Genomic DNA, 114,843 nt, shown 5'->3' with positions numbered 1-114,843 from the left:
GGGTCGCGTTGAGTACACTCAGCTTCCCTGCAGGGCGCCCCAAGGAGCGTGACCGAATGAGGCGTTACAGGAATGGCCGTGTCGCGACAGTTCTCGCCGGTGCGTACGCCAGCCTAGTGATGCTCCTTGGCGTCGCTTCCGTAGTGATCTTGCTGACCGTTCAAGACCCGATCCTGCTGTCCGGCGTCGCGCTCATGCTCATTACCGTCCCCCTTGGGCCGCTCATCTGGTGGGGATGGGACATAATCCCGCCTCAGATGGCAGACCCCGTACTCCTCATTGTGATCCTCACCGGGGCGGGCTTGCTGCAGTCGTATCTGATCTGGCGCATCCTGCGTGGCCCTTCGGTCCCCGAGCGCGAGGCTGCCTGATGTCTTCAAACGATCAATCGGGGCGCTGAATCGCCGAAGGACCTCCCCACGTGGCCATGGTCGACGCTCGTCGCGCCTCTAAATGCCCGTTGGCGGCACGGAGATCAGCCCATCACCGGTCTTTCTGGCGCGACGCCCGCACCAGTCCGACTGATCATCCTGCCTGCCGTCGTCCCGCCCGAAGGCACGCGGCAGTGTCCCTGTGGCTCAACGGGGGCGTACCGGCCCCTGAGGTCGCGGTGCGGGCCGGCCACGGGGTGGATGTGCTTCTCCGGGTCTACGCCAAGTCCATCGACGGACAAGAGACGATCGTGAACAAGCGGATCGAGGACGCTCTTGCGGCCTGAGACTCGCCCGACGAAAGGGTTTATGTGGCATCTAGTTTGGCAAGGGTGCTCTTCGACTCGGGCGGATATCGGCTTGCCTGGTCGGGCGAAGGACTTGGACAATCGCGGATCGTGTTGGGCATCTCCGGCTTCGAGCCGACCTTCCTCGTCGGACTCAAAGCCGTCCGCGATGAGCACGGACCGGGCCTGGCCGCGCTTGGTGGCCGGCGTCTGACCGGGTTCGCGCTCGTGCGTTTTGTCGAGGACGGGGACTGGTATGCCGAGTGCCCCGTCGTCTTGGACTTCGACGGCATCCAAGCAGAGATCTGTCACTCGAAGTTCGATGAGCTGTCGATCAGCTGGAACACCATCGACACGAGGGCTGCCATCAGTGGCTGGGAGTGGTTCGAGTTGACTCCGGCGTGGTCCAGCGCCGACGAACGACTTGAGCCGTTCGTCGGCCACGAGCTGCGCGAGGTTGCTCTACTCGAGTGGCGGCCCTCAGGCCGCGACGTGGCGGCCGGCACCCTTGCTGTGGAGTTCGTCTTCGACGCGGGCCGCTTCCACGTCGCCAACGCTCTTGATGAGAACAGCATCGATCTCGGCGACACCCATCCGGAATTCGTGCGGCACCCACTGGCCTCTGACGCGCAGCCTGACTAGGTTGGCCTCCGGTTGATCTCGATGACCGGCAGCAGGGTCGCCTGGGCCGGTGTGCTGATTTCCGGCGTGTGGGCCCGGTGGGGGTAAGGACGTTGGTGAGCTGGTCGAGCAGCCGGAGGATCCTGGATGGTCTCCAGGGTGCTTCGGCGCTGCCGGGGCGGCATGCGTTCCGTGAGGGTTCCGGATCATGGCACGCGACCTGGGAAAACAGGTCATGATCCATTCCGCGTATATTCCGGGACCACTGACAAACGGCTGCATCTGGCCGCGCCTGGCTGCATGATCCCGGAAAGCAAAAGAGGCCCCGGAGGGCCTCTGAGCTGGGAAAATCCCTGGTGGCAGGTCCAGGGTTCGAACCTGGGTAGGCTGAGCCGACGGTTTTACAGATGGCCGTGTCGTTTCCTGGCTTCTTCCGTGTTCTTCCTGGTCAGACCGGGGTCAGCACGCCCGGAGAGTCCTCTTCACCCTCGTCATGCCACGTGCGTGCCATACGGTCCCGGGAACCGTTCCCCGTGCCATGGTCGGCATCCAACGCGTCCGCGATCTCTCTGTCTCGCCCTTCCACGGCCCGCGCGTAGTGCCGTGTGGTCACGCTGGCATTCGAGTGCCCCAGCCGACGAGCCGCAGCCATGACGCCGTGCCGATCGGCTACCCAGGTGGCATGCGTCGCCCGAAGGTCATGCGGCGTGACATCTTCAAGGCGACGGCGCTCCGCGCTGCCGCACGGCCCGCACGCCCGCCCGCCGTCCGGGCGTGCGGTGTGGGCGCCGGTCCCGAACAGCGGCGGGAACGCGGGCCGCCCGCCGACCGCCGCGCCCGCCGCACCAAGGCTCACCCGCCGCCCCCGGGGCGCACCGTCGCCAGCCACAGCTCACCGAGGAACGCCCGTCCCAATGCATGCAAAGGCCGCCGCAGGCTACCGGACTCGAACCGGCTCATCCCCGTGACGGGAGTCAGCAAGCTGATACGAACTTTCCCATTCGCCTTTGCCCACGACGGCACATGCAGGCTACGGCCGAGCAGAGCCCCCGTCGACGGATTTATCCCCGCCGCCCTCCCGCCGCTGTGGCCGAGCTATGGTCGGCCGCCACACTCATACAGGTTGCGATCGCGCTGTGGCTGGTCGCCGTTCGGGGTTGAGGGCGATCGAAGGTCCGGGCTTCGTGCCTCAGCCCGGCCCACCGAGGTGCCATGGGTGCTGTATGTGCCACCGTCCGAGCCCGGGTGACGAAGCTTGATCGCGTGCCACACGCGTGCCAGATCCCACGGGAAACGAAGGGGAATCGCGGTCACTCAGGGGTGAGAAACGAAGAAACCCTTGACCGGCATCTCTGCTGGTCAAGGGTCCTTTTCGCTGGTGGTGGCAGGTCCAGGGTTCGAACCTGGGTAGGCTGAGCCGACGGTTTTACAGACCGCTCCCTTTGGCCACTCGGGCAACCTGCCTTGTCGGCCGCTCTCGCGGCGACAGGTAGAAGAATAGCGGACTTCCGGGGTGGCTGTGACACCGGTTTGTCCTCGGCTGAGGCCGCGCCGGGCGCTGTGCCAGGGGCCTATCGCAGAGACCCCGCATGGTCCGCCGTAGAGACCCGCGCATGATCCGCCGTAGAGACCGCGCGCGGTGCGCCGTAGAGACCGCGCATGGTGCGCCGTAGGGACCACGCATGGTGGGCCGTAGAGACCGTGCCTGGTTCGCAGGGGAGTCGGGGGCTGGTGTGTAGGGCGAGGCGGTGAGGGTGGGTGCTGGGGGTTGGGTGTGTGGGGAACGTTGTGTGGGGGGCGGGAAGGTGCGGGAGGCTGTGGGGTGATCCACACGGGATGGGGTGTGGGTCGCTAGGGTCGGGGGGACGAGAGAGGACACCTATACCGATGGCCGACAGCAGTTTCGACGTGGTTAGCAAGATCGACCGGCAGGAGGTCGACAACGCGCTGAACCAGACGGTCAAGGAAGTCGGGCACCGCTTCGACTTCAAGGGCACGGGGGCGAGCATCGCGTGGTCGGGGCAGGACATCGTGATCAAGGCCAACAGCGAGGAACGCGCGAACGCCGTGCTCGACGTGTTCAAGGAAAAGATCATCAAGCGCGGTCTGTCCCTGAAGACTCTGGACGCCGGCGAGCCGAAGCTTTCCGGGAAGGAGTACCACCTGGCCGTGGCGCTCAAGGAGGGCATCGACCAGGAGCACGCGAAGAAGATCTCCAAGATCATCCGGGATGAGGGGCCCAAGGGCGTCAAGGCGCAGATCCAGGGTGACGAGCTCCGGGTCAGCTCCAAGAAGAAGGACGAGCTACAGGACGTCATCGCGCTGCTGAAGGGCAAGGACCTGGACATCGCCCTGCAGTTCACGAACTATCGTTGATCAACTTGGTGATCGCACGGCGGAGCCCGCAGTTGGGCTCTGCGCCTGCGTCTCGGCTGTGACCTTGGGTCTCGGGGTCTGCCACTCCTGATGGGAGCGTGTCCAGGGCACATTGGTTCGCCGTTGTGCCCTGGGTCAGACCCCACCGGGAGCTACTCATCTACTCTCTGTCAGTGGTGCTCCAAGCGACGAGCCGCTGACTAGTGCTGTGTCCACGAACGTTCACCGGGTCTCGCTGCACGAAGGCGCCGACATTACCGTCGTTCCATCTCGTCGACCCGGCGCCGGATACGAAGACCCACCTCGGCGAAGGAATCGGACGAGTCGGTGAACCTATGCCCGTCACCGCACTAGCGATCTCTGGCGTGGTTTCGCCGCATATCGATTTCCTGGAAGGCACGCCAGGCCCTTTCAGTAGGGGAGATCGACGAGCTGCGCAGTAGGCCTACGGCGGCTGACAACACCATGAGTGTTGATGTCAACGCCAGACCAGGCGGCGGTACCAGTCGTGGCGGTAGCCGTGGTCGTAGCCGCAGTCGGTGTACAGGCACGGGTCGCTTGCGGTGCAGGCGCGCGGGCCGTTTACGGGGTGTCCGCGGGTTACCTCGCACCGCAGGTATCGACTTGGGGGCGTCTGCGAGCAGGGCGCAACTTTCTTGGGTTTCGCGGCATCTATTGGTGATGTCGAAAGGATTGCGCCATGAAGCACATGCGCACGATCGCCCTGCTCGCGGTGGCCGTCTGCGTCACGGCTGCCGGGGTCACGGGGCCGGCGGAGGCGACGACGGGAGCCGTCTCCGCCAGCGGGAAGATCGCCGCCGGTACAGGTGCCGCCACGGCGGCGGCCGCGACCGTCCGGTACGCCTGGCTTGCCGGTTGTCCCAAGCCCAAGGAGGACTACGAGGTTCCCTGCGGGGACTGGAAGTTGACGCTTCGCAGCGGGAAGACGGTCAAGGTCGGGGAGGCTACGGTCTTCCCGCGGGGGGCGGGCGGGAAGGCCGACAAGGAGACCAATGCGCCGTTCGCGGTCAGCGGGGACGGGACGCGGCTTCTCTACTTCCGCAAGTCCGATCGGAAGCTGGTCTGGAAGAACGTCGCCGGCGGCGCCTCACACAGCCTGCCGGGCAGGGCCGCGCGGGTGCCGAAGGGGCTCGGCATGGGCGACGTCGACCCCACGTTCTCTCCCGGCGGGGACGTCGTGGTGCTCGACTATTCCGACTCTGACGGGAAGATGGCCACGCTGATCGTCCGTCTCACGGACGGCCATATCGCACGCCTTCCCGGGTACCTCGCCGTGGAGGGGTTCAGCCCCGACGGCCGGCGGATCCTGGCGTCGCGGTTCACCGAGGAGAACACGACCGAGTACGCGGTGTACGACACGGACGGGGCCGAGGCGGAGAGCCGTGTGGTGCCGCAGGTGGTGTCGAACAACGCGCCGGTGGCGCTCGCCGACGACGGGGTGACGGTGGGAGTGGTCATCGCGCAGTCGGGGAAGCCGCGCCTGCGGCAGTACGACCTCTCCACCGATTCGGTGTCTCCCGCCATCGAGATCCCGCTTACTTCCCAGGATTCCCCGTACCGGATCTCCTGGGACAACTCCGGCAAGCTGACGCTGTGGTACCTGACCTCGAAGAAGGACGGGACGGTGACGCGGGCGTCGGCGAGCACGGTCGATCCGTCCACCGGAGCGCTCAAGAAGATCGACAGCTTCAAGGTGCCCGTCAAGACCTGGAATTGGTGGCTGCCCGGGGACTGACATGCCGATCGTCGGCACGGTCGCCTGCGGTGATCTGTCGGACGGCGCGCGGGTCGATCGGCGGGGGTCGATCAGCCAGGGTCGATCGGCGCGCCGTCCTATAAACTCCGGTTCAGGAGGGCACATGGCCAAGGTCCATGAAAGGCTCAACGAGCGACTACGCGCGTTCATCGCCGGCCAGCCGGTCTACTTCGTGGCCACGGCGCCCGAGCACGGCGGGCACGTCAACGTCTCGCCCAAGGGGTACGCCGACACGTTCGCGGTCCTGGACGACACCACGGTCGCGTATCTCGATCTCGACGGTAGTGGTGTGGAGACGATCGCCCACATCCGTGACAACGGGCGCGTCACCATCATGTTCGCCGCGTTCTCCGGCCCGCCGAACATCGTGCGGCTGTACGGGCGCGGGCGGGTGGTCACGCCGGGCGACGATGGGTTCCCGGGGCTGCTCAAGCTGTTCGGGCCGCATCCGGGGGTGCGATCGGTCATCGTCGTCGAGTGTGACCGTATTTCCGACTCCTGTGGCTTCGCCGTGCCCTTCATGAGCTTCGACGAAGACCGGCCGCTGCTGGACGAGTGGGCCGAGCGTAAGGACGTCCAGCAGAAGCGCTCCTACCGGGCCAGGAACAACCGGGAGAGCATCGACGGGCTCCCGGCCCTGAGCGCCGAGGAGACCGACCCGGTCACCCACCGTTCGTAGGCGTCAAGGCGCTTTCAGGTGGTCAGGGACCGGGTTTCGGTGGCGTGCGGTCAGCGCGGGTAGCCTGCCATGCGCTCGAGGCGGGCGACGCGGGCGGCGGTCGGCGGGTGGGTCGAGAACAGCCTGCCCACCCCGGCGCCACGGAACGGGTTGGCGATCATCAGGTGGGAGGCCGAGGTCAGGCGGCTCTCCTCCGGCAGCGGGAGCGAGCGCGCCCCCATCTCGATCTTGCGGAGCGCGGACGCGAGGCCGAGCGGGTCGCCGGTGAGCAGGGCTCCGGACTCGTCGGCCTGGAACTCGCGGGAGCGGGAGATCGCCATCTGGATCATGCCTGCGGCGACCGGCCCGAGGATCATCATCAGCAGCGCGCCGATGAAACCGGGGCCGTCATCGTCCTCCGAGCCGCCGAAGAACACGGCGAGGTAACTGCAGTACGTGATCATGGTGGCGAGGGCCGCGGCGACCGAACAGATCAGGATGTCGCGGTTGTACACGTGCGACAGCTCGTGCGCGATCACCCCGCGCAGCTCGCGCTCGTCGAGGATCTGCAGGACGCCGTACGTCACGCAGATCGACGCGCTGCGCGGGTGGCGTCCGGTGGCGAACGCGTTGGGCTGCATGGTCGGCGAGACGTAGAGGCGGGGCATGGGCTGGCGCGCGTCCGTCGACAGCTCGCGGACGATGCGGTAGAGGGTGGGCTGCTCCACCTCGCTCACCGGCCGGGCGCGCATGGCGGACAGGGCGATGCGGTCGGAGAAGAAGTAGGCGGCGCCGTTGGCCAGCAGGGCGATGAGGACGGCGACCTGCACACCACGACCGCCGCCCAGCCACGCTCCGCCCACCAGTATCAACGCGGACAGGGTGCCGAGAAGGACGGCGGTACGCAGGCCGTTGTGGTGCACGCTTCCCCCTTCCGGATGTTGCGCTCACCCCTGGCAACGCTTGTGGCCTGGTCGAACGTTCCCGGTGCCGAGAGGCGGGGGCGTCAGCCGACGGCGGAGAGCACGATCTGAGGTGCCACGGAGAAGGCGAGGGATATGACCAGCGCGACGGCGACGGCGATCAGCGCCGGGCGTGCGGAGTCGCGTCCGGACTGCTGCGCGCCTGGGGTGATCGCGGGAGTGAAGAGGCGGGCGGTCCAGGCGATGTAGTAGTACAGGCCGATGACGGTGTTGACGGCCATGACCACGGCGAGCCATCCGTCGCCACCCTGGACGATCTCGCGGAACACCACGACCTTGGCGAACAGGCCCGCGAGGCCCGGCGGGAGACCGGCCAGGCAGATCAGGAAGAAGGCGAGCGCCAGGGCGGAGAAGGGCTGCCGGAAGGCCAGCCCCCGGTAGTCCTCCAGCTCGTTGCGCTCCCCCGCCCGCCCGGCGGACATGACGACGGCGAACGCACCGGCGTTCATCGCCGCGTAGATCACCAGGTAGGCGATGGACGCCGCGGCGGCGGTCTTCCCGGCCACGCTCAGCGCGGCGAGGATGTACCCGGACTGGGCGACCGACGACCAGGCGAGCAGCCGTACGGCGTGACGCTGCCGCAGGGCCAGCAGGTTGCCGACGGTCATGGTGAGCGCGGCGAGCGCGGCGATGATCGGCGCCCACAGGTCCGCCTGGCCCGCCAGCGCGATCGTGAGGACGAGGATGAGCCCGGCGAACCCGGCCGCCTTGCTGATCACCGACAGCAGGGCCGCCACGGGCACCGGTGCGCCCTGGTAGACGTCGGCGGCCCAGAAGTGGAAGGGCACGGCGGCGACCTTGAAGGCGAACCCGGCGAGGACGAGCACGACCGCGACGGTGAGCACGCCCGCTGGGATGACGCTCGCCGGGACGGCGGTCGCGGAGGCGGTCGTCGCGGACAGCACGTCGGCGGAGGCCGTGCCCGGGGTGACGGCGCCCATGGCGCCTATGGCGGACAGGGGGGCGTTCAGGCTCGCCGCGATGCGCTCCAGGTGCACCGAGCCGGTCAGGCCGTACAGGAGCGAGACGCCGAAGAGCATGACGGCGGTGGAGACCACCGAGACGAGGAACAGCTTCAGCGCCGCCTCGGAAGCGCGCGGGTCGTACCTCTTCAGGGCCGTGAGGGCGAAGACGGGCAGGGACACGAGCTCCAGCGAGACGACCAGCATGATCAGGTCGCGGGACGCGGGCAGCGTGACGGCCCCGGTCAGCGCGCACAGCAGCAGGAAGTACCACTCGCCGGCGGGGATGGGGGCGGTAGCGGCGGGGGGTCCTGCAGCGGTGGCGGGGGGCCGCGCGAGCTGGGTCATCGAGAGGAGGACGATCACGACGGCCGTGGCGAGGGTGACGGCCGCGAAGATCAGCGTGAGGTGGTCCACGACGAACGAGCACGCGCCCGGGTCCGCCGTGGGCCTCAGAGGGGCGGCCGGGCCGGGGCCGACGCAGAACGTGGCGAGCCGGGTGCCTCGGACGGCCTGCGCCGCGACGACCGCGAGGGCTGCGACCACACCGGCGAGGGTGACGTAGCCGAGCGCCGCGCGGGTGCCCGGCCGGCGGGGCAGGAAGGCGTCCAGGAGCAGCACCAGCCCCGCCACCAGCGCCAGGATCAGCGGCGGCGCGATGGCCACGTAGTCGATCGACTGGGTCATCGCACCCCCAGAGACATCCGGGCGGCCGGGGCGGCGAAGGGGAACGGCAGCGGCCTCCACCGACGCGCCCACACCGAAATCACGCGCGACGCGACGGCGGCGGCCAGGTCGACGGACTCGGTCATCGCGCCCCCAGAGACATCCGGGCGACCGGGGCGGCGAAGAGGAACGGCAGCGGCCCCGACCGAACGCGCCGACACCATCACGCGCGACGCGACGGCGGCGGCCAGGTCGACGGACTCGGTCATCGCGCCCCCAGGAACGTCTGCACGGCTGGGTCGGTGAGGGACAGGAGCAGCTTCGGCCAGAGGCCCAAGGCCAGGGTGAGGGCGACGAGGGGTGTCCAGGCGGCCAGCTCGTACGGGGTCAGGTCGCGTGGAGGTCCTCCCGGTACGACGGCCGGGCCGGGGGGTACGGTGCCGCGCCCGGCCCCGGCGGGCGAGGTCTCGCGCTCGCCGGCCTCCCGCTCCGTCCCGGCGGACCAGGCATCGCGCTCGTCGGCGTCGCTCGCCCTTTCCGCCGGCCAGGCGTCGCGCTCCCTGACCTCCCCCTCCCACACGGACGGCCAGGCGTCGCGCTCCCCGGCCTCCCCCTCCGGCATGGGCGGCCAGGCATCGCGCTCGCCGGCTTGCCGGCCGGGTTCGGAGGACCGTGCCTCGCGCTCCTCCGCCACGGCGGTCTCGGTCGCGACGGGCTCCACCGGCCGGACGGGACGGGCCGGCGTCTTCGCTGGCTCGGACGGGGAGCCGTTCGGCTCGGACTCGGTGGGCTCGGAGACGCGGACGCGGGGCTCCGTCCCGGATTCGGCGATCGCGACGAGGGGTTCCTCCTCGGTGAGGGGCCGCTCCGCTTCGTCCTCGGCGAGGGGCCACTCCCGCCGCTCGTCCTTGGCAAGGGGCCACTCCCGCTCGTCCCCGGCAAGGGCCCGCTTGGCCGCGTCGCCGACGGGCACGGGCCCGGTGGACAAGCCGTGTTCACCGGACGGGCCGCTCTCGGCCGGCCGGCCGTGTTCACCGGGCGGGCGGATCTCGGGGGACGGGCCGTCTTCGCCGGAGAGTCCGAGCTCGCGGGACCGGCCGTCTTCGCCGGAGGGTGCGAGCTCGCGGGACGGGCCGTGCCCACCGAGCGGGCCGGGTTCGGGGGACGGGAGCGGCTCGGTGGGGCGGCCGTGGGTCACCCGGGAGAGCATCAGGAGGAAGTAGGCCGCCGTGAGGACGGTGCCCACGCCGCCGACGGCCATGAAGGTGAGGAAGAGCGGGCGGGGCTGGGTGGGGGCGGGGTGGAAGGCTCCGAGGAGGGCCAGCATCTCGCCCCAGAAGCCGGCGAGGCCCGGGACGCCCAGGGAGGCGACGGCGGCGAAGGTCAGCAGGGAGCCGATGTACGGCAGGCGGGCGAGCAGGCCGCCGCCGAGGCGGGACATGTCGGCGGTGCCGTACCGCTCCTTGATGGCGCCGACCAGGAAGAACAACAGCCCGGTGATCACCCCGTGGGCGATGTTCCCGAACAGGGCCGCGTTGATCCCGACCGGCGTGAGCGTCGCCAGCCCCAGCAGCACGAACCCCATGTGCCCGACCGACGAATAGGCGATCATGCGTTTGAGATCGCGCTGCGCCAGGCACGCCAGCGACCCGTACACGATGCCCGCCACCGCGAACGCGCCGAGCCACGGAGCCAGGACGGCGGCCCCCTCGGGCAGCAGGGGGATCGCGATGCGCGCGAAGCCGTACGTCCCCATCTTGAGCAGCACGCCCGCGAGCAGCACCGACCCGACCGTCGGCGCCTCGGTGTGCGCGGCGGGCAGCCAGGTGTGCAGCGGCCACATCGGCGCCTTGACCGCCAGGCCGAGCCCGACCGCGAGGAACGCCAGCACCTGCGCGCCGCGCGGGATGCCGGACCCGTGGGCCTCGGCGAGGCGCACCATGTCGAGCGTGCCCGTGTGGGCCCAGATCAGCAGCAGGCCCAGCAGCAGCACAGCCGAGCCGAGCAGCGTGTAGAGGATGAACTTCACCGCCGCCGGGCCGCGCCCCGCGCCGCCCCAGACGGCGATCACGAAGTACATCGGGATCAGCACGATCTCGAAGAACACGAAGAACAGCAGCAGGTCGAGCGCCAGGAACGTCCCGATCATGCCGACTTCGAGGATCAGCAGCGTGAACACCAGCGCCCGGAAGCGGCCGCCCTCGGGTCTGTGCCGCGCCAGGTAGACGAAGCAGAGGAACGTGAGCAGCGCGGTCAGCAGGACGAGCGGGAGCGAGATGCCGTCCACCCCGAGGTGGAAGCGCAGGGCGAGGCCGGGGATCCAGGGACGGTCGACCTCGAACTGCGCCCGCCCGGCGCGTCCGGGGTCGAACGCGACGGCCAGCGCCACGGCCGCCGCCAGCGCGAGCCCCGAGACCGCGGCCCCGTACCAGCGCGGCGGCTCGGCGCGCGTGAGCAGCAGGAGGACCGCCCCGGCCAGGGGAAGGGCCAGGAGGGCGAGCAGCACCGCGCTCATCCCGACACCACCGCCCCCCTCGGACCCGAGACCCCGGCTCCATGCCGGTGCGGCGGCATCGTACGCGGCAGCGCCGACAGAACCGCCCCGAGACGAGGGACGCCCATCCCCGCACCGCCGGAGGCGTTGGCCCCGTACGGGCGCGGCGGCGTGGGGGCGGTGCCGGGTGCGGGGGTGGGCGGTGTCGTGGTCATCCGAGGACCACCGCCGCGACCGTGATGATCAACAGGCCCGCCAGGATCCCGGTGATGTAGAGCTGCGCGTTGCCGGTCTGCGTGCGGCGCAGGATTCCGGACGCGCCGAGCGCGAGCCGCCCGGACCCGCGCACCGCGCCGTCGACCACCGTGTCGTCCGTACGCGCGACCGCGCGGGCCAGCCACAGGACCGGGGCCACGAACAGCCGGTAGTACACCGCGTCGATGTAGAACGCCCGCTCGCACGGCGCCCGCAGCGGGCCGAGCACGCGCGCCGGGTCGGCCGCGGGGTCGGAGCGCCACGCCGCGTACACCGCGCCCGCGCCGAGCAGCGCGACGACGACGCTGGTCACCGCCGTGGGCCACTCCAGCAGGCCCGCACCCGCGAACCCGAGCAGCAGAGCCGGGACGGACAACGCGCCGATGGGCCAGAGCATGGACGCCGGGGCCTCGCGGCCGTCGTAGACGTGGGCGACGCCCGGTTCGGGCTCAGGCAGCGACACGTTGTGGACGCGGCTCGGGCCGAAGAACGTGCGCAGCCAGGCGCGGGCGGCGTACGCGCCGGTCACGGCGACGGTGAGCAGCGCGCAGCCGTACAGCAGCCAGGCGGCGGCGTCCGTCAGGTACTCCCCCGACCGGGTGGCGTGCTCGATCGCGGCGAGCACGGCGTCCTTGCTGAAGAACCCGCTGGCGGGGGGCAGCCCGGCGAGCGCGGCGAAGCCGATGGTCATGGCGGGGAAGGTGATCGTCATGGACCGCCGCAGCCCTCCCATGTCTTTCATCAGGTTCGAGCCGACGGCGTGGATCACCGCGCCCGCGCACAGGAACAGCAGCGCCTTGAAGGCCCCATGGGTGACCAGGTGGAAGATCGCCGCCAGGTCGGATCCGGCGGCGAGCCCCCCGGCCATGTACGCGAGCTGGCTGATGGTCGAGTACGCCAGCACCCGTTTCAGGTCGTCCTGGGCGAGAGCGGCGAGGGCCGCGCCCAGCATGCCCAGCGACGCCACGATCGCCAGCGCGTCGAGCGTCGGACGGGCCAGCAGGAACGCCGGGAACAGGCGGGCGACGACGAAGATGCCCGCCGCCACCATGGTCGCGGCGTGGATCAGCGCGCTGATCGGCGTCGGGCCCGCCATCGCGTCCGGCAGCCAGGTGTGCAGCGGCACCTGGGCGCTCTTGCCGGCCACGCCGAGCAGGATCAGCATCGTGGCGGTCACCAGGACGGGCGTGGGCAGGTACGCGACCTCGGCGAGCACGTCGTCGATACGGAAGCTGCCCGCGGCGGCGCCGAGGACGAACAGGCCGAACAGGAAGCCGACGTCGCCGAGGCGGGTGACCAGGAACGCCTTGACCGCCGCACGCGAGTTCGCGCGGTCCTCCCACCAGTGGCCGATCAGCAGGTAGGAGCACAGGCCCATGACCTCCCAGCCCACGTAGAGGACGATCAGGTCCCCGGCGTAGACGACCAGCAGCATGGCGCTGGTGAAGAGGCTGATGAACGCGCTGTAGGACGGGTAGCGCGGTTCGTCGCGCATGTACCCGACCGAGTAGATCTGCACGGCGAGGGCCACGACCGTCACCAGGACGGCGAGCAGGGCGGCCAGGACGTCCACGCGCAGGCCCACCGTGATGGGGATCCCGCCGGTGTCGATCACCGTCAGGTCGCCGGTGAGGAGGCAGCTCCAGCCGCTGTTCCAGAAGGAGCGGGCCTCCACGGGCGGCGCCGGGGGGCTGAGGCGCCAGACGATCGTGAACAGCCAGATCGCCAGCAGCATGGAGACCAAGGTGGGCAGGACCGCGATCATCGCGGCCCTCCAGTACGCGTTGCGGTCCACCGAGCCGGGAGGTGTGGCGCGCCACGGGCGGCGGGTCGCGAGCAGGCCGGCGACCGCGGCCAGGAAGGGCAGCAGGACGACGGCGACGGCCGCCTCCATCTCGTGCCCGGTCATACGGCGCCGCCCCTCGGCCGCGCGGGCCGCGCCCCCGGACCGCCGGAGTCCTGGGTGCCGTCAGGGTCGTCGGACCCGCCGGGACCGTCCGGGTCACCTGAGCCGTCCGGGTCGTCGCCGGGTTCGGCGAGGGCGTGGAGCCGGTCGACCGCGACGGTGCGCCGGTTGCGGAAGACCGCGAGGACGATCGCCAGGCCCACGCCCAGCTCGGCCGCCGCGATCACGATGACGAAGAGCGTCAGGCCCTGGCCCCCGTGAAGAGCGTCGCCGAGCCACACGTCGAAGGCCACCAGGTTGAGGTTCACCGCGTTCAGCATCAGCTCGACCGACATCAGCACGAGGATCGTGTTGCGCCGGGCCAGCACGCCGTACACACCTATCGAGAACAGCAGCGCCGCCAGCACGGCGGGATAGACGACGTGCACGTCAGTCCTTTCCGCCGATGTCGGTGCGGGAGATCACGATGGCGCCGATCAGGGCGGCGAGCAGCAGCACCGACAGCGCCTCGAAGGGCAGGACCCAGTTCCTGAAGATGCCGGCCCCGAGCGCCTTGGCGGCGCCCCGGCCAGGAACGAGCGGGGCGTACGCCTGGCGGAAGCCGTCGACGACGGTGGTGACGAGCACGGCGGCGGTGGCGAGCGCCACGATCGCGGCCATGACCTTGTTGCCGGAGTTCAGGTCGGCGGACGGGCCGATCGGCGCGCGGGTCAGCATGATGCCGAACAGCAGGAGCACCACCACGGCGCCGACGTAGATGAGGACCTGCACCCAGGCGACGAACTCGGCCGTGAGCACCAGGTAGCAGCCGGCGAGCGCGCCGAAGGAGACGACCAGCCAGAGGGCCGCGTGGACGATCTGGCGCGTGGTGACGACCAGCAGCGCGGACGCGGCGGCGACCACCCCGAGCAGGAGGAGGACGACCTCCTGCGCCGTGGGCGGCCACAGGCCCGTGGCCGTCACGACCGGCCCGCCGGTCCATCCGGCTTCGGAGGCTCCTCCTCACCCCTCGACGGCGGCCCTACCTCCCGCCCGGTGGGCGACTCCCCCTCGGACTCGGCAGGGGCGGGCTGGGTGGGGGCCGGCTTCTTCGGGAGCGCGCCGGGAGGTCTGATCGCCCGTACGGCGGCGCGGGCGGCGGACTCGGAGGTGGCGCCGCGACTCCCGGGCGCGGTCCGTGCAGTGGTGGACGGACCGCCGGTCTCGGCGCCGCCCGATTCGGGACCACCGGACGCGGAACCCTCCGGAGCGGGACCGGCGGGCGCGGAGCCACCGGCAGCGGCGCCACCGGGGGCGGGACCGGCGGGCGGTTGGGCGGCGAGACCACTCCCGGCGGAGGCGGACGGCGCGGGGGCCGCAGGGGCGGACGGCGCCGGGCCAGCGGGGGCGGACGGTGCGGGGGCCGCGGGGGCGGACGGCGCGGGGCCTCCGGCGCGAGGTGGGCGGGTGGCGGCGGCGAGTTCTTTCGGGGGCTCGGCGTTGGGGTCGTGGGGTGGGGGGATCGGGATGGTCTGGACCCACTCGCCCAGCTTGTCCTTCTCATGGAGAAGGTTGCGGATGTCGTACTCGGCGTACTCGAACTCCGGCGACCAGAACAACGCGTCGAACGGGCAGACCTCGATGCAGATGCCGCAGTACATGCACAGCGAGAAGTCGATCGCGAACCGGTCGAGCACGTTGTGCGCGCGCGGGCGCCCGCCCTCGGGGGCCGGGGTGGTCTCCTTGTGGGAGTCGATGTAGATGCACCAGTCGGGGCATTCGCGGGCGCAGAGCATGCAGACGGTGCAGTTCTCTTCGACCAGGGCGATGACGCCGCGGCTGCGCGGGGGCAGGTCCGGACGTTCCTCCGGGTACTGCCGCGTTTCCGACTTGCTCAACATATGGCGCAGGGTGACGGCCAGCCCCTTCGCCAAGCCTTCTCCTGGTATGCCTGCCACGGTTCAACATCATGACGCACATGGGCGTTCTCGTGAATGCGGAGCACCCCGTTGGCTCGCAGTTTTCCTCAATTATCACGATTTCAGGGGACTAGCGGGGTGTCGCCGAACCTTGACCGGGTTCCTCGCCATATGGCGGCGCCGACATCGCCGTCGTCCCTACTCGCCGACGCGGCGCCGGACGAGAGACACCACACCGGCGGGGAAGCCGCACAGCAGTCAACCGACACACGCGGGGACCAGCACGCGCCAGAACCGACACAGGCGACAACCCGACACAGACCAGAACCCGCACAGCAGACAACCCACACACGCGGGGACCAGCACGCGCCAGAACCGACACAGAGGACAACCCAACACAGGCCCGAACCCGCACAGCAGACGACACAGACCAGAACCGGCACAGGAGACTACCGACACACGCGAGCCCCGGCACAGATCAGAACCCGCACAGCGGGCAGCCCGGCAACAGGCCAGAACCGGCGCGGGCGAGGGCGGCACAGGTATGTGGTCGGCGCCTTGGACGGGTATGGCGAGTGGTCCTTCTGGCCGATGCGAGACGCCCCGGCGACGCCGTATTGTTCGCGTTATGCACCCGACCAACGGCCACGGGGGCCCGGGATCGGGGCCACCGGAAGCCCTTCCTCCGGACTCCGACGATCCGAACGGCCCGACCGCTCCCCGGCCCCACCTGAAGGGCCGCCCCCTGCCGGGCCGCGAGCCCCGGACGCCCAAGGACCGCCCGGACTCCGGTCCGGACCAGGACGCCCGCGAGCCGCGCCTGAAGCACGGCCCCCGTCCCGGCTCCGAGCGCCGCACGTCGTACGACGACCGCCCCACCGAGCGCCGCCGCCCGTCCGCGGGCCGGTCCACGCCGCCGGGCCGCTCCTCCTCCGAGCCGCGTCCCCGCCCGGAGCGCCCTCCGTACGCCTCGCCGGACGCCGGGCCGATCGGGACCCCTCCCGGGTTCGAGCCCGGCCTGGCCCCGTACAACCCGCCGGTCCCCGGTCCGTACGGCCCCCCGCGCGGGCACGGGCCGCAGCCGGGGCATCCGCCCTTCTCACCCCCGCCGCCTCCGCCGAGCAACACCGCCGCCAGCCTGCTGTGGTCGCTGGCCCCCCTGCTGACCTGCGGCGCCGCGACTCCTTTCACCATGGGCTACGCCGCGGCCAAGCTGCGCAGCACGATGCTCGGCATCAGCGCGGCCTTGTACGCGATCGGCATGGCGGCGTTCCTGCTGGCCGTCGTCGCGGACGGCCCCGGGCGGGCGTCCACGATCCTCGAACTGCTCGGGGTGCTGGGGTCGACCGGAAGCTGGCTCGGCGGGACGATCCACTCGCTGATCATCCGCAAACGGGTCTTCGACCGGACGGACTCGCCGAACGACTACGCCGTGGCCGCCGCCCAGCACCGCCGCCAGCTCCGGCAGCAGGCCCGCGAGCTGGCCGAGCGCGACCCGGCGCTCGCCCGCGAGCTGCGCATCGGGCGTCCGGACCTGCCGCGCCACTACGACGACGGCGGGCTGGTGGACGTGAACCACGCGCCGGTCGAGGTGATCGCCGGGCTGCCCGGCATGACCACCGACCTCGCGCGGCGCGTCGTGGAGGCCCGGGCGGACGTCGGCGGGTTCGTCTCGGCCGAGGACGTGTCGATCGCGGTCGACCTCCCGCCGCGGCTCACCCCGGACCTGGTCGAGCTGACGATATACCTGCCCTGACCTGCGGGTCGACCGCGCGGACGCCGCCACGGACGGTGGTCTCGGGTGCATAACCGTGCCCACAAAACCTGCGCAGAGCCCTCCATCTCCGTATTCTTCGCGATATGCAGCCAGCAAGGCCCTCACAGTCCACCCTCGCGATCAGCATCCTCTGGGCCCTGGCTCCCCTCTTCACCTGCGGCCTCGCGACGCCGTTCACCATCGGGTACGCGGCCTACCGCAGGCGGGCGCCGATGCTGGCCGTCGCCGCGCTGCTGTACTTCCTCGGCCTGTTCGTGACGGTCGCGGTCATCGTCGTGTACGACAACGAGCCTTCCTACCCGGAGGGGCCGAGCGTCCTGCTCGTGTTCGGTCTGTTCGCGAACTGGATCGGCGGGCCCATCCACTCCCTGGCGATCCGCTCGGTGGTCTTCGCGCCCCGCCGGGCCGGGCACGGGTACGCCCCGCCTCCCCACGCCTACCGGCAGCCCTCGTACGCCGCGCCGTACCCGGCCCCGTCCGTGCCTCCCGCGTACGCGCACCAGCCGCCGCACCACCACCAGAACCAGCCTCACGACCGGCCCCCGAGCGGGCCGCGGAACCCCTCTCAGCCGCTCGGCCAAGGGCCGCCGCCGAACCGGCCCGCGTACCACCCCGTGGACCAGCCGCCCGCCAGGCCCCCGCACCAGCCGGTGGACCAGACCCCCGCCAGGCCCCCGCACCAGCCCGTGGACCGGACGCCCGGCGTGCCCGCGCACCGGCCGGAACACGCCGGCCACGTCCGTCACCCCGTGGACCGGACGCCGGCGGGGCCCGCGCACCGGCCGGCCGACCAGACGCCCAGCATCCCGGGCGGCTCACGTCTGCGGTACCACCAGGACACCGCGCCCAGTGGCCTGGGCGCCACGCCGGGCGGCGGTTCTGGCCGGAGCTCGACGCTCCCCGTCTCGGAGCCGGGACCGCTGCCGGCGGGCGAGCCGGACCACGTCGGGCGTTACCGCCTGATCGGCAGCCTCGGCCAGGGCGGCCAGGGGGCGGTCTACCTCGGCGAGACCCCCGAGGGCACACGGGTAGCGATCAAGGTGCTGCACGCGCGGCTGGCCGCGGAGGCCGGGGCGCGGCAGCGGTTCCTGCGGGAGGTGGAGGCGGCCAGGCGCGTGGCGCCGTTCTCGACCGCGCGCGTGATCGACGCGGGCGTGGCGGACGAGCGCCCGTTCATCGTCAGCGAGTACGTCGAGGGCTGCTCGCTGGAGCAGCTCGTCCGCGAGCAGGGCCCGCGCGGCCACGACGGGCTGGTGCGGCTGGCGCTCGGAACGGCGGGCGCGCTGGCGGCGATCCACCGCGCGGGGATCGTGCACAGGGACTTCAAGCCCAGCAACGTGCTGATCGGGCCGGACGGGCCGCGGGTGGTCGACTTCGGCATCGCCCGCGTGCTGGACCAGGCGACCGCGACCTCCAGCGGCGTGGTCGGCACCCCCGCGTACATGTCGCCGGAGCAGGTGGCGGGCGAGCGGGTGGGGCCGGAGTCCGACGTGTTCAGCTGGGCGGCGACGATGGTCTTCGCGGCGACGGGCCGTCCGGCCTTCGGTGAGGACAACATCGCGGCCGTGCTGAACCGCATCTTCACCGCGCACCCGGACCTGTCCGCGCTGCCCGGCTCGCTGGCCAAGGTGGTCGGCACGTGCCTGGCGAAGCGTCCGGAGGGCCGGCCGTCGGCGTCCGACGTGATGCTCGCCATCGTGCACTGACGGCGCGACACCTGCCATCGTGCGCGCATTCACGGTTACACCGATATGTGCATTTTTAACCGTACAAATCTCCAAGCCTGAGTCGCTGAACGAAACACGACCAATGGCGCTAGATGCGGCCGATTGGTAATTTCGATTTCCCCAAACGGGAAGCCTGGTGGGTCGGCGCCTGCTTCGCTTAGGTTTAGGCGGCATCGACCGGGGACCCGCCACCGGAGTCGCGCCGCGGGGAGGAGTTCGCATGGCACCTTCGGAGGCGGCACAGTGCCAGGCGGACATGGCGGCGACCGCCCAGGTGGTGCACGACATCCTGCGCGCGCTCGGCACCGTCCCCCCGATGTTCGGCGACCACACCTGGCAGGGCGGGGCCGCCGACCAGTGGGCCGACGGCTGGCAGCGGCGAAAGGCCCAGCTCACCGCCCTGCTCTACGCGGTACTGGCCGAACAGCCGCACCTCATCGCGCGCCTGTCCGAGGCCGAGCGCCACGGGCTCGCCTCGTAGTCCCGCCGTCGCGGGAGGAATGACGGTTGACATGGGCGACTTCGTAGGCGTCGATCCCGCGAACCTCCGGGAGCTGGCCGTCCGGCTCCAGCGGCTGCACGCCGTACTGGCGCGGCACGGGCCCGCCATGCAGCAGAAAATGCAGAAATGGGGCAGCGATCTGGATTTCACCGTGCTGCCCCGGCTGCTCGACGAGGCGCTCGACGACGCCCGCGACATGGAGGCGCGGGCCGTCCGGGCGTACGAGGTGGCCAGGCACGACACGGACGAGCGGGCCGCGGGCCGGAACTCCGGGGCCCACCGGGCCGCCCCAGGGGCCGTACGGCTCGACTGGACGGCCACCGGCCACAGCGGCCACCAGGCCCGGCACGACGCCGCGACCCTGGAGAACGCGATCACCGCCCCGGATGGCGGGACGGGCCCCGACGTGGCGGGCTCGGGCGGTGGGGCGGCCAGGCACGCAACGGACCCCGGCGGGACGGGCCCGGACGCCTCCGCCCTGCGCGAGAGCCTTCTGCGCCATCGTGACGACCACGCGTACCTCGGGGCGTTCTGGGCCGAGGCGTGCCCGCTGGCCCTCCAGGCCGCCCGCTCCCTGGCGAGGCGGGCGGGCGCCGCAGTCTCCGGCACAGGGTCCACGAGGTCCACAGGGGCGGGCACGGTCACCGGGCCGATGTCCCGGGAGGTGTTCGACCCGGAGTCCGCGGGCATCCTGCGCGCGCTGGGCTCCTCGCTGGCCGCGGCCACGCAGATGCGCAGGGGCACGGGCAAGGACCGGCGGCCGTTGATCTCGGACGAGGTCCGGGCCGCGGTCACCGGGTACGAGGACCCCTGGTCGGTCGCCATGCTCGTGAAGTACGGCCCCGGCGGCAAAACCTGGGACTCCGCCTTTCTCGCGGAGCTGACCCGCGCCATGCTCGACGCCCGGGAGGCCGGCGCGATCGACGTTCCCCTCCCCGAGCGCACGGACGCGAACGGCGCGCGGATCGCGGCGCTGCGGGCCGAGTTCGACCCGGTCGTCGCGGTCATGGACCGGGCGAGCGAGAACGGGCGGGCCGCGCGGCACGTGCTCGGCGACCCCGCGACGGGGCCGCGGTACGCCGCCATGCTGGTCGGCGACGACTGGCACACGCCCGGACCGCCCGGCGAGCGCGCCGACCTGAGCGGGCATGCCGGGGACTTCCTCATGGCCTCCGTCTCGGCGGGGCGTGGCGTCACCGAGGACGCCAAGGAGTCCGCCTGGGCGGTGGTCGCGATCGCCCGGGCGGCGTCCGCGTTCACCGAGCGCCGCCCGGAGGCCGTCCTCCCCTGCGGCGTCCGCGCGGCGCTCGCCTTCACGGCCGACCGCTACCTGCCCGACCTGGCGGCGCCCCGTGGCCGCAACGAGGCACGGCTGCGTGGGGGCGACCCGCCCGGCTCCTGGACGCCGCACATCGACGCGACCGACCTCGCGCGCTTCCTCGGCCACGCGTTCCCCGACCCGGCCGACCGGGACGCGTTCACCGCGAGGATGGACGCCCACCGGCGGGGCGGCCCCGGCGAGTGACCGGCGGCCAAGGGCGAATCGGGGACGCCGGAGGATCGCGGAAACCCGAGCCCGCGCCGGCGCGTACGTCCTGGCGGGCGAGCCCGGGCGGGCGGCGGCCACGAGGAGCATGAGAGCCAAGGTCCTGGAGGCCATTCACCGGGCCGCGAACGCCATCGCCCTCAGGGAATACCGAGCACGGACGATGATCGCGAGGAAAGACGCACGACTAAATCCCGCGAGACGGTAAGAATGATCCGATACCGCGATTAAGGAGGTCCTGCGATGACGCGACGGGTAGTGGTGTCCGGTGGAGGAACCGGCATCGGCCTGGCGACGGCGGCGGCCTTCGCCGCGGACGGCGACCAGGTGGTCATCATCGGCCGCCGCACCGAGGTGCTCAAGGAGGCGGCCGCCAAGCTCAACACCGCCCACAGCGCCGACCTGGTCTCCTTCGCCACCGCCGACCTGAGCGACGCGACGCAGGCGCAGGCAGCGGTGGAGGCCGTGGCCCTGCACGGCCCGGTCGACGTCATCGTCACCAACGCGGGCGGCAACGTCGCGTGGGGCGACGACGGCACGCCCGCGGGCGTCGCGGAGGCGTACCGCGCGAACTTCGAGGCCAACGTCATCACGGCCGTGCTGCTCACCGAGGGCCTGCTGCCCTACCTGCGGCGGCCGGGCGGGCGCATCGTCCACCTGTCGTCGATCGCGGCGCTGCGCGGGCCGGGCTCCTACGGCGGCGCCAAGGCCGCCCTGCACGCCTACACCTACGAGCTGGCCCAGCGCCTCGGCGGCGACGGCGTCACGGTCAACGCGGTGGCCCCCGGGTACGTCGAGGACACCGAGTTCTTCGGCGGGCGCGCGACGCCGGAGTTCGTCAAGTCGCGCGTCGACCAGACGCTGGTCGGCAGGCCGGGCACGCCCGCCGAAGTCGCGACCGCGATCAAGTACCTCGCCTCGCCGGAGGCGGGCTACCTCACCGGGCAGATCCTGCACCTCAACGGCGGCGCGATGCTGGGCCGGTGAGAACCGGGCACCTTCACCGGTGAGGCTCGGTCAGCGAGCGTCGTCACGGCGGCGGTGAGCGTCAGCCGGCGAGGACCTTCACGACGCCGGTGAGGGCGAGCTGGAACAGCGCCAGCGGCACCAGGCCGATCCAGGCGAGCTTCTGCAGCTGGTCGGCCCGCAGGCGCGGGAAGCTGACGCGGACCCAGATCACCACGAACGCCAGCGCGAAGATCTTGACGAGCGTCCAGACCGGCCCGGGCAGCAGCGGGCCGTTCCACCCGCCGAGGAACAGGACGGTCGTCAGGGCCGAGAGCACCACGATGCCGACGTACTCCGCCAGCATGAACAACGCGAAGCGGATGCCGGTGTACTCGGTCATCGGCCCCATGATGATCTCGGACTCGGCGATCGGCATGTCGAACGGCGGCCGGCGCAGCTCGGCGAGGCCCGCGACGAAGAACACCACCGCGCCGACGGCCTGCCATGGCAGCCACCACCACCGCCAGGCCTCCACGATGCCCGGCAGCGACAGCGTGCCCGCCGCCATGGCCACCGACGACGCCGCGAGCACCAGGGGCAGCTCGTACGACATGAGCTGGGCCGCCGCGCGCATGCCGCCGAGCACGGAGTACTTGTTGGCCGACGACCACCCGGCCATGATCGAGCCGAGCACGCCGACGCCCAGCACGGCGAGGACGAAGAAGAGGCCGACGTCCAGGTCCGCGCCGAACAGGCCCGGCCCGACCGGTATGACGATCATGACGACCAGGTAGGGCACCAGTGCCACGGCCGGGGCCAGCGCGAACACCCGGCGGTCGGCCGCCGCCGGGATCACGTCCTCCTTCTGGACGAACTTCACGCCGTCGGCGATGAGCTGTGCCCAGCCGTGGAAGCCGCCCGCGTACATCGGGCCGAGGCGCGACTGCATGTGCGCCATGGCCTTGTGCTCGGTCTGCCCGACGATCAGCGGGAGCGTCAGGAACGCGATCACGATCACGACGAGGCGCAGGGCGACGTCGAGCACCTCAGCCATCGGCGTCCCTCCCGGCCTGGTCGCGGCCATCCCCCGCCGTGCCGGACGGTTTCCGCGGCGCGTCGCCGGACCCGGGCGCGTCCTCGCGGCGTACGGCGCGCGGGCCGCGGGTGGGCGGGGGCGTGGCGGCCTGGGGGCCCCAGGCGGCGGGCACGCCCGGCGGCAGCGTCTTGCGGCGGCTCGGCGAGCCCTGCCCGGACTCGCCGGGCTCCTTGGCGCCGGGCCACGGCTTGGCGACCCGCGAGGCGAGGACGAAGTCCTTGCGGAGGGGGTGGCCCTCGAAGCCCTCGGGCAGCAGCAGCGACTCCAGGTGCGGGTGCCCCTCGAAGATCACCCCGAACATCTCGAACGTCTCGCGCTCGTGCCAGTCGGCGCCCCGGTAGACGCCGGTGGCGCTCGGCAGCACGGGTGCCTCGCGGGGGACGCGGGTGCGCAGCAGCAGGTGGGCGTGCCGGACGGGGTCGAAGACGTGGGCGACGACCTCGAAGGAGCCGGGCGGGTCGTCCACGCCGGTCAGCCAGTCGAAGAAGACGCAGCCGAGGTCGTCGCGGGCGAACGTGAGCAGGTCGAGCCAGTCGCCGGGCGCGACGTCCACGGTCGTCTCGCCGAAGGACTCGGAGATCTCGGCGCGGTCGCCGTAGCGCTCCTCGATGGCGGCCCTCACCGGCGCACCTCCCCGGTCACGACGGGCGCGGTGCGTGCGGCCGGTGCGGCGTCCGCGGCCTGTGCGATGAGTACGGCCGGCGCGGCCTGTGCGGTGCGTACGGCGGGCGCGGCGGTCACGGGGTCACGCCCGGGCGGTCGTCCTGGGCGGTGTAGCGCTCGCCGAGCGACTCGGCGGCGATCCGCTCCTGGAGCTTCATGATGCCGTACAGCAGGGCCTCGGGCCGCGGCGGGCAGCCGGGCACGTACACGTCGACCGGGATGATCTGGTCCACGCCCTTGGTCACGCAGTAGGAGTCCCAGTACGGGCCGCCGCAGTTGGAGCAGGCGCCGAAGGAGATGACGTACTTCGGGTCGGGCATCTGCTCGTAGAGGCGCTTGACTGCGGGGGCCATCTTGTCGGTGACGGTGCCCGACACGATCATCAGGTCGGCCTGCCGGGGCCCGTTGGCGAAGGGGATCACGCCGAAGCGGATGAAGTCGTGGCGGCTCATCGAGGTCGCGATGAACTCGATCGCGCAGCAGGCCAGCCCGAAGTTGAACACCCACAGCGAGTAGCGCCTCCCCCAGTTGAGGATGAAGCGCATGGGCTTGGGCGCGAGCCGGGACACCGGCCCGACCGTCGGCATGAGGAGATCTCGGGCGGCCATGGCAGGCATTCTCCCTTCTTCCGGCCACCGGCTTTCCCGGGTGGCGCCGGGGCTGGTCACGTCCAGGCGAGGACGCGCTTGCGCCAGGCGTACAGGATGCCGAGGGCGATGAACGCCAGGAAGACGAACATCTCGACCAGCGTGGTCATGCCGAAGCCCGGCGCGGCGAAGACCGTCGCCCAGGGGAACAGGAACACCGCGTCGACGGCGAAGACGACGTAGAGGTAGGTGAAGACGTAGTAGCGGATCTGCGACTGCGCCCATCCCTCGCCGACCGGGTCGACCCCGCACTCGTAGGTGGTGAGCTTGTCCGGGGTAGGGCGGTTCGGGCGCAGCAGCCGGTTGACGAACAGGGCACCGCCGAAGATGGCGACGCCGATCGCGAACAGCACGGCGACGACCGCGTAGGAACCGAAATATCCGTTCATACGCCCTCCCACCCGGCAGCCACGGCGGCACGTGCCCGGCGGCGCGACCGGTCGCCTCATGCAGATCGTAGCCCGGCGCCTCCCGGCCGTCTCCCGGCAATCTTGTGAGGACGGTCGGACAAGGACCACAAGTGGCTTTCTGTCACCTCGAAGTTACCCATCGCGGTCAAAAGCCCGTCCCTGTTAGCGCAAAACAGCGGCAAATACCCATTTTGCGTGCCTAGTCTGGCAGCCATGTCGCGCTCCCTGCTCGCCGGAGCGATCGCACTCGCCGTGGTGCTGGCCTCCGGTTGCGGCATATCTCTTCCCCTGCCCACCGTGGACGGGCCCTCGACGCTGCCCGCACAACCCACGACGATCAACTTCGTCGACCCCTCGACGGTCCCCGGGCTCACGATCCGGACGACCTCGGACGACTCGGCGGGGACGAAACGGGTCTTCGCCAGCTACCCCGTGCCCGCCGACGCCCCCGCGCTCGCCGCCGAGCTCCAGACGCTGACCGACCAAACCCTGCGCCGGTACGCCCGCCGACCCGCCGACCGTTCCCACACCCCGGCCCCCGTCACCGCGCCCTCGGAGCTGAACATCGGCTGGCAGATCACGGCCGCCTCCGACGGCGTGTTCGGCGTGCGCCTGCGCACGGGCGCGCTGACCGGCGGCGCCTGGCGCAGCTCCCTGAACACGGTCTGGTACGACCAGACCACCCGCCGCGTCCACTCCTCGTCCGACCTGCTCAAGGACCGGAAGGCGCTGGCGACGCTGGCCGCGCTCGTCAAGAACCGCCTGTGGAAGCTCGGACCCGGCGTCCGTCCCGACGCCATCGGCGCGGACGGCCCGATGTTCGACTCGCTCAACTTCAACCCCCACGGCGATCTCGTCGCCGAGTTCGACGACGACCAGGTCGCCGCGGCCCGCATGGGACGGATCGCGGTCGCCATCCCCATGCGCGAGGCCGAGCCGCTGCTGTCCGCCTTCGGGACCAGGGTGATGCGGGCGGTCGACTCGGCCACCCCGCGCACCCTGCCCGACACCCCGCCGCCGCAGGCCACCCCGGTCCCGGGCCTGCAGAGCCCAGACGGCGCGAGCGCCGACTGCTCCGCCACGCGCTGCGTGGCGCTTACCTTCGACGACGGCCCGAGCGCCGGCACCGATCGGCTGATGGCGCTCCTCGCCGAGTATCGGGCCCGCGCCACCTTCTTCACCGTCGGGCAGAGCGCCGAGGCCCGCCCCGACCTGCTGCGCCGCATGTCCGCGGCCGGCCACCTGGTCGCCGGCCACTCCTGGTCCCACCGCGACCTCGACAGCCTGGACGTCCGCCAGATCTCCGACGAGCTGGGACGCACCCAGATCGCGATCGGCGCCGCCACCGGCCGCGCCCCCGGCCTGATGCGGGCGCCGTACGGGCACGTCACCGCCAAGGTGATCAACGCCGCGCGGGCGCTCGGCCTGTCCATCGCGGGCTGGAACGTCGACGCCGCCGACGCCCGGGACGGCGACCCCGCCGCCGTCGCCCGCCGGACCGTGGAGGGGGTGCGGCCGGGCGCGATCGTCCTCATGCACGACTGCGGACGGGCGACCCTGCGGGCCCTGCCGCGGATCCTGAGCACCCTGGCGGCGCGGGGGTACTCGTTCGTGACGGTCCCCGAGTTGTACGCGTCACAGCGGATGGTCCCAGGTCAGGTCTACACTGAAGGGGTGAAACCGGCGGCCCTCCGGAACTGAGCCCCTGGTGGCGACCGCACGAAGTGCCCGCGCCCCCGCGACGAAGCCCGCGCCGCCTCCCCGCCGCGCGGCCGGGGTGACGTACGACACTCCGAGCGATCCGGAGCGGGGACATATAGTTAGTCAACGTGACCCGAAACGCTCTCTACTCCCGGCGGCACATCGACCTGTGCCGGCTCGCCTCAGGGCTCTGTACCGAGAGCGGTTTCCGGGCGTGACCATGCTTTCCGGGCTCTCATGGCCTCCGGGGCTCTCCGGCTTCCCGGACCCCCCGGCGGTGGTCACCTGCCGCGTACCGACCTGAGCCGCCCCCGGTTCCGTCTACCGCGCGTCACCGGCATGACCACCGATGACCTGGGCAACTCCGGTCCGACCGAGAGATCGCGCCGTCGCAGGGACGAAGGTCACGCCCTGTCCGACGCGCAGGCGTAAAGAAGCCCGCGCAGCCCCAAGGGATCTAGCATGGAAAAGTACACGTGCCACGAGCGACGGCGCCCTGACGCGTCGAGGAGGACCGAGCTGTGACCAAGCAGGTTCAGCAACTCGACCGGGTGATCATCCGCTTCGCGGGCGACTCCGGCGACGGCATGCAGCTCACCGGAGACCGCTTCACAGCGGAGACCGCGCAGTTCGGCAACGACCTGTCGACCCTCCCCAACTTCCCGGCCGAGATCCGCGCCCCCGCGGGCACGCTCCCCGGCGTGTCGAGCTTCCAGCTGCACTTCGCCGACCACGACATCCTGACCCCGGGTGACGCCCCCAACGTCCTGGTCGCCATGAACCCGGCGGCGCTGAAGGCCAACCTCGGCGACCTGCCCCGCGGCGCGGACATCATCGTCAACACCGACGAATTCACCAAGCGCAACCTGCAGAAGGTCGGGTACGCCGGCAGCCCCGTCGAGGACGGCTCGCTCGGCGAGTGGCGGGTGCACGCCGTCCCGCTCACGTCGCTGACGGTGAGGGCCCTCGAAGGCTTCGACATCTCGAAGAAGGACGCCGAGCGGGCGAAGAACATGTTCGCGCTCGGCCTGCTGTCGTGGCTCTACCACCGGCCGACCGAGGCGACGGTCAAGTTCCTCGAGGGCAAGTTCGCCAAGAAGCCCGACATCGCCAAGGCCAACATCGCGGCCTTCCAGGCGGGGTGGAACTACGGCGAGACGACCGAGTCGTTCTCGGTGTCGTACGAGATCAAGCCCGCCCGGCTGGCCCCGGGCCTCTACCGCAACATCTCGGGCAACCAGGCCCTGGCGTACGGGCTCATCGCCGCGTCCGTGCAGTCGAAGCTGCCGCTGTTCCTCGGGTCCTACCCGATCACGCCGGCGTCCGACATCCTGCACGAGCTGTCCAAGCACAAGCGGTTCGGCATCCGCACCTTCCAGGCCGAGGACGAGATCGCGGGCGTGGGCGCCGCGCTCGGCGCGTCCTTCGGCGGCGCGCTCGGCGTGACCACCACCTCGGGGCCGGGCGTGGCCCTGAAGGCGGAGACGGTCGGCCTCGCGGTCGCCACCGAGCTGCCGCTGCTCGTGATCGACGTCCAGCGCGCGGGCCCGTCCACGGGCATGCCGACCAAGACCGAGCAGACCGACCTGCTCATGGCGATGTACGGCCGCAACGGCGAGTCGCCGCTGCCGATCGTCGCCCCCTCCACGCCGTCGGACTGCTTCGACGCCGCGCTGGAGGCCGTCCGCCTCGCGGTGAAGTACCGCACGCCGGTCATGCTCCTGTCCGACGGCTACCTCGCCAACGGCTCCGAGCCGTGGCGGCTGCCCGAGATGAGCGACCTGCCCGACATATCGGTCGAGTTCACCGTGACGCCGAACGGCGACGACGGCGAGACCTACCTGCCGTTCCGGCGCGACCCGGAGACGCTGGCCCGGCCGTGGGCCGTCCCGGGCACGCCCGGCCTGGAGCACCGCATCGGCGGCATCGAGAAGGCCGACGGCACGGGCAACATCTCCTACGACCCGAACAACCACGACCGAATGGTCCGGCTCCGTCAGGCGAAGATCGACGGCATCGCGCAGGACATCCCGCCCCTGGAGGTCGACGACCCCGACGGCGAGGCGCGCGTGCTGGTCATCGGCTGGGGGTCCACGTACGGCCCGATCGCGGCGGCCGTGCGGCGGGTGCGCAAGGCCGGCGCGAAGGTCGCCCAGGCGCACCTCCGCCACCTCAACCCTCTGCCCGCCAACACCGGCGAGGTCCTGCGCGCGTACGACAAGGTGCTGCTGCCCGAGATCAACCTCGGTCAGCTCGCGCTGCTGCTGCGGGCGCGGTTCCTGGTCGACATCATCAGTTACAACCGCGTACGCGGTCTTCCCTTCAAGGCCGAGGAGCTGGCCGGAGTGATCCAGGACGTGATCGACAGTGAGTGATATCGCGACCAACGGCCACATCACGGTTCCCAACGGGGGCACCGGGCTCACGCTCATCCCCCGGGCGACCGAGAAGCAGACGATGAAGGACTTCAAGAGCGACCAGGAGGTGCGCTGGTGCCCCGGGTGCGGTGACTACGCCATCCTGGCCGCCGTGCAGAGCTTCCTGCCGGAGCTCGGGCTGAGGCGCGAGAACATCGTCTTCGTCTCGGGCATCGGCTGCTCCTCCCGGTTCCCGTACTACCTGAACACCTACGGCTTCCACTCGATCCACGGCCGGGCCCCGGCCATCGCCACGGGTCTCGCCGCCTCGCGCCCCGACCTGTCGGTCTGGGTGATCACCGGGGACGGCGACGCGCTGTCGATCGGCGGCAACCACCTGATCCACGCGCTGCGCCGCAACGTCAACCTCAACATCCTGCTGTTCAACAACAGGATCTACGGGCTGACCAAGGGCCAGTACTCCCCGACCTCCGAGGTCGGCAAGATCACGAAGTCGACGCCGATGGGCTCGCTGGACAAGCCGTTCAACCCGATCTCGCTGGCCCTCGGCGCCGAGGCGAGCTTCGTGGCCCGCACGATCGACTCCGACCGCAAGCACCTGCAGTCGGTGCTGCGGGAGGCGGCGAGCCACCGGGGCACGAGCCTGGTCGAGATCTACCAGAACTGCAACATCTTCAACGACGGCGCGTTCGACCAGCTCAAGGACCCGGAGCAGCGCGACGACATCACGCTGCGCCTGGAGCACGGGCAGCCGATCGTCTCCGCCTCCAAGGCCGCGCGCCGCGCCCCGGGCGGGGCCATCGAGGTCGTCGACCGCGCGTCGGTGCCCGAGTCCGAGATCCTCGTCCACGACGCGCACGACCCCGACCCGTCGGTGGCGTTCGCGCTGTCCCGGCTGGACGAGCCGGCGTTCGCCCACGTGCCGATCGGCATCTTCCGCTCGGTCGACCGCCCGGCTTACGACTCGCTGATGGCCGAGCAGATGGAGGACGCCGTCGCCCAGCGCGGCCCCGGCGACCTCGCCGACCTGCTGCGCGGCGGCGACACCTGGGCCGTGAGCTGACCGGTCGCCGGGCCTGACCCCTCGGGGAGCGCCGCCCGTCCGGAACACGAGAACGCCCTCCACGGATTCCTTTCCGTGGAGGGCGTTTCCCGTTCGTGCCGGGTCTCAGCCCGCGTCGGCGGCCTTGCCGTCCTCCCAGACGTTGCCACTCCACACGTTGCCGGAGCCGTTCCTGTCCCAGTAGGCGACGTGGCCGTTGTAGCCGCCCTTGGGCCAGACGTCCTTGCTGAAGACGTTGTCGATGACCTTGATGTTGGACGAGGTGCCCTTGCTGCCGGCGCCCGCGTAGAGCGAGTAGCCGCCGCCGGCCAGGAAGTTGTGCTCCACCGTCACGTTGCGCACGACGCCGAAGTCCTGGAAGAGGGCGATGGCGCCGGTCTGCTCCAGCGTGTTGATCACCGTGTTGTTGCGGATCACGAGCTTGGCCCCGGACGGCGGGCCGCTGGTGCACATGATCATGTCGGTGTGGTCGCCGGAGAAGTACTTCGGATCGTGCAGGTAGGAGTCCTCGACGAGGCCCTGCTCGGTCAGGATGCCGTTGCTGATGGTGTGGATGTCGACGCGCCGGACCGTGAGGTCGCCGCCCTGGTTGAGGATGGCGAACTGCGTGCGCTGGCTGCCGTTGCCGAAGATCTCGCTGTCCTCGACGGTGAGCCCGCTGTGGCCGTTGCGCTGGATGATCCCCCAGTCGCCGGGCGCGGCGGCCAGGCGGACGTTGCGGATCGTCACGTTGTCGGCCTCGACGTTGATCTCTCCGCTGATCTCAAGCCCGTCGATCACCGCGCCGTCCTTGGTGACCGTCACCGACTTGCTCGGCTTGAGGTTGGTGCCGGACGGCACGCCGGTGTTGGACGCGCCCGGGAACCCGCCGGTCGGCGGGGGCGTGGGGCTCGGCGAGTGCGTCGGCGGCTTGGTGGTGGGTTCCTTGGTCGGCTGCCGCGTCGGGTCGGCGGACAGCGACGGGGTGGGCCTCTGCGAGGACCGGCTCGGCGACGGGGTCGGCGTGCCGGTCTTCGTGGGGGACTCCGACGGCGTCGTGGACTCGGTCGGCGTGGGGGTGACCTCGCCGGTGCCCGTCTCGGTCGGCGTCGGGCTCACGGTGACCTCGCCGTTCGGCTGACCCGGGCCGGTGAGGGTGGGGGTCGCCTCGGGTCCCGTCGCGGTCGGCGAGCTCGTGGGGCCGGTCGTGCTCGGCGCCTCGGTCGGGGACACGGTCGGGCGCTCGCCCGGACGGTGCCTGCGCCACTCGCGGTGCCGGAAGATCACGTCGACCCAGTAGCTCACCCTCTTCGGGTGCACACGGGACGGGTACGACGCGTCGCGGACGGCCGCGAACACCCCGGCCTGGCCGGTCAGCGGGCCGGCCGTCACCGGGCGGTCGAAGACCCCGGCCGAGGCGACGTACCCGCCGTTGTTGGTGTGGTAGGAGACCGTGTACGTGCGCCCGGCGACGACGGGGACGGGCCTGTCGAACATCGCCTGCTGCCAGCCGCTGCTGGTCTCGCCGGTGAAGGTCACCTTGGCGAGCAGCTTCTTCTTGGAGTCCCAGAGGCTGCCGCGGTGGGTGCCGCGCTCGGAGGCGGGCTTGTAGAAGCGGATGCCGGCGACCTCGCCGTTGCGGGCCGCCTTGAACCGCGTGCCGAGCTCCAGGGGCGTGTTCTCGGCCTGGGTCTTGCCCTTGACGACCTTCTTCGACTTCCAGAGGCTCGTCTCCAGCGTCACTTCGGTCGACACGGGAGTGGTGTTCACGGCCGCGGCCGGGGGCTCGTCCTTGTTGACGACGACGACGGTGACGGTCGCGCCGATCACCACGGCGGCCGCCAGCAACGACACCTTTCCGACCGTGGGGAACCGGGCCCCGCCGGATCGAGGTTCGGCGGACGGGGGCCTGCGCCTCTCGCGCGGCCCGTCCGCATGCCGGGGATTGCTCACTGCCCGAGCCTCCACCTCCGGCGCCTTCACGGGCGCCGGGCTCCGATCATGTTTCAGTGCGAGGCCATTGTTGCGGTTGGGAAACGGTGTGACAACCGGAACCGCGCGTTTAACCGGTTAATCCACCGCATTCAGCATGGAAAGCGTGATTCTGGCAACACAATTCACGGATCGAAGCGATCCGTATGTGTGGTATGACCGACAGAACGGGTCAAAATTAACGACCGAACACGGTCAGGGGCGGAACGAGCGGCCAGGACGTTCCTTCCCCGGCCGCCATCGCCCGGTGTCATGCGGGCGTCCAACGCCCGGCGCGCGTCGTAATAACCGGCGACGCGTGGCGTTTCACCCGGCCTGCCGTCCCTCTCCCCGCAGTCGCGCGTAATACGCCAGGCAGTCGTCGTACACCGGCAGCAGCCCCTTGTCCAAGGCTTCCTCCAGCGTCGGGGCGACGGTGTCCTTCGGGGACAGCAGAGGCTCGATGTCCTCGGGCCACGCGATGCCGATGCGCGGGTCCAGCGGGTGCACGCCGTGCTCCCGGGACGGGGTGTAGGGCTCGGAGCAGACGTAGACCACGCTCGCCTGCTCGGTCAGCGCCATGAACGCGTGCCCCAGCCCCTCGCTGACGTAGACGCCCTCGCGCGCGCCGTCGTCCAGCACGACGGACTGCCACCGCCCGAAGGTCGGGGAGCCGACGCGGATGTCGACGACCACGTCAATCACGGCGCCGGAGACGCAGGTGACGTACTTGGCCTGCCCGGGTGGCACCTCGGCGAAGTGCACGCCGCGGATGACGCCGCGCCTGGAGATGGACAGGTTGGCCTGGGCGAGGTTCAGATCGTGCCCGACGGTCTCGCGCAGCTCGTCCGCGCGGAACCACTCTAGGAACGTTCCTCTCTCGTCTCCGTGGATGGAGGGGGCGTGGAGATAGGCGCCGCTGATGGTGAGTTCCTTCACGTGGCCAAGAGTGACATCTCCGATCTCAGTGCGCTATCGAATGACTCGGGCGTGCGACAGTGATGTGCGCCCTTCTGCGATAGTTGGGCGGTCCGATTGGAACGTGCCGACGCCGTACCTCGGCGCCCCAGGCTCGCGTCCCAGACGACCACACTCTCCCGTCCCCTACTTCGACGCCCCCGCGCGAACTCGCCGCCTAGGAGAGACCATGAGCCGGCTGAACGCTCTTCGGAGCCGCTTCGTCGACGCCCCCGACTCGCTCGGCGCCAAGGCGCGCACGCGCCGCTGGCACTGGTTCGCCGAGAACTTCCCCGATCTGTCCTCCATGTCGGTGATCGACCTCGGCGGCACGGCCGGGGCCTGGATGCGCGCCCCCGTACGCCCGGCGCACGTGCACGTCGTCAACCTGGAGAAGCCCCCGGCGGACCTGCCCACGTGGCTGCGGGCCGATGTCGCCGACGCCTGCGAGCTGCCCCCCGAGATCCTCCACACCAAGTACGACCTGGTGTTCTCCAACGCCGTGATCGAACACGTCGGCGGGCACCTGCGCCGCCAGATGTTCGCCGACTCGGTGCACCGCCTGGCCGGCCTGCACTGGGTGCAGACCCCGTACCGCTACTTCCCCGTCGAGCCGCACTTCCTGTTCCCCGGCTTCCAGTACATGCCGATCGCGATGCGCACGGCGCTGCTGCGCCGCTGGCCGCTCGTGCACACGCCGACCTCCGACCGCGAGGCCGCGCGCAACATCGTCATGGAGGTCGAGCTGCTCAGCATCACCGAGATGCGGCACTACTTCCCGTCCTCGGTCATCCGGTACGAGCGCCTGGGCGGCCTGGTGAAGTCGGTCATCGCGATGAAGACCCGTTGATCACCGAGGTGCTCGGGGGGCACTGGCGTGACTGGTGGGACACATGTTGGCAGACCACGTAAACCCAGCCCATCGTCCGGACGTCGATTCGTCGGGACCACGCTCCGATGCGTGAGCACCACCGGGGATCACCACCCAGATCACGTGGGAGCTTCATTGAAATCGCGCCATGCCGCGCGCCGGTACAGGACCGCCATCTCAGCAGGAGTGCTGACCTTGGCCGCGCTCCTGACGGCACCCGCATCGCCCGCACAGGCCATGGGCCCGTGCGACGCGGGCGGTAACAAGATCACTTGTGAGAACAACAACGTGGGGACCGACCGGACCGAGTGGGACACCGACCCGCGCGGCACCGTCGAGGGTTACGGCGACCAGATGAGCGTCAACCTCGGCCAGACGGTCAACTTCAAGGTGCGGTCCGCGGCCCTCCAGCTGCAGGTCGACATCTACCGGATGGGCTACTACCAGGGGAAGGGCGCACGCCTCATCACCTCGGTGCCCGCCGACACCTCCGTCTCGCGCAACCAGCCGAGCTGCCCGGAGAACACCACCACCGGCGAGGTGACCTGCAACTGGGGGAACGTCGCGAGCTGGACCGTTCCGAGCACGGCCGTCTCGGGAATCTACTTCGCCCACGTGACCCGCACCGACACCGGCGACGACACCCACATCGTCTTCGTCGTGCGTGACGACGCGAGCACCGCCGACCTCCTCTTCCGGACGTCCGACAGCACCTGGCAGGCGTACAACTCCTGGGGGGACATCCCCCAGACGGAGGGGAACCCCAACAGGGTCCTGAACAGCCTGTACCGCGGCGACAGCGTCGTGGCGCCGGGACGCGCGGTCAAGGTCAGCTACGACCGGCCGTTCAACACCCGCGAGTCCACCCCCTGGGGGCGTGACTTCGTGTTCGCCAACGAGTACCCGATGGTGCGCTGGCTCGAGGCCAACGGGTACAACGTCTCGTACATGTCGTCGCTGGACGCGGCCCGGGCGCCGCAGACGCTGCTGAACCACAAGTCGGTGCTGTCGGTCGGGCACGACGAGTACTGGTCGGGCGAGGAGCGCGCCGCGTTCGAGAACGCCCGCGATCACGGCGTCCACCTCGGGTTCTTCAGCGGCAACGAGGTCTACTGGAAGACCCGCTGGGAGAACGACTACCGGACGCTCGTCTCCTACAAGGAGACACACGCGAACGCCAAGATCGACCCGGCCGCGAACGTGTGGACGGGCACCTGGCGCGACCCGCGGTTCAGCCCCCCGGCCGACGGCGGCAAGCCGGAGAACGCCCTCACCGGCACCCTGTTCACCGTGAACTGCACCTCCTCCAACGACGGCTGCGGGGCGATCCCGCTGACCGTCCCCGCCGCCGACGGCAAGATGCGCTTCTGGCGCGGCACGTCCGTCGCCAACCAGATCTTCGGGTCGCAGAGCGTCCCGGGCGTCGTCGGCTACGAGTGGGACGAGGACGTCGACAACGGATTCCGGCCGAAGGGCCTGGTCCCGCTGTCCACCACGACGTCGACCGCCGAGCAGGTCCTGGTGGATTACGGCACCAACGTCGCCCAGAAGAGCGCCACCCACCGCATGACGCTCCACCGCGCGCCGAGCGGCGCGCTGGTCTTCGGCGCCGGAACGGTGCAGTGGTCCTGGGGACTCGACGACGACCACGACAGCTACACCGACACCAACTTCGCCGACACGCGGATCAAGCAGGCCACGGTGAACGTGCTGGCCGACATGGGCGTGCAGCCCAAGTCGCTGGTCGCCGGGCTCAGCGCGGCGAGCGCCTCCTCCGACCACACCGCGCCCACCGCGGTGATCACGGCCCCCGCGCTGAACGCGCACATCACCCATGGCTCTTCCGTCACCATCAGCGGCACGGCCACGGACGCCGGCGGCCAGGTCGGCGCCGTGGAGGTCTCCACCGACGGCGGCGCCACGTGGCACCCCGCCACCGGCCGCGGCTCCTGGACGTACTCCTGGAAGGCCTCGGGCGCCGGCACGATGACGCTGAAGGTGCGCGCGGCGGACGACAGCGGCAACGTCGGCGCCGAGGTGGCGAGGAACGTCACCGTCGACTGCCCGTGCAGCCTGTTCGGCTCGTCCACCGTCCCCAAGAACCCGGCGGACAGCGACACCGGCCCGATCGAGCTCGGCGTCCGGTTCAGTTCGGCGGCCAACGGCTACGTGACCGCAGTCAAGTTCTACAAGGGTTCGGGCAACACCGGCGCCCACATCGGCACCCTGTGGTCGAACACGGGCGAGCAGCTCGCCACCGGCACGTTCTCGAACGAGACCGCCACCGGCTGGCAGAAGCTGACCCTCGCCTCGCCGGTCTACATCACCGCGGGCACGCAGTACGTCGCCTCGTACTACTCGCCGAACGGGCACTACGCGGCCGACGCGGACTACTTCCGCTACCAGCCCCTGGTCAACGCCCCGCTGAGCGCGCCGGCGACGTCCGAGAACGCCCCCAACGGCGTCTACCGGTCGGGGCAGGGCTTCCCGACGCAGACGTTCAACGGCGGCAACTACTACGTCGACGTCGAGTTCACGATCAACGACCTGTACCCGCCGGCGGCCGTCTCGATCACGCCGACCCCCGGCTCGTCCAGCGTGCCGACGACCGTGCAGCCGAAGATCACCTTCGGTGAGCCGATCCAGGCCGACAGCGCGACGTTCACGCTGAAGGACGCGACGGACTCGGCCGTGGCGGGCACCGTCTCGCTGGACGCGACGCGGGAGTCGCTGACCTTCGTCCCGGCCGCGCCGCTGGCGCCGAACGAGCGGTTCACCGTCTCGGTCAGCGGGGCCAAGGACGACGGCGGCAACACGATGACGAGCCCGATCGGCTTCTCGTTCACCACCGCCAAGCCCTGGACGGCGGGCGTCTGCCCGTGCACGGTCTGGCCCGAGACGACGGTCCCGGCCGAGCCCAGCGTCAACGACAACGGCTCGGTCGAGCTGGGCGTGAAGTTCCAGACCACGATGGACGGCTTCATCGAGGGCGTCCGGTTCTACAAGGGGCCGGGCAACACCGGGACGCACGTCGGCACGCTGTGGAGCGCCTCGGGTCAGGAGCTGGCCACGGCCACCTTCACCGACGAGTCGACGCAGGGCTGGCAGGAGGTCCACTTCAACACGCCGGTGCCGGTGACCAAGGACACGACCTACGTCGCGTCCTACCACGCGCCGAGCGGCCACTACGCCGCGACGGGGGGCGGCCTGTCCTCGCAGGTCACCTCCACCCCGCTGCGCGTCCTGGCGAGCTCGGGCAGCGGCGGCAACGGCCTCTACCGGTACGGAAGCCGGGCCTTCCCGACGGAGTCGTGGGGCTCGACCAACTACTGGGTCGACGTGATCTTCACCAAGATCGCCGACACCACCGCGCCGTACGTCACGGCCAAGTCGCCCGACCACGGCGGCACGGGCGTGGCCATCGGCACCGCGGTGACGGCGACGTTCAGCGAGCCGATCGTGGCGAACACCGTCGCGATCACGGTGAAGAACGCGGCCGACCAGACGGTCGCGGGCACCCACACGGTCAACGAGGCGGGCACCATGCTCACCTTCACGCCGGACGCCCCGCTGGCGCAGAGCACCACGTACACCGTCACGGTCAGCGGCGCCAAGGACGAGTCCGACAACACCATGACCAGCACGTCGTGGTCGTTCACGACCGGCGGCGCGACGAGCTGCCCGTGCTCCATCTGGCCGAGCAACGCCGTTCCGGCCCATCCCGAGGACAGTGACGCCGCCGCGGTCGAGCTGGGCGTGAAGTTCACGGCCGAGATGGACGGCCAGGTCACCGGCGTCCGCTTCTACAAGGGCGCGGGCAACACCGGGACCCACCTCGGCCACCTGTGGAGCGCCACCGGCACCATGCTGGCGGCGGGCACCTTCACCGACGAGACCGCCACCGGGTGGCAGACGCTGATCTTCGAGACGCCCGTGAGCATCGTCGCCGGACAGGTGTACGTGGCCTCCTACCTCGCGCCCAACGGGCACTACGCGGGCGACGGCGGCTACTTCAACGCCGGGCCGGTCGACAACTCGCCGCTGCACGCCGTGGCCAACGGCGGGCCGGCGGGCGGAAACGGCGTCTACCGGTACGGGTCGGACCCGGGCTTCCCGGCCTCCAGTTACAACGGCGCGAACTACTGGGTGGACGTGCTGTTCACCCCGTCGAGCTAGTCACGTCATCCGCGTGCGGTTCGCTCGTCCCTGACGGGCGGGCCGCGCGCGGTGGCCCACGCGAAGAAGGAGAGGAGATCCGCGTGACATCGATCGGCCTTGCCGTCATCGGGGCGGGCTACTGGGGTCCCAACCTGGTGCGCAATGCCATGGCGACCCCGCAGCTGCGCCTCGAATGGCTGTGCGACCTGGACGAGGACCGCGCCAAGGCGGTGCTCGGCCGCTACACCACGGTGAGGCCGACGTCGTCCGTCGAGCAGGTGCTGGCCGACCCCGCGGTGGAGGCCGTGGCCATCGCCACCCCGGCGCGCACGCACTTCGACCTGGTCCGCGCCGCCCTGGACGCCGGCAAGCACGTGCTGGTCGAGAAGCCCCTCACCCCGACCCACGCGGAGGGCGCGAAGCTGGTCGCCCTCGCCGAGGAGCGGGGACGGGTGCTGATGCTCGACCACACCTTCTGCTACACGCCGGTGGTCCGCAAGATCCGCGACCTGGTGGTGTCCGGGGAGCTCGGTGACGTGCAGTTCGTCGACTCCGTCCGCATCAACCTGGGCCTGGTCCAGCCGGACGTGGACGTGCTGTGGGACCTCGCGCCGCACGACCTGTCGATCCTCGACTTCGTGCTGCCCGAGGGCGTGACCCCGGTGGCCGTCGCGGCGCACAGCTCCGACCCGATCGGGGCGGGCAAGCCGTGCCTGGCCTACCTCACCCTGTGGCTGTCCTCGGGCGCCATCGCGCACGTCCACGTGAACTGGCTCAGCCCGACCAAGATCCGCACCACCGTGATCGGCGGCTCGCGCCGCACGATCGTGTGGGACGACGTCAACCCGGCCCAGCGCCTCGCCGTGTACGACCGGGGGGTGGACCTTTCGGCCGTAGGGGAGGACGAGCGAAGGGCCGCCCTCATCTCCTATCGGACCGGTGACGTCGTCGTACCCGCCCTACCCGAGCGCGAGGCGCTGCGCGGGGTGATGAGCGAGTTCGCGGCCTCGATCATCGAAGGCCGCGCTCCGCTGACGGACGGCAGGGCGGGGCTGCGGGTGCTCGCTCTGCTGGAAGCGGCGGGGCGAAGCATCCAGAATGACGGCAGACGAATCGACCTGGGGGGATCCGCTCAATGATCAAGGACAGCCGCTGCCTGGTGACCGGGGGCGCGGGCACGATCGGCTCGACGATCGTGGACCAGCTCCTCGCCGCGGGCGCGGGCGAGGTGGTCGTGCTCGACAACTTCGTCCGGGGCCGCCGGGCCAACCTCGCCGCCGCCGAGGCGGTCGCCGAGGGGCGCCTGCGCGTGGTCGAGGGCGACATCCGCGACACCGCGCTGGTCCGGCGGGTGACCACGGGCATGGACCTGGTGTTCCACCAGGCCGCCATCCGCATCACCCAGTGCGCCGAGGAGCCGCGCCTGGCCCTGGAGGTGCTGGTCGACGGCACCTACGAGGTCGTCGAGGCCGCCGCCGACGCGGGCGTCCGCAAGGTCGTCGCCGCGTCCTCCGCCTCGGTGTACGGCCTGGCCACCGAGTTCCCCACCCGCGAGGACCACCACCCGTACGACAACGACACCCTGTACGGCGCGGCCAAGACGTTCAACGAGGGCCTGCTGCGCAGCTTCAAGGCCATGCGCGGGCTCGACTACGTCGCCCTGCGGTACTTCAACGTGTACGGCCCGCGCATGGACATCCACGGGCTCTACACCGAGGTGCTGATCCGCTGGATGGAGCGCATCGAGAACGGGCAGCCGCCCCTGATCCTCGGCGACGGCCTGCAGACCATGGACTTCGTCTACACCGAGGACATCGCCCGCGCTAACCTGCTCGCCGCCGCCAGCGACGCCACCGACCAGGTGTTCAACATCGCGAGCTCTGCCGAGACCAGCCTGCGCGAGCTCGCCGAGACGCTGATGTCCGTGATGGGACGTTCGGACCTCGGCCTGGAGTTCGGCCCCGCGCGGGCGGTGAACGGCGTCACCCGCCGCCTCGCCGACGTCGGCGCCGCGGCCGACCGGCTCGGTTGGAAGGCCGAGATCGGGCTGGAGGAGGGCCTGCGCCGCCTGGTCGCCTGGTGGCGGGCCGAGAAGTCTCGGTGAACGGTTCGATCGTCTACGCGGGAGGCACGCGTTACGACGGCGTGAGCGGCACGGACCGGCACATGGCGGACCGGCTGAGCACGCTCGCCGACGTCCTGTACGTCGACCCGCCGAGGCCGCTGCGCTCGGGCCTGCGCGACCCCGAGACCGGCGAGGCGGGCCACGTCCTGCGCCGGGTCGCGCCGCGCCTGTGGCGGCTGAGCCCGGTGGCGCCGCCCGCCGCGTACCGGCCCGGGGTGGACCGCGTCACCGCGGCCCTCGCCCGGCGGGCCGTCCGCGCCGCCGCGCGCAAGCTGGGCCTCGGCATCGGGGCCGTCGTCGTGGCCGGGACGACCGACCTGCTGGACGTCCGGCCGGGCGCCCGCACCGTCCGGTACATCACCGACGACCTGGTGGCCGGGGCGTCGCTGATCCGCATGTCGGCCGCGCGGCTGGCCCAGACGGAGGCGCGCATGACCCGCCGGGCGGACGCGGTCGCCGTCGTCTCCCCCGGCCTGGTCGAGCAGGTGGCGCGCATGGGCCGCGACGCGGCGCTCGTCCCCAACGGGTGCGACGTGTCCGCGTACGCCGCGATCGACCACGCGCCGCCGCCCACCGACCTGCCCCCCGGACTGGCCAGCACCCCCGTCGCGGGGTTCGTCGGGCACATCAACGCGCGCATCGACATCGCCCTGCTGGAGGCCGTCGCCGACACCGGCGTGCCGCTCGTGCTGGTCGGGCCGAGGTCCGGCGACTACGAGCCCGAGCGGTGGCCCGCGCTGATCGGACGGGCGAACGTCCACTGGGTGGGGCGAAAGCCGTACGATGAGCTGCCGTCCTACCTGCGGCTCGTCGACGTCGGGCTCACGCCGTACACCGACACCGCGTTCAACCGGGCGAGCTTCCCGCTGAAGACGCTCGAATACCTTGCGGCCGGGCGGGGCGTCGTCTCCACCGACCTCCCGGCCACCGCGTGGCTGGAGGCGGGCCCGCTGATCCCGGTCGCCCGCACCCCGGCGGAGTACGCCGCCACCGTCGCCGCGCAGCTGCGGATCCCGCGCACACCGGCGCTCGCCGAGCGGCGGCGGGCCTTCGCGGCGCGGCACGACTGGAACCAAAGGGTCCGCCTGCTGGCGGACATCCTGGGAATAGAGATCAGGGAGGTGGCCGGGCGATGATCCCGGTGATGCGGCCGTGGTTCGGCCCGGAGGAAGAAGCCGCCGTCGGCGAGGTGATCGCCTCGGGCTGGGTCGCCCAGGGGCCGAAGGTCGCCGAGTTCGAGCGCCGGTTCGCCGCGAGCGTCCAGGCGGGCCACGGCGTCGCCGCCTCCTCCTGCACGACCGCGCTGCACCTGGCCCTGGTGCTCGCGGGGATCGGCCCCGGGGACGAGGTCGTGGTGCCGTCCCTGTCGTTCATCGCGACCGCCAACGCCGTCAAGTACGTCGGCGCCACCCCGGTGTTCGCCGACATCGACCCGGCGACCGGCAACCTCACGGCCAAGACCATCGAGGCGGCGCGCACCCCGCGCACCCGCGCGGCCATCGTCGTCCACCAGGGCGGCGTGCCCGCCGACGTCGACGAGATCCGCGCCGCCCACGACGGGCTGGTCCTGGTCGAGGACGCCGCCTGCGCCGCCGGCTCGACCTACCGCGACCGGCCCGTGGGCGCCGGCGCGTACCTGTCGGCCTGGTCGTTCCACCCGCGCAAGCTGCTCACCACCGGCGAGGGCGGCATGCTCACCACCGACGACCCGGAGGTCGCCGCGCGGGCCAGGCGGCTGCGCGAGCACGGCATGAGCGTCAGCGCGGCCGACCGGCACGCCTCCGGGTCCACCGCGCCCGAGCAGTACACCGAGGTCGGCTACAACTACCGCATGACCGACCTCCAGGCCGCCGTCGGGCTGGTGCAGCTCGGCAGGCTCCCCGAGATGGTCGCCCGCCGCCGGGCGCTCGCGGCGCGCTACCTGAACCTGCTGGGCGGCGTCCCGGGCCTGACCATGGTGCGCGACCCCGAGTACGGCACGTCCAACTTCCAGTCGTTCTGGATCGCGCTGCCCGACGACTTCCCCCTGAGCCGCAACGAGATGCTGCGGTTCCTCGCCGGGCGCGGCATCTCCGCGCGGCGCGGCATCATGGCCGCCCACCTGGAGCCCGCGTACGCGGGGACCGCCACGGGCGACCTGCCCGCCACCGAGTGGCTGACCGCGAACTCGCTGATCCTGCCGCTGTTCCACGCCATGACCGACGCCGAGCACGACCAGGTCGTGGAAGCGATCCACGCGGCGGCGGGAAGCTGACCGTGCGCATCCTGGTGTACCCCCACGCCATGGAGGTCGGCGGCAGCCAGCTCAACGCCGTCGAGCTGGCCGCCGCCGTCCAGGCGCTGGGGCACGAGGTCGCCGTCATCGGCGAGCCGGGCCCGCTGGTCGAGTACGTCACCGGCGCGGGCCTCGAACACCTGCCGCTCGACCCCGGGCGACGGCGGCCGTCCATGACCACGGTGCGCATGCTGCGCGACCTCGCGGTCCGGCGCGGGCTGGACGTCGTGCACGGGTACGAGTGGCCGCCGGGCGTGGAGGCGTTCTACGCGGGCCTGCGCGGACCGGCCGCCGCCGTGTGCACGATCATGTCGATGTCCGTGGCGCCGTTCCTGCCCGCGTCGCTTCCGCTGGTGGTGGGCACCCGCGAGATCCAGGAGCGCGCCGCGCCCGGCCGCAGGCACGTCCACCTCATCGAGCCGCCCGTCGACGTCGTCGCCAACGCCCCCGGGCACCCGGTGGACGAGTTCCGGCGCGAGTTCGGCTTGGAGCCGGGGCCGTTCGACCTGGTCGTGGTGAGCCGCCTGGTCGCCGAGCTGAAGCTCGAAGGCATCCTCACCGCGATCGACGTGGTCGGACGGCTCGCCGCCGAGCTGGACGTCCGGCTCGTCATCGTCGGCGACGGCCCCGCCCGCGCCGAGGTCGAGACGCGCGCCGCCGCCGCCAACGCCGCCGCCGGACGCCGCGTCGTCGTCGTGACCGGGCAGCTCCTGGACCCTCGGCCCGCCTACGCCGCGGCCACCGTGTGCCTCGCCATGGGCGGCTCGGCGCTGCGGTCGCTCGCGTTCGCCAAGCCGCTCATCGTGCAGGGGGAGCTGGGCTTCTTCGAACTGCTCACCCCTGAGACCGAGAAGATCTTCCTCGGCCAGGGGTGGTACGGCATCGGCGGCGGGGCCGAGGAGGGCGCGCCGCGCCTGGAGAGCATGCTGCGTGGGCTCCACGCGAGCCCAGCGCTGCGCGAGCGGCTGGGCGCGTACGGCAGGCGGCTGGTCGTCGAGCGCTTCAGCCTCGAACGGGCCGCGCGGGTGCAGCTCGGCATCTACGAGCAGGCCGTGAGCGAGCGGCCCGCCGCCATGGACGCGGTCGGCACCGCCGCGGGCGTCCTCGGATACAAGCTGCGCCGCAAATACGAACGCCTACGCGGCACCCACGCCCGCGACGACTTCAACGCCGTCGCCCGGAGCCCCAAGTGACCGACCTCTCCCCCGGCGCCACACCGCCTCCCGCCTCCCCGGCGGCATCCCCGTCCGACGCCTCCGCTCTGCGGGCGCGTGCGGGTAAGGCACTGGGCTGGAGCTTTGTCAGTACGCTCGCCGCCCGGTTCGGCACGCTCGCCATCGGCATCACGCTCGCCCGCGTCCTCGGCCCCCACGAGTTCGGGACGTTCGCCGTCGCGCTGGTCGCTCTGCTGGCCATGCTGAGCATCAACGAGCTCGGCGTCAGCCTCGCCATCGTCCGCTGGCCCGACGACCCGCGCACGATCGTGCCGACCGTCGCCACGCTGTCCGCCGTGTTCAGCGTGATCGTCTGCGGCGCGTTCATGCTGGTCGCGCCCGCGTTCGCGACGGCCATGGGCAACCCGGCCGCCACCGGACCCGTGCGGGTGCTGGCCCTCAGCGTGCTGATCAACGGGCTGGTCGCCACCTCGGCGGCCCTGATCCAGCGCGACTTCATGCAGGGCCGCAAGATGATCGCCGACCAGGTGGACAACTGGCTCGGCGCGCTGGTGTCCCTGGCGCTCGCCCTCACCGGGTGGGGCGCGATGAGCCTCGCCATCGGGCGCGTCGCCGGGTCGCTCGCGGGCGGGACGCTGCTGGTGTCCTTCGCCCCCGGACGGCTTCGGTTCGGCTTCGACCCGGCGGTCGCCCGGCGGCTGCTGGTGTTCGGCGTCCCGCTCGCCGGGTCGTCGTTGCTCGTCTTCGCCGTCGGGTACGCCGACCAGCTCGTCATCGGCGGCGTGCTCGGATCCACGGCCCTCGGCGCCTACGCCCTCGCGGTCAACCTCTCCGGCTGGCCGGTGGCCGTGTTCTCCCAGCCGGTGCGCGCGGTCGCGCCCGCCGCGTTCGCCCGCCTCCAGCACGACCGGCCGACGCTCAACCGGTCGTTCGTCGCGGTCGCCGGGCTCCTCGTCGGGCTCACGCTCCCCGTCTGCCTGCTGCTCAGCGGGGCCGCCCCGGCGGTGATCAGGTTCGTGTACGGCGAGGAGTGGGCGCCGGCGGCCGTCGCACTGGCCGGGCTGGGCGTCCTCGCCGGGCTGCGGATCTTCTTCGAGCTGGTCTACGACTACCTCGTCGTCCTAGAACGCTCCCGCGCGGTGCTCGCCGTGCAGGCCCTGTGGCTGATCGTGCTGGTCCCCGCGATGTGGATCGGCGTCAACCGGGACGGATTGCGCGGCGCGGCCATCGCCCTGGTGGCGGTCGCCGCGATCGTCGTCCTGCCCACCTACCTCGGCCAGCTCAGACGGTCCGGCGTCCACATCGTCGACCTGGCCGCCAACCTCTGGCAGGCCGTACTCGCCGCCCTGGCCGTCGGCGCCGTCGCGGTCCTGGCCGTCCGCACCCTCTCACCGGACATCGTGGTGCTCGCCGCGGCGGGCGCCTTCGCCGTCCTGGTCGTCGGCCTGTACGGCTACCGCCGCCGCAGCGTCCTGCGCGCCGTGAAGGAGACGACGTGACCGCTCCGATGAACCCGCGGCGGGTCCCGCCCGTAGGGACGCTCGTGGCGCCGCCGATGATGATGTCCATCACCCCGATCGCGAAGGAGCCCCGATGACGCCGCTTCTGATCGTCGGGGCGGGCGGCCTGGCCCGCGAGACCGTCCAGGTCGTCCACGCGATCAACGACGTGTCCCCCACGTGGGACCTGCTCGGCCACCTCGACGACGACCCCGCCAAGCACGGCACGATCGTGGACGGCGTGCCCGTCCTGGCCGGGTCCGACGAGGCGGTCAAGCGCGAGGACGCCAAGATCGTCATCTGCACCGCGAACCCCCAGGACAACGCCGTACGCTCCCGCATCGCCGCCCGCCTCGGTCTGCCCCCCCAGCGGTACGCCACGCTGGTGCACCCGGCCGCGAGCGTGTCCCGCTCGTCCACCATCGGCCCGGGATCGGTCGTGCTGGCCCAGGTCGTACTGACCGCCGCCGTCACCGTGGGCGCCCACGTGTGCGTCATGCCCCACGTCACCCTCACCCACGACGACGTCGTCGAGGACTTCGTCACGCTCGCGGCGGGATGCCGCCTGGCCGGCGGCGTGCGCGTCGAGCGCGGCGCCTACGTCGGCTCCGGCGCGCTCGTCCGCGAGAACCTCACCATCGGCGCCCACGCCCTCGTCGGCATGGGCGCCGTCGTCACCAAGAACGTCCCCGCCCGAGAGGTTTGGGCAGGGGTGCCCGCACGGTTCATCCGTCCCGCCACAGTGATCACGGAGCACAGCAAATGATCCCATTCGTCGACCTGCGCGCCGCCCACGCCGAGGTGGCCGAGGAGGTGCTCCAGGGGTTCGACCGGGTACTCCAGGACACCGCCTTCGTCCAGGGGCCCGACGTCGCGGCCTTCGAGAAGGAGTACGCCGAGTACTCCGGCGTACCGCACTGCATCGGCATCGGCAACGGCACCGACGCGATCGAGCTCGCCCTGCGCGCCGCCGGCGCCCCTGCCGGGGCGGAGGCCGTGCTGCCCGCCAACACGTTCGTCGCCACCGCCGAGGCCGTCGTCCGCGCCGGGCTGCGTCCCGTGCTCGCCGACTGCGACGACGACCACCTGCTCATCGACCCCGCGTCCGCCGAGGCCGCCGTAGGCCCGGACACCGCGGCGATCCTGCCCGTCCACCTGTACGGCCAGCAGGCGCCCATGGCGGCCGTCCAGGACCTCGCCACCCGCCGCGGCCTGACCCTGGTCGAGGACGCCGCGCAGTCGCAGGGCTCCGAGCAGCAGAACCGCCCGGCCGTGGGCCTGGCCGCGACCAGCTTCTACCCGGGCAAGAACCTCGGCGCGTACGGCGAGGCGGGCGCCGTCCTCACCTCCTCACCGGAGCTGGCGCGCGCCGTCCGGCTGCTGACCAACCACGGCAGCGAGGCCAAGTACCGGCACGAGACGCTCGGCTTCAACTCGCGCCTCGACACCCTGCAGGCCGTGGTGCTGCGCGCCAAGCTCAAGCGCCTGGCCCGGTGGAACGAACTGCGCCGCGCGGCGGCCGAGCGCTACGACAAGCTGCTGTCCGGCATCGAGGGCGTCCGCCTGCCGCGCACCGCGCCCGGCAACCTGCACGTCTGGCACCTGTACGTCGTCCGCGTCCCCTCGCGCGACAAGGTGATGACCAGCCTGCACGCCGCCGGAATCCAGGCCCAGATCCACTACCCGACCCCCGTACACCTGCAACCGGCGTTCCAGTACCTCGGCTACGCCCCCGGCGACTTCCCCGTGGCCGAGAAGGCCGCCGCCGAAATCCTCAGCCTCCCCATGCACCCCCACCTGACCCCCAGCCAGCAGGAACAGGTAGCAGAAACCCTCGAAAAAATCCTCAACCACCTCTGACCCGCGCTCAACCCGCTGAGGGACGTTCCCTAGCGTCCCTCGGCAACTCCTGACTACCTCGATCCGGGACTCTTCTGCGCTGGTGAATACACCCTTTAGCTGCACGGGTGCGGAGCCTGACGGTCACGGCCACCGCACAGGCCGGTGTGTCAACGTCAGCCAAGCACGGCCTCTCAAGGAAACCCCAGAGCCGATCGGGTAGGCCGCACCATCGCTGAACAAAGCCTCGTCCAGCCGAGGCCAAGACAGCGAGCGACCACTCAGGGACGAGTCCAGCGGACCGGCCTATAACGCCACGCCAACAGATCACATTCCGGCCCGTTTAGCGCCGAATGGCGGCATCGACCCAAATCAGCAATTTGGAGTGGCCTTAACTGCGGATGGCTACAGACCTGGATCCCTCTGGACGGGCTTGCCACGCTGTTATGCATTTCACGGCTACCACGCCGCCTACCAGCACGAACTTGGACAGCGCCCTGCGATCGCAACCGCATGTGGTAGCAGAAAGACAGTCCAGGCGCCGATGGGCGGTGCGTTGATGCCCTCACTGCCTGCATAGGGCCAAGCCCCCGGCCACCTTCCGTAACACTGCCGGCTTTGCGCCTTGCCGCAACGGAGCTGCACGCCTGTCAGAACGCCCCATCCGTGATGGACTCATCACTTTGGGTAGGTCAGCACACGCCCTAAGACCCCTGATCCATCTGCAAGCTACCTGTAAGCACTGTGTTGCTTGTACAGGAAGTTGCGTGAACGACCTGCGGCAGCCGATAGTGTGCGTCAAGATGTTGGCGAGCAAAATCGATCAGGATTGCACTAAACGTCCGCCCGACCAGTCCATCGGGCAAGGAAGGGGTGCGGTGACCACTGTAACCATGCCAAGCGATTCAGATACGAGCAACGGCCTGATCAGACCATCAAACAGATGGACGGGCCTGAAACATAGAATATGGACCAAAGTCGCCGACATATTGGGATTCAGGTTCGCGGCATTCCGTCGACCAAAGGGGGACAGAACCGTCACAACTTGCCTCTTTTGCCATAAAGACGATCCATCCCTAAATCGAGTCATGTGCGAAAACAGTAACTTTTACAGTCGATACGACAATTTCCCGGCGACGCCAGGGCATATCGAGATAGTACCGAAGCGGCACGTGATATCGTTCTTCGATCTGTCACAGCGGGAGATCAAATCTGCCTATTCTCTTATTCGGCAGTCGCAACAGATACTCGACCGCGCACACAGTCCTGATGGATACACCATCGGTGTGAACGAAGGCGTCGCAGCGGGGAGAAGCGTCGATCACCTTCATATTCATGTCATACCGCGCTACATGGGTGACGTGCCCGACCCGAGAGGAGGAATACGGCAAATAGTACCGAATTGCGACCCTGACGCGTGGAAGAATCCACTCGATGATTAGGAAAACTTCCTAGCAGTCGCGACGAACCAGCCCTCTCTGCCGCTATACCTGGACGCCATGCCGTCGAAACCAACGATCGACAGCATATCCAGAATCTGCGCTGGGGTCGTTAGCGTGAACCAGCGAGCCCCTTGCAGGCTCCCACCATGACGCCACCCTTCACCAGCCCCCTCCTTCATGCTTATGGAAACCACACCATTGAACCGAAGGACCCGGGCGATCTCTTTCAAGGCTCCTACAAGATCGACTGACGGTAGGTGGAGAAGGCTTGCGCACGCCCAAACTCCTGAGAACGCCCTATCGGCAAAGGGAAGATCCAGGATGTCCGACTGCACATAGCCAACAGGTCCCGTCATACCAGCTCGTATATCGGTTGCCACACCCGAGCGGGCATGGCGAATCATACTCAGGGAGATATCCGCGGCAACCACGGCCCGCCCCAGAGTAGAGATATATCTGGAATCCCTACCCCCGCCGGCACCAAGGTCGAGAATCGCCCCTTCGGCCGGAGCAGAACGAACGAACGATATCACCTCGTTCTTCAACCCGGGAAAGCTCTCGTACATGGCGGTCAATGATCCATACTCCGACGCATTGCGGTCGTATGCTTCACGCGTTCTTCCGACAATCTTGCGATAGGACGGAGTCGGACCTTCGGCTGTATCAGACATCCTGGAATCCTTCATGGCCGATTATGTTACTAAGTCGATTCAACTCATGCCAGAGATGGTGGCCGTTTAATTGTGTATAGCCATGCGCGACATCGAAGCTGACGCAGCCGACGAACTTCGAGCGACCATCTCGAACGGGCGTCGCGAAAACAGCGCCGCGATGATTGATCCGACAGAACTCATCCCAAGATAGCCCCATGACCGCATCCACACCATGGTGCGATTGGTAGTCAGCGAACCGGGAGCTATCTGTCAGGTTTTGAGATAGCTCCGCCACGTCCACTCCGATCTCTTTGTCATATTTCCAACATAGCCCGATCACGCCTATCCCTCGGGTTGGGTGAAAACTCCTCGTAGCCGGCGTGGCCCCCAGCCGGTACGTGGCCACGCGTAGAAGTTCGCCACTCAACGGATGCCTTAAGGTCCGCTTTCTTCGCCAGATATGCAGGCTTGGATCAGTTATGTTGATAGCCGGCTTGATTCGCCTTCCCATATCCAGCAACTGACCAAATGTGCTGAGAATCTGACGCTGCATGCCGACCCTGCCATTCAGGCGCGAGTTCTCCGTGAGACTCTCCCATGGAGAGAAGACGCCAAAGACACCTATGACGAGAATCAGCAGAAAGACCGCATAGCCGGCCTCCGCGACGACCTGTTCCCAGAACAGCGCAGAGGGAATATTGTACTGACGTGCGCCGAGACACAGCGTTCCCAGCAGCACTGTCCCTTTGTCGAGCATTCGAGCGGTTCTCAGGCGCATAAGGAAGCGTCCATTTTCAAGTTTTGGGCCGACCGTAAGCGACTAGCTGTGTAACCATGTCTCGCTATGGTAGTCCTACGATCGGCCCGGCGCTTAGGATTTGTGCTTCGGCGACACAAGCAGGACATACCGCCCAATTGGTTCCCCCCGCAACTGGAGGTGGTTACATCGGGAGACAAGGTCGCGCGGTGCGCCGGGGCCGATTTATGCCAGGAGCTCGCCGGGGACATGGATACAAGCTATCTACATACCTACCAGGGGAACCCACCCAGCCGCCTCATCGCACGGAGCCACAATCTCAGTCTGATCGCGGACCTATCACCGCTGACCGTCGGTCACCTGCTACTTGTATCCAACCGCCACTATTACAGTTTTTCGCAGATAATCCGAGATCATGAACACGAGGTCGCCCGCTTCCGGGCAGCGATATACACAAATTACTCCGCCACTTTCGGCCCCCCGCTGATATTCGAGCACGGATCCACGGCGGAGATGGATGGATCGGCCTGCATCACCCACGCACACTGGCATTTCCTGCCGATCGATGCCGACTCGGTGGACCGTATCATGACTCGTGACGGGCTTCACGGAGTGCATTTAAGCGATATGACCCGCCTCGCTGATTCAGCGTTTTCCAGTGCACCGTACTATTACCGCTCCGATGACAGCGACCATATGGTGTACAAAGCCGTCCACGCGATGCCACGGCAGTACTTACGTTCAGTGGCTGCTGAGGTCCTTGGCATCCCTGCCCCAGAGTGGGATTGGGCAGTTGTCGTCCGAAAGGACGCACACCGTGAGACCATGGCGCGGACACGCTCCTGGCGCTTCGAAAATCCGGCGCCGACCTAGGCGCGAGCGACGCAATGATCATTCACCGGGATAGAGGAGGTAGACATGGCAGACTTGACGGACATCTCGGATGAACCAACCCGTCTAGCAAATATCATCGGCTCGGTTTTCGCCGGCCAAAGCAAGAACTGGTCTACGAGACTATCCGGTGGGGAGGAGGTCGAGCTTAAAGTCGGCGCAGACGCCCAGGATGACTGCGCGGTCTTTCACCTCGATGGGCAACAGGACATCGTGCTCGGTTCCGACTACGTACGGGGTGCCAAGTTCATGCTGTACGAACTCGGCCACTTGAACGAGTACGATGTGGGCTACTACCTCGCTATGGCCAACTTCAGTGATATCGCGGCCATGGGAGCCAACCCGATTGCTCTGCTATCGGTGATCCGTTATCCACGTACCATGACCGATGATACGTTCCGTGCGGTGATCAATGGCATCAATGATGCCTGCGATCGAGTCGGGGCTCCCAACGTGGGCGGTGATATCGGTACAGCCGAGAGACTTATTCTTTCGGGTGCCGCAGTGGGTGTGATCGAATCGGGCCGCGCTCTTCTACGCTCGGGCGCGAGACCCGGTGACCGTTTGTGTGTTACCGGCTATACTGGAATCGCGGCCGCGGCACAAAAGTACTTTGGCGTCCTCAAACCCGAGGGCGCATCAGTCGAAGACGAGAAGGAGCGGCTGCTTCTTTCCTCGTGGCAGCGGCCTCTGGCACGTATCCAAGAGGGTCGGTGTCTGAGTACGAGCGGGTGTGTCACCAGTTGCCAGGACACCTCTGACGGCCTTAAGGCGACGATCGAATCGATCTCCACGTCCAGTAACGTCGGCTTTGTAGTCGACGAGAGGGCCATCCCGGTCTCTGACCTCGTCGCAGCGGTCTCCGCTCTACCTGGCGCCCCTCCCACCGCAGACCTCATCTTCGGTGATTCCGTGGACTTTCAGCTAACTTTCACCGTCCAGCCAACGGAACTCGAAAGGCTCAGGCAGATGTTCCGTGGCACCGGTCTCTCGTTCCACGAGATCGGTTGGGCCACAGAGGATCCAGCCGTTCTACTCCGCCGAGCCTCAGGCGCCATGGAGACTCTCCCGGGATCTCCCTGGCGACACAATATCTAAGGAGTCCTTACGAGTAGTCGGATCAGATCCTCACACCGGTCAGCGTGCTTTTCCCTTTTCTGAACTGCCAGGAGGTCGGTGCGTCCTCGACGCCCTCCTGGAGGCACTACTCGAAGGCGAAGCCCGCGGACGTCAGGGCGCTGCCCAGGGTGTCGCGGTTCCCGCGGTTCCCGCGGCTCTCCTCGGAGATCTCGGTGGAGGCGGTGTAGCACGCCTCGTCGCTCTCCGGGGGCGTGGCGTTGCCCCGGGCACCTTCGGGGTCGGCGAGACGGTGGTCGAGGCGGATGACCGGCATGGTGCGCAGGTCCACCCGCGGATCGCCACACTCCTTCACCGGGAGCGCGGCGATCCGCGGGTCGGACAGGAGCACGAATTCAGCCATGAAAGGCGCCTTCGGTATCGAACATGGGCGCCCCAGACGGAACGCCGACGGCCATGATGAGCCCGCGTGCTTCAAAACGCTGTAATCCCCTCCGACCGCTCTTACAGCGGCCGGCCGCTACGCCGGCGGTTCCCGTACTCAGCCGCTCCTACGGTGGCCGGCCCTGCTACGCCGGTGGTTCGCCGTACTCGCGGGAACCGTGTACGCGGAAGATCTCTGTTGCCTCGGCCCTGGTCGTCTCGGCGGTTGCAGTGTCGCCGAGTGCCTGGTGTACCTGGGCCAGGTCGCGTTGAGGTCGGCCCACGACCCGGGTAGTCGCCAGCCCCTCTCGGGCGATGTCCCCGTCGGTTTCCTCGACCGCGTCCCCAACGCCTGACCCGAACCCAGGGAAGGCCCCCGCCCCGGCGGGGGCCTTCGGTTGTGTCGTTTTTGTGTCATGTGGGGGACATCGGGTGCTCATCTTTGGGGGGTACGTGTTCGGGCATGAATCGACGTTCCAGGGGTGCCGTCTTAGCGGGTGCCGTGATCATCGTCGCGGGTCTGGTCGTTCCGGGGGGTGCGGCGGAGGCGGCGTTGACGCGGGATCCGGTCGCCGTGATCTACCAGCGTGACCACGCCCTGCACACGCTGAACAACGGGGCCACCGACGACGACCTGCTGACCCGGACGGAGATCCTGGCGTCCAGCCCGTGGTCGTTCTTCCGCGGGACCTCGCCGCTGTACTACCGCGACCTCGGTGAGCTTCCGGCCTCCGCCTACGCCACGGCCGGCGCGGACGTGTGGATCACCGGTGACGTGCACCTGGAGAACACCGGAGCCGACCGCGGCGCCGACAACGTCGAGCAGTTCGCCCTCACCGACACCGACGACGCCTGGCGCGGCTCGTGGACGTGGGAGCTGCGCCGCGAGGCCGTCTCGATCGTGCTGGCCGGCCGGCAGAACGGCCGCAGTGCGAGCCAGATCACCACCGACGTGAACACGCTCGTGTCGGAGTACGCGCAGTGGATCGACAAGTTCCACGGCGACGACGACGAGGCGGACTGGCGGCTCACCGCCGGCAACACCTCGGACCTGACGGCGGACCTGATCGCCGAGTCCGAGGATGACAAGCGCGCGGACCTGCTGGCGAAACGGACCACGCTCAGCGGCTCCACGCGCGTGTTCAAGGCCGACCCGGAGCTGCTGACGGTGCCCGCCTCGATCCGTTCCGCCGTCGTCGCCGCCGTCGCGGCGTACCGGACCACGGCGCAGGACCCGCTGTCCGCGAGCGAGGCCGTGGTGAAGGACGTCCGGCGCCGGCTCGGCGCGGGCACGGGCAGCCTGGGCCGGTTCCGCTGGTACGCGCTGGTCGAGGGCGACACCTCCGGCACGTCCGACGACCGGATCCTGGAGTTGAAGCAGGAGGTCGACCCCGCCCCCAAGACGCTCGCCCCCGGGACGACGACGCTGACCGGCGGGCAGCGTCCGGCGCTGGCGCTGCGGTGGCTGGTCAACGAGTCGGATCCACTGGCGGGGTGGGCGGGCGTCGGCGGCGTGCCGGTGCTGGTGAAGGAGAAGTCACCGTTCGCCGAGGATCTCTCGATCGACGACCTGACCACCTCGGCGATCTGGGACGACTCGGTGCGCGACGTCGGCAGGCTGCTGGCGGCCGCGCACTCGCGCGCGGACAAGGACATCGCCGGCACCGGCGTGACCTACTCCGCCGACGCGGCGATCGACAACGCGATCACGTCGGTGCCGGGCCTGCAGACGGAGACCCGTGCCTTCGCGACCGGCTACGCCGACCAGGTCACCGGCGACTGGCACGCCTACGTCACCGCCAAGAACAGCGGCGTCCCGTTGTTCTGACGGCTCCGGCGCCCGTGCCCGTCCGCTAGGACGACGCCTAGGCGCGGGGCTGGGTCTGGAGGCGCCAGAGGGCGCCGCAACAGCCCAGGATCAGGAACATCACGTTGGTGATCATGGGGAAGCTGAAGGCGTCGAAGGTGCCGAAGCCGAAGATGGCGACGGCGGAGGAGGCCGCGAAGCACTGGGCGAGATGGCGGGTCTCGGGGTCGACGGCGGCGCGGCGGGCGCGGCGGGCCAGCACCCAGCCGGCGAGCAGGAAGACGAGCAGCGCGAGCAGGCCGACGAGACCCGTTTCCAGGGACGACATCAGGTACTGGTTGTCGATGACCCGGTACATGCGCGGGAGGTAGGTCGCGAAGCCCTGCCCGAACCACGGGCGTTGCGAGACGGCCGCGACCACGGCGTCGTAGTCGCCGGTGCGCGTGGTGGAGTTCTCGTCCGACCCGATGACCGACACGAGGTTGAGCACCGTGCCGATCAGGCCGGGGATGAGCAGGCGCATCACGATGGACGACGCCCCGAAGATGAGGACCGCCCTGAGCCGCCACTCCGACGGCCAGGTGGGCAGCAGCACGAGCATCACGACGAACAGGCCGAGGATCGCCGAGCGGGACACGCTCATCGGCAGCGCGGCTGCGATGAGGACGACCATGGTCCACCGCTTGCGCCGCTGCTCGGGGACGCGGCAGAAGATGGCGCCGTGCAGGGCCAGCGGCAGGATGGCGGCGAGGACGACGCCGAGCTCGATGGGGTGGGTGGCGGTGCCGGCCGGACGGAAGAAGCCCTCGCGTTCGAACAGCACGGCCGAGCCCTTCTCGACCAGGCCGGGCAGCGCGAGGTACTGGGTGACCTCGATGCCGGTGAAGAACTGCACCATCGCGACGAGCGCCGGGAAGCTCGCTCCCATGACGATGCGCTGCCGCAGCGTCTCCAGCCGGTCCATGCTGGTGATGCCGTCGGCGGTGACCAACGCGATGCCCGCCCATCCGGCGACCAGCACGAGCCCGAGGTCGGCGGCGTTCAGCTCGTCCCCGGACAGCGGGCGGGTGTTGGCGGCGACGTAGCTGGCGAGGACGGCGAGGGCGAAGAAGACGATGACCGCGCGGACGGGCTGGCGTCCGCGGATCGGCGTCCACCGAGGGGACAAGGTGGACATCAAGTACCAGACCAGCAGCAGCACGGCGACCATCGAGGACGGTGAACCGGCGCCGCCGAGGGGGCCCACCACATACCGGGCGGGCATGACGAACAGGACGACCAGGAAGAACGTCATGATCGTCACCGGGTCCACGCGTGCCTTCTTCGGCAGCCTGGAGCGGCGCTCCGGAGGCCGCCGACCGGGGGCGTGGATCCGCTCGACCGAAGGTGTGCTCGTCACCGCCCGGGCCTGGTGGGGTCGAACACGACGTACGGCTCGTCATCGGAGTCGCCGTCCGCGCCCGGACGGCCCGCGGGCGCCGGGCCGGGACCCTGGCCGGGCGCCGGCCGACGGGCGCGGCGGCCCTGGACGGGGAACTTGTCGGTCGCCGCGGCGGAGGGACGGGGGTCGGACGGCTGGCCCTGCGCCAGGCCCCGGGACGGACGGGCGCCGTTGCCCCTGCCCTCGGCGCCGGACGGACCGCGCCGGTCGTTGTCGTTGACGTAGAGGTCGCCCTCGACCTTGGCCGGAGCCGGAGTCGTGGGGTTGTAGCCCTCGGTGCGCTTCTGGTCGGCCCACGGGTCACGGAGCTCGGCGCCCGGACCCGGCGGCCTGCCCGAGGACGGGGACGGGGACGGGGACGGGGAGGTGACGCGGCGGTCGTACACCCGCGGCTCGGGCGGCTCGATGGGCCTCGGCGGGCGCGCCGGGGGGCGGCTGCGCGGCACCGTGGGGCCGCTCGGGCGGGGGGCGGAGTTGGAGCGGGGCATCCGCTGCTGGTGCGCGGGGACGACGGGTAACGGGCCCGTCATGGCGGCTCTCGGGTCGCCGCCCTGGCTCGCCCGGCGGCGCTTCTGCGCCATGGACTCCAGGAAGAGCGGGACGCCGATGGTCAGCAGCATGCCGCCGGCGAAGATGATGACCAGCATGCGGATCTTCTTCTCCGGGGTGAGCTGCGCCTCGTCGGAGGAGGTGACGAGCTCGGCCCGGATCGTCGCGTCCGGCAGGATCGACGACTTCTGCTGGACCTCGGTCAGGCGATCCAGGCTCAGCTCGGCGACCGTCTCCATGGTGGCCTGGGCGATCTTCGGGTCGGGGCCGGTGGCGGTGATGTCGAGGAGGGGGCCCCGCGAGTCCTGGGCGAGGCCCACGGTGAACTCGGCGGTCTTGCCCTCGTCCTTCAGCTTCTGCAGCGTGCGCTCGTCGCTCATGCCGCGGGAGATGACCTCGGCCGTGATCGTCAGCGAGCCGTCGAAGGCCAGCCAGGGGTTGCCGCCCACCGGCTGCGATCCCTTCCTGGAGGACAGGAAGACGACGGTGGCCTTGGATTCGTACTGCCAAGGGATCGCGAAGAACGCTCCGATGGTCGCCGCGAGCGTGACGGCCAGCAACGTCACCGTCACCGGCCACCGCCTCAGCAGTGCGCGCAGCGAATCAAGCAGGTCCATAGTGTCCCTTCACCCCCGCCCGGCGGCCCACATCCGTGCGTTCCCACCCCGCCGAACCGCCGAGGTAAGACGCCCGAGCACCTCGGAACGTTGTCATATCGCCCTCAAGTGTTTCCTGCGCGTGCTTTCTTTACCAGGCCCGGCCCAAAACTGCTCATGCCTGTGCCACGATGTGTCGGTGCGTAGGCGAGTGGTCGTCAGGTGCTCCTGCCTGGCACTGGTCTTCCTGCTCGCCGCTTTCGCGGTGTGGTGGGTGAGATACAAGTCCCCTCTTTACCAGAGTGTGGTGACCGTCGCGTTCATCACGAAGACGAACCACTTCCAAGGTGAGGTGTACGACCACTTCACCGACAACCACATCTTCATGGCGCTCGCCACCGCCCGGTACTTCGACAACCCCAGCACGCGCGAGCGCCTGCGCGAGATGGGCGGCACGGCGGACTTCTCGTACAAGGTCGCCCACTGGGGCAACGAGGAGCTTCCGGTGTACGGCCAGCCGTACGCGACGTTGCAGTCGCTGTCGGCCGATCCCAAGGACTCGATCGACACGCTGAATCTGGCGCTCAAGCTTCTCACGCAGAAGGTGGACAAGCTCCAGACCTCCTCGGGGGCCAACGGCCGCGTGATGATCAAGTGGGAGACGATCGGCTCGATCTTCGGGCCGCAGCGCCAGCCGCTGCAGAAGAGCCGCGCCACCGTCGGCATCGGGCTGATCGCCGTGCTGGCGTCGGTCGCGGTCATGTCGGCGACGCGGGACCGCAGCAGGCGCGACGCCGGCCGCCCCTCCGACCACCTGATGATGACCACCGTGCGGCGGCCGAGGCCACCCCATCTCGGCACGAACACGTAACACCCCGACCCCGCAGGTGACCCGCGCTCCGGCGAGACCGCTGTGGAGCGTTCCCACACGAGCCCTGGAGCCCTTGGTGACCTCTTCGCCACCACGCCGCCTAGCCATCGAGTCCACCGGCTCCACAGGCTTCAGGGGGACGGTCAGGCTCTCCGTCCTCGTCCTCGCCGGCGTCACGGCCCTGGCGGCGTGCGGATCCGGGCCGAAGGAAGCCGCCGCCCGCGACCCCCTCCCCGGGCGCACACCCTCCTCCGGGACCGTGCCCTCCAGCACGGGTGACGCCATCGGCGGCGGCTTCCCGTCCGCCCAGACCACCGGCCTGCGCCCCGGCAGCGTGCTGAAGAAAGTCGGAGAGGTCACCGTCCTGAAGAAGGGGGCCGTGGTCGAGAACCTCGAGGTGCACGGGAAGCTCAACATCAAGGCCGACGACGTCGTCGTGCGCAACGTGCGGGTGATCGGCGAGGGCGACTGGTCGGTCATCCAGGCGGAGGGGGCGTCGGGCGCCGTCATCGAGGACTGTGAGATCTCCGGGGACGGCACCGTCAAGGCGCAGTGGGGGGTGCTGAACCAGGGCGGGCAGATCACCGTGCGCCGGGCGAACATCCACACCGTGTCGAACTCCGTCGGCACCGACCACGGCCTCATCGAGGACTCCTACATGCACGACTTCAAGGAGTTCCCCGGCGACCACATCACCGGGCCGCAGGTCAACGGCTCCCCGCAGGACGGGCTGACGCTGACGATCCGCCACAACACGATCTTCAACCAGCTCTCGCAGACCTCGGCCATCTCGATCTACCAGGACTTCAGCCGGGCGCACGACGTGCTGATCGAGAACAACCTGCTGGGCGGCGGGGGCTACACGATCTACGGCGGCGCAGGGAAGTTCGGCACGCCGACGAACATCCGCGTCCTCAACAACGTGTTCACCCGCCGGCTTTTCCCGAAGGGCGGCTTCTGGGGGCCCGTCACCTACTTCGACACCAAGGGCAAGGGCAACCGCTTCGAGGGGAACGTGTGGGAGGACACCCGCGAGGCCGTCGAGGGCTGACCCGTTCGGGGCACCGACTCTCAGGCGCCCCGAACCGCCGAGCGAAGCGAGGCCATAGGCACAGCTCAGGTGGCCGCGGGTGAGAACGCGTCGCGCGCCAGCAGCTCCGGGCGTCCCGACCCGTCGGCCGGCACCGCCCACACGTCCGAGCTGTCGCCGCGCAGCTTGCTGTACATGACCGTGCGGTCGTCGAGCCACGCGGCCTGGTCGTCCACGTTGGCGGGCTCGGCGAGCGCCGTCTCCCTGCCGCTCGCGAGGTCCAGCGTGTACAGCCGCCACGGATCGCTCGCGCCCCCGACCCGCTTCTTGTAGACGAGGCGCGTGCCGTCCGGGGACAGCGAGGGGCATTCGGCGTTCTCCCGCAGGACGCGCATCCCGCGCGCCGCGAAGTCGCCCTGGACGAGGTAGGTCCTGCCGCCCGTGGAGACCGTCGCGTAGAAGCGGTTGTCGTCGGAGGCGAAGGTCACCCCCCAGTAGTTCAGGTCGACGGCGGAGTGGACGCGGCCGTCCTTGCGGAGCGTGAAGTCCTCCAGGCTCTTGACCAGCGTGCCGGTGCGGGTGTCCAGGATTCCGGCGCGGGTGGAGAAGCCGACGCTGAGGTAGGAGTCGCCGGAGACGAAGAACGTCCAGGCCACCATGCGCCCGCTCGCCGAGACGCGCGCCCTGCTAGGGATTCCCGCGAGGGGGACGCGCCGCAGCTCGCGCAGGTGGTCGTCGAGGACGATGGCCTCCGAGCCGATGGTGAGGGTCTCGCCGACGCGCAGGCACACGCCGGTGCCCGCGGCGGCGTAGAACCGCTTGCAGCGCAGGCCCGTCGTGCGGGGACGGCCCTCGCCCTGGGCGGGCGCGGCGCGCACCATGCCGCTGTCGGCCGAGGGACCGGCGCCGACGGTCATCAGCGCGCCCCGCTCCAGGGTCGTCGCGCTCGGCACGGGCGTCGCGCCGGAGGCCGGCGGTGGAGCGGCGGCGGGCGTCTCTGCGCGGGCGCGCAGGACGTACACCGTGCCCGCGGCGGCGAGGACCACGACCGCGGCGACCAGGACGGCCACCCGCGCCCGGGTGGAAAGGCCGGAGACGTTCACGCGGGCGCTTCCCCTGGCTCGGCGCCGGGCAGCGCGGCTCGCGGCCCGCTGAGGACGCCGTCGTGCTCGGCGTACAGCTCGCCCGTGGCGGGGCAGCGCCAGCCGCCCGAGGCCTCCTCCAGCGTCACCCCCGCGCGCCCGACCCAGCCGATGCGCCGCGCGGGCACGCCCGCCACGAGCGCGAAGTCCGGCACGTCCTTGGTGACGACCGCGCCGGCCGCGACCAGCGCGTGGCGGCCGATCGTCCGCCCGGCGACGACCACGGCGCGCGCGCCGACGGAGGCGCCCGCGCGGACGACGACCCCCTCGGCGGTCCAGTCGCCGTCGCGCTTGAGCGCGCCGTCCACGTCGGTGGAGCGTGGGTACACGTCGTTGGTGAGCACGGCGGCCGGGCCGATGAACACGCCGTCCTCCAGCACGGCCGGCTCGTACACCAGCGCGTAGTTCTGGAGCTTGACGCGGTCACCCATCCGAACCCCCGGGCCGACGTAGGCGCCGCGGCCGAGAATGCACCCCTCACCGAGGACGGCGCCCTCGCGTACCTGCGCCAAATGCCAGACCGCGCTGTCCGCACCGATCTTGGCGCTTGGGTCCACGTCGGCGGTGGGTGCGATTCGCGGTTCTGTCATCACACATTCCCCCTCAGGGTGGATACTTCGGAACTATGCCAAGCGCGAGCGTAATCATCCCGGCACACAACGAAGCCCGGGTAATCGGCCGACTCCTGACGAGCCTGCTCGCGGAGGCTGAGGACGGGGAGTTCGACGTGGTCGTGGTGGCCAACGGCTGCGACGACGACACGGCGGGCGTGGCCCGCGGGTTCGCGGGCGTCCGCGTGGTCGAGACCGAGATCCCCTCCAAGCGCGAGGCGCTGCGCCTCGGCGACGAGGCCGCGGCCGCGCACCCGCGCGTCTACGTGGACGCGGACGTGCAGGTCGGCACGGCGGACGTGCGCGCGCTGCGCGACGTCCTGGCCGCGCCCGGCGGCCCGCTCGCGGCCGCCCCGGAGCGCGCGCTGGCGCTGCGCGACCGTCCCTGGCCGGTGCGGGCGTACTACGCGGTGTGGACGCGGCTGCCGGCCGTCCGGGAGGGCCTGTTCGGGCGTGGCGTGATCGCGGTGTCGCGGGAGGGCAACCGCCGCCTCATGGACCTGCCGCCCGTCATGGGTGACGACCTCGCCGCGTCGCTCGCGTTCGCCCCCGGCGAGCGGCGGGTGGTGCGCGCGGCGAGCGCCGTCATCCACCCGCCCCGCACGCTGGGCGACCTGCTGCGCCGCCGGGTGCGCGCGGTGACGGTGGTGGCCGAGATCGAGCAGGGCCCGATGCCGGGCCAGGAGGCGCGGACGGGCCTGCGCGACCTGGCGGGCATCGCGGGCCGCGCGCCGTGGCTTCTGCCCCACCTCGCGGTGTTCCTGACCGTCACGCTGGTCGCGCGGGCGCGGGCGCGCCGCGCGGTGAAGGCCAAGGACTACACCACGTGGCTGCGGGACGAGAGCAGCAGGACCTGAGGGGTCACCCCCTACGTCCGCGCCCGAGGCCCTGGACGTACTCCTTCACCACCATCCAGGCGAACTTGGTGTTGGTGGACAGGTAGCGCGGGCCGAGCCGGACGGGCTCCTGCAGGAACCGGTACAGCCATTCCATGCCGAGCCGCTGCCAGACGGCGGGGGCCCGGCGGACCTTCCCGGCGAACACGTCGAACGACCCGCCGACGCCGTGGATGACGCCCGCCTTGATGTCGTCGGCGTACCGCGCGCAGAAGATCTCCTTCTTGGGCGAGGTCATGCCGAGGAACAGCAGGTCGGGCCGGGAGCCGCCGATCTCGGCGGCGACGAACGGGGCCTCCTCGTCGGTGAAGTACCCGTCGCGGGCGCCCGCGACGACCAGGCCCGGGTAGGTCGCGCGCACCCGCTCGACGACGCGCTCCAGCACCTCCGGCCGCGCCCCGAGGAAGTACGCCCGGTGCCCGCGCCGCGCGCCCTCCGCCATGAGCGAGGTGAACAGGTCGATGCCCGCGACCCGCTCGGGCAGCGGCCTGCCGAGGATGCGCGACGCCCACACGACGGCCTGCCCGTCGGCCACGACCAGGTCGCAGGACACCACCGAGTCGCGCAGCGCCGCGTCCTCGCGCATGCGGACGGCCTTGGCCGCGTTGACCACGCCGATGGTGAGGTTCTCGCGGTTCTCGACCGCGGTGACGCACCGGGCGACGGTCTGCTCCATGGTGAGCGCGTCCAGCGACATGCCGAGGATCGCCGAGCGCGGCGCGAGGCCGGTCATCGGGCGCCGCCGGGCACGTCACGGGGCAGCGAGAACAGCCACGCGTACAGCAGCCACCCGAGCTCGTACGGACGGCACTCGCGGTCGACGGCGAGCGGCGGGTAGATGCGGTCGAGGACGCCGAGCCGGGACCCCTGGTTGATCGCGGTGGCCACGGCGCGGACGCCGCGGACGATCTTCTTGGGGTCGTCCCTGGCGGCCTTGCGCCAGGTCAGGTCCAGCTCCTCGATGATCAGCTCGTCGTCGATCTCCGGACGCGAGGTCATCCAGTGCAGGCCGAGCGCGATCTCCTTCATATAGGAGGTGCCGCCCGCGTCCGCGAGGTCCAGCAGCGCCATCGGGGCCATGGACAGCTGGTGGACGCTGTACACCGGGTAGCCCTCGACCACGCCGCCGGTGCGGGCGTCGTAGTGCCACCACCACTGGCCGTGCTCACCCTGGGCGGAGCAGATGCCCGCGGCGATGCGCTCGGCCGCGCGCAGGGCCGCCTGGTCGCCGGTGTGGGCGTGCAGGCGGGACAGGGCCTGCAGCGGGTACACCTGGTCGGCGAAGCAGCCGACGTGGGCGCGGTACCAGGACGCGGGGCCGATGACGTGCCGGTACAGCCGGTCGTCGCCGAGCCCGGTCAGCAGCCGCTCGCGGGCGCGGGCGAGCCGCTTCTCCAGCTCGGCGCCGGGGCCTGCGCGGTGCGCGGCGACCAGCGCGGCCAGCGCCCACGCCGCCTCGACCGTGTACACCGGCTCGCCCTCGCGCAGGCCCGCCTCCAGCTCGGCGAGCCGCGCGAGGCCCTGCTCCAGCCCCGCGTGCCCGGTCTCGGCGGCGGCCCACGTGATCAGGGCCACGTCGCCGAGGTTGGTCACGCCCGGGAGCCCGCGGACGAGGTTGCCCACCAGGTCGCCCACAAGATCGCCGGCCAGGGCGGCGCGCTGCCCGTCCCGCGGCAACGGGGCCACGCCGAGGGCGACGATCGCGCTGTAGCGCACGCTGCGGCCCTCCGGGACGGCCGTCCAGCCGCCGTCGGCGCCGAGCCTTCCCCTCCTGGTGAAGACGAACTCACCGTTGACGTAACCGGGAGGAAGCCCGCGGACCGAAAGGCCGACCATGCGGTCGGCCAGCTCCGCCGCGGACGCGTCGACCTCGGCGAGCGCGCCGAGACGACCCTCATGGCGAGTCATCGCCCACCACCCCAACCCTTCGATCTCATGTGACTACTCGATGGTGAAACGTCGGTGTCAGGCCCCGCGGGCATCCCAGCCCCCGGACCACTTGGCGCGAAGCGCCCACAGCTCGGCCCAGTCGCCGCCGCGCGCCGTCGGGCGTCCCTGCCGGTCGGCGTCCGGGGACGACACCCGGCGGCTCAGCGTGCCGCGCAGCCAGACCCCGAACAGCAGCAGGAACACCCCGGCCGCGCGCAGGCCGCGCGGGAAGTGGCGGCGCACCACGGTCACCTTGCCGGTGAACAGCAGCACGAGCTTGTTCAGGCTGGAGGACGACAGGCCGCCGGGGTGCACGAACACGGCCCGGTCGGTGACCATGGGCCGGTAGCCGGCGGCCCGCGCGCGCAGGCACAGGTCGGCGTCCTCGCCGTACATGAAGATGTGCGTGTCGAACCCGCCCACCTCGTCCCACAGCCGGCGGTCGACGAGCATGAGCGCGCCGGTGACGATCGGCACCCGCCGCTCGCCGGTCCAGGTGACCGGCGACTCGGGGTCGAACAGCGAGCTGCCGGGGAAGGCGGTGGACAGGCCGGTGGCGAAGCACAGCGCCGACCACGGCGTCGGCCGTCCCCACCAGGAGCGGGGGTCGTTGTCGCCGGCCTCGGTGACGCAGCGCCCGCCGACGATGCCCGCGCGCGGGTGGCGCGCGGCGCAGGCGAGCAGCTCGGCGAACGCGTCGGGCCGGACCTCGGCGTCGGGGTTGACGAAGACGAGGTGACGTCCCCGCGCGACCTCGGCCCCGGCCACGCAGCCCTCGGCGAAGCCGCCGTTCTCCTGCCGGGCGACCACGCGCGCCCACGGCGCGGCGGCCTGGACCACCTCTACCGTGTCGTCGGGCGAGTTGTTGTCGACGACGATCACCTCGGCGTCCACGGCTTTGGCGGCGCGCTCGACGGCCGCGAGACAGCGGGCGATGTAGCCGCCGCTGCGGTACGTCACGATGATCACGGACAGGTTCACGCGCGTGCCTTCCTGAGCAGGGGGACGGCGACGGCAAGGGCCAGGCAGAGCCCGGCGGCCATCACCGTGACGGCGGCCCGCGAGCCCTGGGCCGTCCACAGCACGCCGAAGGCCCAGGAGGCGGCCATCGCGCCGAGCGCCTGGCCGGTCTGGACGACCGCGAGGCCGGTGGCCCGGCGCTCCTCGGGCAGCAGGGGCCCGGCGAGCGCGCTCACCACGCCGTCGGTCGCCGCGTACGACAGGCCGCGCAGCACGAGCACCGCGACCAGGACCACCGGGCCCTGCGGCAGCAGGAGCAGCGCGTAGCAGGCCAGCAGGGCGGCGTACCCGCCGATCACGACGGTGGAGCGGCCCACCCGGTCGGCGAGACGGCCGAACGGCACGGCGGCGAGCAGGTAGGCCGCCGAGACGGCGACGGGCAGCAGCGGCAGCCAGCCCGCGTCCAGCCCGGCCCCGCGCTGCACCACCAGATAGAGGAAGGAGTCGCTGACGGTGGCGATCGACAGCGGCACCATGGCGACCAGCACCCGCCGGTACGGCCGGTCCCGCAGCAGGGTGACGGTGTCGCGCAGCGAGACCTTGGGACGCTCCCGCGCGGGGCCGCCGGGCTCGCGGACGAACAGCACGAGCACCAGCACGCCGAGCAGGGCGACGCAGAAGCTGACCACGAACACCGCGTCGTAGGCGCTGCCGACGGCCGCGACCACGCCGAACGCGACGAGCGGCCCCATGAGCGCGCCCGCGGTGTCCATGGCCCGGTGCAGGCCGAACGCGCGGCCCTGCGCCTCCGGCGGCGCGCTCAGCGAGATCATCGCGTCCCGGGGCGCGGTGCGCAGGCCCTTGCCGGTGCGGTCCAGGCCGATCATCAGGCCGATGAGCGGCACGGAGCGCCCGGCGGCGAGGTACCCGAGCTTGACCACCGCCGACAGGCCGTACCCGGCGCCCGCCACCAGCTTGCGGCTGCGGAACCGGTCGGCGACGTGCCCGCCCACCAGGCGCAGCACGGCGGTCGCGCCGGTGTAGAGGCCGTCCAGCAGGCCGAACTGCGCCGGGTTCAGGCTGAGCTGGTAGAAGAGGTAGAGGGGCAGGATCGCCGTCACCATCTCCGAGGAGACGTCGGTGAGCAGGCTGACCATGCCGAGCGCGACGACGTTCCCTGCGAGCACCCGCGTGGTCGCCGTGCGGCCGGGCGGCGGGGCCGCCGCGTCATCGGCGCCGGGGTTCGCCTGGGCGTCCGTCCGGCGCGTCTCGGACAGGTACATCAGGCCCGGCCCCCGGCCGCCGCGATCATGGAGGGCCAGGCGGCGCGCAGCGCGTCGCGCCAGTGGCGCAGCGGCGGCATCCCCGCCTCGGCCCAGCGGCCGTGGCCGAGCACACTGTAGGCGGGCCGGGCGGCCGGACGGGCGAACGTCGCGCGCCCGGTGGGCAGCACCCGGCCGGGGTCGGCGCCGAGCAGGGTGAAGACCTCGCGCGCCAGGTCGTACCACGTCGCCTCGCCGGAGGCGGTGCCGTGGTAGACACCCGGCGGGGCGTCGGCGCGCGCGAGCTCGACGAGCCGCGCGGCCAGGTCGCCGGTCCAGGTGGGCTGGCCGATCTGGTCGTCGACGGCCTTCACGGTGTCGTGCGAACGCTCCAGGCCGATCATCGTGTGGACGAAGTTGCGCCCGCCCGCGCCGTACAGCCACGCGGTGCGCACGACGTACCCCGTCTCGGGGAGCACCTCCAGGACGGCGCGCTCCCCGGCGAGCTTGGTGCGGCCGTAGGCGCTGATCGGCGCGGTCGGCGCGTCCTCGTCGTACGGCGTCTCGGCCCTGCCGTCGAAGACGTAGTCGGTCGAGACGTGGACCAGCCGCGCGCCGACCTCCGCGCACACCTCGGCCAGCGCCAGCACGCCGCTGCCGTTGACCGCGAGCGCGTCGATCTCGCGGGTCTCGGCGTCGTCCACGGCGGTCCAGGCGGCGCAGTTGATCACGGTGTCCGGCTTCTCGCGCCGGACGGTGTCGCGGACGCCGTCCAGGTAGCGCAGGTCGAGCCGGTCGCGGCCGAAGGCCAGCACGTCGGACGCGGCGCCGCCCGCCAGCCCGGCCACCACGGCGGTCCCGAGCATGCCGGCGGCCCCGGTGACGAGCACGCGGCCCCCCTCGCCGGCCCGGCCCCCCGGACTGATCGGGCTCACCGCGCGCCCTTGAGCGGCTTCCACCAGGACGGATTGTCGGCGTACCACCGGACGGTCTCGGTGATGCCCTCCTCGAACGACGTGGCGGGCGCGTACCCCATGGCCCGCAGCCTGGAGTCGTCCAGGGAGTAGCGGCGGTCGTGCCCCTTGCGGTCCGGCACGCGCTCGACCACGCTCCAGTCGGCGCCCAGCTCGTCGAGGATGCGCTGGACCAGCTCCAGGTTGGTCAGCTCGGCGGTGCCGGCGATGTTGTAGACCTCGCCCGGCTCGCCGCGCTCGGCCACGAGCTGGATGCCCCGGCAGTGGTCGTCGACGTGCACCCAGTCGCGGACGTTCAGGCCGTCCCCGTACAGCGGGATCTTCCCGCTCTCCAGGAGGTTGGTGACGAACAGCGGGATCGCCTTCTCCGGGTACTGGTACGGCCCGTAGTTGTTGCCGCAGCGCGTGATCGACACCGGCAGCCCGTACGTCACGGCGTACGCGCGGGCGAGCAGGTCCCCGCCCGCCTTGGCCGCGGAGTACGGCGAGCGCGGCTGGAGTGGCGCGTCCTCGTTCCAGGAGCCCTCCTCGACCGTCCCGTACACCTCGTCGGTGGACACCTGGACGACCCTGCCGACGCCCGCGTCCCGGCACGCCTGGAGCACGGTCTGGGTGCCGAGCACGTTGGTGCGCACGAACGCCGACGGCCCGTCGATCGACCGGTCGACGTGCGACTCGGCGGCGAAGTTGACCACCAGGTCGTGGCCGGCGACGACCTCGGCGACCAGCGCGGCGTCGCAGACGTCGCCGTGCACGAACTCGAACCCGCCCTGGACGGGCTCCAGGTTGGCGAGGTTGCCCGCGTAGGTGAGCGCGTCGAGGACCGTGACCTTCGCGCCCTCCAGCGACGGGTAGCCGCCGGTGAGCACCGTGCGGACATAGTGTGACCCGATGAAACCGGCGCCGCCGGTTACCAGAACCCTCATGAGCTAATCTGCACCTTGCTGTGATCGCCGAGCACCAGCCGATGGGCTCTGGGAGTGTTGGGAGCGGGCGTGACCTCCACGTCGCGCCCGATCAGGGAGGCCTCGATCCGGCGCACCCCGTGGATCGACGCGCGGCGCAGCAGGATGGAGTACTCGATCTCGCTGTCCACGACCTGACAGTCCTCGGCGACCGAGGTGAACGGGCCGACGTAGGAGTCCCGCACCACGGCGCCCCGGCCGATGATCACCGGGCCGACGATGCGCGAGCGGGCGATGTCGGCCCCGTCCTCTACCACCACCCGGCCGATGATCTCGGAGGCGTCGTCGACCGCGCCGTCCAGGCGCTGGTCCAGGTCCTCCAGCAGCAGCCGGTTGACCTCCAGCATGTCGGTGACGTTGCCGGTGTCCTTCCAGTAGCCGGAGATGATCGTGGAGGAGACCCGGTGGCCCTCGTCGATCAGCCACTGGATCGCGTCGGTGATCTCCAGCTCTCCGCGCCAGGAGGGCTTCAGCGCGGCCACGCCCTCGTGGACCGCCGGGGTGAACATGTAGACGCCGACGAGGGCGAAGTCGCTCTTCGGGGCGGCCGGCTTCTCCTCCAGCCCGACGACCTGCCCGGAGGTGTCCAGCTCGGCCACGCCGAACTGCCGGGGGTCGGCGACGCGGGTCAGCATGATCTGCGCGGCGGGGCGCTCGTCGTGGAACCGCCTCACCAGCGGCTCGATGCCGCCGACGATGAAGTTGTCGCCGAGGTACATGACGAAGTCGTCGTCGCCGAGGTACTCCCGGGCGATCAGCACCGCGTGGGCCAGGCCCAGCGGCGCGTCCTGCCGCAGGTAGGTCACCTCCAGCCCGAACGCCGACCCGTCGCCGACCGCGCCCTCGATCTCCTCGTGGGTGTCGCCGACGATCATCCCGACCTCGCGGATGCCCGCCGCGGCGATCGCCTCCAGCCCGTAGAACAGCACGGGCTTGTTGGCGACGGGGACCAGCTGTTTGGCGGAGGTGTGGGTGATCGGCCGGAGGCGGGTGCCTGAGCCTCCGGCGAGCACGAGCGCCTTCACTAGTAAGCCCCTCCACCACGGGTGACGGCAGACCATGTCTTCCACAGGATCTGCAGATCGAGGATCAGCGACCAGTTCTCCACATACCGGAGGTCGAGTCGCACGGACTCCTCCCAGGAGAGGTCGGAACGCCCGCTGACCTGCCAGAGGCCGGTCATGCCCGGCTTGACGACGAGCCTGCGGCGGACGTCGGTGCCGTACTGCGCCACCTCTTCGGGAAGCGGCGGACGCGGCCCCACCAGCGACATCTCGCCGCGCGCGACGTTGAACAACTGCGGCAGCTCGTCCAGGGAGTACCGGCGCAGGAAGCCGCCCACGCGGGTGACCCTTGGATCGTTCCTTATCTTGAACAGCACTCCGTCGAACTCGTTGTTGTCAAGGAGGTCGACCTTCAGCTTCTCGGCGTCCCGCACCATCGTGCGGAACTTGAAGACCCGGAACTCGCGGCCGTCGCGGCCCACCCGGGTCTGCCGGAACAGCGCCGGCCCGGGGCTGGTCGTCCTGATGAGGATCGCGATCACCAGCATCGGCAGCGCCAGGACGCTTAGCGCGGCCGCCGCCAGGAGCTTGTCGAACAGGCTCTTGACGATCTGGCGCCCGCCGTCGAACTCCGGGTGCTCCACATGCAGCAGAGGCATCCCGGCGACCGGGCGGATGCTCGTGCGCGGGCCGGCGACGTCCATCAGCGCCGGGGCGACGAACAGCTCGGTGCCCTTGGTCTCGATGCTCCAGGCCAGGCGGCGCAGCGCGGCGCCGTCCAGCTCGGGGCAGGCGAGGACGGCCACGGCATCGGCCGACACCTTGCCGGCCACGGTGGCCACGTCGGCGAAGTCGCCGTACACCGGCACGCCGTCGATGTCGAGCCCGTTGCCCGGGAACTGCCCGGGCGGCAGGCACGCCGCGACGACCCGCATGCCGTGGTACGGCTGCCGCCGGAACTGCATGACCAGATCGAGAACGGCGGTGCGGTGGCCCACGGCCACCACGCGCCGCAGATATTCGCCCTGGGCCCGCCGCCGGTGCAGCCGCTTGCGCATGCGGTAGCGGAACGCCAGGGTGAGCGCCGTGGCGAGCGGCAGCATCGCCATCACGTAACTGCGCGCGATCATCGTCTGGGTGGCGTAGGCGCCGATGGCGACCGCCGCCGTCAGCCCTGCCCCTCCGTCGAAGACCCCACGGAACTCCTCGCTGCCCTCTCCGTGACTCTTCTCGCGGTAGACGCCGGCCAGTGCCATGGCACCGGGCCAGACCAGCGCGAGGCCGAAGCCGAACAGCAACTCCGACCAGGGGATGAAGGCGCCCACCCAGAGCCTGAATCCCATCACCACTTCGCAGGCGATCATGGCGCATGCCATGTCACCTGCGAGAAGAGCCCGCATATAGGAGCGCGTCCAGATGCTCGACGCCGTCAGCGGGCCCGTGTCGAGAAGCGCGACAGAGCGCTCCTGCAACCCCACCCTCATGCTTACCCCTGCCCTGCTCCTGTCAGACCTATGTAGCAGACGGCCATCGCGTCGCTTTGGTTGACACATGGCTCCGAAACATCAGGAGCGTGGGTACCCGTTCAAATACTAAAGATCATCCGCAACAAGGGAAATAGCCGGGCATTGGCCACAATAGGCCTCGTCGCCGTGCGGGGCACTCCCTTGACGGAACGGTCCAAACCCGTGTACATGACCGCGCCCCAGCTAGATTCAGTACATGTCTGACATCCAGGTGGTGAGATCGGGCCAGGTGACGACGGTGGTGCTGGCGCGTCCGGAGGTGCGCAACGCCGTGGACGGTCCCACCGCCGCCGCGCTCGCCCGGGCCTTCCGCGACTTCGAGGAGTCGGACGCGTCCGTCGCCGTGCTGTGGGGCGAGGGCGGGACCTTCTGCTCCGGCGCGGACCTGCACGCGATCGGCACCGAGCGCGGCAACCGGGTGCGCGAGGACGGCGACGGGCCCATGGGGCCCACGCGCATGCGCCTGTCCAAGCCCGTGATCGCCGCCGTCGAGGGGTACGCGGTGGCGGGCGGCCTGGAGCTGGCGATCTGGTGCGACCTGCGGGTGGCCGCCGAGGACGCCGTCTTCGGGGTGTTCTGCCGCCGCTGGGGCGTCCCTCTCGTAGATGGCGGCACCGTGCGGCTGCCGAGGCTGGTCGGCACGGGCCGGGCGATGGACATGATCCTCACCGGCCGCGCCGTGGGCGCCGCCGAGGCACTGGCCATGGGCCTTGTCACCCGGGTCGTCCCGCCGGGCACGGCGCGCGAGAACGCCGAGGAGCTTGCCCGCGAGCTCGCCGCCCTGCCCCAGGACTGCATGCGGCGGGACCGCCTGTCCCTGCTGGAGCAGGAGGGGCTCACCGAGGAGGAGGCGCTGCGCGGCGAGTTCCGCCACGGCCTGGTCTCGCTCCGGAGCGCCACCGACGGCGTCGGCCGGTTCCGCTCGGGCGCCGGCCGCCACGGAGCCTGACGCGGGCCGAGGAACGCCCCACCGGTCGCGGCCGCCCCGAGGGCCGCCGGAGCCTGATCACTCTGCGGCCGATCCGGCCGGTGCGCCGCTAGTCGTACTCCAGATCCGGCAAAGGAGACGGCGGATCCGGGCTGCGCCACACGACCACGTATCCGGAGTATCCGGAGTACCCGGCGTGCCCCGGGCCACCGGCGTTGCCCCCGGAGGTGGCGTGGGCGGACGTCACCGCGTCGCTCAGCCGCTCCAGGTCGAACTCCGGCAGGTACCGCAGCCTCGCCAGGAAGGTCGCGTCGGTGGCGGAGCGCGGCACCACGCACCCCTGGCCGTCGCGGTCGAGCAGGACGATCAGCATGTCGGATTCGGTGACGCCGCCGACGCGGACCTCGACCACGTCCTCCCACGCGAGGGCCTCGACACTGCCGTCGGCGTAGTGACGGGTGACGCCCTCTTCGGTGACGTACACATAGGAGTCCGGCACTGAGTTGCCGTGCATGGGCGCGATTGTGACGACTCACCAGGCGTCCTCGCAAGAGAAGCGGCTAATCAGCACCCCAGGCGTGCACCAGATGGGCGGCCGTCGCGCGGCGCGCGGCCTCGGCGGGACCTGCGGCGATGGCGTCCAGCAGCGCGCGGTGCTCGTCCACCAGTTTCGCTCTGTCGTGATATATGGCCCGAAGGCGTACGAGCCCGAGCCGGGTTTCGGCCGCCAGCGCGCCGTACAGGCGTTCCAGCCGGGGGCTGCCCACGGCGAGGATCAGCTCCTCGTGGAACGCCATGTGCTCGGCGACGACGTCGGCCCACGGCGCGTCCGCCGGGAGGGCCGCCATGCGCGTCAGCGCGGCGTCCGCCTGGGGCACCCGCCGGCCCGCCACGGCGGCCGCCATCAGATCCTCCAGGGGACGCCGGACGTACATCAGGTCGTCCAGGTCGGCGAGCGTGACCTCGGGCACGTACGCGCTGCGGTTGCGCTCGCGCCGCAGCAGCCCCTCGTGGACCAGGACGGCCAGGGCCTCGCGGACGGTCGGGCGCGCCACACCGTACAGGCTCGACAGCTCCTGCTCGGGAAGCGCGGTGCCGGGGGAGATCTCGCCGGAGAGCACGCGCCGGCGCAGGGCGGCCGCGAGCGCGTCGACCGTCGAGACGGGGCGCAGTTTCACGCCGACGATTGTGCCTCCACGACGCGGTCGGCGGGAGCCGGACGGACGGGTTCGGGCAGGGCGACCACGACCAGGGCCGCGCCGAGCAGGGCGAGCCCCGCCCAGGAGACCGGGGTGAGCCGCTCGTGCAGGACGATGAGACCGAGCAGGGCCGCCACGGCGGGCTCGGCCAGCGTCAGCGTGGCGGCGCGGGCGACCGGCGTGGCGCGCAGGCCGCGTCCGTACAGGACTGCGGCCAGCGCCGTCGTGGCGCACCCGAGGTAGACGGCGGTGAGCAGCGCGTGCGGCTCGCCGAGCCACGCGGTGCCCCTCCAGAGCAGGATCGGCAGCATCACCACCGCCGCGCCCCCGAACATGAGCACCATCACGGCGCTGGACGGCGCCCCGGCCGCGATGGCCCGCGAGGCGGTCACCGCGTAGAAGGCGTACAGCAGCCCCCCGGCCAGCGCGAGCAGGACGCCCGGCGGGTCGACGCCGACCGCCGCGCCCCCCGACAGGCCGCCCGAGACCAGCGCGGCGCACCCGGCGACGGCGGCGGCGGTCGCGAGTGCCCAGCGGCGGCCGGGGCGCCTGCGGTCGTAGGCCCAGGAGAGCAGGCCGGTGAAGACGGGGCCGCTGCCGATCGCGACCACGGTGCCGACCGCGACGCCGGTGCGGGTGACGGCGCCGAAGAAGCAGAGCTGGTACGCGGCGGCGGCCACGGCGGCGAGGGCGAGCGGCAGCGGGCGCCCGCGCGCGAGCAGGCGCCGGGCGGCGCGGCCGGCGACGGCGGCGAGGACGAGGCCGCCGATGACCAGGCGGGCGGCGGCGAGCGCGATCGGGTCGGCCGGTCCGGCGAGCGCGAGCGTCCCCGCCGTGCCCGCGGTCCCCCAGAGGACGGCGGCGGCGATCACGCCCACGGGACCTGCGGCGGCGCCGCGCGCGCGTCCGCTCTTGGCCGGGATGGAGACCATGGCGAGATTGTCTGACAACTAGACAGTTGATGCAACGACCCAGTGAGATTCGGCCGGAAATGAGGCATGATTCGTTAATTAAGGGGCCTGTCTGCACTCGACCCCCATTGGTACTGTTTCGCCACCAATAACCCGCGCGTAACGATGCGGCTCCCCAGCGAGGTCTCATGGGTGGGCGTAAGAGATCCATCAAGTTCAAGATCTTGACCCTGGCACTGGTACCACTGATCTCCCTGATCGGGATCTGGGCCTTCGCGGCGACGATCACGGTGCAGAGCGGGCTCGACCTCCTTCAGGTGCAGTCCATCTACACCAACGTGATCGTCCCGGCCGGAAACCTGTCGACCCAGCTCCACCACGAGCGCTACGAGTCGCTCGCCTACCTGGGATCGTCCTCCGGCGACCGCACCGCCCTGGAGGCGCAACGGGCCAGGACCGACCAGGCGCGGGCCGTGCTGGAACAGAAGGCGCTGCCGGGCGGCGTTCAGGACGTGCCGGATCTATCGATCTACCAGCGGGCGATCGAGCTGGTCACCGTGACGGGCCGGCTGCCCGACATCCGGGCCCGCGTCGACGCCAAGAGCTTCACGCCCCTGCTCACGCTGGACGCCTACGACCTGATCTCCGACGCCGTCGCCCGCGTGTACGACAGCCTGCGCCTCGCCGGCGACCCCGAGCTCGGCCCGCCGACGCGGGCCATCACGCTCATCGACCGCAGCCGCGACCTCATGTGGCAGCAGGCCGCCCTGGTCGTGGGCGCCGCGGCCGCGGGGACGATGAGCACCGACGAGCAGACCGCCTTCACGGCGATGGTGACCAAGCGCCGCCTGCTGTACGACATGGGCTTCCAGCTCCTCGACGACGAGCTGCGCCAGCCCTACCTCGTCCTGCAGAACTCCCAGGCGTACACGAGGTTCTCCTCCATCGAGGACCAGATCAGCCAGGACGTCGGCGGCGGCAGGGCGCTGCCGGCCGCCTCGGCGAAGTGGGCGGAGAACGTCCAGGCCGCCACGAGGCTCTTCGACCGGCAGAACGGGGTCGCGGCCCGGCAGATCGCCGACCGGGCCACCCCGATCGCCATGGGCATCCTGTGGCGGATCGGCGTCGCCGCGGGGCTCGGCCTGATCGGCATCGGCTTCTCGCTGTGGGTGTGCGTCCGCTTCGGACGGCGCATCACCGCCGAGCTGGTGCACCTGCAGAGCGTCGCCCTGGAGCTCGCCAACCGCAGGCTCCCCTCCGTCGTGCGGAGGCTGCGGCAGGGCGAGGACGTCGACGTGGCCGCCGAGACCCCGCCGATCGCCACGGGCACCACCGAGGAGATCGTCAGCGTGGGGCAGGCGTTCACGTCCGTGCAGACCACCGCGGTGCAGGCCGCCGTGGGACAGGCAGAGATCCGCAAGGGCGTCGGCAAGGTGTTCCTCAACCTCGCCCGCCGCAACCAGTCACTGCTGCACCGCCAGCTCTCGATGCTCGACGCCCTCGAACGCAAGGTGACCGACCCGGACCTGCTGGACGAGCTGTTCGGCATCGACCACCTGACCACGCGCATGCGCCGGCACGCCGAGGGGCTGATCATCCTCTCCGGCGCCGTCCCGGGCCGCGGATGGCGCACGCCGGTGCCGATGTTCGACGTCGTCCGCGCGGCCGTCGAAGAGGTGGAAGACTATTTGCGCGTGCACGTCGCCATGCCCGAGGACATGGCGCTGAGCGGCAACGCCGCCACCGACGTCATCCATCTGCTCGCCGAGCTGGTGGAGAACGCCACGATCTTCTCCCCGCCGCACACCCACGTCGAGGTCCGCGGCGAGGCCGTGGCCAGAGGGTTCGCGATCGAGGTCGAGGACAGGGGGCTCGGGCTGAGCCCGGAGGAGATGGACCAGATCAACGCGAGACTTGCCGATCCCCCCGAGTTCGACCTCGCTGACAGCGACCGGCTGGGCCTGTTCGTCGTGGGCCGCCTGGCCGCGCGGCGCGGTATCCGCGTCTCGCTGCGCGTCTCGCCGTACGGCGGCACGACGGCGATCGTCCTCCTCCCCGAAGGGCTGGTCACCTCGGCCGACTCGGTGCCCCGGGAGCAGTACTCGCTGGAGCGGATCGCCGCCGTCGAGGCCGGGACGGGCCACGCCCGCCCGTCCAGGGGGAACGGGACGTCCGGCGGCCTCGCGGTCGCGGGCGGCTCCGGCGACGGGGAGGGGCGGGCGGCCGTCGAGAGCCGGTCCGCGGACGACGCGGCCGGGAACGGCGGGCGCGCGGCGAACGGGCGCTCCAAGGGCGCCGCGGGCCTTCCCCACCGCGTGCGGCAGGCGAACCTCGCCCCGCAGCTCCGCGACGCCGCCACGCCGCCCGAGAGCGCGCCTGGACGTCCGGGCGGCGGGGAGCACCTTCAGCCGTCCCCTGACATGTTCTCCTCTTTCCGGGCAGGATGGCAGCGCGCCCGAGACGGAGAGGAGGACCGGACGTGAACGACGGCGGTGAACGCTGGCTCGACCAGGACGCCGGCCCCATCATCCGCCCCTACACCGTCACACGCGGCCGCACCCGTCCCACGGGGCCCGCGTTCGACATGGTGGCGATCGTGCGGGCCGTCCCCGGCGGACGGCCCCAGCCCGGGCTGGGCCCCGAGCACCTGCGCGTCCTGCGCATGTGCGCGGCGCCGACGTCGGTGGTCGACCTGGCCTCCGAGAGCGGCCTGTCGCTCGGCGTCGTGCGCGTCCTGCTGGGCGACCTGCGCGACCAGCAGCTCGTGACCGTGCGGGCCCCGGCGAGCGTCTCCCAGCTCCCGGGGGAACACATCCTGCGCGAGGTGATCCAGGGGCTCCAGGCACTGTGACCCCTACGTCCGGGCGGGCCTTCCGCACGGGCTTGTCATAGATCGCGGGCCCCCTCCGGAGTTCGGAGGGGGCCCGTGGCATTGTCCGCTAGCTCTTGATGGTGTAACTGTCGCCGTAGACCTTCCAGGTCAGCGGCGGGTTCAGGTCGAGGTTGCCGGCCTTCAGGAAGACCCGCTGCTCGGTGTCGACCCGGCTGGTGTCGCTGTGGGCCTCCTCGGTCTTCATGGCGGCCTTGCGGGCGTCCAGGAAGGCGTTGAGGTAGGTCGTCTCGTTGCCGCCCTGGGCCGGGGTCCTGGCCTTCTTCATGGCCGTCTTGCGGATGCCGCCGAAGCTGACGCTGTCGTTGCCGGGCCCGTGCATGACGATGGCGTCGTAGTAGATGAACTGGCCGAGGGCGCGCAGGCCGTCCGCCTTGGCCTGCTGGACGGCGGGGTTGAAGTAGACCCGGTCGCGCTCGTCGTTCTGCGCCTTCTGGAACACCGTGTCCTTGGCGGCGGTCGCCCAGTCCTTGGTGAAGTTCGGGTCGAGGCCGCTGTGGGAGGCGCTGCCGTTGACCTTGCGCAGCGCCGGGAGGTACTTGGCGAGGACGTTGCCCGGCTTGCGCTCGGCGTAGAGCTCGACGAGGTCCAGCATGTCGCCGGTGCCGGAGCAGAAGCCGATGATCCCGGCCGTGTAGCCGCGGCCGTCGCCGATGTCCTCGATGTACTTGTACTGCGCCTTCCAGTCGAGCGAGGAGTTCTCCGCGCTCGACACCAGCTGCATGGCGATGTCCTTCTTGTGCGGGTCGGTGAGGTCCACGGCCGCCGCGCGCGCGGGGGCGGACATCACCGAGGCGGCCGCGTGTGCAGGGCCCGCGGTGCCGGCGAGGGCCGGGACCAGCGCGGCGGCCAGCACGGGCGCGAGCAGCGCGGCCCTGCGGGGGGTGGTTTGCCGGGGGATGCGCACCTGTCTCTCCGTTCCGCCGCTCCTGGCGGGGGTGTGCGCGAGGCGGGTACGGCCGTCTCGCGCCGCCGGAGCCTGTGGCGGTCTGGCCGGAGGCGGGGGCGCCTCCAGCGATCGTTAGGAAAGTTACCTAACGAATGGAAGCACCAGCGCCACATCGGTGTCAATGGGCTCATCCGTTCGCCCCCGTACCGCCATTTCGGCGCCTCGGCGGCAACCGCTTTCCCAACCGCCCGCCCGGGTCATGCGAATCCCCGCGAGCCGCGCCCAATGTAAAGAAACGGTACCCATTTGGGCGGAATGGGTAGTGATGCAGGTAGTTGTCCCGTTACTAGGTATGGAGCCGTCGGGAGATGCTCGACGTGTTGGCAAAGAGAGCCACGGACAGACCAATCGGATCAGGTGCAAGCCATGTGTCAACACCAACCTCAGTGCCCGCCGGCGGATGCCGTCGATCACGAAGCCGCCTGCCTGGTGGCGTTCCACCCCGAGCAGGGGTGGGGGCTGCTGTGCAACGGCGTGGTGGTCTTCGAGGACACGGGCGAACTCCTGCCCGACGGTCGCAGCGTTCCGCCCCTCCACCAGGTCGCCTACGGGCGCGAGGCGTATGGACGGGCGGCATGACGATGACACTCACCGAGAGCGCACCCGCGGTGGACACCTCACGCGGCTTCGGCCCGGTGCTCCACATCCGCCCGGCCCGCCACCCCGGCAGGCAGGCGACGTGGGTCCTGCTCCCGGAGCCGGCCACCGTGCCGCGCACCCGCAGGCGCGTCCGGCGCCAGCTGGCCGCCTGGGGGATCGGGGAACAGAGCGACGTCGCCGAGCTGCTCGTCAGCGAGGTCGTCACCAACGCCATGCGCCACGCGTGGGCGGCGGTCATGACCGTCTCGATGGACGACGGGATGCTCCGGTGCGAGGTTCAGGACACCAACCCCGCCCTCCCGCGGGTGTGCGAGGCCCACGACGGCGACGAGGGCGGCCGGGGCATGTACCTCATGGAAGCGCTTTCCGGTTCCTGGGGCAGCTACCGCGTCTCCTCCGGCAAGGTCGTCTGGTTCGAGCTCCCCGCCGCCGAGCAGTGCCCGGCCCGCGCCGCCGAGGACGACGAGCGGACCGCGTGAGCCCGTACAAGGAACGGTGATCGCAGATATGACCGAGATCGGAAGACCCGCCGAGCAGGGCATGGACCCGCGGAACGCGGCCGGGAGGCGGCACGCCATGCGGCGCCTCCGCATCCGCAGGCAACGGGCCAGGGCCGCCGCACAGGACATGCCCGACCTGCGGACCCCGTCCGGACGCACCCTGCCCTACTGACCGCGTATCGGCCATGCCGGCGGGTGAACGCTCACCGCCCCGCCGGACACCGAACCCCCTGGGGCCCACCCCGGCCCGGCTCCCCCATCGATTCCCAGCTTCCCCCAAAGGAGACGCCGGGGCTGAGACGGACCGCCCACACCTCTCAGCCCCGGCGTCCCGCCTTCTCAGGCCTCGGGCGGGACGCCGCGCCACCCGGACGCGAAGCCGTCCCCGGCCCGTCCCTGCTCGGCCACCCAGACCGCGATCTGCGCCCGCGAGTGGAACCCGAGCTTGCCCAGGATGTGCTCGATGTGCCCCTCCGCCGTGCGCTGGGCGATGACCAGCCGCGCGGCGATCTCCTTGTTGCTCAGCCCCTCGGCGACGAGCCGGGAGATCTCGGTCTCCCTGCGCGTCAGCGGCGAGGGGGCCGGCTCGTACGCGCGCTCGGCTTCGGGGACGGACGCGGGCTCCTCGACGGCGTAGGCGAGCGCCTCGTCCAGGGTCAGCCGGGCGCCCTGCGCGGCCGAGACGCGGTACGCCGGGTCGCCCAGCGCGTCCCGTGTCCGCGTCACGGACTCGTCGTGGTACCGCGTCAGATGCCCGAACACGGACAACTGGGTGCCCACGGCCTGCCAGATGCCGGACAGCGCCCCGAACAGCCGGGCCGCCCGCTCGTGGTCCCCGTCCCCCGAGGCCATCCAGGCCAGCACCTCCAGGCAGATCCCCACGCCGAACCAGTCGTCCAGCGCGCCGTTGAAGCGCAGTCCCTGCTTCACCATCGCGGCCGCCCGCGCCGAGTCCCCCTGACGCCAGACCTCGATGCCGAGCGCCATCAGGGCGTACGCCTTGTGCCAGACCTCGCCTCGGGCCTCGCAGATCTCCAGCGCCTCCTGGCCACAGGCGACGGCCCGCGCGGAGTCCCCCTCGAAGGAGTACGCCAGGCACAGCCGGGTCAGCGCCACCACCTCGCCGACCTCGTCGTGTGCGGCGCGGTGGGAGGCCAGGGCCTCCTCGAACATCTTGATCGCCGGGCCGCTGTCGCCCTGGTACAGCGACGCCATGCCCGAGAAGAGCGTGACGTAGGCGAGCACCCGGTCCAGGCCCAGCCGCTCGCCGATCCGGCGGCTCTCCCCGAGCATCGGGACGGCCACGGCGTCGTCCCCCTGCATGAGCGCGAGCCAGGCGTCGACCCACAGGGCCCGTGCCCGCAGCTCGCCCGGCTCGTCCACGGCAAGGAGCCCGCGGTCCAGCCAGCGCCGCCCTTCCCGGACGTGCCGGCTGGTCTTCCAGTGGTAGAGCAGGTCGGCGGCCGTCTCCAGGCCGGCCCGCGCGCCCTCGGGCCCTCCGTGCTCGAAGCAGGACGCCAGCGCGCCGCGCAGGTTGGCGTGGTCGAGCCGCAGCCGGGCCAGCCACTCCACCTGGGCTCCGGTGAACAGGTGCGCCCGCGCCTGCCCGGCCAGCTCGCGGTAGTAGTCGCTGTGGCGCCGGCGCAGCGCGTCCTGCTCGCCCGACTCGGCGAGCCGGTCCCTGCCGTACTGCCGGATCGTCTCCAGCAGCCGGTACCTGACCCCCGGCGGCGCCTCGTCGCGCAGCAGCACGGACTTCTCCACCAGCCCGCTGACCAGGTCCACGACGTCCTCGCGCGCGATCCCGTCACCGGAGCACACCGCCTCGGCGGCGTCCAGGTCGAGCCCGCCGAAGAAGACCGAGACACGGGCCCACAGCAGCCGTTCAGGCTCGGTGCACAGCTCGTAGCTCCAGTCGACGAGCGCCCGCAGCGTCCGGTGCCGGGGCGTCGCCGCGCGGGTCCCCGAGGCGAGCAGCCGGAACCGGTCGTCCAGCCGTTCAAGGAGCTGCCGGACCGACAGCGCGCGCAGCCGTACGGCGGCGAGCTCGATCGCCAGCGGGATGCCGTCCAGGCGCCGGCAGATCCGTTCCACGGCGTCCCGGTTGGCCTCCGTGACCGCGAAATCGGGCAGCACGGCCTCGGCCCGCTCGACGAACAGCCGTACGGCGTCCACCTGGGCGAGCGCATCGACCGACATCGGCCGGCCGCCGGCCTCCGGGAGCGGCAGCGGGAGCACCGCCAGCGTCCGCTCGCCGCCGATGTGCAACGGCTGCCTGCTGGTGGCGATCACGCGCAGCTCGGGCGCGCAGGCGAGCAGTTCCTCGGTGAGGACCGCGCAGTCGTGCAGGAGGTGCTCGCAGTTGTCGAGGATCACCAGCGCCTTCTTGCCGGACAGGTGCTCGGCGAGCCGGTCCACGCACGCCCGTCCGCCCTCCTCGTGCAGGCGCAGCACGTCGGCGAGGGCCTGCGGGAGCAGCTCGGGGTCGTCGAGGGAGCCCAGATCGGCGAACCACACGCCGTCGGGGAAGGCCCGCCCGACCTCGGTGGCGATGCGGCAGGCCAGCCGGGTCTTGCCGACGCCGCCCACCCCGGTGAGGGTGACGAGCCGGGATCTCGACAGCAGCGACCGGATCTCGGCGAGCTCACGCCTACGTCCGACGAAGCTCGTGACCTCGGCCGGGAGCCCGCGCGTGCGCCGGGATCTCGAGGTGCTCACCGCCATCCCGCTCATTTGTGCCTCACCCGTCGACCCGAACCCATCAATACGGACAAGTCGGCATTAGTCAGGTTATGTCCGGTCCCGATGGCTACGCACACCCACGGCGCACCGATACCCCCAGCGGATCGCAAAGCTTTGATGTACCCGGGTAGAGCCCGAAAACCAGACAGAGGGTGTCGTATATCGCTGCGAGCATCACCTCATGACATCGACACAGGAGCCGGTGGCGGGGCCACCGCAAGGGCCGGACCGGCCTCTCGACGGCAGGGTCGCGCTCGTGGCGGGGGCCACGCGCGGCGCGGGCCGAGGCATCGCGCGGGAGCTCGGCGCGGCGGGCGCCACGGTGTACGTCACCGGCCGCTCCACGCGAGAGTCCCGCTCGGAGATGGACCGGCCGGAGACCATCGAGGAGACCGCCGAACTCATCAACGAGGCCGGCGGCACCGCCATCGCCGTCCGCGCCGACCACCTCGACCCGGCCCAGGTCCGGGCCCTCGCCGAGCGCGTGGACCGCGAGCGGGGCCGCCTGGACATCCTCGTGAACGACATCTGGGGCGGGGACGCCCTGTTCGAGTGGAACTCCACGCTGTGGGAGCACGACCTGGACGCCGGCCTGCGCCTGCTCAGGCTCGCCGTCGACACCCACCTGATCACCGGGCACTTCCTGCTGCCGCTGCTGATCAGGCGGCCGGGCGGGCTGCTCGTGGAGGTCACCGACGGCACGGCCGAGTACAACGCCGCCAACTACCGGCTGTCGGCGTTCTACGACCTCGCCAAGTCCTCGGTGATCCGGCTCGCGTACGGCCAGGGCGAGGAGCTCAGGCCGCACGGCTGCACCGCCGTGGCGCTCACCCCCGGCTGGCTGCGTTCGGAGAACATGCTGGACATCTACGGCGTCACCGAGGAGACCTGGCGGGACCACGTGGCGCGCGACCCGCACTTCGGCATCTCCGAGACGCCCGCCTACGTCGGGCGGGCCGTCGCCGCGCTCGCCGCCGACCCCGAGGTCGCCCGGTGGAACGGGCGGTCCCTGTCCAGCGGCGGGCTCGCCCGGGTGTACGGCTTCACCGACGTGGACGGCAGCCGTCCCGACGCCTGGGGCTACATCACCGAGGTCGTCGACGGCGGCAAGGACGCGACCGCGGACGACTACCGCTGATCCCGGCCCGGTGGTCTCCTGATCGGGGCCACGCGGGCTCGCCCGAGCCGTCCGCGCGCCTCCTGCCGCCCGGATCTCACGGCCGTTCCCCGGCGGGGCCGTACAGGGCGGCCGTGCGGCGTGCGGCCTCGGCGATCCGGGCGCGCAGCGCGGGCGGGTCCAGGACCTCGGCCTCGGGGCCGAGCCGCAGCAGCACCCCGTAGGCGACCTCCAGCGACTCGACCGGCAGGCGGGTGACCACGCGGCCCAGCTCGTCCGGCTCGCCCGCCGCGTCGAGGGCGAGCCGCCCGGCCGGGGGCGCGACCGCGCCGGGCAGGGCCCGGAGCCCCAGAGGGGTGAGCCGGACGGTGATCTCGTCGGTCAGCAGCGAGGCCAGGAACTCCGACAGCCCGGCCGTCCAGAAGGCGAGCAGGTCGAACGCGTCGTCGCGCGCGAAGTGCCCACCGGTCGGCGCGACCTCCACGACCCGGTCCACGCGGTACGTCCGGCAGCGGTCGGGCGTCACGGCCTCGGGGCTCCCCGGGTCGCGTGCGGGGCCCTCGGACACGTGGGAGGGGCCCTCGGGACCGCCGGAGGGGGTCTCCGGCACGTGGGCGACCAGGTACCAGACACCGTTCTTCAACACGAGCCCGTACGGGCGGACCAGGCGGGTCACCTCCCGGCCGCGCCGGTAGCGCAGCGCGACCACCTCGTCCCGCCACACCGCCCGGGCGAGCGCGGCCAGCAGCGGCGGCGGCTCCGCCTCGGCGAACCAGCCCGGCGCGTCGAGATGGAACCGCTGGCCGGCCCGCGCGGAGGCGTCCCGCAGGCCGGGCGGCAGCGCCGCGAGCACCTTCAGCCGGGCGGCGGACACCGCGTCGGCGAGCCCCATGTCGTGGATCGGCCCGGTGAGCCCGGACAGGAACAGCGCCTCAGCCTCCGGCCTGTTGAGCCCGGTCAGCCGCGTGCGGTACCCGCCGACCAGACGGTACCCGCCCCGGCGCCCCCGGTCGGCGTACACCGGCACGCCGGCCGCCGACAGCGCCATCACGTCGCGGGCGATCGTGCGCGGGGAGACCTCCAGCTCGCGCGCCAGCTCGGCGGCCGTCATCGTCTCGCGCGACTGCAGCAGCAACAGCACAGAGATCAACCGCGAGGCCCGCATGCTCCCATCCTGTCCTCGTCCCCGCCCGCCCGCGGCACCGCGCTCGCGTGAGCCACCGCCCGTCGCGGGCGTCGCCGCGGACGGGGTCCGGCGCGCGGGGCGGGCCACGAATCTACGAAGACCACACCAAAGATCAGGGGATCCTGGCGCGCGATCAACGATTCGCCCGGAGATCGGCCGCGCCGCCCCCGGCCCGGCGCCGGTCGGCATGGAATGGCACAGACGACGGCCATCGGCGGGGAAAGGCGGTTTCACGCCGGGCCCGCGGGGAGAAGCGATCCCGAATGCGGCGGGAATTCGGGAAAACCCCCGGAACGGGAACCGCCTGGCCGCCTGACCCGCATTTGATGAAGAGCTTGGCGGGCGCCGGGCGCGGCGTCGTGAACGGTCTTTTACCCGGCCCCCCGCGTTCGCGGGTTTTGTTTTACCCACCGCCAGGCGGCATGCCCCTCATGGCGTGATTCCGATGCCGATGAGGGGACTTCCCCCGCGTTCACGCGGACGTCGGCTTTCCCCGCCGCGGACCACTTGACAGATATCCTACAGCCTCTGACCTGGGTGAACGATCGACCGGGCCGCCCGGCCATGAGCATCGCTTTACCATCGTCCGGCTTTGTCGCGGCGAATTCCCCCGGCCCGGCCCCCTCCGGCCGACGGCCCCCGTCCCCGCGAATCGCCCCGCCGGGATCACGGCCGCGACGCCCGCGCTCGTCCCCTCTACCCCGACCGGTCCCCCGGGCGGCACTTCCGAAATGCCCGGTTAATCTGTAATCGTGAGGCAGGACACACGGCACGCCATTTGAAAGGAACCAGCACGTCAACACACTTGGGAGGAGCATCGATGAGTCTCGCCGAGCGCAGCGCCAAAGACGACATATTCACGCAGCCCAATGTTGACAGCGAACTGCCCGGCCCACGCTCCGCGGAACTGCTCGCCCGGCAGGCCGTACGCGAGTCCAACGCCCGGACCTACCCGCGCCGCCTGCCCATCGCGGTCGCGGACGCCTACGGCAGCTTTCTGCGCGACCTCGACGGCAACACGTTCATCGACTTCCTGACCGGCGCGGGCGTGCTGTCCCTCGGGCACAACCACCCCGAGCTGGTGCGGGCGGTGACGGCGCAGCTCGCGCGGCTCACCCATGGCCTCGACTTCCCCACCCCCGCCAAGGACGCGTTCACCGAGGCACAGTTGTCCATGCTCCCCGAGCCACTGCGCGACCGCATGAAACTGCACTTCTGCGGCCCCACGGGAGGCGACGCCGTCGACGCCGCCGTCAAGCTGTGCAAGATCGCGACCGGGCGCGGTGACGTCATCGCCTTCCAGGGCGGGTTCCACGGCAGCAGCCACGCGGCGATGGCGGTCAGCGGGCTCGTCCGCCAGAAGGCGCCGGTCGCCAACGGGATGCCGGGCGTCCACTTCTTCCCCTACTCCTCCTGCGCCCGCTGCCCGCTGGACCTGGCCCCGGACACGTGCTCCACCAACTGCGCCACCTACCTCGAACGCGCGCTGAAGGACGCCAACGGCGGCATCGCCCTGCCGGCCGCGGTCATCATGGAGATCGTCCAGGGCGAGGGAGGGGTCGTCCCCGCCCGGGAGGACTTCGTGCGGCGCGTCCGCGACCTGACCCGCGAGCTGGACATCCCGCTCATCGTGGACGAGGTGCAGACCGGCGGCGGGCGCACCGGCACGTGGTTCGCCTTCGAGCGGTACGGCATCGAGCCCGACGTCGTGGTCGCGTCCAAGGCCCTGAGCGGCATCGGCCTCCCGGTCGCGGTCATCCTGTACGACCGGCGGCTGGACGTCTGGGAGCCCGGCGCCCACATCGGCACCTTCCGCGGCAACCAGCTCGCGTTCGCCGCCGGAGCCGAGGCCGTGCGGATCATCCGCCGCGACGACGTGCTCGGCAACGTGCGCAGGCGCGGCGAGCAGATCGCCGGACGGCTCGCGCCGCTGGCCGAGAAGAACCCCTGGGTGCGCGAGACGCGCGGCCTCGGCCTGATGTGGGGCGTCGAGCTCGCCGACCCGCGCGACGGCCGCCCCGCCACCGAGGCGGCGCGCCGCGTCCAGGCGGCCGCGCTGCGCCGGGGGCTGGTCATGGAGGTCGGCGGGCGCGACGACTGCGTCATGCGGATCCTCCCGCCGCTCAACGTGACCGCCGACGTCGTGGACACCGCCTGCTCCATCCTCGCCGACGCCATCGAGGAGTGCTGCCTGGTGGCGGACTGAGGGGTTCGGCGACGACGCGCACCTGTGGGTGACGGAGGCAGCATGACCAGACAGGCCAATGTCGAGGACGTCCGGCGCACCGGGCCGCGGCCGGCAGCGGGGCCGGCATCCGGGCCGGTGCCGGGGCCGGGCGGGGACCGGCTCGGCGTCCTCTTCGAGGAGCAGTGCGACCGGCTGCGGGCCCGGGGCCGCGCGGACGCCACCGCCGTCGACGGCGGGGGCGTCGTGCTCACGTACGACGAGCTGGACGCGCGGGCGAACCGGCTGGCACGCCATCTGATCCGGCGCGGGGCACGTCCGGGCGACCGGATCGCGCTGCTGTCGGACCACGCCGTCCACGCCTACGTCGGCATGCTCGCCGTACTCAAGATCAACGCGGCGTACGTGCCGCTGGACGCGGGGTTTCCCCCCGACCGCCTCGCCTACATCCTGCGCGACGCCGCCGTACGGATGGTGCTCACCCTCTCCCACCTGCGCGACCGCGTGCCGGACGCCACCCTGCTGTGCCTGGACGAGGCCGAGGACGCGATCGCCGCCGAGGACGCCCGCCGCCTGACCCGCGAGGAGCGCGGCGACCCGGCCGACGACCTCTGCTACGTCATCTACACCTCCGGCTCGACCGGGCGTCCCAAGGGGGTGGCCGTCGAGCACGCCTCGATCTGCAACTTCGTGCGCGTCGCCGCCGGGGTGTACGGGATCCGGGCCGACGACCGCGTGTACCAGGGCATGACGATCGCCTTCGACTTCTCGGTGGAGGAGATCTGGGTGCCCTGGATGTGCGGCGCCACGCTGGTGCCCAAGCCGCCGGGCGCGAGCCTGATCGGCCGCGAGCTGCGCGAATACCTGCGCGACAGCCGGGTCACGGCGCTGTGCTGCGTCCCGACGCTGCTGGCCACCCTCGACCAGGACCTGCCCGGCCTGCGCTTCCTGCTCGTCTCCGGGGAGGCGTGCCCGGCCGACCTCGTCCGGCGGTGGCACCGCCCAGGACGCAGGTTCCTCAACGTGTACGGCCCCACCGAGGCCACGGTCAGCGCGACCTGGACGACGCTGCGCCCCGGCAGGCCGGTGACGCTCGGCGTCCCGCTGCCCACGTACTCGGTGGTGATCCTCGACCCAGACCGGCCGGGGGAGGCGCCCCCGGGAGAGCTGGGCGAGATCGGCATCGCGGGCGTCGGCCTGGCCCGGGGGTACGTCAACCGGGACGACCTGACCGCGCGGGCCTTCGTCCCCGACTTCGTCGGCATCCCGGGCAACCCGTCGGGCCGCATCTACCGGACCGGCGACCTCGGCCGGGTCAACGACGACGGCGAGATCGAGTACCACGGCCGCATCGACGGCCAGGTCCAGATCAACGGGTACCGCGTCGAGCTGGCGGAGATCGAGTCGGTGCTGCTGGAGGTGCCCGGCGTCGCCCAGGCGGTCGCCGGCACCCACGAGCCGGAGCCGGGCGTGGTCGAGCTGGTCGCCTACTACAGCGCGCGCGACGACGCCCCGGAGCCGGACCGGGAGGAGATCTACGCGCACCTGCGCCGCCGCCTCCCCCGGTACATGATCCCGGCGTACCTGGAGCCGCTGGCCGCCGTCCCGATGCTCCCGAGCGACAAGGCCGACCGCGCGCGCCTGCCCGCGCCCGCCGGGCCCCGGGGGATCGCGGGCGGGCACGCGTACGAGGCGCCGGTGACCGTCGCGGAGAAGATCCTCGCCGACACGCTGGGCCGCGTCGCCGGGCTGGACCAGGTGTCGGTCGACAGCCACTTCTTCGACGAGCTCGGGGCGAACTCGATGCTCATGGCGCGGTTCTGCGCCCGGGTCCGGGAGGAGGGCGGCCTGCCTCCGGTGTCGATGAAGGACGTCTACCTGCACCCCACCGTCCGCGACCTGGCCGCCGCGCTCACCGAGGCGGCCCTCGCGCCCGAGCCACCGGTCACGCCCCCGGCCGCTCCCCGGCGCGCGGGGAGCACGACGGGATACGCGGCGGGTAGTACGGCGCGGTACGTCCTGTGCGGGGCGCTGCAACTGCTGCTGTTCCTCGGGTACACCTACTGCGGCGCGCTGGCGCTGGTCGGCTCGTACCGGTGGCTCTCCGGCGCCGACGGCCCCGCCGAGTTCTGCCTGCGGGCGCTCGCCTGCGGGTGCCTGACGTTCGCGGGCCTCGCCGCCGTCCCCCTGCTGGCCAAGTGGACGCTCGTCGGCCGGTGGAAGCCGGGGGCGATCCCCGTCTGGAGCCTCGCCTACCTGCGGTTCTGGACGGTCAAGACGCTCGTGCGGCACAGCCCGATGGTCCTGTTCGCCGGGTCGCCGCTCTACCTGATGTACCTGCGGGCGCTGGGGGCGAGGATCGGCCCTGGCGCGGTCATCCTGTCGCGCCGCGTCCCGGTCTGCACCGACCTGCTCACCGTCGGGGCGGGCACGGTCATCCGCAAGGACGCGTACTTCACCTGCTACCGGGCCCGCGCGGGGCTGATCGAGACGGGGCCGGTGACGCTGGGCAGGGACGTGGTCGTCGGCGAGTTCACCGTGCTCGACATCGGGACGCGGATGGGCGACGGCGCGCAGCTCGGCCACACGTCCTCGCTGCAGACCGGGCAGCTGGTGCCGGACGGCGAGCGCTGGCACGGCTCGCCCGCCCAGCCCACGGACACCGACTACCGGCTGGTCGAGCCCGTCGACTGCGGCACCGCGCGGCGGCTGCGGTTCGGCCTCCTGCAACTGCTCGGCACGCTGCTGGTCGCCATGCCGCTGGCCGTCGGCGCCTCGTACGCGCTCGGCGTCTACGTCCTGGAGCCCGCCGGGCTCGCCGGGGAGGACGTGGGCGGCTGGCAACTGGTGGGCGAGGCGCTCACGTCGTCCGTCCTGCTCTTCTTCGGCGCCCTGGCGGCCGGGCTCGTGCTGGTCACGACCGTGCCGCGGCTGCTGAACCGCACGCTCACGCCCGGCCGGGTCTACCCGCTCTACGGCTACCACTACTGGGCGCACCGCGCCGTCGCGCGCCTCACGAACATGTCGTTCCTCATGCGCCTGTTCGGGGACAGCTCCTACATCGTCCACTTCCTGCGCCGCCTCGGGTACGACCTGTCGAAGGTCGACCAGACGGGGTCCAACTTCGGCCTGGAGCTCAAGCACGAGACGCCGTACCTGGCCACCGTGGGCAGCGGCACGATGGTCTCCGACGGCCTGTCGATCATCAACGCGGACTACTCCGGCACCTCGTTCCGCCTCTCGCGCGCCGCGATCGGGGCGCGGACGTTCCTCGGCAACGACATCGCCTACCCCGCGCAGAGCAGGGCGGGCGACAACTGCCTGCTCGCGACCAAGGTCATGGTCCCGATCGACGGCCCGGAGCGGCGCGACGTCGGGCTGCTCGGCTCACCGTGCTTCGAGATCCCGCGCTCGGTTCAGCGCGACACCCGCTTCGACCACCTGAAGACCGGCGAGGAGTTCCGCCGCCGCCTGGCGGCCAAGAACCGGCACAACGCGGTCACCATCGGCCTCTACCTGCTCGTGCGCTGGGGGTACGTCTTCGGCGCCACCCTGATCGCCTTGACGGCCACGAACCTGTACGACCGCTTCGGCGCGGCCGTGATCGCCGCGGACGTCCTGTGCACGCTGGCGTTCACCAGCATCTTCCTCGCGCTGGTGGAGCGGGCCTCGACCGGGTTCCGGGCGCTGAGGCCGCAGTTCTGCTCGATCTACCAGCCGTACTACTGGTGGCACGAGCGGTTCTGGAAGCTCAGCGGCACGACCCTGCTGGACGTGTACAACGGCACGCCGTTCAAGAACCTGTTCTGGCGGCTGCTGGGCGTGCGCCTCGGGCCGCGGGTGTTCGACGACGGCTGCCACATCCCGGAACGGACGCTGGTGACCGTCGGGGGCGACTGCACCCTGTCGGAGGGGGCGCTGATCCAGGCCCACTCCCTGGAGGACGGCACGTTCAAGTCTGGATATATCGCGATCGGCGGTGGATGCACGATCGGAACCAAGGCCCTCGTCCACTACGGCGTGACCATGGACGAGGGCGCGACTCTCGACGCCGACTCGTTCCTCATGAAAGGCGAGGAACTGGCGGCCGGCTCCCGCTGGCGGGGCAACCCGGCCGTGCAGATCCGGCCCTGATCAGCGAGCGGGCCGTCTCAACCGAACAGGCCGTCTCAGCCGAGCAGGTGCCTCGGCGGCGGGGGCGAGGCCGACGATGCCGGCGCCGGACGCGTACGCGCGGGCCTTGGCCGTGCGGACGGCGGCCGACAGCGTCTCGATGTCGTACGCGCCGTGGTGCCGCCGCCCGTTGACGAAGAACGTCGGCGTCCCGGACACCCCGCTGAGGTCGGCCGACTCGACGTCCTCCGCGATCCGCCTGGCGCCGTTGTGCTCATCGAGGTCGGCGAGGAACCGCTCGACGTCGAGCCCGAGGTTCTCGGCGTAGCGGGCCAAATCGGTGATCAGCAGGTCGCCCTGGTGATCCAGCAGCACGTCGTGCATCTCCCAGAACGCCCCCTGCGCGGCCGCCGCCTCCGCGGCCTCGGCGGCGAGCTGCGCGGAGGGGTGGACGTCGTGCAGCGGGAGGTGCCGCCAGACGTAGCGCAGGTCGCCGAAGTCGGCCAGCAGCTCCCGGACGATCGGCTCGGCCTGGCCGCAGTACGGGCACTCGAAGTCGCCGTACTCGACCAGGGTGACCGGCGCCTCCTCGGGCCCGCGCAGGTGGTCACGGCGGGGATCGACGGGCGCGCTGAGGTCGACGATGCTCTCGGCGGTGCCGAGCAGCGCCCGGACCTTGACCGGCTTCGGGAGCATGGCGGTCACGCGGCCGACGACCCAGGTCAGCACGCACGCCAGCAGGGCCGCGGCGAGCACCCCGAACTTGGCCTCCTCCAGCTGCGGCCCCTGGAAGGCCAGCGTGGCGATCAGCAGGGACACGGTGAAGCCGATGCCGGCGATCGTGCCGCCGCCCGCGACGGCCGCCCAGCCGACCGGCGGCCGCACCCGTCCGCGGGTGAGCCGGGTGACGAGCCAGGTCGAGCCGACGATGCCGACCGGCTTGCCGAGGACGTAGGCCGCCAGGATGCCGAGGGTGATCGGCGAGGTGAAGGCACGCTGGAGGAAACCGCCGCTGATCGGGATCCCGGCGTTCGCCAGCGCGAACAGCGGCACGATGACGTAGCTGGACCACGGGTGGTAGAGCTGCAGCAGCCGGTGGTTCGGCGAGATCGCCTGGGCCACCCCGGCGCTGGCCGAGCGGGCGAGCTCGGCGGTCGGCTGCTCGCGGAAGAGCCGGAACAGGTCCGAGGCCCGTTCCAGGTCCCCGCGCGTCGCCGGCGAGGCGTAGGTGAGCAGGCCCATGGCCAGACCGATCACGACCGGTTCGACGCCGGACATGAACAGTGCGACCCACGCGCCGGTGCCGAAGATCACGTAGACGACGCCGTTGCGCACGCCGGTGGACCTGACCAGCAGCGTCAGCGCGAAGATCACAAGGGCGGCGAGCACCGCCGGCCGCGAGACGTGCTCGCTGTAGAAGATCGTGATGACGGCCAGCGCGACCAGGTCGTCCACGACCGTGACGGTCAGCATGTACGTGTGCGCGCGGGCCGGCAGGCGGGAGGCGACCAGCGCCAGCATGCCGAGGGCGAACGCCGTGTCGGTCGACATCGCCGCGCCCCACCCGTGCGCCGACGGCCGTCCCGCGTTGAACAGCAGGTAGATCGCGACCGGCACCACCATCCCGCCGATGCCCGCCATCACCGGCAGCAGCAGCCGGCGGCGTTCGCGCAGCTCCCCCATGTCGAACTCGCGCCGCGCCTCCAGCCCGACGACGAAGAAGAAGAACGTCATCAGCCCGGAGTTCACCCAGTGGCGCAGGTCCATCGCGACGCCCGACCCGCCGAACCGGATGGACAGGTCCGTGCTCCACAGGGCCTCGTACGAGCGCGCGTCCACGTTGGCCCAGATCAGCGCGGCGACCGTGGCGGCGAGCAGGATCGCGGCGCTGCCGGTCTCGGTACGGAGGAACTCGCGCAGGGGCGTGTCGAACCGTCGCGCCCATGCGGTCCGCCCGGAGAGGGGTGCTGCGGCTTGCCGAAATTCCGTCACGTCTCAATTGACATCAGCGAACGGCGTGACATTCCCGCCCCCTCCCCCGCACGCGCGGGCGAGCGCCCCCGCTCGGCGCCGGACCGCCGATGGCCACGGGGTTTCCGTACGTACGGGGCCGTGAGCGTTTCCCGGTTGCTCGCGCGCGAGCCGCGGGACCCACCCGCGCGATCCGACGCGTCGAGCCGTCGACGATCCGGCTCGGCGGACGCCGCCCGACCGCCTAGGAGCCGGGCCTGCGGGCGGAGGCGAGCCCCGGGGGCGCCAGGGCCAGGGCCTTCTGGATGGCCTCGATCAGGGCCAGGGCCGACTCCTCGGTCAGCTCCACCGCGACCCGCGCCGAGGGGCCCTCGTCCGGGTTCGTGAAGTCGATGTTCACCGTGTGCTCATGGCAGGCGTGGTAGGGGTGGTCGACGTAGACGAGGCCCTCACGGACCGTGAACCAGCCCGACCCGCCCTTGCCGGCGCCGTCCAGCGCGATCTTCTCGGTGACATAGGTGCACATACGGGTCTCCTTGTCAGACGGCTCGGATGGCTCAGGCGGCGAGGTGGTGGCCGAAGAACGCGAAGATCTTCTTCCAGCCCTCGACCGCGGCGGCCGGGCGGTACGCGGGACGGTCTGTGGAGAAGAACCCGTGGCCCGCGTCCGGGAACGTGTGGAACTCGTGCTCCTTACTCAGCTTGTCCATCTGGGAGGACAGCACCGCGACCTCCTCCGGCCCCGGGTGCGAGTCCTCGGCGCCGAACAGGCCGAGCAGCGGGCAGGACAGGTCGGGAGCCTTCGAGAGCAGCGACTTGACCTTGAGCGGGAACTCGGCGGGCGGGTCGTTCACGACGAACGCCCCGTAGCAGTCCACCGCGGCGTCGATGTCCAGCGAGCAGGCGGCGAGGAAGCTCTGCCGGCCTCCCGAGCAGTAGCCGATCACCCCGATCCTCCCGTTCGCGTGATCCAGCGAGTTCAGGTACTCCGAGGCCCCGGCGATGTCGCCGACGACCTGCTCGTCCGGCACGCCACCCTTCGCCCGCGCGGCGGCGGCCTGGTCGTCCGGGCTGACGCCCGCGCCCTCCCGGGAGTACAGGTTCGGGCATATCGCCGCGTAGCCATTGGCCGCGAACCGGCGGACGATCTCCTTGGTGGCCTCGTCATACCCAGGCATGTGGTGGATCACCACGACACCGGCGCGCGGCCGGTCGTCCAGCGGCCTGGCCAGGTACGCCTCCAGCTCGGCCCCCTCGTTCCCGGTGATCGCGACCGTCCCGGCCCACATCGCGTCGCTCATTCCCTCACTCCATCTCCGCCGCACAGGTGGCCCATTCTGTCCTCAGTACACACGTCCCCACGCACCGCCCGTCACCTCACGCCCAACGCAAAGCGCCCCCTTCACCACGGCGACAGCGCCTCCGGAAGCCGGGCGCAAGCCCACATCCTTCGCAAGTCACGTCAGTCCGCGAGAGCGCCGAACCTGCACAGGGCGTCGACGGCGGCCCCGATCGCCGGTCGAGCCGTCGCGCTGAGCCGCCACAGCGCGAAGACGCGTCGTGCCGGCGGCGGATCGATCGGGACGAAGCTCACCGACGGCGGCGCGGGCTCCCGTCCCAGCCGTGGGATCACGGCGACCCCGAGGCCCGCCGCCACCAGCGCGATCTGGGTCGAGTGCTCGGACGCGGTGTGGACGACCCGCGGCTCGGCGCCGTCCGCGCGCAACGTCCGGACGAGCCAGTCGTGGCAGATCTGCCCGGCGCTCCAACTGATCCAGTCGTCGCCGGCCAGTTCCTTCACGGCGACCCGTTCCCGACGGGCCAGCGGGTGGCCGACCGGGAGCGCCAGGTCGAACGTGTCGTCCAACAGGTGCCGCCTGACCAGGTCGTCCGGGACGGCGAGCACGTCATCGGGCCAGTCCTGGACGACGGCGACGTCGAGCAGTCCCCGGCGCAGCGCCGGAACCGCCTCGTGCGGCTCGCGCTCCGACAGCGTCACCCACAGGTCGGGATGGCGCGACCGCAGATCCCGCAGCACGTCCGGCAACAGCCCGCGCGCGGCGGTGGCGAACGCGGCGATCGCCAAGGGGCCGGTCACCGCGCCCCGGTGCTCGGCGAGGCCGGACTCCACCCGCTCGACGTGCGCGAGCAGCTCACCGGCGTGCCGGGCGAGCAGCGCGCCCGCCTCGGTCAGCCGAATACCCCTGCCCTGCCGCTCGACCAGCGGCTGACCGACCTCCCGCTCCAGCCGTGCCATCTGCTGCGAGACGGCCGAGGTGGTGACGTGCAAGGTACGCGCCGCGCCGACGACGGACCCGGTCGTGGAGACCGCGTGCAGCACGCGCAACCGCTCGAGGTTCAACATCTCGTAGAGATACTACGCAATGCGCTCCACAAGGAGTCGCTTGTCCTTAGCGATGCGCCGCCCGCAGAGTTGACCCGGAATCCCTGACGCCACGTCGACCGCCTCCGAGAGAGAAGGTCGACCACCTCCGAGGAGAAGCGTGCACACCGTCCACGGCACCAACACCCTTACCATCGGTGGCGACCTGCCGGTCCACCGGATCGGCTTCGGCGCCCTGCGGCTGCGCCCCGGCCCGTCCCGGCGGGAGCGTGCCGCGTCGATCGGGGTCCTCCGGCGCGCGATCGAGCTCGGCGTAACCTTCGTCGACACCGCCGACTCCTACGACCTCGGCGCGAACGAGAAGCTCGTCGCCGAGGCGCTGCACCCGTACCCGCCGAGCGTGGTGATCGCCACCAAGGCCGGGCAATGCCACCCCGGCGACGAGTGGATCCCCCTCGGCCGGCCGGAATACCTGCGCCAGCAGGCCGAGCTGAGCCTGCGGCGGCTGCGCGTCGACCGGATCGACCTCTTCCAACTCCACCGCGTCGACCCTGCTGTGCCCCTGGCGGATCAGGTCGGCGCGCTGCGGCGCCTCCAGGACGAGGGCAAGGTCCGACATGTCGGCCTATCAGAGGTCACCGTCGACCAGATCGTCGAGGCCGAGAAGATCACGCCGATCGTCAGCGTCCAGAACCGCTACAGCCTTGTCGACCGCGCGTCCGAGGACGTCCTGACCCACTGCGAACGCCACGGAATCGCCTTCATCCCCTGGCTCCCCGTCGCGCGCACGACGACCGCCGCCCTCGCCGATCCGATCACCGTGGTCGCGGCCCGCCTCGGCGCCACCGTCCCCCAGACGGCCCTCGCCTGGCTCCTGCGCCGCTCCCCCGTGATGCTCCCCATCCCCGGCACGTCCTCCCGCACCCACCTGGAAGAGAACGTCGCCGCAGCCGCCGTCCCCCTCACCGACGACGACTTCGCCTACCTCGGCGACTCCTACGCCGACCGCCGACCGTAGAGCTGAGGCGCCCGGGCCCGGCCCTCCGCTCACCGGCGGCGCGCTTCCAACGCTTGCGGGCGTAGGCGTGGCCCACGTCGCGCAACGAGCTGCCGAGCGACCGCGCACCGAAGATGAACCGCGGGAGTGATTCATGCGAAAGCAGTATTTTTAGCGTATTCGCGAGCCCCTCCTTGTGTGACCATCGATGACACGACAAGGAGGGGATGATCCATGAAGGGCAGAGCACGAAGATCCTTATTGGCCGCGGTCACATCGGTGGCCGCCATACTCGGGTTGACGCTCCCGGCGAGTCCGGCGGCCGCCGCGTCTGCGCAGGTCTACCGCGGCACCGCGACCGTGGTGGTCGACTCCTATGACTACTGCGGGGGTTCCTTCGGAGGGGATCACCGGTTCGTCGGCACCAGCCGGTACAAGGCGGCCGCCAAGTTCGTCACCGGTCCGCGCAAGTCCGCCGCCGGGCGTGTCGAACGCAACCCCTTCCACTGGGAGTTGTACGTGGGGAACATCGGGCAGGTTGGATCGTTCCAGTTGGGCTCGGCGTCCATCGTCACCACGTCGGGCCGCGACGTCTCCGGTAACCTGCGCGACCCGAGGCTGCTGCTCGGCTACTGGGTCACCGGCCGATCGGGCACCTCGTGGTCCGGCAAGCTGGTCGACAGCCATCGCGCGGAGGGGGCCACGTTCAACCACTTCTACGGGCAGCAGGCCATCGTGTCCTGCCGCAACCTCGGCTCGACCCGCTTCGTCTACGCCGTCAACGCCGGGGCGACGGTCTCGGGCCGCGTGAGCTCGGGAGGCGCGGCGTTCACCGTCCGCGGCTCCACCTATGGCGACAACTACCGGTTCCGCATCACGTTCAGCGGCTGACCACGACCAGGGCGGATCGGGGCCGTCCTGGCGTCTCCCGCCGGGGAGGGACCGGACCACCGCGCCGGGTCGTGCCCACCGGCTCCCACCTGAAGCCCGGGTGTCCTCCGCCTGGCGGCCGGGTGCTCTTCTCGAAAGCCGCGATCATCCGGTCAGAGCCGCCGCATGGCGATAACCCGTTGGTGCGTGTCTCGAATGCCACTGGGAAGCGAACCGGTGGCCGGTTAGCGTCGCTGGTGATTTCCGCCTCGGTGAGAGAAGGAACATGCACTGGTTTGTCTGCGTGGGCATCGGTCCCGACCACGTACGCGTCGGCCCCGGCTTCGAGCGTTCGGGGGCGAGCAGATGATCGTCGCCGTCGTCGCACCCGTGCTCATCGGTCTGCTCTACGCCGTGGTGTCGTCGCTGATCCGCGAACCGCACCGGCGCCGCTTCAACGCCGTCATGGTGGCCGGGGCGGGAGCCGCCTACCTCAGCGGCGGCGGCCTGGGCGGGTGGGAGTTCCTCTTCACCGCCGCGGTCACCTACTGCGCCTACCGCGGGCTGGAGTCGTGGACGTTCATCGGCGTCGGCTGGCTGCTGCACACCGCATGGGACGTCGTGCACCACCTCAAGGGCAACCCGATCGTCCCCTTCGCCCACGACTCGTCCCTCGGCTGCGCCATCTGCGACCCGGTCATCGCCCTGTGGTGCCTGCGCGGCGGCCCCTCCCTGACCGACCTCATCCGCTCCCGGCGAGGCCCGCTCAACCCCTCTCCAGGCGGCGCGACCTGAGGCCGGTCCGGAGAAGGACCCAGTACGGCGAGGCCCTGCCGACGTCAGGCGGGTAGCGATCGCAACCAGGTGGTCAGGATGGCGTTGACCTCCTCACGACGCTCCTGCTGAAGCCAGTGGCCGCAGCCGTCGAGGATCTGTGAGAAGACCAGTCCCGGCAGGGTGGCGGGGTATGCCTTGATCGCGTCGGCCATCCAGGTGGTGGAGGCGTCCAGCGCGCCGCCGACGAACAGGGACGGCTGGGTGACGGGAGCGCCGTCGAAGCCGGCGAGGTCTTCCCAGTCGCGGTCCATGTTCCGGTAGCGGTTGAGCGCCCCGCCCATGCCGGTCCGCTCGAACTCCCCGGCGTAGAAATCGAGATCGTCCTCACTGAGCCAGGCGGGCAACCGGCCGACGGGGAACCGCTCGCGCAGCGTCCCGCCCCTGGACACGAAGTGCGGATCCGGGGCGTCGGCGGGCGGCATGGTGTCGCCGGACAGGGCGGCGTAGAAGCCGGCGAGCCAGCCGCGGACGTCGGGCTCGATCTCAGCCTCGGCTCGTCCGGGCTCCTGGAAGTAGCCGACGTAGAACTCCTCCTCTCCGGCCATCCCCGCGAAGACCTCGCTGGGCCGTGGCCCGCCGCGCGGGGCGTAGGGCACGCTCAGCAGGCCGACCGCACGGAAGACGTCGGGCCTTAGGAGGGCGGAGCCGGCGGCGATGGTCGCGCCCCAGTCGTGACCCACGATCACCGCCGTCCGCTCGCCGAGGGCGTGTACCACGGCGACGTTGTCCTCGACCAGCTCCGTCATCCGGTACGCGGCAACGTCCTCGGGCTTGGAGGAGCGGCCGTAGCCGCGGACGTCTACGGCGACGGCCCGGTACCCGGCCGCGGCCAGTACCGGCAGCTGGTGGCGCCAGGAGTACCAGGACTCGGGGAACCCGTGCACCAGCAGCACCAACGGCCCGGAGCCCTGCTCCACCAGATGGACACGGCCGCCCGCGGACATGACCAGACGATGGGTGATCCCCGTCACCCCGGCAGACCTCGACATCGGTCCTCCAAAGCTCTCGATGCTCCCGTGTGCCGAGCACGGCACCGGCCGGCACCAGGCCGGACCGCCGTCCCACGGCTCCTGCCCCAAGCATCCGGCCGATGGTGACGCCACCGCGAACCGTGTTGCCACTTCGGCAAACCGCTCTCAGATACCGGACCCCGCGGCGACCACTCGGCTCCCTGCCGACGCGTCACGCGGAACCTCAGGACAAGTTCCGGCGGTACGGCTGAACGGGCTGGGGTGGCCGGTCGGGCATATCCGGCGCTGCGGCCAAATCGGCTGGCGTGGCCGCTGGGACATACGACAAATTAATCCCTATGGAACGCCAGTTCATCAGCCACCTCGCCCACCGAGACCATCCCATCGCCGCGCCGGTCTCCGGCGCGCACGTGACCCGGCTGCTGCGCCGGGCCCGGCTGCCCGAGGGGGCGAGGATCCTCGACCTCGGCTGCGGCGAGGGGGCATGGACGCTGCGTGCGCTGGCGCTCTACGAGGACGCGACCGCCGACGGCGTCGACATCTCCGCCGACGCGCTCAAGTCGGCCGAGGGGCAGGCGGAGACGCAAGGCGTCTGGGAGCGCATCCGGCTCCACGAAAGCCCGGCCGCCGACTTCCCGGTGGCCGAGCGGTACGACCTGGTGCTCTGCGTCGGGGCGACGCACGCGTTCGGCGGACTCGGCCCCACCGTCGACCACGTACGGCGCTACCTGAGGCCGAACGGGCTGGCGCTGATCGGCGAGGGGTTCTGGGAGCGCGAGCCGACGCCGGAGGCGCTCACCCGGCTGGGCGCCGAGCCGTCGGACTTCCTCGACCTCCCGGGTACCGTCGCCGCCGCCGAGTCCGCCGGTTTCGACACGATCTACGCGTACATCAGCGACCTGTCCGAATGGGATGACTACGAGTGGTCCTGGACGGGCACGCTCCTGCGCTGGGCCAACGAGAACCCCGGCCCGGACGCCGACGCGGCCCGCGCGGCCGCCCTCGAACACCGCGCCATGTGGCTCCACGGCTACCGCCGAATCCTCGGCTTCGTCACCCTCCTCCTCCAGCGAACGGGCTGACCCTCTCCCCCGGAAACGGGCCTAACCCAAGATCCACACTGGGTGCCGCCGATGCCGCAGTAGCCGTTGGGGGCCTCGTACAAGTACTGCTGGTGGTAGCGATTCATTCCAGGCGCTGGACGGCGATCGCGCCATCTGTTCGCCCGTCTTCACCCGCGTAGCTACACCAGGGACGTTCAGCGGCAGCCGTATGCCACCTTCTGGCCTCGGTCTTCGGAGAGGAGCAGGGTGGTCGTTCCGCCTGAAAGCGGAAGGTCGGCGGTTCGACACCGCCCCTGACCACCTCACCTGAGACGGCCAAAACGCCCCGAGCATCCGTCGTCTTCCGTGCTACGGGGCGTTTTGGACCTTCAGTGATGGTCAGCCGCCGACGAAGCCTGGCGTGGTGCCGCACTTGGCGCGTGCGTTGATGCAGACCTTCACGAGCGCGCCGAGCTTCTCCGGCTTCCATGCGTTCATGAAATCCCCGTGCATCGAGGAAGCCATGCCCGACGACAGCGACAGGCCGTCACCGCCGAGGGAGTCGTAGTTGACCATGAGCGAGATGTTGGGGACCGCGACCGGATAGGCACCGGAGCACCGGCCGTCCTTCATTGGCCCCATGTGCGACTTGTGGTCAGGCGAATCGATGTGCTTGCCGTCCCAGCAGTCCTGGAACATCAGTTGGTAGATCAGGTTGCCGCCTTGCGCGCAGACAGGCCAGTTGCCGTCGGCGCTGCGTCCGGTCTGCGCGCTGCCGGCGCACCAGAATTGGCCACCGGCGTTCTTCGGCGTCGCTACCTGCCGCTTCGCATCGCCTTGCACGACTACCAGACCCGGAGGGAACGGCACGACCTCCGATGGGTCCTTGAGTCGGGCGCCGTAGTACACGCGGAAGCTCTTGATCGGGACCGGCTTACCGTTGCGCATCAGTTGCGGCACCCAGTAGGCGCTGTTGTCCCCAGGCGCGTTGCAGGTCGTGGAACTCGCGAGCAGGTCTGTCGTCGTGGTGGTCGCATTCACCTTCGGGCCGAAGAAGGTGTGCATGTGGGAGGCGCCAGGCAAGCCGGGCAGTACGATCGGATCGTCCTTGGCCTGGTTGGACACCATGCAGTCGGTGTGGAACTCAGGGACTCTCGTGGTTCCCGCGGGGACCCGTTCGGGTGCGACCTTGTGGAAGGCGTCCAGGGCCTTCTTCCATGCGGCCTGGTTCACCGGCACCCAGCCGCCGGAAGGCGCGCCCGTGGTCGGGGTGGCGCTGGGCGTCGGCTGGGCCGTATTGGTCGGCGTCGGGGTCGGGGTCGAGGTGCCCGAGCCTGTGCCGAAGACCTGGAACTCCCACAGGGAGACGCCGTACTTGCCGGACCGCTTGGTGGCGTAGAGCCGCACGAACCGGCCGGTGGCCGACACGTTGATGGTCTGGACACCGCCCTTGCCCGCCGTGGTGCTGTACACCGTCTTCCAGGGGTCGTCGCTGGTGGCGGCGGTCTGGATCTGGAACGCCGTGGCGTAGGCGTTCTCCCAGTTGATGACGATCTTCTTGATCGCGGTGGACCTGCCGAGGTCGACAGCGAGCCACTGCGGGTCGCTGAACTTGCTGGCCCAGCGGGTGCCGGTCTTGCCGTCGACGGCCGCCGAGGCCGACAGGTCACCGCGCTCCGCCGAGGAGGCGATGGCGTTCCGGCCCTGCGAGAGGGGCACCTCGGCCGCGGTGGCCGCGGAGGTGGCGCTCACCACGGAGGTGCCCGCGAGACCGGCGAGGACACCGGCCAGCGCCAGGCGGCGGACCTGACGTACCACGGACGCGCGTCCGGCTCGGATGCCGCGCGAGGCGGTTGTGCTCATGGTGAATGGAGTCCTTGTCCTGTTGGGGAGTCGTGGAGGGGACGTCCGGCGGCGCTCGCACGCGCCGCCACATAGGAGACCCGCAGGTCGCGAGTGGATAACGAAAACTTCGGAGAAGCTCGGCGTTTTGTTGTCCGCCCAAAGTCCCGGCGCTGGTGGCTCCCCGCCCCGCCTGGCAGCGGCTGCTCAGCGACATTCAGGCCAGAACGACCGACGCGATCGTCTGCTGGCACGTCGACAGGCTGACACGCCGACCTCGCGAGCTGGGAGACATCATCGACTTGGCTGACCGGCGCGACATGGAGCTGGCCACCGTAACCGGAGAGATCGACATCACCGTCCGTGTCCAGGCGTACGCGGCCTATGGCCGCGCCCAACTCTGTCGCTGAAGCCATTCGGCATGGTCCGCGTAGATCAAGGCAAGCCCGTCTAGATGCTCCTCATGGTGGGCTAGGAACTGATCGAGCGCTCGGAACAGCACCGCGACGGCGGTGCCGTTCCGTTCACCATCGATCGGGCCGACGTCCAAGGGTCTGGCCTCCGTTGGGAACGCCAGCATGAGCACGAGCGCTTCCCAGACCAGGTTGTTTCCCCCGTTCACCTGGACGATCAGCCACTCCCTGAACCCGGCCAAGAGGGTATGACCGCTCCCGGCGTGGAACCCGGCGATGAAGGTCGTGAACGCGCGGTACGAGCCGTCCAGCCCATAAGAACCTGGCCGTCTATGGATCTCCGCCATGTACTCACGAGGCGTCCACGTGGCGATCGATGGCACCTCACCCGCTGATGGGAGAGCTTCGTCAGGCTTCACCAGACGTCAGCCCAACCGGGCAGGCCACGCCCGTTCCAACGAGCGTGTATCTATGTGACCCATGCGCAGAGCTGCGATTTGCTGCCGGATCAGCCAGGACCGTGCAGGCGCCGGACTCGGCGTCGCCCGCCAGGAAACCGACTGCCGAGCGCTGATCGAGCGCCGAGGATGGCAGGTAGCGGACGTCTACCCCGACAACGACGTCAGCGCGTACTTGGGAAGCCCCCGCCCCGCGTGGCGACGACTTCTCAGCGATATCGAGGCCGGAACGGTCGACGCGATCGTCTGCTGGCACGTCGACAGACTGACACGCTCACTCCGCGAACTGGAAGACGTCATCGACCTGGCCGACCGGCGCGGCATCGAACTGGCCACCGTGACCGGAGAGATCGACCTGGCCACCCCGACCGGGCGTCTGATCGCGCGGATGCTCGGGGCTGCCGCCCGCCACGAGGCCGAGCACAAAGCCGAACGGCAAAAGCGCCAGCGACGACAGACCGCCGAGGGTGGTGGGATGCGCCCCTACGGCTACGCCGAGGACCGGGTAACCGTCATCGATGAAGAGGCTCAGGTGATCCGCGAGGCCGCCCGCCGGGTACTGGCCGGCGATCGCTGGCCAGCGTATGCAAGGACTTTGAGCAGCGGGATGTAAAGACCCCTTCCGGGCGTCACTGGATCCCCACCACGTTGCGCCGTCTGCTCGCGTCAGCCCGAATCAGTGGACGAAGGGAGCACACGCCGCGCAGCACCTTCCAGACCACCCGCCCTCTGCTGGGCGAGATCGTCGCCGACGCCGTCTGGCCCGCGATCATCAGCCCCGTCGACTCCGACCGGCTAGTCTGCGACCCGTGCCCGCACCCGGCCCAGGGCAAGCTGCGCCATGTCCCGGCCGGCGAAGTACGTCCACGAGCCCGGGTCATCCCCCGATCTGCACGCCCGTCCGGGCGTGCGCTGCGAAGAACCGCAGGACAGCGTCGGCGATCTCGCCGGGCTTCTTCTCTGGCGCGAAGTGGTCGAGCGTGCGGAAGGTCCCGGTCTCGGAGCGGGGAATCGTCCCGGCCAGCTGGGCGAGGGCGACGGCCTGCCGGCCGGTGTCACGGCCCTTGCCGCGCATGATCAGAGTGTCTGCGGCGATCTCGCGGTAGTCGGTCAACCGGCCGTCGAACCGCCCCACCTCGACGTGCTCGCTGATCGCCTGGGGCATGAGCGCGAGGTTCTGCCGCATCTCGGCAGGGGAGATCGCGCGCCGCAGGATGATCCGGAGAAGCCACCGCGGTACCCGTCCCGTCTGATCCGGGTTGACCCCGCGGACGAAGGTGATGAACGCCTCGAAGTCCGCGCCCTCGGAGATCTCGCCACGCGCTCGATCGATCCAGCCGACCGGGATCGACCCGCCGACCGACACTCCGGGCTCATAGACGGCGACCGCGTCGAACGCCGGGTTGCCGCACGCGGCTCGCAGTGCCACCAGTCCGCCGAAGCTGTGCCCGAAGATCAGCCGCGCGCCGGTTCGCGCGCGCACCGCCTCGATGTCCTCGCACTCCCGCGCGATGCCGTACCGGTCGCCCTGCGGGCCACTGCCGCCACGGCCGCGCCGCTGCACGACGTGCACGGTGTGCCGGTTCGCCAAGAGCCCGGCGAAGGCGGTGAGGTCGGACGCCACGGCGAGCGCTCCGGGAACCACGATGACGTGGGGCCCGTGCCCCGCGCTGAGGTACTCGACGGGCGTGCCATCCGCCGATGTCACACCCCGGGTGGCCAGATCAGACATGGTGCTCTCCTCCCGTTGCCCGGACCCGCCCGGGCTGCGCTTACAATGTACGCATAGGTGCCGGACCCAGGCCACACAGTGACGCGAGAGGTAGTGCACTTCACCCCCTCCTCGCAGCATATGGAGTAGTACGGCAACACGCCGATCAGCCGACCGCACTAGTGCACTTGGAGGGTCATGACCGACCGAGCGCTCTACCTACGCATCGCCGACGAGATCGCCGACGACATCCGGAGCGGACGGCTGGCGGAAGGCCGGCCGGCTCCGTCTACCAGGCGGATCGTCCGGGACTGGGGTGTCGCGATGGCCACCGCCACCAAGGTGATCGGCGCCCTGCGCGCGGAGGGCCTGGTCGAGACGATCCCCGGCAGCGGGACCATCGTGCGGCGGCGGGACGAGCGGCCGGCCGGGACGGCCCCGCGAGTTACCGTCGAACGATCCCGGCGCGCCCGGCTGACCCAGCGCGAGATCGTCGAGGCCGCCGTGCGGATCGCCGACGCCGAAGGACTGCCGCTCGTCACGATGCGGCGGGTGGCCGTGTCCCTGGGCGTGTCCACGATGGCGCTCTACCGTCACGTCCCGAACCGGAGTGACCTGACGCTGCGGATGGCGGACCACATGTTCGCCGGAGCCCGGGTGCCCGAGATCCCGATGGCGGCCTGGCGGCGACGCCTCGAGGCGGTCGCGCACCTGTTCTGGACGGTCTTTGGCCGCCACCCGTGGGCCGCCGAGGTGTTCTCGCTGAGCCGCCCGCAGCTCATGCCCAACGTGTTGCCGATCGCCGAGTGGTCGCTCAGCACGCTGCGTGCGATGGGGTTCGACGCACACGACATTCTGTGCGCGCACATCAACCTGTTCGGGCACGTGCGCAGCATGGCGCTGGTCCGTCTCGTGGAGGCACAGGCAGAGGAGGACACTGGGATGTCGGCGGACGACTGGATGCGCCTCCAGGACGGCGGCCTGCGGCGGTGGGCGTCGTCCGCCGGTCATCCCGGACTCGGCTACGTCGTGCGGGAGCGGTTCGACTTCGACCTGGACACGGTCTTCGAGTACGGGTTGCAGCGCATGCTCGATGGCATCGACACCCGCCGCCGCGCTCTCGGGCTGCCGGGCTGACCCGTGGCCGAGGCGAGCTACCGGGTGGAGAGGTGGGCTCATCGGGAACGGCCTCAGCAATCCCAGTAACTCCTCGGAAGAGGTCGTCAGCCCCGTCGGACACCAGGCCGAAGGGTCACCTGTATTGGCACCGGTGCCGCCAATGCCGCAGTACCCATTGGGTACTTTGTACAAATATTGCTGGTGGTAGCGATTCTCTTCGGGCGACAATTCGCGGCTAGCGTGGCCAGGTGGCCTCAGACATCGGTGTCCTCGGATGACGGGGCGAGGCATGCACGACCCATACAGTACGAGCGTCGTCATCGATCACGTAGCGCACGCGCCCGCCGCTGGTGACCTCGAACTCCCATTGCTCGAGGTCCTGTCCGTTGTGACGGTGAGTCGCAAGGTCTCCACGTCGGCGATGCTGGCGCTCATGGTCGGCGCGTGAGCGTGGATCGGCCCGCAGCGTCTCCAAGCATCGGCGCGTGTTGGCCAAGGCGTGACGGCATAGTTCCTCCCGGCCCTTCACCGCGTCGCTCGTACCGAACCGTACGTCCCATTCGTCGTCAGGAGGCGGGACTGTAACCCGGTCTCCGCTTCAGACTCATACCGAAACCTCAACCGGTCCGAAGTCTCCGCTCGTCGCCTCACGCGCCCGGGCATAGTGCGCGGGGTCGGCCTTTGATTCGGGCCTGCCAGCCCGCGATGACTTCCTGAGTAGTGGCGTCGACCACAGCCCTGGCGCGCACCCGAGCCGGTGACTGCGCCTGGGTCGACCACACCGACGTGGACTCCTGCCATCGTGTCTGGTTCGAGCTCCACGAAGACCTCATCGCCATGCTCGGCCTCGACCGGCACGCGGAACCCTGACCCGCCATCCCGGCGAAGAAGGCGGACAACGCCGCATTCCCGGACGGCATCCGCGCCGCCAACGACACCGGCCTACGCAACCTGCCGCTGCACGACTTCACCCGAAACCAGATCTGGGTGGAGGTCGTCGCGCTGGCCTGCGAACTGCCGGCGTGGATGCAGAGGCTCACCGGTTCATACAACGGTGGCCGACGAGTTCTCCGTGGCCGTACGCGATTGCGGGGCTCGGACTCTGGTGTCCGGCGCCATCCCCCGGAACTCGCTTTCGATCCCCAGCCATGGAATCAGTCACGCTCGTACGGCGCCCGTAGGTGCCAGCGGGTCACCGCGCCCTTTCCTCAACGGGAAGGGGCGAGATTACCGACAGCGGTTAACTTTGTCAGGGTAATGCACCTATTGACACTTATTTTACCATCCTGGTACTAATCGCGAACCTTGTCCTCCCCTTGCGACCCAAGGACGAGGACGCCACGCGGACCTCCGCGTCCGCCAGTACCAGGGAGTTCCTCTGTGGGGAGTTCATTCGATCATCCCCGTCGGCTCAGGCGACTTACCGTCGTCGGCGGCTTGGCGGCGGCGCTGGCCCTCGGAACCGTGTCCGCCGCCATCGGCGGTGTCCCGGCCCAGGGATCGTCAGGCGCGGGTCTGACGGCCGCTGCGACCAGCGCACTGCTGAAGGACTATGACCACGAGATCATCGACCAGTTCGACTCAGCCAACTCCGTCAACCATATTCGGCAACTCGCCGTGAACATCGGCCCGCGGCTGAACGGCACGCCACAGGAGCGGGAGGGCGCGGAGTACATCGGCGGCATCCTGAAGTCCTACGGCTTCGATGTGACCCTTCAGTCATGGGGCCCGGTCTCGACCAAGAACGTCGCGAAGGTCACGTCCCCGAACGCCGACCTGCCGGGAGGACCGAACTGGCAGATGGCCGCGTCGACCAGCGCGAAGTTCACTGGCAATGACGCCGCGGTGGAGGGACAGGTCGTCTACGCCAAGACCGGCCAGTCCGCCGCGGACTTCCCCGCCGACACCGCGGGCAAGATCGTTCTGATGGACTACAGCACCACCGCGTCGGTCCGCAACACCGCCGTGATCAACGCGGCGAGCCAGGGCGCGGTCGCGGTCATCCTGGCCTACGCGACCGGCAACAACGCGCCGCCGTCGTTCACGCTCACCACGGCCCAGCCGAACATCCCGGTGATGGGCGGCGGCAGCGCGCACTCCACCTGGATCAAGAGCCTTCTGGACAAGGGCCCGCTGACGCTGCGGGTCACGACCAACCAGTACGTGAACCCGATGGGCACCAACGTCATCGGCATCCGGCACGCGGTCGGCGACCCGGACGGCACCAAGGCTCCGATCGTCATGGTCGGCGCGCACATCGACTCGGTGCTGGGTGCCCCCGGCGCCCACGACGACGCCTCGGGCAACGGCGTCTCCCTGGAGATCGCCCGGGTCCTCAGCCAGTACCCGCTGGACAAGGAACTGCGGATCGGCGGCTTCGGCGGTGAGGAGGGCGGCCTCCTCGGCGCGAGGGCGTACGTCAACACGCTGACCGCGGCGGAGAAGGCGCGGTTCGTCGGCGAGTGGCAGATGGACATGGTCGGCACGCCGTACGAGCCGGCCCGGCTGTGGGCGCTGACCCCGAACGGCCAGTCGAACTACGTGGTCCAAGAGGCGTACAACGCGGGCGCGCGCGTCGGTTTCGACGGACTGCGCAACTGCAGGCTCGGGCAGAGCGACCACCAGGCGTTTTTCGACGTGGGCATCCCGTCCTCGCTGTTCATCTGGCTCGACTACCGCCCGCCGGCCCCGCCGGCCGTCTGCGGTCCGACCGGTGGGACGTACGTCACCGAGCCGCAGTACCACAAGCCGACGGACACGATGGACAACATCAGCCCCGAGCGGCTGCAGGTCACCCTTGACGTCGTGGGCGGCGCGGTGGCGCACAACGCGCTGAACGCGGTGACGGTGTCCGCGGTCTCCGACGGCGATCAGCCGCTGGCCGGGGCGCCGGTACGGGCCGACTGCGGCAACGGTCTGCGTGACCTGGGCACCACCGGCGCCGACGGCCGGCTGCAGGCGGTGCTCCCGCACGCCACCTGTGACTTCACCACCACCGTCGACGGCCGGGTGGCGAACGAGCGGGGTGTGTCGATCGCCGGTGACCAGGCGGTGAAGATGACCGTCGACCTCACGAAGCCGACGATCTCCCTCACCAGGCCCACCGATGGCGCGGTCTTCGAGCTCGGGACGGCCGCGACCGCGTCCTACCGGTGCGATGACAACCTGGCCGGGGTTGCCACCTGTGTCGGCACGGTGCCCGACGGCAGCGCGCTCGACACCTCCACCGTGGGCTTCCACGAGTTCACCGTGAACGCCACCGACAAGGCCGGCAACGCAACCGACAAGAAGGTCACCTACCAGGTCGTCTATCCCTGGAAGGCCTACTTCCCGGAGACGATGAACGGCAAGGCCAACAGCGCCGTACCGATCAAGTTCGGTCTCGGCGGTAACCGCGGCCTGGGCGTCATCGCCGCCGGCTACCCGGTCTCCCAGCCGGTGTCCTGCGACACCGGGAAGGCGACCGGTGCGTCCGAGCCGACCAGCGGCCCCGGGAACTCGAAGCTCAGCTACGAAGATGGTCAGTACAGCTACGTATGGAAGACCGACAAGAGCTGGTCCGGCACCTGCCGTACGTTCGAGCTGACGCTCAATGACGGCAGCAGCCACTTCACCACTATCAGCCTGAAGTAACCGCGATACGACCCCGGCCGGGGAACGGAGCCGGCATCGTGCCCCGCTCCCCGGCCGGACCATGGTGATCGGAGGGGACAGAGTGTCCCCGCTGGGTCATCCGCTGGAAAGCCGTCTTGAACACCTACGAATGGCTGTCCGCCAGCCGAATCTGGAACCCATCAAGATCTGGTTACAACCATTCGCGGCGGCGCTCATCGCCGCCGACGACCCCAGCTGCACGCGGCGCATGATCAGCGGATTCGCAAGAGACCCCGAGCAGCCGAAGCCGCCGAAGGTCTCATCTTCAGGACTACTCCTCCGAAGAGGTCGTCAGCCCAGTAGGACATCACGCAGATGGGCCGCCTGCGTTGACATTGGTGCCGCCGATGCAGCAGTAGCCGTTGGGCACTTTCTATAGATATTGCTGGTGGTAGCTGGTTCGCCTCAGGCAATAGACCGCCGTGCATCGGCGGAGCCCTGGAGTAGGGAGCCGTCGGAGCTCAGGGTGTCTCAGGTAGCAATACGAGTGCCGTGGTGTGCCAAGGGCGGACGACTGTGAAGTGACGGCGATCAAGGGTGGCCACCTCTGTGATGCCCAAGCGTTCAGCCACGGCTATGACGGAGGCGTCCACAGCACCCAGAAGGAGGCCGGCGTAGGCCTCCACCAGGAGGCTCATGCGCTGGAGATCGCCGTCTGTGAGATCGACCAAGGTCACCGGGCCCCAAAGGACTGCGATCTACTGCCATATCAGCCAGGATCGTGCGGGTGCCGTACTGGACGTCGCCCGCCAGGAAGCCGACCGTCGGGCGCTGGTCGAGCGCCGAGGCCGGCAGGTCGCTGACGTGTACTCGCGGCGCGGGCTCCAGGCGCGAGGCGATGGCCGTCGCCGGCTTCGGGACGGCGTTTCTGGTAGCAAGCCCAGCACGGCCGAGGACGGTATCGAGGCCGCCGTCGAATGCTGCATCGGTTCGTTCATGCCGCGTCACGTCGCAAAAGGTTCGCGATCAGGTCACGAAGGCGGCCAAGTGGCCTCACGTTGACTAGCCTCACCGGCATGCCCCTTGCCTCGATTCCCAGCCCTTCCGAAGGGGTCTGGTATCTCGGATTCATCCCGATCCGGGCCTACGCATTGTGCTTCGTCCTCGCGATCGTCTTCGGCATTTGGCTCAGCGAGCGCCGCTGGCGCGCCCGCGGCGGCGAGAAGGGCACGATCAGCGACATCGCGGTCCCTGCAGTGATCTTCGGCCTGATCGGCGCTCGCCTCTACCACGTCATCACCGACTGGCAGACCTACTTCGGCCCGCGCGCGATCAAGGAGCCCTACCGGGCGCTGTTCATCTGGGAAGGCGGGCTCAGCATCTGGGGCGCGGTCGCCCTGGGAGGTGTGGGCATGTGGCTGGCCTGCCGCCGCCGGGGGCTGTCTTTGGGCGCCGTGGCCGACACGGTCGCGCCCAGCATCGCATTCGGGCAGGCGATCGCCCGCTGGGGCAACTGGTTCAACCAGGAGCTGTACGGCAGTCCGACCACGTTGCCGTGGGGCCTGGAGATCGACAAGGCGCACGGCGGCGAGCCAGGGGTGCTCTACCACCCGACGTTCCTGTACGAGTCGCTGTGGGACGCGGCGCTCGGTTTCGGACTGATCCTGGTCGGCAGGCGGTTCACGCTGCGCCACGGCCGCCTGTTCGCCCTCTACGTCGCCGGCTACACGTTCGGGCGGTTCTGGATCGAGGGGCTGCGGATCGACCCGGTGGGCGGAGTCGACCACGCGGTGACGCTCCTGGGGCTGCGGATCAACCAGTGGACCTCGATCGTGCTGTTCATCGGCGCGCTGGTCTATCTCTGGGTGACTCGTAACAAGGACACCGAACAGATCGTGGTGCCGGCCTCACAACACAAGGCCTCGCACGAGGAGAACAGCGGGCAGGCCTCCGATCCGATCGAGAGCATCTGACGCGACCAACATGCCGTAAGACTCCCGAATTCTGTTGTGGCAAGTGCACACTTCAGGTACTTGCCGCTTGGCGCCGAATTACGAGGGCGGGTCATCGGACCAGGTTGCTGTACAGCAACGTTGCCGAGTGATCAACTACGACCCGACGCGACCCAAGTGGGTGCAGATCTACGAGGTCGTACGCGCACGCGTCGAGTCGGGCGAGTACCCGCCCCGCTACCTCATCTCCGAGGTCCAGATGGAAGGCGAGTTCGGCGTCGCCCGCGTGACCATCCGCAAAGTGACCGCCAAGCTTCGCGAAGACGGCCTCATCATCACCATCCCGGGCATAGGCTCCTTCGTGGCCCAGGACAAGAACGAGACCTTCGAGCAGGCCTGAAACCACCTGCCGGAGATCTCAGCAATCCCGGCTACTCCTCCGAAGGGTCACCCGCGTTGACACCGGTGCCACCGATGCCGCAGTGACCCAGCATCAGATGGCCCCCGGCATAGGCATTCCAGCCTACGAGTGACAGCTATCGGCTAACGCGCCCTCAAGCGGAACTCCGTCCAAAGATCGACGGCTTGTTCCAGGTCGAGTGCTGCCACGTCCTCGCGGGCCAGGCCCACCGTGTAGATCAGTCGTTCGGCGAGCCAGTCAGGAACGGGCTCTCGCATAGGCGTCGCTTCGATGTGGATGTGATCGGTCAGGGTCCCGAGGCGCTCGATCACCGTCCCAAGACGGACGACGTCGGGACGCGAGTTACCGACCGCCCGTACTCGGGCCTTGGCTTCGGCGTAGACCTCGGCATCGGCCCTTTCTCCAACGGCCCAGATCTCACAGATCACAACCGCCTTGTCATCGGCGATCCGGTAAACGATTCGCCAGGTGTTCCGACCGACGACAAGCTTGCGAAAGCCGGTCAGTTCCCCGCCCAACGGGTAGCCGGCCTCGGGGTTCTCCAGCAGCAAGAGGATCTTCTTCAGAACTTCGGGCACTGCGTCCGGACCGATCCTGCGGAGATCGTCAACGGCCGGGTCGGTGAATACGACTTCGGACAACGCTACTCGTCGTCCTCCGGGAGCGCGGCCAGCGACTCACGAGTATGCCCGAAAGCGGAGAGTACGTCGTCGATCGTCGTCCGCCGACCGCTGTCGGTCGCCGACCGTACAAGAACCAACGCCAGATCACGCAGATCGGCTGCGGCCTCTTCCAACTCGTTGAGACGCCGCATACTCACGACTGCCGCGACCGGCTGATGCCGACGGGTCACCACCAGATCCGTCCCCTGTTCCGCATCAGCCACCAGTCGAGCCACACCCCGCTGCGCGGCCTCTGTGACCGTGAGTTCGGTTGCATCCTGGAGAACAGTCATACACAAACTATGCAGATAGCTATACAGAAGAGCAATCGTCGAACCGAGTACCTCGATCGCCCAACCGGTTGAAGAGGTCACCTGGCTCGACATCGGTTACCGTCGATGGCCCAGCGGTGCCTCGCTCAGGGCCGCCCAAGCAGAAGGACATACAGGCTCACGGGCACCGGTCACGCAGGTAACAGGTACCGCCAGCCCAGCGCCCCGCACCAGATCATGATCGGCAAGTGGAGAGCGTACCCGAGCTGCTCCAGCGCCACCGTCGGCCCGCCGGTACCGGTCGTCCACGGAAGCGCGACCGCGGCCGAACCCGAGATCGCAGCGACCGCACCGGCGATACGGAGCCCCTCCCGCTCGCCGAACGGGGCCGGATAGCCGGACGGCTCACGCCCAGGAGTTGAGCGCGAGCCGTACAGCGAGATCTGTAAAACTACTCGTCGGCCGGGACCAGGCCCGTCTGGCAGGCGGCCCACTCGGACGGGTCACCCAGCTTGACGTTGGTGCCGCCGAGGCCGCAGTAGCCGTTCGGCACTTTGTACAAGTACTGCTGGTGGTAGAGATTCACTTCAGGCACCAGATGGCGATCGCGTCATCTGTTCGCCGGTCTTCACCCGCGTAGCTTGCGGAGCCGCTGCGCCAGGTCAGGGATGTCCTCCAACTCCCCCGTCGTCACGGCGATGACCACTCTTTCGGCTTCGTCCACGTCCCGGTACTCCAGGACCTCCCCGTTGTCCTCCAAGAAGGCAACGGCCGCCGCCCAGCCGAGTCGCTTGTTACCGTCGACCAGCGGATGCCCGATCAGAATGCTCTGCATCAGGGCAGCCGCCTTCTCCCACAGATCCGGATAGGCGTCATCACCGAACACGGTGGTCTGCGGGCGGAGCACCGCAGCATGCAGTTGGCCACCATCGCGGAGCAGGACCTCTGGCAGGACCGCCTCGGCCAAAGCGAGAAGATCCTCGGTACTCGGATAGACGGTCACCGAGCGAGCCGCTCAAGCAACTCCCGGTCCCGCTCGGCGATCTTCCGGCCCATCGCCTGGTAGCGTTCTCGCCGCCGCCGGGCGATGTACTCCTCAATGGCGACCACCATCGCCGAGTTGACGCTCTGGGCGTCACCACTGGCGATCTGCTTGATCTGCTCATACGTCTCATCCGGAAGCCGTAGCCGTGTCTCCGCCATACAGTCGACGGTACCACTTTGTGGTACCACCAAGGAGACCTGGCGATCACTACCAGACGCACGCATAACCCGAGGGGCGACGACCATCGCCTTGTACCGTGGAAACCTCACCGGAGAGTGGTCGAACTCGAAGGCACAGGATCCTGCGCGCGACAGAAGCTCCGCGTCAGCCACCCTGTCCAACCGGAAACGCTCATCGTCGGCACGAGCCCGATTGGCCGGTACTGCTACAAGGGTTATCAGTCCACTAGCCTGCTTACCCGGCTATGACCTGGTGTTATTCTCTATTTCCAGGTCTCCCTCACAACCTTATCAATGAGTACGGCGAAGTACGCAGTTGCTACACGGGCTGGCCCCACCTATGGTTTCCGCTATTCGTCGGCGGAAGAAACGGGGTAACGCGGTGCGGCGCCAGCAACAACCAGCAGATCGGTTCGTTTCCCGTGCTGAGCTCGCCGTACTGACGGGGGTGCGGCGTCCTACTATCACCACCTGGGCGAAACGCCATCAGGACTTCCCCCGGCCCATCAGCCTGGACAACCGGGAGTACTTCACCCTCGCTCAGGCGCTCAAGTGGCTGGACGGCCGCGTCATCCCCCAGAAGGAGCGGCGAGCGGACGAGTCGGCCGGATTCACCTACGGCGCTCGCGTGCGACGCGCGGTCGCGATCGCCGGTCAGGTCTCTTCAAATGGAGACGGCTTCGTCCGCGAGACCGCCTCTCCCGCATCCGACCTCGCCGCTGCCGACACCGACACCGACACCGACACCGACACCGACACCGACACCGACACCGACAGGACTGAAGCGGCTCTCCACCGCCTCCTCGGAACGTTGGCGACGAAGTTCCGTGACGGTATCAACCGTCAAACCGACTACTTGACCCTGGTGCTGTACCTGACCTTCCTCCGCCACTGCGCGCCCATGCTGTGGTCGGAGCTCCACAAAGTCACCGAACGACCTCCAATGGAGCTTCGTTCTACTGCGATCATGCGCCGGATCGGCGAGCTCACGGACCGGACGCTTCGCGCATATGGAATACCGCCAGGCGCACGTAGCACGCTGGAACGACTGCGGCCTCCTTCGGGGACGGACCTCGCCGAAGTGATCCGCCTGTGTGATCACCTCGGCACAACAGCTTTCCGCACCTTACTCGGCCACCTGGCAGCCACGACAAAATTCGATAGCGGTGACTACTTCACTCCCCGCGAAGTAGCTAATCTCATGGCGCGTCTGGCAGCCGGCGATAACGACCGTGATCCGGATCTGCTCGTATACGACCCGTGGCTGCGTGGTGGGGAGATGCTCCACGCCGCAGGTGCCCTCCGACCAGACCCGGGACCTTCGCTACGCGGCGCGAGCCCGAACCCTGAAACGCTGCGACTCGCTGGCATGAACCTCGCCCTGCACGGCCATACTGCTCAACTCGACCTGGGCGGCGTGACGCCCTGGGAGCAAATGAGTGAGCGGCGGGCACAAGCGCATGCCATATTGATGAACCCGCCGTTCAACATGCGCTCTGCACGACCCACCGCCCGCCACGACGACTGGCTGTTCGGGCCGCCGCCTCCACACAACGACAATTATGCGTGGCTGCAGTTCGCCGTCGGTTCCCTCCTCCCCGGGGGCAAAGCAGCTGTGCTGATGCCCCACCAAGCCGGCGTCAGCTCCGACGAGCGTGAGCACGCGATCCGTCGGGAGATGGTGGAGCAAGGGACGGTGGAGGCGATCATCGCACTTCCCGCTCGACTGTTTCCAGTGACGACCACGGCGGTGACGATATGGGTCCTCACCCCTCCCTCTAACCGACCGGGACGGATCCTTTTCGTGGACGCCACGAACGTAGACATTGTGACGCGGGAGGGGTCAGTCTTTCTGTCCCCGGATACGACCGATCTCCTCTCCGGGATCCATGTACGCCGACATCTACTCGCCGACGGCGAAATTAAGTGGCTTCCGGATCTCGGATGCGCCGTCTCTGCCGATGTGCACGCGCTTCGGCAGGCCGACTATTCCTTGGACCCGGCCGACTACATCGAAGACAGGCCCGTAGGTGCTCCAGTTCCACAGGACGCTCCGAGCACGGCGAACGAGCTGGTGCGCATAAAGAGCGAAGTAGATCGACTGGATGCCCGAGCCACTGAGCTTCGGACAGCTCCACGTCATGGATACTCCCGAGGCATTCCCCGAGGATGGAGCCGCGTTGCCCTGAGCGATCTTTGCAGCATCCAGGCTGGCCCATCTTTCTCCCGGCTTGGCATGGCCGAGCGTGTGGCAGACGGATCAGTACCCATCGTGATGCCAAGGCATCTGCATCAGGGGTCGATCGTCGCTGACGATGCGGACCAGACGACCGAAGGGACGGCAGAGCGATTGGCCAGGTTCCGCCTGCAGGCAGACGACATCCTCTGCGTGCGATCAGGCGCTATGGGACATCCGGCGATCGTTCGGGAACAGCAGGAAGGATGGCTCTTCGGCGGGAACTTGCATCGATTGCGCCTTCTCAGGGCCGACACCGTGGATCCACATTACCTGCTGATCTTTCTGAATCTTCCCTCGGTCATGAGCTGGATCCACCGTCGCTCCAGAGCAACCGTCATCCCATTCATCAATACTCGCGACCTCGGTCGGCTCACCGTGACCGTTCCTCCGCTCGATGAACAGCGCCAGATCAGATCAGCTCTCAACACACTTGACGAACAGGTCGCGGTCCACGAGGAGTTCGCGCGCGCAGCCGCGACGGCCCGTACAGCACTGGCCGAGCAATTGTTGGAAGGTGCGGTGTTTCTCCGTGAGAGTGCCACCTGTCAAGGCCGGAAGAGAGGCGGCCGTCGGGCGCACGATCGCGGGGATGGCGGGAGTCGGCGGGCCTCTCGGCCTCGGCATCGCCGGTGCGCCATGGGGAGTGATGGTAGTTTTGATCGCGCTGACGTTGGTGATCACCCTTGTTCAGAGCGTTTTCCCACAGGAGTCCGCCCATCGCCTGGCGTGGTGGCGTTCCCGCTGGCAGTCCCGCGAGCGCATGTTCGGGGCGGGAGCCCCAACCAGAACAGTCCGAGCGAAGCGAGCGCCCTCTTCCAGCGGAGCCAAGACCCAACGTCGAGAAGAGAAGGGCCAGCGCTGAGCGGTGGGTCGGTCCGGAGGCACGCCCCCCGCTCAGTGGATCAAGGCTCCCCAGGCGCTTACCCACATGACCACCTGGTTCAGGCTTCGCCGACCGCTCGGACCCCAGTAGCCCTTGGGGAGCACGCAAGTACTCGCTTCGTCTGCCGACGTCCGCATTGAGAGTTATGCTAGCGGACACGCCGTTCTCCAGTTGAGCGGCCAGATTTCTCCCGGCTGGTGGCCATCAAAATTCCTGGTGTGGTCACCGGAAATCCCGGTGAGTGGCCAGGTCGATCTCCCGGTGGATGGTCAG

The 114,843-nt window shown here is 70.3% G+C and carries 103 protein-coding genes, 1 tRNA gene and 2 pseudogenes; 55 read left to right on the top strand and 51 right to left on the bottom strand.

The features are described 5' to 3' along the window. Nucleotides 1–56 precede the first annotated feature (56 nt). From DQ384_RS08290 to DQ384_RS08280, 3 genes are all read left to right on the top strand, one after another. A complete protein-coding gene (locus tag DQ384_RS08290) occupies nt 57–371 on the top strand; it encodes an SCO4225 family membrane protein (RefSeq protein WP_114028134.1) in 315 nt (104 codons plus the stop codon). 194 nt (nt 372–565) lie between these two features. Then, on the top strand, nt 566–718 hold the full coding sequence (locus DQ384_RS08285) for a hypothetical protein (RefSeq protein WP_342769381.1): 153 nt from the start codon (nt 566–568) through the stop codon (nt 716–718). A gap of 45 nt (nt 719–763) precedes the next feature. After that, nucleotides 764–1,360, top strand: a complete 597-nt coding sequence (locus DQ384_RS08280) for a hypothetical protein (protein WP_220182834.1) — start codon at nt 764–766, stop codon at nt 1,358–1,360. Nucleotides 1,361–2,718: 1,358 nt separating this feature from the next. On the opposite strand, the gene DQ384_RS08270 is transcribed toward DQ384_RS08280, so the two are convergent. After that, a tRNA-Tyr gene (locus DQ384_RS08270) sits at nt 2,719–2,803 on the bottom strand. A 423-nt stretch (nt 2,804–3,226) separates the two neighbouring features. On the opposite strand from DQ384_RS08270, the gene DQ384_RS08265 reads away from it, so the two are divergent. The 3 genes from DQ384_RS08265 to DQ384_RS08255 all read left to right on the top strand — a co-directional run bounded on the left by DQ384_RS08265 (nt 3,227) and on the right by DQ384_RS08255 (nt 6,171). Further along, entirely contained in the window at nt 3,227–3,715 is a 489-nt protein-coding gene (locus tag DQ384_RS08265; RefSeq protein ID WP_114028132.1) for a YajQ family cyclic di-GMP-binding protein, read from the top strand. A 700-nt stretch (nt 3,716–4,415) separates the two neighbouring features. After that, on the top strand, nt 4,416–5,471 hold the full coding sequence (locus DQ384_RS08260; protein ID WP_114028131.1) for a TolB family protein: 1,056 nt from the start codon (nt 4,416–4,418) through the stop codon (nt 5,469–5,471). A gap of 124 nt (nt 5,472–5,595) precedes the next feature. Continuing rightward, nucleotides 5,596–6,171 carry a pyridoxamine 5'-phosphate oxidase family protein gene (locus tag DQ384_RS08255; RefSeq protein WP_114028130.1) on the top strand — a complete coding sequence of 192 codons (576 nt, stop codon included), beginning with the start codon at nt 5,596–5,598 and terminating at the stop codon, nt 6,169–6,171. Nucleotides 6,172–6,221: 50 nt separating this feature from the next. Here the strand turns inward: DQ384_RS08255 and htpX are convergent, their stop codons facing one another. The 8 genes from htpX to DQ384_RS43585 form a co-directional block, all read right to left on the bottom strand. Continuing rightward, nucleotides 6,222–7,073 carry a zinc metalloprotease HtpX gene (htpX, locus tag DQ384_RS08250; RefSeq protein ID WP_114028129.1) on the bottom strand — a complete coding sequence of 284 codons (852 nt, stop codon included), beginning with the start codon at nt 7,071–7,073 and terminating at the stop codon, nt 6,222–6,224. Between the two features lie 83 nt (nt 7,074–7,156). Continuing rightward, nucleotides 7,157–8,782 carry an NADH-quinone oxidoreductase subunit N gene (locus tag DQ384_RS08245; RefSeq protein ID WP_114028128.1) on the bottom strand — a complete coding sequence of 542 codons (1,626 nt, stop codon included), beginning with the start codon at nt 8,780–8,782 and terminating at the stop codon, nt 7,157–7,159. Continuing rightward, the gene (locus DQ384_RS08240) at nt 8,779–9,030 is read right to left on the bottom strand and encodes a hypothetical protein (protein WP_114028127.1); all 252 of its coding nucleotides are present in this window, start codon (nt 9,028–9,030) and stop codon (nt 8,779–8,781) included. The genes DQ384_RS08245 and DQ384_RS08240 overlap by 4 nt, the downstream gene beginning before the upstream one ends. After that, the gene (locus DQ384_RS42730; protein ID WP_245966318.1) at nt 9,027–11,276 is read right to left on the bottom strand and encodes an NADH-quinone oxidoreductase subunit M; all 2,250 of its coding nucleotides are present in this window, start codon (nt 11,274–11,276) and stop codon (nt 9,027–9,029) included. The genes DQ384_RS08240 and DQ384_RS42730 overlap by 4 nt, the downstream gene beginning before the upstream one ends. A gap of 190 nt (nt 11,277–11,466) precedes the next feature. Then, nucleotides 11,467–13,419, bottom strand: a complete 1,953-nt coding sequence (locus DQ384_RS08230) for an NADH-quinone oxidoreductase subunit 5 family protein (protein ID WP_245966317.1) — start codon at nt 13,417–13,419, stop codon at nt 11,467–11,469. Further along, a complete protein-coding gene (nuoK, locus tag DQ384_RS08225; RefSeq protein ID WP_114028126.1) occupies nt 13,416–13,844 on the bottom strand; it encodes an NADH-quinone oxidoreductase subunit NuoK in 429 nt (142 codons plus the stop codon). The genes DQ384_RS08230 and nuoK overlap by 4 nt, the downstream gene beginning before the upstream one ends. 1 nt (nt 13,845) lies before the next feature. Next, entirely contained in the window at nt 13,846–14,379 is a 534-nt protein-coding gene (locus DQ384_RS08220) for an NADH-quinone oxidoreductase subunit J family protein (RefSeq protein ID WP_114028125.1), read from the bottom strand. After that, the gene (locus DQ384_RS43585; protein WP_281274022.1) at nt 14,376–15,329 is read right to left on the bottom strand and encodes a NuoI/complex I 23 kDa subunit family protein; all 954 of its coding nucleotides are present in this window, start codon (nt 15,327–15,329) and stop codon (nt 14,376–14,378) included. The genes DQ384_RS08220 and DQ384_RS43585 overlap by 4 nt, the downstream gene beginning before the upstream one ends. Nucleotides 15,330–15,942: 613 nt before the next feature. Between DQ384_RS43585 and DQ384_RS08210 the strand changes: the two genes are divergently transcribed. From DQ384_RS08210 to DQ384_RS08190, 5 genes are all read left to right on the top strand, one after another. Continuing rightward, nucleotides 15,943–17,070, top strand: a complete 1,128-nt coding sequence (locus tag DQ384_RS08210) for a ComEA family DNA-binding protein (protein WP_114028124.1) — start codon at nt 15,943–15,945, stop codon at nt 17,068–17,070. A 104-nt stretch (nt 17,071–17,174) separates the two neighbouring features. After that, a complete protein-coding gene (locus DQ384_RS08205) occupies nt 17,175–18,797 on the top strand; it encodes a serine/threonine-protein kinase (RefSeq protein ID WP_114028123.1) in 1,623 nt (540 codons plus the stop codon). 241 nt (nt 18,798–19,038) lie between these two features. Beyond that, nucleotides 19,039–19,299 carry a hypothetical protein gene (locus DQ384_RS08200; protein WP_147268694.1) on the top strand — a complete coding sequence of 87 codons (261 nt, stop codon included), beginning with the start codon at nt 19,039–19,041 and terminating at the stop codon, nt 19,297–19,299. A 31-nt stretch (nt 19,300–19,330) separates the two neighbouring features. Further along, nucleotides 19,331–20,845: a hypothetical protein gene (locus tag DQ384_RS08195; RefSeq protein WP_114028121.1), complete on the top strand. Its 1,515-nt coding sequence runs from the start codon at nt 19,331–19,333 to the stop codon at nt 20,843–20,845. 264 nt (nt 20,846–21,109) lie between these two features. After that, nucleotides 21,110–21,853 (top strand): SDR family NAD(P)-dependent oxidoreductase, encoded by a 744-nt coding sequence (locus tag DQ384_RS08190; protein WP_114028120.1) that lies wholly within the window; start codon nt 21,110–21,112, stop codon nt 21,851–21,853. A gap of 61 nt (nt 21,854–21,914) precedes the next feature. Here the strand turns inward: DQ384_RS08190 and nuoH are convergent, their stop codons facing one another. The 4 genes from nuoH to DQ384_RS08170 all read right to left on the bottom strand — a co-directional run bounded on the left by nuoH (nt 21,915) and on the right by DQ384_RS08170 (nt 24,609). Further along, nucleotides 21,915–22,868, bottom strand: coding sequence for an NADH-quinone oxidoreductase subunit NuoH (gene nuoH / locus DQ384_RS08185; protein ID WP_114028439.1), 954 nt, complete (start codon nt 22,866–22,868; stop codon nt 21,915–21,917). After that, nucleotides 22,861–23,532, bottom strand: coding sequence for an NADH-quinone oxidoreductase subunit C (locus tag DQ384_RS08180; RefSeq protein WP_114028119.1), 672 nt, complete (start codon nt 23,530–23,532; stop codon nt 22,861–22,863). The genes nuoH and DQ384_RS08180 overlap by 8 nt, the downstream gene beginning before the upstream one ends. Before the next feature lie 115 nt (nt 23,533–23,647). Beyond that, the gene (locus DQ384_RS08175) at nt 23,648–24,181 is read right to left on the bottom strand and encodes an NADH-quinone oxidoreductase subunit B (protein ID WP_114028118.1); all 534 of its coding nucleotides are present in this window, start codon (nt 24,179–24,181) and stop codon (nt 23,648–23,650) included. 56 nt (nt 24,182–24,237) lie between these two features. Then, nucleotides 24,238–24,609: an NADH-quinone oxidoreductase subunit A gene (locus DQ384_RS08170; protein ID WP_114028117.1), complete on the bottom strand. Its 372-nt coding sequence runs from the start codon at nt 24,607–24,609 to the stop codon at nt 24,238–24,240. A 234-nt stretch (nt 24,610–24,843) separates the two neighbouring features. On the opposite strand from DQ384_RS08170, the gene DQ384_RS08165 reads away from it, so the two are divergent. The 4 genes from DQ384_RS08165 (at nt 24,844) to DQ384_RS08155 (ending at nt 29,772) form a co-directional block, all read left to right on the top strand. Next, complete coding sequence (locus DQ384_RS08165) at nt 24,844–26,331, top strand: polysaccharide deacetylase family protein (RefSeq protein ID WP_114028116.1); 1,488 nt, start codon at nt 24,844–24,846, stop codon at nt 26,329–26,331. A 128-nt stretch (nt 26,332–26,459) separates the two neighbouring features. Beyond that, nucleotides 26,460–26,549, top strand: a complete 90-nt coding sequence (locus tag DQ384_RS44105) for a putative leader peptide (protein ID WP_425451424.1) — start codon at nt 26,460–26,462, stop codon at nt 26,547–26,549. A gap of 303 nt (nt 26,550–26,852) precedes the next feature. Then, complete coding sequence (locus DQ384_RS08160; protein ID WP_114028115.1) at nt 26,853–28,706, top strand: 2-oxoacid:acceptor oxidoreductase subunit alpha; 1,854 nt, start codon at nt 26,853–26,855, stop codon at nt 28,704–28,706. Next, on the top strand, nt 28,699–29,772 hold the full coding sequence (locus DQ384_RS08155; RefSeq protein ID WP_245966316.1) for a 2-oxoacid:ferredoxin oxidoreductase subunit beta: 1,074 nt from the start codon (nt 28,699–28,701) through the stop codon (nt 29,770–29,772). Before DQ384_RS08160 ends, DQ384_RS08155 begins: the two co-directional genes overlap by 8 nt. A gap of 105 nt (nt 29,773–29,877) precedes the next feature. On the opposite strand, the gene DQ384_RS08150 is transcribed toward DQ384_RS08155, so the two are convergent. Together DQ384_RS08150 and rfbC are read right to left on the bottom strand one after the other, a co-directional pair. Continuing rightward, nucleotides 29,878–31,605 carry a DUF4082 domain-containing protein gene (locus DQ384_RS08150; protein ID WP_147268693.1) on the bottom strand — a complete coding sequence of 576 codons (1,728 nt, stop codon included), beginning with the start codon at nt 31,603–31,605 and terminating at the stop codon, nt 29,878–29,880. Nucleotides 31,606–32,049: 444 nt separating this feature from the next. Next, the gene (rfbC, locus tag DQ384_RS08145) at nt 32,050–32,661 is read right to left on the bottom strand and encodes a dTDP-4-dehydrorhamnose 3,5-epimerase (protein ID WP_114028113.1); all 612 of its coding nucleotides are present in this window, start codon (nt 32,659–32,661) and stop codon (nt 32,050–32,052) included. Nucleotides 32,662–32,869: 208 nt separating this feature from the next. Between rfbC and DQ384_RS08140 the strand changes: the two genes are divergently transcribed. The 11 genes from DQ384_RS08140 to DQ384_RS44100 all read left to right on the top strand — a co-directional run bounded on the left by DQ384_RS08140 (nt 32,870) and on the right by DQ384_RS44100 (nt 48,063). Next, nucleotides 32,870–33,529, top strand: a complete 660-nt coding sequence (locus DQ384_RS08140) for a class I SAM-dependent methyltransferase (RefSeq protein ID WP_114028112.1) — start codon at nt 32,870–32,872, stop codon at nt 33,527–33,529. Nucleotides 33,530–33,745: 216 nt separating this feature from the next. Next, entirely contained in the window at nt 33,746–37,726 is a 3,981-nt protein-coding gene (locus DQ384_RS08135; protein ID WP_147268692.1) for a DUF4082 domain-containing protein, read from the top strand. Between the two features lie 83 nt (nt 37,727–37,809). Beyond that, nucleotides 37,810–38,847, top strand: coding sequence for a Gfo/Idh/MocA family protein (locus DQ384_RS08130; protein WP_114028110.1), 1,038 nt, complete (start codon nt 37,810–37,812; stop codon nt 38,845–38,847). Next, nucleotides 38,844–39,812 (top strand): NAD-dependent epimerase/dehydratase family protein, encoded by a 969-nt coding sequence (locus DQ384_RS08125; RefSeq protein ID WP_114028109.1) that lies wholly within the window; start codon nt 38,844–38,846, stop codon nt 39,810–39,812. The genes DQ384_RS08130 and DQ384_RS08125 overlap by 4 nt, the downstream gene beginning before the upstream one ends. Then, complete coding sequence (locus DQ384_RS08120) at nt 39,809–40,969, top strand: glycosyltransferase (RefSeq protein WP_114028108.1); 1,161 nt, start codon at nt 39,809–39,811, stop codon at nt 40,967–40,969. The genes DQ384_RS08125 and DQ384_RS08120 overlap by 4 nt, the downstream gene beginning before the upstream one ends. Further along, nucleotides 40,966–42,087 carry a DegT/DnrJ/EryC1/StrS family aminotransferase gene (locus DQ384_RS08115; protein ID WP_114028107.1) on the top strand — a complete coding sequence of 374 codons (1,122 nt, stop codon included), beginning with the start codon at nt 40,966–40,968 and terminating at the stop codon, nt 42,085–42,087. The genes DQ384_RS08120 and DQ384_RS08115 overlap by 4 nt, the downstream gene beginning before the upstream one ends. Before the next feature lie 2 nt (nt 42,088–42,089). Next, the gene (locus DQ384_RS08110; RefSeq protein WP_114028106.1) at nt 42,090–43,301 is read left to right on the top strand and encodes a glycosyltransferase family 4 protein; all 1,212 of its coding nucleotides are present in this window, start codon (nt 42,090–42,092) and stop codon (nt 43,299–43,301) included. Continuing rightward, nucleotides 43,298–44,782: an oligosaccharide flippase family protein gene (locus DQ384_RS08105; RefSeq protein ID WP_220182833.1), complete on the top strand. Its 1,485-nt coding sequence runs from the start codon at nt 43,298–43,300 to the stop codon at nt 44,780–44,782. The genes DQ384_RS08110 and DQ384_RS08105 overlap by 4 nt, the downstream gene beginning before the upstream one ends. Before the next feature lie 94 nt (nt 44,783–44,876). Then, nucleotides 44,877–45,548 carry an acetyltransferase gene (locus tag DQ384_RS08100; protein ID WP_114028105.1) on the top strand — a complete coding sequence of 224 codons (672 nt, stop codon included), beginning with the start codon at nt 44,877–44,879 and terminating at the stop codon, nt 45,546–45,548. Beyond that, nucleotides 45,545–46,642, top strand: coding sequence for a DegT/DnrJ/EryC1/StrS family aminotransferase (locus tag DQ384_RS08095; protein ID WP_114028104.1), 1,098 nt, complete (start codon nt 45,545–45,547; stop codon nt 46,640–46,642). Before DQ384_RS08100 ends, DQ384_RS08095 begins: the two co-directional genes overlap by 4 nt. Nucleotides 46,643–47,424: 782 nt before the next feature. Next, nucleotides 47,425–48,063 (top strand): HIT family protein, encoded by a 639-nt coding sequence (locus tag DQ384_RS44100; RefSeq protein ID WP_425451434.1) that lies wholly within the window; start codon nt 47,425–47,427, stop codon nt 48,061–48,063. On the opposite strand, the gene DQ384_RS08085 is transcribed toward DQ384_RS44100, so the two are convergent. Both DQ384_RS08085 and DQ384_RS40310 read right to left on the bottom strand, forming a co-directional pair. Next, nucleotides 48,060–48,734, bottom strand: a complete 675-nt coding sequence (locus tag DQ384_RS08085) for a class I SAM-dependent methyltransferase (protein ID WP_181871093.1) — start codon at nt 48,732–48,734, stop codon at nt 48,060–48,062. The genes DQ384_RS44100 and DQ384_RS08085 overlap by 4 nt on opposite strands. Further along, nucleotides 48,727–49,473, bottom strand: coding sequence for a hypothetical protein (locus DQ384_RS40310; protein ID WP_147268691.1), 747 nt, complete (start codon nt 49,471–49,473; stop codon nt 48,727–48,729). Before DQ384_RS40310 ends, DQ384_RS08085 begins: the two co-directional genes overlap by 8 nt. A 249-nt stretch (nt 49,474–49,722) precedes the next feature. On the opposite strand from DQ384_RS40310, the gene DQ384_RS08080 reads away from it, so the two are divergent. Together DQ384_RS08080 and thiL are read left to right on the top strand one after the other, a co-directional pair. After that, the gene (locus DQ384_RS08080; RefSeq protein WP_181871092.1) at nt 49,723–50,346 is read left to right on the top strand and encodes an HIT family protein; all 624 of its coding nucleotides are present in this window, start codon (nt 49,723–49,725) and stop codon (nt 50,344–50,346) included. 45 nt (nt 50,347–50,391) lie between these two features. After that, nucleotides 50,392–51,462 carry a thiamine-phosphate kinase gene (thiL, locus tag DQ384_RS08075; protein ID WP_114028101.1) on the top strand — a complete coding sequence of 357 codons (1,071 nt, stop codon included), beginning with the start codon at nt 50,392–50,394 and terminating at the stop codon, nt 51,460–51,462. Nucleotides 51,463–51,568: 106 nt separating this feature from the next. Here the strand turns inward: thiL and DQ384_RS08070 are convergent, their stop codons facing one another. Beyond that, complete coding sequence (locus tag DQ384_RS08070) at nt 51,569–51,844, bottom strand: M15 family metallopeptidase domain-containing protein (RefSeq protein ID WP_114028100.1); 276 nt, start codon at nt 51,842–51,844, stop codon at nt 51,569–51,571. A gap of 573 nt (nt 51,845–52,417) precedes the next feature. Here DQ384_RS08070 and DQ384_RS08065 point away from each other — a divergent pair. After that, nucleotides 52,418–53,692, top strand: coding sequence for a DUF2252 domain-containing protein (locus tag DQ384_RS08065; RefSeq protein ID WP_220182831.1), 1,275 nt, complete (start codon nt 52,418–52,420; stop codon nt 53,690–53,692). A gap of 37 nt (nt 53,693–53,729) precedes the next feature. On the opposite strand, the gene DQ384_RS08060 is transcribed toward DQ384_RS08065, so the two are convergent. Next, nucleotides 53,730–55,070, bottom strand: coding sequence for an O-antigen ligase family protein (locus DQ384_RS08060; protein ID WP_147268690.1), 1,341 nt, complete (start codon nt 55,068–55,070; stop codon nt 53,730–53,732). Next, entirely contained in the window at nt 55,067–56,278 is a 1,212-nt protein-coding gene (locus tag DQ384_RS08055) for a YveK family protein (RefSeq protein WP_114028097.1), read from the bottom strand. Before DQ384_RS08055 ends, DQ384_RS08060 begins: the two co-directional genes overlap by 4 nt. Before the next feature lie 178 nt (nt 56,279–56,456). On the opposite strand from DQ384_RS08055, the gene DQ384_RS08050 reads away from it, so the two are divergent. Then, entirely contained in the window at nt 56,457–57,128 is a 672-nt protein-coding gene (locus tag DQ384_RS08050) for a hypothetical protein (protein WP_147268689.1), read from the top strand. Between the two features lie 76 nt (nt 57,129–57,204). Beyond that, on the top strand, nt 57,205–58,179 hold the full coding sequence (locus tag DQ384_RS08045) for a right-handed parallel beta-helix repeat-containing protein (protein ID WP_114028095.1): 975 nt from the start codon (nt 57,205–57,207) through the stop codon (nt 58,177–58,179). A gap of 65 nt (nt 58,180–58,244) precedes the next feature. On the opposite strand, the gene DQ384_RS08040 is transcribed toward DQ384_RS08045, so the two are convergent. Together DQ384_RS08040 and DQ384_RS08035 are read right to left on the bottom strand one after the other, a co-directional pair. Then, nucleotides 58,245–59,261, bottom strand: coding sequence for a TolB-like translocation protein (locus DQ384_RS08040; RefSeq protein ID WP_114028094.1), 1,017 nt, complete (start codon nt 59,259–59,261; stop codon nt 58,245–58,247). After that, nucleotides 59,258–59,890 carry an acyltransferase gene (locus tag DQ384_RS08035; RefSeq protein WP_114028093.1) on the bottom strand — a complete coding sequence of 211 codons (633 nt, stop codon included), beginning with the start codon at nt 59,888–59,890 and terminating at the stop codon, nt 59,258–59,260. Before DQ384_RS08035 ends, DQ384_RS08040 begins: the two co-directional genes overlap by 4 nt. 35 nt (nt 59,891–59,925) lie before the next feature. On the opposite strand from DQ384_RS08035, the gene DQ384_RS08030 reads away from it, so the two are divergent. Then, entirely contained in the window at nt 59,926–60,768 is an 843-nt protein-coding gene (locus DQ384_RS08030; protein ID WP_114028092.1) for a glycosyltransferase, read from the top strand. 4 nt (nt 60,769–60,772) lie between these two features. Here the strand turns inward: DQ384_RS08030 and DQ384_RS08025 are convergent, their stop codons facing one another. Genes DQ384_RS08025 through DQ384_RS07990 form a run of 8 tightly spaced genes read right to left on the bottom strand, consistent with a single transcriptional unit; the run spans nt 60,773 to nt 69,385 of the window. Further along, nucleotides 60,773–61,540, bottom strand: coding sequence for a WecB/TagA/CpsF family glycosyltransferase (locus DQ384_RS08025; protein ID WP_114028091.1), 768 nt, complete (start codon nt 61,538–61,540; stop codon nt 60,773–60,775). Further along, nucleotides 61,537–62,715: a hypothetical protein gene (locus DQ384_RS08020; protein ID WP_114028090.1), complete on the bottom strand. Its 1,179-nt coding sequence runs from the start codon at nt 62,713–62,715 to the stop codon at nt 61,537–61,539. Before DQ384_RS08020 ends, DQ384_RS08025 begins: the two co-directional genes overlap by 4 nt. Before the next feature lie 57 nt (nt 62,716–62,772). Further along, entirely contained in the window at nt 62,773–63,717 is a 945-nt protein-coding gene (locus DQ384_RS08015; RefSeq protein ID WP_181871091.1) for a glycosyltransferase family 2 protein, read from the bottom strand. Next, nucleotides 63,714–64,979: an MFS transporter gene (locus DQ384_RS08010; protein WP_114028088.1), complete on the bottom strand. Its 1,266-nt coding sequence runs from the start codon at nt 64,977–64,979 to the stop codon at nt 63,714–63,716. Before DQ384_RS08010 ends, DQ384_RS08015 begins: the two co-directional genes overlap by 4 nt. Continuing rightward, nucleotides 64,979–65,893 (bottom strand): dTDP-4-dehydrorhamnose reductase, encoded by a 915-nt coding sequence (gene rfbD, locus DQ384_RS08005; RefSeq protein ID WP_245966315.1) that lies wholly within the window; start codon nt 65,891–65,893, stop codon nt 64,979–64,981. Before rfbD ends, DQ384_RS08010 begins: the two co-directional genes overlap by 1 nt. Then, nucleotides 65,890–66,858: a dTDP-glucose 4,6-dehydratase gene (rfbB, locus tag DQ384_RS08000; RefSeq protein WP_114028087.1), complete on the bottom strand. Its 969-nt coding sequence runs from the start codon at nt 66,856–66,858 to the stop codon at nt 65,890–65,892. Before rfbB ends, rfbD begins: the two co-directional genes overlap by 4 nt. Continuing rightward, entirely contained in the window at nt 66,855–67,922 is a 1,068-nt protein-coding gene (locus DQ384_RS07995) for a glucose-1-phosphate thymidylyltransferase (protein WP_114028086.1), read from the bottom strand. The genes rfbB and DQ384_RS07995 overlap by 4 nt, the downstream gene beginning before the upstream one ends. Then, nucleotides 67,922–69,385 carry a sugar transferase gene (locus DQ384_RS07990; protein WP_114028085.1) on the bottom strand — a complete coding sequence of 488 codons (1,464 nt, stop codon included), beginning with the start codon at nt 69,383–69,385 and terminating at the stop codon, nt 67,922–67,924. The genes DQ384_RS07995 and DQ384_RS07990 overlap by 1 nt, the downstream gene beginning before the upstream one ends. A gap of 238 nt (nt 69,386–69,623) precedes the next feature. Between DQ384_RS07990 and DQ384_RS07985 the strand changes: the two genes are divergently transcribed. Further along, nucleotides 69,624–70,376, top strand: a complete 753-nt coding sequence (locus DQ384_RS07985) for a crotonase/enoyl-CoA hydratase family protein (protein WP_114028084.1) — start codon at nt 69,624–69,626, stop codon at nt 70,374–70,376. 88 nt (nt 70,377–70,464) lie between these two features. On the opposite strand, the gene DQ384_RS07980 is transcribed toward DQ384_RS07985, so the two are convergent. The 3 genes from DQ384_RS07980 to DQ384_RS07970 are packed head-to-tail and all read right to left on the bottom strand — an operon-like array spanning nt 70,465 to nt 72,504. Next, on the bottom strand, nt 70,465–70,869 hold the full coding sequence (locus DQ384_RS07980; protein WP_114028083.1) for a hypothetical protein: 405 nt from the start codon (nt 70,867–70,869) through the stop codon (nt 70,465–70,467). A gap of 46 nt (nt 70,870–70,915) precedes the next feature. Beyond that, entirely contained in the window at nt 70,916–71,533 is a 618-nt protein-coding gene (locus tag DQ384_RS07975; protein WP_245966314.1) for a GntR family transcriptional regulator, read from the bottom strand. Then, a complete protein-coding gene (locus tag DQ384_RS07970) occupies nt 71,530–72,504 on the bottom strand; it encodes a DMT family transporter (protein WP_245966313.1) in 975 nt (324 codons plus the stop codon). Before DQ384_RS07970 ends, DQ384_RS07975 begins: the two co-directional genes overlap by 4 nt. Nucleotides 72,505–72,689: 185 nt before the next feature. Between DQ384_RS07970 and DQ384_RS07965 the strand changes: the two genes are divergently transcribed. Further along, on the top strand, nt 72,690–74,948 hold the full coding sequence (locus DQ384_RS07965) for a nitrate- and nitrite sensing domain-containing protein (RefSeq protein ID WP_181871090.1): 2,259 nt from the start codon (nt 72,690–72,692) through the stop codon (nt 74,946–74,948). Further along, complete coding sequence (locus tag DQ384_RS07960) at nt 74,945–75,316, top strand: DUF742 domain-containing protein (protein ID WP_245966312.1); 372 nt, start codon at nt 74,945–74,947, stop codon at nt 75,314–75,316. Before DQ384_RS07965 ends, DQ384_RS07960 begins: the two co-directional genes overlap by 4 nt. Nucleotides 75,317–75,404: 88 nt before the next feature. Here the strand turns inward: DQ384_RS07960 and DQ384_RS07955 are convergent, their stop codons facing one another. Then, on the bottom strand, nt 75,405–76,262 hold the full coding sequence (locus DQ384_RS07955) for a chitosanase (protein WP_281274021.1): 858 nt from the start codon (nt 76,260–76,262) through the stop codon (nt 75,405–75,407). Nucleotides 76,263–76,670: 408 nt separating this feature from the next. Here DQ384_RS07955 and DQ384_RS07950 point away from each other — a divergent pair, with 408 nt between their 5' ends. From DQ384_RS07950 to DQ384_RS41120, 3 genes are read left to right on the top strand one after another with little or no spacing between them, the layout of a single operon-like run. Next, nucleotides 76,671–76,883 carry a DUF5999 family protein gene (locus tag DQ384_RS07950; protein WP_114028079.1) on the top strand — a complete coding sequence of 71 codons (213 nt, stop codon included), beginning with the start codon at nt 76,671–76,673 and terminating at the stop codon, nt 76,881–76,883. Next, complete coding sequence (locus tag DQ384_RS07945; RefSeq protein WP_114028078.1) at nt 76,880–77,383, top strand: ATP-binding protein; 504 nt, start codon at nt 76,880–76,882, stop codon at nt 77,381–77,383. Before DQ384_RS07950 ends, DQ384_RS07945 begins: the two co-directional genes overlap by 4 nt. A 28-nt stretch (nt 77,384–77,411) precedes the next feature. Further along, nucleotides 77,412–77,576 (top strand): hypothetical protein, encoded by a 165-nt coding sequence (locus tag DQ384_RS41120; RefSeq protein ID WP_181871089.1) that lies wholly within the window; start codon nt 77,412–77,414, stop codon nt 77,574–77,576. 167 nt (nt 77,577–77,743) lie between these two features. On the opposite strand, the gene DQ384_RS07940 is transcribed toward DQ384_RS41120, so the two are convergent. Next, nucleotides 77,744–80,128: an ATP-binding protein gene (locus tag DQ384_RS07940; RefSeq protein WP_245966311.1), complete on the bottom strand. Its 2,385-nt coding sequence runs from the start codon at nt 80,126–80,128 to the stop codon at nt 77,744–77,746. A 199-nt stretch (nt 80,129–80,327) separates the two neighbouring features. Between DQ384_RS07940 and DQ384_RS07935 the strand changes: the two genes are divergently transcribed. After that, nucleotides 80,328–81,284 (top strand): SDR family oxidoreductase, encoded by a 957-nt coding sequence (locus DQ384_RS07935; protein WP_114028076.1) that lies wholly within the window; start codon nt 80,328–80,330, stop codon nt 81,282–81,284. A gap of 76 nt (nt 81,285–81,360) precedes the next feature. Here DQ384_RS07935 and DQ384_RS07930 read toward each other — a convergent pair whose 3' ends face one another. Continuing rightward, nucleotides 81,361–82,428 (bottom strand): helix-turn-helix transcriptional regulator, encoded by a 1,068-nt coding sequence (locus tag DQ384_RS07930; protein WP_114028075.1) that lies wholly within the window; start codon nt 82,426–82,428, stop codon nt 81,361–81,363. Nucleotides 82,429–83,269: 841 nt separating this feature from the next. Between DQ384_RS07930 and DQ384_RS07925 the strand changes: the two genes are divergently transcribed. Both DQ384_RS07925 and DQ384_RS07920 read left to right on the top strand, forming a co-directional pair. Beyond that, complete coding sequence (locus tag DQ384_RS07925; RefSeq protein WP_114028074.1) at nt 83,270–84,655, top strand: aspartate aminotransferase family protein; 1,386 nt, start codon at nt 83,270–83,272, stop codon at nt 84,653–84,655. Between the two features lie 42 nt (nt 84,656–84,697). Then, complete coding sequence (locus tag DQ384_RS07920) at nt 84,698–88,768, top strand: Pls/PosA family non-ribosomal peptide synthetase (RefSeq protein WP_114028073.1); 4,071 nt, start codon at nt 84,698–84,700, stop codon at nt 88,766–88,768. Here the strand turns inward: DQ384_RS07920 and nhaA are convergent, their stop codons facing one another. The 4 genes from nhaA to DQ384_RS07900 form a co-directional block, all read right to left on the bottom strand. Next, on the bottom strand, nt 88,769–90,739 hold the full coding sequence (nhaA, locus tag DQ384_RS07915) for a Na+/H+ antiporter NhaA (RefSeq protein ID WP_114028072.1): 1,971 nt from the start codon (nt 90,737–90,739) through the stop codon (nt 88,769–88,771). 223 nt (nt 90,740–90,962) lie between these two features. Next, nucleotides 90,963–91,244, bottom strand: a complete 282-nt coding sequence (locus DQ384_RS07910) for a DUF6295 family protein (RefSeq protein ID WP_114028071.1) — start codon at nt 91,242–91,244, stop codon at nt 90,963–90,965. Nucleotides 91,245–91,275: 31 nt separating this feature from the next. Further along, nucleotides 91,276–92,019: a dienelactone hydrolase family protein gene (locus tag DQ384_RS07905; RefSeq protein ID WP_114028070.1), complete on the bottom strand. Its 744-nt coding sequence runs from the start codon at nt 92,017–92,019 to the stop codon at nt 91,276–91,278. A gap of 161 nt (nt 92,020–92,180) precedes the next feature. Then, nucleotides 92,181–93,083 (bottom strand): LysR family transcriptional regulator, encoded by a 903-nt coding sequence (locus DQ384_RS07900; RefSeq protein WP_114028069.1) that lies wholly within the window; start codon nt 93,081–93,083, stop codon nt 92,181–92,183. 139 nt (nt 93,084–93,222) lie between these two features. Here DQ384_RS07900 and DQ384_RS07895 point away from each other — a divergent pair, with 139 nt between their 5' ends. The 3 genes from DQ384_RS07895 (at nt 93,223) to DQ384_RS07885 (ending at nt 95,724) form a co-directional block, all read left to right on the top strand. Beyond that, nucleotides 93,223–94,080, top strand: a complete 858-nt coding sequence (locus tag DQ384_RS07895) for an aldo/keto reductase (RefSeq protein WP_114028068.1) — start codon at nt 93,223–93,225, stop codon at nt 94,078–94,080. Between the two features lie 258 nt (nt 94,081–94,338). Then, entirely contained in the window at nt 94,339–94,950 is a 612-nt protein-coding gene (locus DQ384_RS07890) for a hypothetical protein (RefSeq protein WP_147268688.1), read from the top strand. A 345-nt stretch (nt 94,951–95,295) separates the two neighbouring features. Beyond that, nucleotides 95,296–95,724 (top strand): DUF6010 family protein, encoded by a 429-nt coding sequence (locus tag DQ384_RS07885; RefSeq protein WP_114028066.1) that lies wholly within the window; start codon nt 95,296–95,298, stop codon nt 95,722–95,724. 44 nt (nt 95,725–95,768) lie between these two features. Here the strand turns inward: DQ384_RS07885 and DQ384_RS07880 are convergent, their stop codons facing one another. Then, a complete protein-coding gene (locus DQ384_RS07880) occupies nt 95,769–96,755 on the bottom strand; it encodes an alpha/beta fold hydrolase (RefSeq protein WP_114028065.1) in 987 nt (328 codons plus the stop codon). A gap of 320 nt (nt 96,756–97,075) precedes the next feature. Between DQ384_RS07880 and DQ384_RS07875 the strand changes: the two genes are divergently transcribed. Then, nucleotides 97,076–97,819: an SAM-dependent methyltransferase gene (locus DQ384_RS07875; RefSeq protein ID WP_114028064.1), complete on the top strand. Its 744-nt coding sequence runs from the start codon at nt 97,076–97,078 to the stop codon at nt 97,817–97,819. 360 nt (nt 97,820–98,179) lie between these two features. Here DQ384_RS07875 and DQ384_RS07870 read toward each other — a convergent pair whose 3' ends face one another. Then, nucleotides 98,180–99,643: a DUF1996 domain-containing protein gene (locus DQ384_RS07870; RefSeq protein ID WP_114028063.1), complete on the bottom strand. Its 1,464-nt coding sequence runs from the start codon at nt 99,641–99,643 to the stop codon at nt 98,180–98,182. 155 nt (nt 99,644–99,798) lie between these two features. Here DQ384_RS07870 and DQ384_RS07865 point away from each other — a divergent pair, with 155 nt between their 5' ends. Then, nucleotides 99,799–100,032: a recombinase family protein gene (locus tag DQ384_RS07865; RefSeq protein WP_220182830.1), complete on the top strand. Its 234-nt coding sequence runs from the start codon at nt 99,799–99,801 to the stop codon at nt 100,030–100,032. On the opposite strand, the gene DQ384_RS07860 is transcribed toward DQ384_RS07865, so the two are convergent. Then, a complete protein-coding gene (locus tag DQ384_RS07860; RefSeq protein ID WP_147268687.1) occupies nt 100,005–100,382 on the bottom strand; it encodes a hypothetical protein in 378 nt (125 codons plus the stop codon). The genes DQ384_RS07865 and DQ384_RS07860 overlap by 28 nt on opposite strands. Nucleotides 100,383–100,515: 133 nt before the next feature. On the opposite strand from DQ384_RS07860, the gene DQ384_RS07855 reads away from it, so the two are divergent. Together DQ384_RS07855 and DQ384_RS44095 are read left to right on the top strand one after the other, a co-directional pair. Continuing rightward, entirely contained in the window at nt 100,516–101,106 is a 591-nt protein-coding gene (locus DQ384_RS07855) for a recombinase family protein (RefSeq protein WP_220182829.1), read from the top strand. Continuing rightward, nucleotides 101,067–101,210: pseudogene (locus tag DQ384_RS44095) on the top strand (recombinase family protein); the annotation flags it as partial. The gene DQ384_RS07855 and the pseudogene DQ384_RS44095, both read left to right, overlap by 40 nt. Nucleotides 101,211–101,370: 160 nt before the next feature. Here DQ384_RS44095 and DQ384_RS07850 read toward each other — a convergent pair. Next, nucleotides 101,371–102,225, bottom strand: a complete 855-nt coding sequence (locus tag DQ384_RS07850) for an alpha/beta fold hydrolase (protein WP_114028060.1) — start codon at nt 102,223–102,225, stop codon at nt 101,371–101,373. A 177-nt stretch (nt 102,226–102,402) separates the two neighbouring features. Here DQ384_RS07850 and DQ384_RS07845 point away from each other — a divergent pair, with 177 nt between their 5' ends. Then, complete coding sequence (locus tag DQ384_RS07845) at nt 102,403–103,341, top strand: TetR/AcrR family transcriptional regulator C-terminal domain-containing protein (protein ID WP_114028059.1); 939 nt, start codon at nt 102,403–102,405, stop codon at nt 103,339–103,341. A gap of 81 nt (nt 103,342–103,422) precedes the next feature. Here DQ384_RS07845 and DQ384_RS44090 read toward each other — a convergent pair. Next, nucleotides 103,423–103,530, bottom strand: a pseudogene (locus DQ384_RS44090) (peptide-methionine (S)-S-oxide reductase MsrA); the annotation flags it as partial. A gap of 82 nt (nt 103,531–103,612) precedes the next feature. Here DQ384_RS44090 and DQ384_RS41115 point away from each other — a divergent pair. The 3 genes from DQ384_RS41115 to DQ384_RS07825 all read left to right on the top strand — a co-directional run bounded on the left by DQ384_RS41115 (nt 103,613) and on the right by DQ384_RS07825 (nt 106,956). Then, nucleotides 103,613–103,771 (top strand): hypothetical protein, encoded by a 159-nt coding sequence (locus tag DQ384_RS41115; protein ID WP_181871088.1) that lies wholly within the window; start codon nt 103,613–103,615, stop codon nt 103,769–103,771. 272 nt (nt 103,772–104,043) lie between these two features. Then, nucleotides 104,044–104,193 carry a hypothetical protein gene (locus DQ384_RS07835; protein ID WP_245966310.1) on the top strand — a complete coding sequence of 50 codons (150 nt, stop codon included), beginning with the start codon at nt 104,044–104,046 and terminating at the stop codon, nt 104,191–104,193. Between the two features lie 567 nt (nt 104,194–104,760). Beyond that, complete coding sequence (locus DQ384_RS07825) at nt 104,761–106,956, top strand: PxKF domain-containing protein (RefSeq protein WP_114028056.1); 2,196 nt, start codon at nt 104,761–104,763, stop codon at nt 106,954–106,956. 482 nt (nt 106,957–107,438) lie between these two features. Here the strand turns inward: DQ384_RS07825 and DQ384_RS07820 are convergent, their stop codons facing one another. Then, nucleotides 107,439–107,654 carry a PIN domain-containing protein gene (locus DQ384_RS07820; protein ID WP_245966309.1) on the bottom strand — a complete coding sequence of 72 codons (216 nt, stop codon included), beginning with the start codon at nt 107,652–107,654 and terminating at the stop codon, nt 107,439–107,441. Nucleotides 107,655–107,993: 339 nt separating this feature from the next. Between DQ384_RS07820 and lgt the strand changes: the two genes are divergently transcribed. Further along, on the top strand, nt 107,994–108,890 hold the full coding sequence (gene lgt, locus DQ384_RS07815) for a prolipoprotein diacylglyceryl transferase (protein ID WP_114028055.1): 897 nt from the start codon (nt 107,994–107,996) through the stop codon (nt 108,888–108,890). Between the two features lie 127 nt (nt 108,891–109,017). Then, nucleotides 109,018–109,269 carry a GntR family transcriptional regulator gene (locus DQ384_RS07810; protein WP_114028054.1) on the top strand — a complete coding sequence of 84 codons (252 nt, stop codon included), beginning with the start codon at nt 109,018–109,020 and terminating at the stop codon, nt 109,267–109,269. A 143-nt stretch (nt 109,270–109,412) separates the two neighbouring features. Here DQ384_RS07810 and DQ384_RS07805 read toward each other — a convergent pair whose 3' ends face one another. The 5 genes from DQ384_RS07805 to DQ384_RS40305 all read right to left on the bottom strand — a co-directional run bounded on the left by DQ384_RS07805 (nt 109,413) and on the right by DQ384_RS40305 (nt 111,427). Next, entirely contained in the window at nt 109,413–109,931 is a 519-nt protein-coding gene (locus DQ384_RS07805) for a type II toxin-antitoxin system RelE family toxin (protein WP_114028053.1), read from the bottom strand. Between the two features lie 2 nt (nt 109,932–109,933). Then, nucleotides 109,934–110,245 carry a type II toxin-antitoxin system prevent-host-death family antitoxin gene (locus DQ384_RS07800; RefSeq protein ID WP_114028431.1) on the bottom strand — a complete coding sequence of 104 codons (312 nt, stop codon included), beginning with the start codon at nt 110,243–110,245 and terminating at the stop codon, nt 109,934–109,936. A 430-nt stretch (nt 110,246–110,675) separates the two neighbouring features. Further along, nucleotides 110,676–110,819: a hypothetical protein gene (locus DQ384_RS07790; RefSeq protein ID WP_220182828.1), complete on the bottom strand. Its 144-nt coding sequence runs from the start codon at nt 110,817–110,819 to the stop codon at nt 110,676–110,678. Between the two features lie 33 nt (nt 110,820–110,852). Next, nucleotides 110,853–111,227, bottom strand: coding sequence for a type II toxin-antitoxin system death-on-curing family toxin (locus tag DQ384_RS07785; RefSeq protein ID WP_114028051.1), 375 nt, complete (start codon nt 111,225–111,227; stop codon nt 110,853–110,855). Beyond that, the gene (locus tag DQ384_RS40305; protein ID WP_147268686.1) at nt 111,224–111,427 is read right to left on the bottom strand and encodes an Arc family DNA-binding protein; all 204 of its coding nucleotides are present in this window, start codon (nt 111,425–111,427) and stop codon (nt 111,224–111,226) included. Before DQ384_RS40305 ends, DQ384_RS07785 begins: the two co-directional genes overlap by 4 nt. 403 nt (nt 111,428–111,830) lie before the next feature. Here DQ384_RS40305 and DQ384_RS07770 point away from each other — a divergent pair, with 403 nt between their 5' ends. After that, a complete protein-coding gene (locus tag DQ384_RS07770) occupies nt 111,831–114,710 on the top strand; it encodes a type I restriction-modification system subunit M/S (RefSeq protein ID WP_181871086.1) in 2,880 nt (959 codons plus the stop codon). Nucleotides 114,711–114,843: the final 133 nt, after the last annotated feature.

This window comes from Sphaerisporangium album, from assembly GCF_003323745.1.
Classification (GTDB): Bacteria; Actinomycetota; Actinomycetes; order Streptosporangiales; family Streptosporangiaceae; genus Sphaerisporangium; species Sphaerisporangium album.
This window is presented reverse-complemented; position numbering and strand designations above follow the sequence as displayed.

Excerpts from the sequence above, each read along its gene's own strand:
- DQ384_RS08170 (WP_114028117.1), bottom strand. The coding sequence starts at position 24,609 with ATGAACGGATATTTCGGTTCCTACGCGGTCGTCGCCGTGCTGTTCGCG.
- DQ384_RS08165 (WP_114028116.1), top strand. The coding sequence starts at position 24,844 with ATGTCGCGCTCCCTGCTCGCCGGAGCGATCGCACTCGCCGTGGTGCTG.
- DQ384_RS08070 (WP_114028100.1), bottom strand. The coding sequence starts at position 51,844 with ATGGCTGAATTCGTGCTCCTGTCCGACCCGCGGATCGCCGCGCTCCCG.
- DQ384_RS41115 (WP_181871088.1), top strand. The coding sequence starts at position 103,613 with ATGCACGACCCATACAGTACGAGCGTCGTCATCGATCACGTAGCGCAC.
- DQ384_RS08055 (WP_114028097.1), bottom strand. The coding sequence starts at position 56,278 with ATGGACCTGCTTGATTCGCTGCGCGCACTGCTGAGGCGGTGGCCGGTG.
- lgt (WP_114028055.1), top strand. The coding sequence starts at position 107,994 with ATGCCCCTTGCCTCGATTCCCAGCCCTTCCGAAGGGGTCTGGTATCTC.
- DQ384_RS08030 (WP_114028092.1), top strand. The coding sequence starts at position 59,926 with ATGCCAAGCGCGAGCGTAATCATCCCGGCACACAACGAAGCCCGGGTA.
- DQ384_RS07980 (WP_114028083.1), bottom strand. The coding sequence starts at position 70,869 with ATGCACGGCAACTCAGTGCCGGACTCCTATGTGTACGTCACCGAAGAG.
- DQ384_RS07940 (WP_245966311.1), bottom strand. The coding sequence starts at position 80,128 with ATGGCGGTGAGCACCTCGAGATCCCGGCGCACGCGCGGGCTCCCGGCC.
- DQ384_RS07990 (WP_114028085.1), bottom strand. The coding sequence starts at position 69,385 with ATGAGGGTGGGGTTGCAGGAGCGCTCTGTCGCGCTTCTCGACACGGGC.
- DQ384_RS08190 (WP_114028120.1), top strand. The coding sequence starts at position 21,110 with ATGACGCGACGGGTAGTGGTGTCCGGTGGAGGAACCGGCATCGGCCTG.
- DQ384_RS41120 (WP_181871089.1), top strand. The coding sequence starts at position 77,412 with ATGACCGAGATCGGAAGACCCGCCGAGCAGGGCATGGACCCGCGGAAC.
- DQ384_RS08230 (WP_245966317.1), bottom strand. The coding sequence starts at position 13,419 with ATGACCGGGCACGAGATGGAGGCGGCCGTCGCCGTCGTCCTGCTGCCC.
- DQ384_RS08020 (WP_114028090.1), bottom strand. The coding sequence starts at position 62,715 with ATGACTCGCCATGAGGGTCGTCTCGGCGCGCTCGCCGAGGTCGACGCG.
- DQ384_RS08100 (WP_114028105.1), top strand. The coding sequence starts at position 44,877 with ATGACGCCGCTTCTGATCGTCGGGGCGGGCGGCCTGGCCCGCGAGACC.
- DQ384_RS08195 (WP_114028121.1), top strand. The coding sequence starts at position 19,331 with ATGGGCGACTTCGTAGGCGTCGATCCCGCGAACCTCCGGGAGCTGGCC.
- DQ384_RS44100 (WP_425451434.1), top strand. The coding sequence starts at position 47,425 with ATGTTGGCGAGCAAAATCGATCAGGATTGCACTAAACGTCCGCCCGAC.
- DQ384_RS08260 (WP_114028131.1), top strand. The coding sequence starts at position 4,416 with ATGAAGCACATGCGCACGATCGCCCTGCTCGCGGTGGCCGTCTGCGTC.
- DQ384_RS07860 (WP_147268687.1), bottom strand. The coding sequence starts at position 100,382 with ATGGCGGAGATCCATAGACGGCCAGGTTCTTATGGGCTGGACGGCTCG.
- DQ384_RS07930 (WP_114028075.1), bottom strand. The coding sequence starts at position 82,428 with ATGCGGGCCTCGCGGTTGATCTCTGTGCTGTTGCTGCTGCAGTCGCGC.
- DQ384_RS40305 (WP_147268686.1), bottom strand. The coding sequence starts at position 111,427 with ATGGCGGAGACACGGCTACGGCTTCCGGATGAGACGTATGAGCAGATC.
- DQ384_RS07950 (WP_114028079.1), top strand. The coding sequence starts at position 76,671 with ATGTGTCAACACCAACCTCAGTGCCCGCCGGCGGATGCCGTCGATCAC.
- DQ384_RS08080 (WP_181871092.1), top strand. The coding sequence starts at position 49,723 with ATGGATACAAGCTATCTACATACCTACCAGGGGAACCCACCCAGCCGC.
- rfbB (WP_114028087.1), bottom strand. The coding sequence starts at position 66,858 with ATGAGGGTTCTGGTAACCGGCGGCGCCGGTTTCATCGGGTCACACTAT.
- DQ384_RS08085 (WP_181871093.1), bottom strand. The coding sequence starts at position 48,734 with ATGTCTGATACAGCCGAAGGTCCGACTCCGTCCTATCGCAAGATTGTC.
- DQ384_RS07845 (WP_114028059.1), top strand. The coding sequence starts at position 102,403 with ATGACCGACCGAGCGCTCTACCTACGCATCGCCGACGAGATCGCCGAC.
- DQ384_RS07985 (WP_114028084.1), top strand. The coding sequence starts at position 69,624 with ATGTCTGACATCCAGGTGGTGAGATCGGGCCAGGTGACGACGGTGGTG.
- DQ384_RS07875 (WP_114028064.1), top strand. The coding sequence starts at position 97,076 with ATGGAACGCCAGTTCATCAGCCACCTCGCCCACCGAGACCATCCCATC.
- DQ384_RS07885 (WP_114028066.1), top strand. The coding sequence starts at position 95,296 with ATGATCGTCGCCGTCGTCGCACCCGTGCTCATCGGTCTGCTCTACGCC.
- DQ384_RS08245 (WP_114028128.1), bottom strand. The coding sequence starts at position 8,782 with ATGACCCAGTCGATCGACTACGTGGCCATCGCGCCGCCGCTGATCCTG.
- DQ384_RS07880 (WP_114028065.1), bottom strand. The coding sequence starts at position 96,755 with ATGTCGAGGTCTGCCGGGGTGACGGGGATCACCCATCGTCTGGTCATG.
- DQ384_RS42730 (WP_245966318.1), bottom strand. The coding sequence starts at position 11,276 with ATGAGCGCGGTGCTGCTCGCCCTCCTGGCCCTTCCCCTGGCCGGGGCG.
- DQ384_RS07910 (WP_114028071.1), bottom strand. The coding sequence starts at position 91,244 with ATGTGCACCTATGTCACCGAGAAGATCGCGCTGGACGGCGCCGGCAAG.
- DQ384_RS08125 (WP_114028109.1), top strand. The coding sequence starts at position 38,844 with ATGATCAAGGACAGCCGCTGCCTGGTGACCGGGGGCGCGGGCACGATC.
- DQ384_RS08025 (WP_114028091.1), bottom strand. The coding sequence starts at position 61,540 with ATGACCGGCCTCGCGCCGCGCTCGGCGATCCTCGGCATGTCGCTGGAC.
- DQ384_RS07850 (WP_114028060.1), bottom strand. The coding sequence starts at position 102,225 with ATGTCTGATCTGGCCACCCGGGGTGTGACATCGGCGGATGGCACGCCC.
- DQ384_RS08265 (WP_114028132.1), top strand. The coding sequence starts at position 3,227 with ATGGCCGACAGCAGTTTCGACGTGGTTAGCAAGATCGACCGGCAGGAG.
- thiL (WP_114028101.1), top strand. The coding sequence starts at position 50,392 with ATGGCAGACTTGACGGACATCTCGGATGAACCAACCCGTCTAGCAAAT.
- DQ384_RS08095 (WP_114028104.1), top strand. The coding sequence starts at position 45,545 with ATGATCCCATTCGTCGACCTGCGCGCCGCCCACGCCGAGGTGGCCGAG.
- DQ384_RS07870 (WP_114028063.1), bottom strand. The coding sequence starts at position 99,643 with ATGAGCACAACCGCCTCGCGCGGCATCCGAGCCGGACGCGCGTCCGTG.
- DQ384_RS08115 (WP_114028107.1), top strand. The coding sequence starts at position 40,966 with ATGATCCCGGTGATGCGGCCGTGGTTCGGCCCGGAGGAAGAAGCCGCC.
- DQ384_RS08200 (WP_147268694.1), top strand. The coding sequence starts at position 19,039 with ATGGCACCTTCGGAGGCGGCACAGTGCCAGGCGGACATGGCGGCGACC.
- DQ384_RS08205 (WP_114028123.1), top strand. The coding sequence starts at position 17,175 with ATGCAGCCAGCAAGGCCCTCACAGTCCACCCTCGCGATCAGCATCCTC.
- DQ384_RS08290 (WP_114028134.1), top strand. The coding sequence starts at position 57 with ATGAGGCGTTACAGGAATGGCCGTGTCGCGACAGTTCTCGCCGGTGCG.
- DQ384_RS07935 (WP_114028076.1), top strand. The coding sequence starts at position 80,328 with ATGACATCGACACAGGAGCCGGTGGCGGGGCCACCGCAAGGGCCGGAC.
- DQ384_RS07900 (WP_114028069.1), bottom strand. The coding sequence starts at position 93,083 with ATGTTGAACCTCGAGCGGTTGCGCGTGCTGCACGCGGTCTCCACGACC.
- DQ384_RS08140 (WP_114028112.1), top strand. The coding sequence starts at position 32,870 with ATGAGCCGGCTGAACGCTCTTCGGAGCCGCTTCGTCGACGCCCCCGAC.
- DQ384_RS08175 (WP_114028118.1), bottom strand. The coding sequence starts at position 24,181 with ATGGCCGCCCGAGATCTCCTCATGCCGACGGTCGGGCCGGTGTCCCGG.
- DQ384_RS08210 (WP_114028124.1), top strand. The coding sequence starts at position 15,943 with ATGCACCCGACCAACGGCCACGGGGGCCCGGGATCGGGGCCACCGGAA.
- DQ384_RS08255 (WP_114028130.1), top strand. The coding sequence starts at position 5,596 with ATGGCCAAGGTCCATGAAAGGCTCAACGAGCGACTACGCGCGTTCATC.
- DQ384_RS07855 (WP_220182829.1), top strand. The coding sequence starts at position 100,516 with ATGCGCAGAGCTGCGATTTGCTGCCGGATCAGCCAGGACCGTGCAGGC.
- DQ384_RS07925 (WP_114028074.1), top strand. The coding sequence starts at position 83,270 with ATGAGTCTCGCCGAGCGCAGCGCCAAAGACGACATATTCACGCAGCCC.
- DQ384_RS40310 (WP_147268691.1), bottom strand. The coding sequence starts at position 49,473 with ATGCTCGACAAAGGGACAGTGCTGCTGGGAACGCTGTGTCTCGGCGCA.
- DQ384_RS07945 (WP_114028078.1), top strand. The coding sequence starts at position 76,880 with ATGACGATGACACTCACCGAGAGCGCACCCGCGGTGGACACCTCACGC.
- nuoH (WP_114028439.1), bottom strand. The coding sequence starts at position 22,868 with ATGGCTGAGGTGCTCGACGTCGCCCTGCGCCTCGTCGTGATCGTGATC.
- DQ384_RS07905 (WP_114028070.1), bottom strand. The coding sequence starts at position 92,019 with ATGAGCGACGCGATGTGGGCCGGGACGGTCGCGATCACCGGGAACGAG.
- DQ384_RS07800 (WP_114028431.1), bottom strand. The coding sequence starts at position 110,245 with ATGACTGTTCTCCAGGATGCAACCGAACTCACGGTCACAGAGGCCGCG.
- DQ384_RS08240 (WP_114028127.1), bottom strand. The coding sequence starts at position 9,030 with ATGACCGAGTCCGTCGACCTGGCCGCCGCCGTCGCGTCGCGCGTGATG.
- DQ384_RS08035 (WP_114028093.1), bottom strand. The coding sequence starts at position 59,890 with ATGACAGAACCGCGAATCGCACCCACCGCCGACGTGGACCCAAGCGCC.
- DQ384_RS08010 (WP_114028088.1), bottom strand. The coding sequence starts at position 64,979 with ATGTACCTGTCCGAGACGCGCCGGACGGACGCCCAGGCGAACCCCGGC.
- DQ384_RS07920 (WP_114028073.1), top strand. The coding sequence starts at position 84,698 with ATGACCAGACAGGCCAATGTCGAGGACGTCCGGCGCACCGGGCCGCGG.